Genomic DNA, 115,343 nt, shown 5'->3' with positions numbered 1-115,343 from the left:
AATGAGCAATACCATACCATCTTTACGAACAGTTAACGTTACCCGCTATGTTACCCCGCTGCGGGAGGGTGGTTCGCTACCAGCCATTGCCGAGGCCGACGATAATTTTCTATACGTTTTAAAGTTCCGGGGAGCGGGGCAGGGGAAAAAAGCCTTGATAGCCGAACTGATAGGAGGTGAACTTGCGCGTGCGTTAGGTTTTAAAATACCCGAGATCGTGTTTGCTAACCTTGACTCGGCGTTTGGGCGTACTGAACCTGACGAAGAGATACAAGACCTGCTAAAAGCCAGTGTGGGCTTAAATCTGGCGGTTCATTATTTGTCGGGTGCCATAACGTTTGATGCTGTGGTAACGCAGTTGCCACCATTACTATCGTCGCAAATTGTTTGGTTGGATTGCCTTATTACCAATGTTGATCGTACCCCACGTAACACCAACATGCTGATGTGGTACAAGGAACTTTGGTTGATTGACCATGGTGCAGCCTTGTATTTTCATCACTCCTGGGATAATTGGCAGGAGCAAGCCTTACGCCCGTTTGTGCAGGTTAAAGACCACGTACTGTTACCGTGGGCAAGCGAGTTAGACACGGTTGATGCCGCTTTTAAGGCTATCCTGACCAAAGAAAAGATAACTGACATTGTTAACCTGGTGCCTGATGAGTGGTTGGAAGATGAGTCGCTAACCGCCGCTGAAAAGCGAGAGGTATATATTCAGTTTTTAACCACACGCCTTGCCGCGTCGTCAACGTTTATTGAAGAAGCCAAACATGCCCGAGAATCACGTTTTTGAGTACGCCGTTATACGCGTTGTGCCCAGGGTAGAGCGTGAGGAGTTTATAAATGTTGGCGTTATACTGTTTTGTAAGCGGACTAAGTTTTTACAGTCCATCATACAGATTGACGAGCAGCGGATGGCGGCGTTTTCCAGCAATTTAGAGATTGATATGGTTAAAGCCAATCTTAATGCTTTTGCTGAAATTACAAAGGGCAACAAATCCTGCGGGGCTATAGCTGCTCTTGACGAGGCTTCGCGTTTTAGATGGTTAACGGCTACGCGTAGCACAGTTGTGCAAACATCCAAAGTGCATCCAGGTCTAACCGCTGATTGCGAAAAGACCCTACAAAGGATTTTTAACGAAATGGTAGGGTAGTTACAACTGCTCTTTAACTTCAAGCAGAAACTTCTTCAGGTTTTCTAAAGAAGTGATCACCCGTTGGCTATCTTTAACATCATTCATGTTTTGCTTGAGGTGGTCTTTGGCGCCTTGCAGGGTATAGCCTTTATCTTTTATCAAGTGGAAGATGATCTTGAAGTTTTCAAGGTCTTCGGCAGTGAACAGGCGGTTGCCTTTTTTGTTCTTTTTAGGCTGAAGTACCTCAAACTCTTTTTCATAAAAACGTATCAGCGAAGCGTTAACATCAAACATGGTCGCAACCTCGCCCATGGTGTAGTATAGTTTGCTGATATCTCGGTCTTTATAGGGCATACACAAAGGTAATAGTTTAATTTAAAGCGGAGCATTACTCGCCCCGCTTTAAACCATATTTTTCTATCTTGCTATACAGGTGACTACGCTGTATGTCTATATCATCAGCAGTTTTTGATACGTTCCAGTTATTCTTTTCCAGCTTGAACTTGATATACTCGCGTTCAGCGTGGTCTTTGTACTCCTGGAAGTTTTTAAACTGGTTAAAGTCTGTTTGTGGTGCCGGAGCTGCTGTGCCTGGGCTTGCCGCTACAGCAGTGGCAGGGGCAGATGGGTTAGCAAACAAACGCACATCATCTTCGGTGATCACTTTATCGCTTAATATGATCAATCGCTCTATCATATTACGCAACTCGCGGATATTGCCCGTCCATGGCAAGGCTTTCAGAGCTTCCATAGCACCTTCAGACACACGCTTAACCGGCATGCCATACTCGCTGCATATCTCCTCCAAAAAGCTTTGCGTAAGCAGCGGGATATCATCTTTACGCTCGGTAAGCGATGGTACATGTATCAATATAACGCTAAGGCGGTGGTAAAGGTCCATACGGAAGTTGCCGTCTTCAATCTCCTTTAGCAGGTCCTTGTTGGTTGCAGCAACTACGCGTACGTCTACATCTATCTCTTTTTCGCCGCCTACACGCGTTATTTTGCTTTCCTGAAGAGCGCGCAATACCTTAGCCTGCGCTGATTGGCTCATGTCGCCTATCTCATCCAGGAACAAGGTGCCACCACTGGCCGATTCAAACTTACCTATGCGCTGTTTTACGGCCGAGGTAAATGAGCCTTTCTCATGCCCGAATAACTCGCTCTCTATCAGTTCGGATGGTATGGCGGCGCAGTTAACTTCTATGATCGGTCCATTGGCGCGGTTTGATTTCTCGTGCAGCCAGCGGGCAACCAGCTCTTTACCGCTGCCGTTAGCGCCGGTTATCAATACGCGGGCATCGGTAGGGGCAACGCGGTCAATGGTTTCTTTGATCTTGCTAATGCCTTGCGACTCACCCAGAATAGGTCTGACCTTTGACACCTTGCGCTTCAGCACCTTGGTTTCAACCATCAGGCTGCCGCGGTCTAAAGCGTTACGAACTGTAATCAGTAAGCGGTTCAGGTCAGGCGGTTTGGAAATGAAGTCGAATGCCCCTTTCTTGCTGGCTTCAACGGCGGTTTCCACCGTGCCGTGGCCTGATATCATGATGAATGGCAGATCGGGTTTTAAAATGAGGCCCTCGGTAAGCACCTCCATGCCGTCCATCCGGTTCATTTTAATATCGCAGAGCACAAGGTCATAATTGTTTTTGCTTATCATGGATAAGCCATCGATGCCGTTGTCAACATCCTCTACTTCATAGTCTTCGTATTCAAGTATTTCGCGCAGTGTATTGCGGATGGCCCGCTCGTCATCAATAATTAAAATCTTAGCCATTTGTTGTTCAAGTAGTTGTTTGTGCTCTGTTTAGCGTTTGTACAGTAAAGTAAACACTTTTTAGGTAACGATGTTTGCCGTATTTCAAATTTTGTTACAATCGGTTCATCGTCTCACTACGTGCGTGAAACGATGTGAGACGATATTTTTCATAAACGTTTTATTTTCAGTAATTTAATGAAAAATAGTGAAACGAAAATGAAACGGGTGAAACGATGTCTTTTAAATTTTCGGCCGCTTATTGAATTGTGATAGATAGTTGTAAATGTCATTCCAAGTTTCTGATATTCAGCTGGTGACACACTTGTGTCACCACCTCGCTCAATTTATGTATGTACCTTGCATAAATTTCTTATCACCATGAATTATTCCCGAACAACTTTTGAGCGCCCGCTCGAAATTGAGCTCATCCGCTCCATGAATCATCGTATACTAACAAAAAAGGAGGAGAAAACTTTAGACCGGTTATTAGAACCGCCGCCCGACAGTAAAGACGCGTTCATCATCCGCAAGGCTGCCGAATGGGTTAACGAGGGCCGCCAGCAACAACAGGATACCCTGTTTGGCGACTTTTGGTACCGCCATGAGCTGTGCATATTGTTTGCCGACACCAACGTAGGCAAATCTATCCTGGCGGTGCAGATAGGCGATAGCCTGAGCAAAGGCCAGCCCATGCCCGAGTTTGGCGGCAGCAGCACCCCCGAAAAGGTGTTGTATTTTGATTTCGAGCTGAGCGCGCAGCAGTTTGGCAAGCGCTACAGCAGTAACACCTATGGCATTTATCCTTTTGATGATAATTTTTACCGCGTGGTGCTTAACCCTTATTCAACCAGCGCTAAAAAGTTTGCTACTTATGCCGACTACATCAACAACGCCATTGAGAACGCCATAATCAGTACCGGTGCACGTAACCTCATTATTGATAACATTACCTGTTTGCGTACCGGTACCGAAGCCGCGGCGGCTGCGGTTAGCCTAATGCGCAACCTGCAAAATATTAAAACGCAATACGCTCTGTCTATACTGGTGCTGGCGCATACTCCCAAGCGCAACCCCGCCAAGCCGGTAACCCGTAATGATCTGCAGGGCAGTAAAATGCTCATTAACTTTGCCGATAGCGCCTTTGCCATTGGCGAGAGCCAAACCACCTCCGGACTGCGTTATTTAAAGCAGATCAAACAGCGCAGCGGTCAGGAAATTTACGGTGCCGGCAATGTTTGCCTTTGCCGTATTGTTAAACCTTATAACTTTTTAAAATTTGAATTTGAAGCAAACGCGGCCGAGGCACTGCACCTGACGCCCTACACGGAACAGCAGCGCCGCCATACCGAAAACCACATAGCCCAACTGCACGCCCGCGGTATGAGCCTGGGCCAGATTGCCGCCGAAACCAATATGCCAAAGGCAACGGTTTTCAGGATTGTGAAAAGGGTGAGTGAAGTGGAGGGGTAGAAGTAACTTAATAACCCGTGTCATCTCGAAGAAGCGGCGGGTTTGGCAGTGCAGTAGCGCGACTGAGAGATCTTTTCAAAGCGAGAGGCAGTCTGCGATGCATAGTCCGAAAAGATTTCTCCTCACTCAACACACAGGCCTTTGCCCGTCCGTTCGTTCGAAATGACAGGGTGGATAACATTTTAATTGTATATATCATCTTGAAGAAGCGGCGGGTTGGGCAGTGCAGTAGCGCGACTGAGAGATCCTTTCAAAGCGAAAGTCCGCTATGCATAGTTGGAAAAGACAGGTTGGGTGTTGAGTTTTTGTTGTCATCGTGAAGAAACGAAGCGGCGGGGAGCAAGGCGTGACTGAAAGATCTTGTAGAAGCGATAAGTAGGCCGCTATGTATGCCGGTAAGGCTATTTTAAAAATAAACCCCTATATTGTACCAACAAACCAAACTATGCGATACCTAACCTTAATACTGCTTTTTGCATCACTCAACTGCCTGGCTCAAAGCCATAAAGCCCAAATTGATGCCTTCCGCGAGAAATATAAGAATGATTTTTTAACCGAGAAAAACTCACCTTTAAAAAAGGAGGACCTGCAATACCTGCGTTTTTATGATGCCGATAGTACTTACCGTGTAAACGCCAAAGTTGAATTAGTTAGCAATGCGGCAACGTTTATGATGCCTACGTTTATTGGCGCCGCGCAGGAATATCTGCCTTACGCCCGATTGAAATTTACATTGAACGGCACCTCTCAAACTTTAACGGTATACCGCAGCACATCACTAATGAACGTAGCCGAATACAAAGATTACCTGTTTTTACCATTTACAGATGCTACCAACGGGAGCGACACTTATGGAGGAGGCCGGTATATTGATATAAGGGAGGGCGAAATTAAAAACGGTGCGCTTGCGCTCGATTTTAACAAGGCTTACAACCCTTACTGCGCTTTTTCGCCGCTGTACTCCTGCCCAAAACCACCGGCTGAAAACCAATTAGCCGTGGCGGTTAGAGCGGGGGAGAAGTTGTTTGGGAAGGGGCATTGATTGGTGGGTAATAATAATAACTAAGGAGGAACCAACAACGGGAGAAAGGTTCGCTATTCAAATTTAAGTTCCTGTTGACTTATATCTTTATCTAACTTTAAATACTTAATAAATCTGTTTATCGTTCTGGAATCATTTCTTTGATGTCTTTTTGATTCTTTGAGAGCTTTAGCCACATCTTTTCTACTCCAATTTATCCCCAATAATACACCTAAACAAAGACATACATTATTTTCAAATTCATTTCTTGGAGAGTACAGTCGTTCGTTAACGATTTCTTTTATTCTCGGGTAGGATTTCAAGTAGTCAATTTTAGAATTTGGCATTATTAAATAATTTAATGCCCATGCTGTTTTTCTACTTACGCTTTTATATGTACTCTCAATCCAAATCGGCAAAATTGCATCAAATAATTCTTGGCAAAATTCGTCTGGGATTAATTTAGCGTCTCCTAACCATGCGATGGTCCAACAACATGAGAAAATGTAATGATTATCATTAGTTTTTAAAAAGTTAATCAAGGTAGCTTTGAGGGTAATGTCTAGATGAAAATCTGTTTGTGTTGAAGGACGGTGGTCGGTTGCAATTTCCCATGCAAATCCCATGAGTCCTAAAACAGCAGTGCAGTTGGCGACCTTTTCTTGCTCTATTAAAAGGCTATTCAATTGAATAGACAATTTACTAACTTCACCAGTAAAGTCAGACATGAAAATTTCTGACAGAAGTGAGCCTAAAGGAGAGACAAATTGATCATCATATTCACCAAAGAAGCTAGATGTAACTTTTCTTCTAAATGCTGGTCCAAATTTGGAGTTCAATATAGTTTCGTTAAGACCAGCACCGATAGTGTAATTGTTTTTGGCGTACCATTCAATTGCACTATCCAATAGTTCTGGGCCAATTTGTATTTCATTCGCAATACAGCTTCCAAGCAAAGTAGCAACTAATCTATCAGTGTTAGTAGTGTCTTCTTTTAACGCAATTTTCTTTGATTCGTTTATAAGAAGCTCCACTAAGTTTTTTGCGTCCCTTTCCAACAACACTGCTGTAATTGGAATTACTTCCTTCCAATTTTCATTAGAAAGATTAGGCGCTATAATTTCGATTTTATTTTTAAAAGAATATTCAGAGGGTAAAAAACTCTTAACAATTGCTTTTGCTGTAAGATACTCTTGAAAACTAAGGTGTAGGAATTCATAAATTTGAAGTAATTGTCCAACATCATTTCGTTTGTGGCCAGATAGTATAAGTAAGCTGCTTCTAGATTCTACACGTTTTATAAAATCCGTTGGACTAATTTTAGTGTAACCTAAAATTTCTGGCATTTGCCTTCTGCATTCGATTAAGCAATCTTTCAATTCTCCCTCCGTTATTGTCTGCTTGCCATTTTTCGTCATCCAGAATGCAACGAAGGACAATTGAGGCTCTGCTTCTTCAATATCGAGTTGATCATGGCCTTCAACATTCCATGTTACTAATAAGAGTTTAATCATTTCTTGGTATAACACCGTCCTTTTAGTAGGTAAATAACCAGCCCATCTTTTTACAAATAACAATGTGGTTAACAAAAGAGGATTTTCCGCAAGAACCTTAATTCTATTATCTTTAATTATAAGATTAGATATCTTAATCGCTTCTTTAATGGTGTTTTCTGAATCATCAATTATTGCTTTATGCCATTTGAGAGTTAAAGCTTCTATCTCAGGTTCATTTAAGTTCGAAACTTTAAATTGTTCACAATAAGTTTCTAATGTTCCTGCAACTGCCCTGAAACCAGCCTCTCTTGATGTAACGATTATATTTAACTTTGGATAGGTTGCAATAAAGGTTCTCAATTGATTAACGAAGGTCACTCTATTTCTATCTTCAGCTATTTCATCTAAACCATCAATGAGTAAGAGTGCATTTCCTTTTTGTAGTACATCGGATATTATTTTTGAAAATTGATTTTTACATTCACTTATTTCAGCTCTGACTGGAATTCCGTTGATAATATCGGTTATGCTGTGTGTTACTTTTTCACCTAATTCCCTGCATCTAATAAAAATAGGAAACCAATCGTTGTCTGGTAAAGAATCGTTTATGAAGACACGTCTATCAGGAAATGCGTATGCAATGGCAATGCGTTTTATAAGAGTTGACTTTCCTCCACCAGGTTTCGCTAAAATTGCTAATCTGCTACTTATACTAAGAATATTACCGATTGAGATTCTACCAGAAGATGGTGTATTTTCATCATGGTTATGAACTTGAGAAAAATGTAATGGTACAAAAATACTTTCTAGTTGAACTCTTACTGCACCAGCTTCTTTGTCAGTAGGTAGTCCCTCAAATTGTATTTCGCCACATTCATTCTCAAGATATTTGAAATATTTCTTAGTTGTTTCTTGTTTAGATGGGGTAATTTGTGAAGAGTCGCTATCGCCAGGTATTAATATTAAATCTCTAAGTAGACTGTTGGTTTTTGCATCTATGGATATTAGTTCTGATGCAAGTTCAGATATTAATGGCTTCCCATCGGCGTGTACGAATGCGAAATGTGAAGTTTTTTGACCTTGCGAATTAGAAAAGTACAGGACCCATACCCATCCCTTGTCATACCCGAATAAATCTATATAATTAGCTAATAATAAAGTTTCATTATTATGCGAAACAGCTGATACTGCTTTCTCTATTGAGACAATTATTCTTCCAGCAATTAATTCTTCTATTATTTTTTCTGGCTTTATTAGTAATACCCTATTGTCACTGATTTCTTTCTCTTGCTCAATTGCAGTCTCTTTAAATCCAGATAGAGACACGAAGTATCCTGAAACAGTGAACGTTTTTACATGTTTGTCCCTTTTAAACCTTCTTTTTTCCGCGTCAAGAACTCCTATAAATTTATTTATATCATCACCACCAATTTTGTCTTTGTGCGCTTTACATTCAGCAATGGCAATTTTTTTTTCTACACGATGAAATGTTTGTAAATCAATTTCACGTCCTGACTTATGAATATTCAATCTAGGTTCGTCGTATCCTAAGGAGTGAAATAAGTCGTTCATAAGACGTCCGAATAGATCTCCTTTTTTGTTGTTGTCCTTTTCTAAGATTTCTATATTTCTGAAATTGATCATGTTGTGTAGCGTTAGGTAAACAATGTTAATAAAAGCATTCCTATTAATCAGTAAATTTTTAACATAAACATTTTAAGCCCTTAAAATAGCTTTTCCTTATTCTTAAATATGATTCAACACTACTTCTCCAAATCTCCAAACATAACCCCACCGCACCTGTTATATCATCAACCAAAACTTACATTATTATGGAAGGTATACACGAAAGATTTTTAGCAACAGTAGGCAACAGGGAGTTTGAGGTAGTGCCCAATATTGGCCATTACGCCATACTGGAAAACGACGTTACCGTGGCCGAGATCAGCATTGATGATGATGGCAAGGCGCATATTAACAGCGCTGCATTAGCTGATGAGGAATGTAACCAACTGCTGCAAAAAATTCAGGATCATATCAATACCGGCTTAACTTCCTGAATTGGCTTAACATCAATACCAGCCAAACAATTAAGCGGAAAATGATATTTAGTGTTTAAACAAAACACTAAACACCATGAGAAAACATTTTATAACTGCTATGGGCTTTTGCCTGGTTGTAGCTATGGCAGCCTGCGATTCGGCGGGTAAAAAAACCGAAGAAGTTGATGCACGTGCCGATTCGGCAAACATGTCTGATACAGCTATGGCTACCATGCCCGCTGATACTGCCATGTATAATGCTGCAAGCGCATCTATAAGCGGCACCAAGGCGGATACCGTTGTAACCGGTATGGCTAAATTTACCCGCAAAGGCAACAAAACAGAATTGCAGCTTACCCTTGAAGTACCTAAAAAAGCTAATTCAACCGTTGCCGTTCACTTCCACGAGCATGGCGATTGCAGCGATGAGGGCAAAGGTGCTCACGGCCACTGGAACCCAACCAATGAAGAACACGGTAAATGGGGTTCGGGAAAATACCACTCAGGTGATATTGGCAACATTAAACTGGATAAAGATGGCAAAGCTACCTTTACCGTTGAAACCGACCGCTGGACAATTGGTGGTCCTGAAAAAACCAACATCCTTAATCGTGGCATTATTGTTCACTCGGGTGTTGATGATTATAAATCTCAACCGGCAGGTAATTCGGGCAGCAGGATAGGTTGCGGTGTAATTCAAAAAATGTAATTAAATCCTCATAAAAAACAAAAAAGACCTTCGGTTAAACGGCCGAAGGTCTTTTTTTATTAAGGCTTTATTTATGTTAGTTCAATAATGCTGCGTTTGCACCTAAGTTAACAAAAGCATGGGTGCGTGCAGCTTTAGGTTGCGCTAAAGTTTTAACACGGCTTGCATATGATTCCAATTGATCTTTGTTAACAGTTGAGGTTGCGCTGCGGGCCAGGCTATAGTTCTCCACCATTCCGTACAAATCAGCGCGGGCATCACCGTTAACAGTTATGCCGGCTGCAATGGCATCCAGTTTTAAAACCGCAACCGCTTTATCATTCAGATCAACCAATAATGATTTTGCTGAAAGCGCGTCACCGTAGGTTTTAACAAAGGCTTCGTCGTTTGCTGTTATGGAGTGCAGGTCGCTAACGGTTACCAATACCATAAGTTTGTCGTTGCCGTATGATGCAATGCGCAACACACCGTCTTCGTTTTGTACCACCGCGTTCTCGCCGTAGTAATCGCTGTATACTTTAACCGCGTCGTTATCGCCGTTCATAATGTATACGTCAACATTTCCACTGGCCTCAATGGCATCTATTTTACCAACTTGTTTTAATTCTGTTGAGGTAACGGCAGCGCCGTTGTCGTCTGTTTTTACACCTGCAAAAGTTAGGGTGCTTGTGCTTAATAATAATGCTACAGTTGCGATGATTGTTGTGAATTTAGTTTTCATGAGTTTTATTTTTTAATGTTTTAAATACTTGTTATTAAATTAAATACACCTCTATGACAACCTGAAATACAAAAGGTTAAGTGGGAGATAGTGTATGGTAGACAAGTACCGCGGTTGTGTAGATGAAGCAGCTAAATGTGTAGGCAAGGTTTTAACAGGAGTAGGTGGAAGAGGATGATAACCGGTAGAATTTTATAATTATCGCAACATTTAATTGCAGCGGACTGTTCAAACTAGTATGACCAGACAAAAAAGCCCTGATGTTTTTTTATACTTCGCCATCATCCTTTGTATTCCGCTGGTGATACTGTTATGGGGCGATCTTTCTAAGGCCACAGATGTTTTTATCGTGAATAGAAACAACTATGCTTTTACCAAAGTTGCCCTTATTGAGAACGTTAATAAGAAATATGGTGACAGGGCTACTTACAGGTTTGCTTATCAAAATAAAATAATAGAAGGTGAGGACAGGGCGTTATTGTTTTTTTCGCCGGGTGATATGGTTACCGTATATTTTAATAAAAAAACTCCACGACAAAATGGGATTAGCCTGCAGTTGATTAGCCTTACCATTGGCAGGTTTTTGTTTTTCGGGGTTTTAATAGCTTACATTATATACAAGATACGTAAACATGAAAAATTTGATAGTTAGCTTGTTATTGGTATTAAGTTTTTTAGGGCTGAAGGCGCAGCAACCAAAAGCTTATGATATTGTTCGATACACCGCTAAGTACGCTAAACAAACCCTCAAACTGGATTATGCTGATGGTTACCCGGCTGCCAGTAAGATGAGTTTGATGCAGGCCGGTACAAAAACTGAGGTTTTAGAATCAGACGGTTTGATCTTTACATCGAAAAGAACAAAGGCAAGAATTGTAGTGCCTGAGATAGATACAGATGCGCCAAAGTTTATTACAGCCAGCTATGAATTAAACGGAAAGATTATAAAACTGGTGTTTAATCGTCGGAAAAAAAACAATTGATTCACATGGATAGACCAAGTTAAAAAGTAAGCATCTGTTTACGCAGATGCTTACTTTTGATAGGCTATTATTTGTATTCAATTACAAAATCTTCGATAGGGTTACGAACTTTTTTCATGGGTGCAAGCCAGTCGTTTTCATCACGATAGCCTAAGTATAACAAAGTCACACTTTTCAGACCTAACGACTCCAGTTCAAGTAATTCATCAACCAGGGCATTGTTGAATCCTTCTGCAGGAGTACTGTCTATTCTAAGTTCGGCAGCTTGTGCAAGGGCCAAAGCAAACCCAATGTATGATTGACGTGCTGTGTGTACAAAGTTTTCCTCGGCAGTTTCGTTCAAATAAATATTTTTGATCTTATCTGTATAGCTGGCAAATCTGCCTTGGGGCAAACCTCTTTCCTCTGTGATCCGATCGTAAATACTGTCAATCCGTTCGGCTGTATAACGGTCCCAGGCGGCAAATACCAGCACGTGCGAACAATCAACCATTACCTCCGGGTTAAGCGAACTCGGCGCGAGTTTTTCTTTGATCTGCTGATTAGACACAACCAGCACCCTGAACTGTTGCAGTCCCGAAGAAGTAGGGGCCAACCTTGCGGCTTCAACAATTTTATTAACGTCCTCCTGGCTTACTTTTTTAGTTGGATCGTATTTTTTAGTGGCGTATCTCCACTTCAAGTTTTCTATTAAAGACATTTTGTAAATTTTTAATAACAGCGGCTTATAACTACGCTATTGGATTTTTAATTATTAGTAACATTCAATTTTACCTCTACGTTGCCACGTGTGGCGTTAGAATATGGGCATACCTGATGAGCTTTGTCAACTAATTCAATAGCCTTACTTAGTTCAACTTCTTTAATATTAACGTTTAACTCCACCGCCAGGCCAAAGCCTCCGGCATCATTTTGACCGATGCTTACTTTTGCGTTGACTGTAGTACCTCCGGCAGAGACGTTCTCTTGCCTCATCACCAAATTCAGTGCGCTATCAAAACAGGCGGCATACCCTGCCGCAAATAACTGTTCGGGATTAGTGTAATCGTCATTAGCGCCGCCAAGTGCTTTGGGTACCCTAACATCAAGGTTTAACACGCCATTATCACTTTTTACATGGCCATTGCGGCCACCTGTAGCGGTTACATCCGTGGTATATAATATTTTCATTTTTCTGATTTAAATTATTTTAAACGGTTGATCATTTTCTCAGCTACCCCCTCAGACGATGCCGGATTTTGTCCGGTGATCAATAAACCATCTTCTACTAGGTGCACACCCCAGTCAGCCACTTTGCTATAGTTTCCACCCAGATCTTTAAGTTGATCTTCAACTAAGAAAGGAACAACATCTGTTAATTTTACTGCCGCCTCTTCGGTGTTTGAAAACCCGGTAACGTTTTTTCCTTTAACAAAAGGCTCACCATTTTCAAACTTTACGTTTTTAAATACGCCGGGCGCGTGGCACACAGCACCCACTAATTTGCCACTGTTATAAAAGTCAAGAATCAACTGTGCCGATTTTTGATCATTAGCAAGGTCCCACAGTGGGCCATGTCCACCCGGATAAAAAATGGCATCATAATCTGATTCGTTTATTTCACTGAGCTTGTGTGTGTGGGCAATAACGCTTTGTGCATTGGCATCACTGTAATAACGTTTGGTCGCATCGGTTTGCGCGGAAGGCGCCTCACTGTTGGGATCAATTGGTGCCTTACCTCCCTTAGGGGTAGCAACAACCACTTCATAACCGGCATCTGTAAATTTATAATATGGTGCTGCAAACTCCTCCACCCAAAAACCTGTTTTGTGGCCTGTATTGCCTAATTCATCGTGTGAGGTAACTACAAATAGAATTTTCATGGTTAGATTTTGTTAATGATATAATTAATGATGTTTCTTTTTGAGCGCGTTGGTACTCCAAAGTGCCCATAGTATAAGTAATGGCTGGAAAAAGAGTCTTATAAATCTTGCGTTATCGGTATTGAGCCCAAAGGCATCAACTTTATTTACATATTGTGATATGTTACCCGGGAAGATCAATACGAAGAAAACTGCAGCGGCTATGCCCACCCATTTTCTATATTGTATTACAAAAATGAGCGCCAGGCCCAAACTGATCTCCACTATTCCTGATAAAATAACTGTCAGGTCTGGATCAATAGGAAGCCACTTCGGAACTTGGGCTAAAAACTCATGCCGGTTAAACGTTACATGGCTTACACCGGCAAATGTTAGAAAGGCACCCAGCACTATGCGTGCAATGTTTTGTAGTCTGGAGGTATGCATTATCTACTTAATACTTTATTTAAAAGCGCTTTTAACTGTAATAATTCGTCAACAGACACCTTTGTACAATTGAGCAATTCCATCGGGATGTGCTTCGCCCTTTCTTTAAGTTGGATGCCTAAACCTGTTAGTGAGATCATTACTATACGCTCGTCTTGCTTGCTTCGCGATCTGTTTACCAATTTTTTTTGTTCCAGCCTTTTCAACAATGGTGTAAGCGTTCCTGTATCTAAATACAACCTCTCACATAATTGATTTACGGTTTGCTCTTTATGCTCCCATAACACCATTAAAACCAAATACTGCGGATAAGTGATGTCAAGTTTTGCCAGCAATGGCCTGTATAAATTGGTCAAGCTTCTGGAAAACGCATATATGGGGAAACAAACCTGATTTTCGAGCTTAAGTAAATCTTCCATACGTTGCATAACGTTAACTAAATTAAAATATTTTGCACAATATAATTTTGTGCAATATTATGAATGATGGTTACATTTGTTGTCATGCTAAAAACATTAAAAACCATTGAGCACATTGTATAAAGCACTTCGAAACAAAAACGCCGCAGTACTATTGCGGCGTTTTATTAGAATGCAAGTTTGGGGCTTAACGAGCTGATTGATTATTATTGAATCATTTGATACAATTAAAATAAGTATTAATTTACTCTATACTCTTCCTTTTTTCTGGTGAATAATTGCAGATCCAAATCATGTTCCCGGCACATCTTGGTGGCATCGTAAGCTACCTGACGGTAAAATTCCGGTGAATCATTTTTCAATCCTTCATCATTGAGTATGGTTGCGAAGGATTTTAGCTTTGAATATTTGTAACCCCATTTTTTTGCAATTCCAACAATGTTCTTGATCTCGTTTATAACCAGCAGTTGATTTTGAGTGTTTAGTAATACTTTAATGCGTAGGTTATGATATAATATCTTCATAAATGGCGTGAATATCTCCTGCTTATCAGCATAATGACATGTGAAAGAATTGTATATATCATTCACAGCTTTCTGGTCGCCAATTTCAAAAAGTGCTGCGGCTTTATTTACCTGTATAAAGTAAGCGTATTGGGTAGTGCAATTTGCCGGCGCTTCACTTCTGTAATGCTTGTTTAAAAAGTTGATAAAGCGTAATACTTTTTTAGGGTTAGCACATAAAAACAGCGTATGCACCCCAAGTAAATAAAGCAGATCATTTGATGCCGTTTGATGCAAGTTTGCATCCTTATCCGGATGACTGAAGTAAAGCTGCGTTAACTCGCGCAAAGCATCCTTTTTTATGAAATTATATTTTAAACAGTGATAGTAACTGTCAAGACATAGTAACGGATTTACGGGTAAACAGCTAATTTCATCGGGTGGGAACTGGCTTAACTTGTTAATAATTCTATGTACCTCATCTAAATTAAGTTCAATCAAGGCAATTATTCCTAATGCTGAAAGAATAATAATACGCCTCCTGCCTGAAAGCTCAAACTTTAATAACATGTTGAGCGTTTTTTTATAGCTTGGATTAATAAGTTCTAAGCCAAAAAAATACTCAAATATTCTGTTGCTTAGCGGCTGTTTAAAGTATTTCATTAATATGCCGCCCTGGTTGCCCGAGTTGTAATCACGCTCAAGCAGCTCTCCTATAAAGACAATGAGGTTGGTTTTTTCGTTAGGATTTAATACGGCTTCGGTTATATATTCAAGTGTATCTAAACCATCAGTCTGGGCAGAAAGTATTATGCACCATTTTAAAACGTTAACTTTTCTTGTGCTACCTTTAAACAGCTCATTAATAGTAGTAATTAATTTTTTATCAAAACAGTCGTCATTTTTAAATAAAAGCGATTGGGCAATACTGTATTCAAGATAGTTTTGATTGCCAAATGTTAAATAAGAATTGTAATGAAAGTTACTGCTCTCATTAAATTCACGCAGAAAGCCTACACTCGTTAAATCATTATAAGCGTGTGGATATTGTTTTAATAAATGATCAACTTTAAGTTTTCTGATATTCTGCTCGTTTCCGCTCAGATCAACATAATCAACTAAAGCATTTATAAGCACTATTTTTTCTGACGAATGCGGGCCTAAGTAAACTTTATTAAGCACATAGGTAGCAATCAATTCGTATAAAGAGGTATGGTCTGCTGAACTTAACGAAAAATCAGTTTTGTGTATTTTATAGTATTCCTGGAGATACAGAGGATGGTTAAATAATTGAGCTATATCAATATCCACGCACCCGGTTACGTCAGGGTTTATCTTTTTGCACAAATCGTTTATCTCACGTAAACTAAATAGTGGCACATTAATAAAATTCTCTCCCGAATTAATGCCCGTATACCAGATATCCGGATTAAATGCCAATTGGTGTTTGTTATTAACCCATGTTGACGTACGGGTTGTTAGGATTAGCTTAAACCAACTGTGTGATTGATAAAATGAAAAAACGTCAACAAGTTGGTTAAGTATTATTCTGAACTGTTCACTTCTGAACATAAATTCGTCAAGACCGTCAACTATTAAAAAAAACTTTCCGTTTTTTCGTTGTTCAACATCCAGCAAAGTAGTTATGTTATTTTCAGTATTGTTATAGCCCAATAATGACAAAAGCCAATGGCTAACACTTCCACCCGTGTGCACGGTACTCATTAATGCATTGCCACTAAACATTAATATTATATCGTTGCTGTCGTTTGCCTCATCTTGCATCATTTTTTCATCAATCCAATGGCACATGGCAATGGTTTTACCATAGCCGGCAGGGGCGGTTATAACAGTACCTGCGCAACCAGATGCTATAAATTCTTGTAAATGATAATCAATAAAATCCCTCTTGATGGTTTTATTATAAGGGATACCAGACTTGTTTTTTAGCGTTTGTAGCGTATAACCTGTAATTGTAGCTGCTTTTTGACGCAATTGCAACCAGCCTAAGTTGTTTTTAGAGCTGCCGGTTTTTGTTTCGGCTATTTTTCGTTGATAAAAGTCTTTCCAGTCTACATAGTCGCAAAATTGCGCCATAGTGTTTATAGTAAACAACGATGGCTTAAATTTGCTGTATGCAAATCCATAAATACGCTTCAAAGTGGTTTCGCTCACATATTGACGCGTTTTCTTGTTAATGAGGGTAGAAATGAACTTGCAATCTGCAGGCATAGGATTTGCTATACCAGCAGCAAGCAGCACACAGGTTTTTAATTCTTCCAGGTGATTTGGTAAAATAGGTGTCATAGTGGTTATAGCAACTTCTCGTAATGGTTTTCATAATTAGGTTAATAGGGGCAAAAACAATACAGGGAACGACAATAACAAGGTTACTGCGGCATAACTACAAAAACATACGGTAATTTACATAGCAGGGATTGCAAAACCTAAAGGAATGAATGAAATGAATAAATTAATTTAAAGTGAACAAATTATAATATTTTGATAAACAATGAATAAACTGTTCATAAACTCTAAGTAAATAATCTTTGTAATTAGTGGTGTTTACCAATTAACAACACCACTATGAAAATTTTTACCAACCTTACCGTTTTTTTTGCCGCGGTATGCCTTTTGCTGTTTTCGGCCTTAGGTGTTCAAGCCCAGCGTAATTACGCAACCACCAATAGGGTGGGGGCAAGCGGACTACTTTGTGTAAATTGTATTGTTACTAACCGGGCCAACGCTTCCGATGGCAACCCGCAAACGTTTTCTGTATTGAACGTTGCAGTTGGCATTGCCGCAAGCACCTATGAGGAACTTATTTTTCCTGCTGCGGGGAAAGTGCCGGCAAATACACCGGTGTCTATTAAGTTAGGAAGCGGTGATAATTTGCTTGATGTGACCGCATTAGGAGGCATTTTTATCCAGGCTTACAATGGCAATACGCCGGTAGCCCCCGGGGTAGGAGCAGCCACACTGGTAACCGCCGCCAGTAACAATAATCAGGTTTTAGTGACGTTTACGCCTACGCAAACTTATGATAGGATAAGAATAACACTAAACGGTGGTTTGATAGGAGCGCTAAGCAGTATCTACCTTTACGAAGCCTTTTACAATACACCCGGCGTTGTTCCATGTAATACAGCAATTGATGAATTGCACGGTATTTCGGCAGGATTGCTTAACCTGGGTGTTGATGTTGGCGGGGTTGCTAACCCTACTAATGCAATTGATGGCGATATTAATACCTATTCAACGCTTAATGCATCGGTTGGTGCGGTTGGCGCAACTGTACAGCAAACAGCTTTGTTTCAGTCGCTTTCTACTCCGGGCGATTCGGTAAGACTTACCTTATCTATTCCACAAGCACTCATAGATGCCGGGGTATTGACAAGATTAGCTGTTAACACTTATAACGGCAACTCAAACAATGGCGACTCAAGAACTTTAAACTCGGCACTACTGAACGTTCGATTGCTTGATCTGGTTAACCAACGCCGGAGGGTAACCGTTACCTACGCCCCTTCAAACGTATTTGACAGAGTGCAACTTACTTTAGGTGGAGGCATTGCTAATGTGCTTAGTTCGGTGAATCTGCACGAGGTACAAAGGGTTTTGCCTCGCCCCGTTATCAAAAACAACAATGCGGTAGTAGCTAACTTGCAAATATGTGGTAATAGCGCTGTTACGCTAACAGCTACAGCTATGCCCAACACCGTGTTTAACTGGTACACTTCTGAAACAGGAGGTACGCCTATTTTTACAGGTGCAACTTTTACCACGCCTGTCTTAACCACCACAACAACGTATTATGTTGCAGCAAGCCGAGCCGGTTGTACAGATGAATCTGAACGTACGCGTGTTATTATTACAGTAAACGCTATACCCGCTAACCCAACGCTAACATCAGCAAACACTACTATTTGCGCAGGCGATGTAGCCGTACTTTCTGTTGCTGCACCGGTAGCAGGAGTCACCTACAGATGGTATGATGCTCAAACTGGCGGTACTTTGGTACATACCGGTAATAGTTTTACAACAGCTGCTTTAAATACCGGAAGGAGTTACTTTGTTGAAGCAATAAACGCAGGCGGATGTAGCAGTGCCGCGCGCGCTGAAGCTGTAATAACTGTTCAACCTCGCCCTGCCGCGCCAACGCTAACTGCAAATAATCAAACAATTAACGCGGGGCAAACTGCCACTATAAGTGCAACCTCTGCAACTGCAGGCGCAACTTTTAACTGGTACACCACGGCTAACGCAACCACGCCATTTTTTACGGGCAATAGTTATACCACGCCCGCTCTTTTTGCTTCGCAAACTTATTACGTAAGTGCGGTTAATGCTAATGGGTGCCAGTCATCAACCCGCGCGTCTATTACTATTACGGTAAATATTGATACCAACACGCCTTGTACGTTTGCCAATCAGCAAACTGTAAATATAAATGGAGCATGCATTGCATGTACAGTTACCAACACCGCCTTAGTTGCTGATGCAGATACTACTACAGCTTCAACCATATCAGTAGGTGTTGGCCTTGCAGGTGCTTATGCAGAGCAAATATTAAAATACCAACAACCTGGCTTCGCAGGCGATATGATCAAATTAGTTCTGCAAAGCCCTGTTGGACTGACTGACGTGGCATTGTTAGGTCAGATCAGAGTAACAATTTATAACGGCTCAACAGTTGTGCGTACAGTTACCTTGAATGACAATTTAGTAACCCTGAGGTTGCTGGGTGGAGGTAACAGGTATGCTGTATTTATACCCGCACCCGCAGGTTACGATGGGGTAGGTGTACGCCTAAGTTCGGGCGTTGCCACCTTACTTACATCGGTTCAATTATTCTACAGCTCTCAGCAATATCCTGCCATTACATTTGCCGATGCAAGTCCGGAAATATGTACCGGCGGAACAGCGCAACTATCTATTACATCGCCGGCATCGGCAACAGGTACATTCAATTGGTATGCCGGCCCTAACGGTGGTGCACCTCTTTATAGCGGTAGCACAATAACCACTAATCCAATTAACGCTAATACTACTTTATATGTTGAATATAGCAGAAACGGATGCGTAAGTCCAACACGTGTGCCTATAACGATAGTGGTAAATCCGGTGCCGTTAAAGCCTGTTGTACAACCTTCAAGCGCCACAATTTATAGTGGTCAAACAGTTACTTTCAAAGCAACCGCAGTTGGCAACACCACTATCAATTGGTATACCACGCCAACAAATGGCATACCTGTATTTACAGGAACAACCTTTACAACACCTGCGCTATCAGCCAATGCTGTTTATTATGCTGAAGCCAGTAACGGAACCTGTACATCTGTTGACAGAACACAAGTTAATGTTACCGTGTTAACGCTCGTTATTCCGGACGTTGCAGTAACACCTCCAACTCAAAACATCATTACCGGCCAAACCGCCACCATGACGGCATCGTCAACAACGCCGGGAACTACTTTTAACTGGTATACCACGCCAACAAACGGTACACCAATTTTTACCGGTCCAACTTTTACAACGCCTGCGTTATCGGCTAACGCAACTTATTATGCAGAAGCAGTTGTAACAGCAAGCGGTGCAGTTTCGGCAACGCGTGCGAGTGGTCAGGTTATAGTAAATGCGGCTACGATACCTAATGTTGCGGTAACGCCGCCAACCCAGGCAGTTAATCCAAGTCAAACTGCTACTTTCACTGCTTCATCTACAACTCCTGGTACGTCGTTTAACTGGTACACAACGCCAACCAATGGTTCGCCTATATTTACAGGTGCGGTATTTACTACGCCACCGGTATTCAGCAATTCCACTTATTATGCTGAGGCAATAGTTGATGCTACGGGCATAAAATCGGCAAGCAGGGCAAGCGGTACAGTAACGCTCAATATAATTACGCCAAATGTTACAGTTACACCGCCAACTCAAAATATAAATTCAGGCCAAACTGCAACACTTACTGCATCTTCAACAACACCGGGCGCATCCTTCAACTGGTATACAACGCCAACTAACGGAACGCCAATATTTACAGGACCGGTATTTACTTCGCCTGCGTTGTATGCAAATGCCACCTATTATGCCGAAGCCGTAGTTGATGCTACAGGTGTAACATCAACTAATCGCGCAAGCGGTGTGGTTACTGTTACAGAGGTGCCACCAGGCACCCCTGTTATAGCTACCACAGGTACTAACATTTGCTCGGGAACAGCTACCACTTTAACCGTCAGTAATCCTAACCCTGATCTGACGGTGCGCTGGTATGCCGAAGCCGGATTAACTACACTTTTAGCAACAGGTAACACTTTTACCACAACAACTATAAATAACAACACAACTTATTACGCGCAAGCTACAGATCCGGGCGGTAATAAATCAGCGGTAGCCAGCGTAACTGTTACCGTAATACCTCGCCCTGCAGCACCGGTAGTAACTGTTGCTTCTACAACAACCTCAAGCATCACCTTCCAGTGGGCGGCGGTAAGCGGAGCAACAGGTTATGAAGTAAGCACTAATAATGGCGCTGCATTTTCAAGCGCAGGTGCAGGTACAACTTATACCATAACTGGCTTGCAGCCTAACCAAAGCGCTGGCATTATTGTAAGAGCTACCGGTACGTGTCAAACCGGTGCTAACTCTGTTGGTGTAACCGGCACATCATCTAATCCGTTGGGTAACGGCCTTTTTGTACCTAACGCTTTTACACCTAATGGCGATGGTAATAATGACATAGTTTATGTATATGGAACTGCAGTAAAAGGCATCAATTTTTGGGTATACAATCAGTGGGGTGAACTGCTTTATCGCACCAATGTGCTAAACACAGGTTGGGATGGAACTTATAAAGGTAGAATTCAGCCTGTGGGTGTGTATGTATACTATGTAGAAGCCACTATGAATGATGGCCAATTAATTAAACAAAAAGGAACTATAACTCTACTACGATGAAAAAGGAAATAATAATTCTGATACTATTATTGCTGGTACTATATATCAAATCGCAGGCACAAATTGACCCGCATTTCTCGCAATATTATGCCTATCCTTTATGGTTAAACCCTGCGCTCACAGGGGTTATCAATGGTGATGCACGTATCAATGCCAACTATAAAAATCAATATCCGCAATTAAACAATGCGTACAAAACCACAGCACTATCAGCAGATATGCGAACCAATAGTAATATTTCACTTGGTTTAAATGTTCTGAACCAGGCAGCCGGTGACGCAGGGTTTAATTACTTTTCTGCTTACGGCACATTCGGGTACGCTATTACCGTATCTAATGATGGAAATAAACGTGTAAGTTTTGGTTTGCAGGCAGGGGTAATCAATCGCAGTTTTGATCCAAGTAAGGCACAGTTTGGTAACCAGTTTAATCCTATTGGCGGGTTTGACCCGTCAATGCCTTCAAACGAAAGGTTTTTAAGCACTAATTCAACGGTGTTTGATGCAGGGGCCGGCGTTTTTTACTACGACGGCAATCCGTTAAGCAATGCAAATTTATTCGGAGGGGTCAGCGTTGGGCATTTATCCCGCCCGCGTGACCCTTTTGCTACCGATGGCGATAATTCCAAATTGCCAGTTAGATACACCGCTCATGCCGGGGTACGTATCAAGGCGAGCGATTACTTTGACGTTATACCACATGCTATCTACATAAGGCAGCAACACGCGCAGGAAAAAGCAGTAGGAGCTTACTCTGAATTTAAGATGCAAGGCGATAAAGGTATAATGTTTGGTGGGATGTACAGGTTCAATGATGCAGCCATTGCAAGCGTTGGCTATCACCTGAGTAGCCTGCTTATTGGAGCAAGTTATGATTTTAACACCTCATCGCTTAATAGAGCTACCGCATCTCGCGGGGGTTTTGAACTTTCAATAAGCTATCTTTTCAGAAAACGCATTACCGATCCTGAACCAATTTGCCCACGACTTTAATTGTTAATTATGAAAAAGATATTTTTTACAATAACAATATTGTTTGCTTTAGCGGCTAAAGCCCAGGTAAATACTTCGCCAAAAGTTTTGGGCGACAAAGCATTTAAAAACAAAGATTATTATGAGGCTGCCTTTTATTATAAAAAGGCAGCCATGGGTATGAACTTGATCAAAGAGCAGCAAATGCCCTATCAGGGTGCTAGCAAGCAGGCTAAGAAAACCGGTAGCGCAACCGATCAGGCCTATATTAGCTTTATGCTGGCAGAGTCATACCGGTTGTACCAAAACTACCTGGAGGCCGAGCCGTGGTATTTCAAGGTGTTAAGCGAAAACTTTGAATCGCAGTACCCATTGGCCCGCCTGTGGTATGGTGTATGTCTGCGCGCCAACCAGCGTTTCGATGAATCTGAAAAACAGCTGCAACAGTTTGTATCATCTTACAAAGGCGATGCTAAGAACCTTGACATAGCGAAAAAAGAAATAGCAACCTGTAGGTTCGCCAGAGAACAATATCAATATCCGGTTTTAGTAGATGTTAACACCATGAAAGGAAGCTTAAGTTCTGATGGCTCTGACTATGCTTTGATAAAACGGGAAGACAATTATTTTTTTACTTCCTCCAGAAAAGTGAAGGAGGAGAAAACCGCACTTAATCGCATCTACCAAACAAAAATTAGTGATAGCAAGCCGCAGGCAATTGTTTTTGAAGATAAAGAAGCCGGGAAAAACGAAGTAGAATATGGCGCTCCTTCTTTTGAATCTACCGGTAAGCGGTTATATATTACCCGTTGGTTCAAATCAGGGAGTCAAACCTCATATGGCATTTATAAAAGCGAGTGGCAAAACGGTAAATGGGGAGAGCTAACTAAGCTCAATAGTAATGTAAACGCGCAGGGTTTTACTTCTATACAGCCTTTCGTATCTGGTGATGGTAAACAATTATATTTTGTGTCTGATAAGCCCGGAGGGCAGGGTGGAAAAGATATCTGGATTGCTGATCTGAACAGCAGTGGGGAGCCCGTCAATTCAAGAAACGCCGGGAATATAGTCAATTCAGAATTTGATGAGGAAGCCCCGTACTTTGACGCTACAGAGAACAAGCTTGTTTATAGCTCTAAAGGCTTTTTAGGTTTAGGCGGATATGACCTCTTTGAGAGTTATAACAGTAATGGTAAATGGACGGTGCCGCAAAACATGGGCTATCCTGTTAATTCTGCAAAGGATGACATGTATTACTACCCTGATAACTCAGATAAAAATAAATTTTACCTGAGTTCGGATAGGTTGTCAGATTGCTGTCTGGAGATTTTTGAAGCCTTTGACAAAAGACATTATTTAGTTGGAAAGGTGCTTGACTGCGTTGATCAAAAACCGTTATCGGGGGCATCTGTGAGCTTAAAAGATTCGCTTGCCGGTACTATCCTTAAAAAAATAACGCTTCCGCAAAACGGAAGGTACCAGTTTAATATAACCACCAAGCGGCCATACAATGTCGTAGTAGAAAAAGCGGGATACTTTACTAAAGTTGTGCCTGTGCCAACTACTGGCCGAATGCTGAAAGACACTTTGTTTAATGCTGATATATGTTTGCAACCGTTTGAAGTGAATAAGCCCATAGTAATAAACAACGTGTTGTACGATTATGATAAAGCTACGTTGAGACCCGAGTCAAAAACAGTGTTGGATGGAGTTGTTAAAATTTTAAAGGATAATCCAAAGATCAAGATTGAATTAGCCGCGCATACTGATTCAATAGGTAGCGACATTTATAATAACAAACTTTCCGAGGCACGGGCGCAGTCATGCGTTGATTATGTGATAAGTCGCGGCATAAGCAGAGACAGGATATTTGCCCGTGGTTATGGTAAAACTAAGCCAATTGCACCCAATTCTTTACCTAACGGAAAGGATAATCCGGAAGGCCGGCAACTTAACCGCCGTACAGAGTTTACGGTATTGAAAACTGAATGAGTTTATTAAGCTGTAATAAAACTCATTGTAAATGGTAAACAATTTTAAAATGTGATAAACGTATTTGATCATAGCAAGCACATGGCGGAACTTTGAATAGATGTATGACCAAATACAAAACCCCTCACACGTGCGTTTGAGGGGTTTTTAGTGGAGCCGGAGGGATTTTCACTTTCTGCGATTCTGGCGTTTTAAGCGCGTTTTTTGCGTGTTTTTCAAAATACTGCCACTAAATTGCCACAAACAATCCCTGTATCTTAAAAGCTTCCTGCGGAAGCATCTTAACTTAAAGAACGTTGCAATCCAATTGTTTACTATTACAAATATAAATATTAAAAATTAGCAAGCCCATTTATTCAAGTTAAGTTAATTTGTCATTTTTTGTGCTAGACTATAATTGATTTTGATTGGTAGTAGAAAACTTACTATAAACGACTTAAAATACTTGAGATAACTTTTTGGCCTTCAATATTTTCTCAATAGCTGTATATCTAGGAGCTTGTGGAGCAAGCCCTTTTTTGTCCTTGTCAAGCGGTATCGGATTAATTGTTTTGGCTTTGTCTTTAAAATACAAGATATACTTATTTGTGTCTTTCCATTTTTCGATAGATGCGACTTCTGCATAATGCGTTATAGCTGAAACAGGTGCTACTTGATAGGCGGCAATGTATTTTATCTTATCCAGCATAGATGCATTGATACGTATGGAGTACCAGCAATTGTTATTAAGAAATTCTTGTTCAAATCCTTCTTCACGAGCCGCAACCACTACTGTATTTAATTCCTCCGGTTTTAGACTTGTTTTTGGTGATTCAGCCAATTCCCTTATTTCCGCATTAAATGGAGTAAATTTGTGTATGGTCACATTCTCATGCTTGAAGGTTTGGAACTCGATAATGTCTGTGTCCATAGTTAATTGACTAAGCACATTTTCCAATTCTGGAGTACTTTGGTCAATGACCACAATAGCGGCCACTGGCTTTTCAAAAATGATACTTTCCAAAAAATCATCAATGTTGCGGTAACCTGCTTTTGTAAGGCTATTTTCGGTCATTGAGAGGCTTTGGGGATCTGCAATTATGTGTTCAAGTAAGAAGGCTTTTATTTTTCGTCCACTGGCTTTATAAGAAATAGCGAATTTGAGTAGCTGTGAACCTATATGCTTGTAGGGATCATGACTTGAAAGCTCATTTTCTATAATGTATAAACGAGGTTCGGCCTCAAAGGAAAAATCAATTAGGTAGCCATCCGGGATAGTGATGATGCTTTCTCCAATTCTTTTCTTAATGTCAATATAAATACTATTACTGCCGAAAATATGGCTGGCTTGCTGAACAATCACTTGTTCAAATTCCTGCTCCTTAACATATTCATAATAGCTGTAGGTCTTATTTCCTTGGATTAATCTTTCCATATTTAATTGGCATTTAGCTTTTTTTTCAGTAACCAAAGAACGGTATTACAGTACGGTTGAAATTTCCCTTTCGCATTTTTGTTACTATATGATTCAATCTGCCTCTGGATTATAGCTTTGGAATATCCTAATTTTTGCAATGCAGTAGCCGCACCCAATAGTGCTTCTTTTCTATTTGAAATCAGAACGGAATTATTGAGGTTGAGTGTCTGTTCTATGTCGGTTTTGTAAACATCAGGGTACGTCAGTTTTCCATTTGTGCTATAGCCAACTAAGGCTTCACAATTGTTTTTGGGATCAGCAGGATGAATACTTAACTCAGTGTTTCCCTTTTTGGTATCGCAATGCTTATCCGTGCAAAAATCTCCTTTACAGGCAGCAAAAAGGTTCGTGTAAACCAACTTTAAAGCAGGGTAAGTACTCCTTGGTTTATAGTGTTCAACCTTCATATTGTCCTCTTTTATGCCATTCATGCAATAACAGCATAAGTAGCCTTGTTCATTTAACAATGCTTCCTTCAACTCTGGAGTTGCAACAAAATCCACGCCTGGCGTTTCTCTATACGCTTTCCATGCTGCCGGCTCATTTCCTTTGATAATAAACTTCATCGCTTATTCACCTTTTAGAAATGTTAACATTGTTTCTGCCCTAGTCAACTCAGGATCATCTTTATGCTTTTGCTTTAATCCTTCTAGCAATTCTACAGCTCTTTCAAATTGCTCGCTATCTATTAGTTCAAATAGTGCATCAATTTCTTCTTGTACTTCAGGAACTCTCTCATTGCCGCCCATGATTGCTGAAAGATTAAATCCATACTCACGACCGTAATATCCTTTGTCTATTGGATTTGCTTGTCCGTCACTCATTTTGAACAAATCTCCAGTTGAAAGATTCGATAACATGATTGTCGAATGAGAAGCTATGATAAATTGTGGTGGCGAAACAGCTAAATCATTGTACAGATTAATCACTTCGTAAATGCCTTTTAGAAAACTGCTTTGCCACTGCGGATGAAGGTATGTGTCCGGTTCGTCAAGCAGTAAAAGCGAGTTTTCATCCACAAGTAGTTCATTGATAGCTTTAATGGTTATCAGTTGTTGTTGGCCCTCACTTAAATCATGATGGCTAATTGCATTTTCTTGTAAGTCCATGAAGATTTGTATTCCTCCAAGCATCTCCGAAGCATGAAGCATGTGGAGGAGGTAAAACAACTTTTTTTCCTCTCCGTAAAATTCTCGCAACGCGTACCAATCATGGATATGGAAGTTAAATAAGATTTGATCTTCATCCATGTAATTTGCGGTTTCATTGTATGCAAACCTTCTTACCACATCAAGAAATCCTCTTAGCAACCCTCTAGCACCCCAAAAGTCTTCTGCACCAACTCCCGACTTCCATTGTCTCTTTTTGACAAATAAGGCAAGTGGATTTATATCAGGCTTAATGATTTTGAGATCTTCCGCAAAAAAGCGATCCACCCGTTCATTGAACTCAAATGAATAGAGCGACGCCAATAGGATTTCGAAATGATGCTTTTCGATGTACATCAGTGGCAAAGCGCCAATTCTTGAGTACAGCTCCTCAGAGGAGGTAGTAATATCTGATTCTGTTTTTACCTCAAGTAATCTTTCCTTATAAATCCTTTCATGTTCGCTACAGATAAATTCCATTGATTCAAACCAACCTGCATAATAGATGATCAGATTCGATGGTAACAACCTTACTATGGTATGCTTTCTTAAAAGATCATCTATACTATAGGCGTTATTATCAGTTTCGATTGACCAGAATTTTTTGTTATCTCTACTACCTTTTAAAATAACACCAATGTGGTCGATTGCTGTTTCACTAAAGGTGGTCGATTCCGATAACACTTTTTCTATTCTAAGTTCATAGGTAATTTCAAACTCAAATGGTGTATTTTCCTGTTTTTCCTCGACGTAAGTGAGGTGAGCCGAACGAAATATCCAGGCGATGGCTTCCAAGAGTGTGGATTTACCTGAACCATTCTTGCCTATAAAAAGTGAAACAGGCTCATTAAACTTAATAGTAAAGTCCTTTAATGATTTGTACTTCTTGATGTGTAAATGCTGTATTCTCATAACTGTCCATTCATGATGAGTTTGATTAATTCCAGAATTTCACTGGCAGCTATTTGATTCAGTTGCGTTTGGTTTTTATGCCATGAACGGTGATTGGTTGACCAAATGATTTCGTATTGATGATTGCGGTGCAAATCTTCTACCGCACCTGCTGTAGCACCTCTGGAACGGCAGGAACAAACAATAATATTGCATCCCTGCGCTACGAACGTTTGAAGGCTCTGAAACATTCGGCTATTCGGATCTCCCTGGCTTTCAATACCTATCTTTATACCATTAATGTCAACAATATAAGTAAAATCTGGACCAGTGTTAATAGTATGAAGGGTATGGTTAGGAAAAGCAATAAACAATAAATTCGCTGTTTCGCGAACTGTTTCCGATTTCCCTTGATTTGATGGCCCATATATGGCAATGACAGATTTTTTCATCCTTAGTCAATATTAAAGATTGCTGATTCGAATTCCTTTATAGCTTCTAATTTCAAACCTTCGGATTTCTCGAAATCAGAATTGATTTTAGTTCTCTGAACGTGTACGTAATTGGTTATTTCTTTCTGCATTGCTGGATTGGGAATAGGAATAGAAAGGCTTAAGATTGTGCCTTGTGCAATAGATGGTTGTGCAGATTGAACTCTGAAATTATTTAACTGTAATGTTTTTAGAGCAATTTCTAAATACTCCCAAGTTACCGCTTCCGATAGTTTATCAACTTTAAAGGCATTATCCGTAATCCAATATTCTCCATCAATTAGATGAACATTTCCACAATATTCACCAACTCTTCCAATTACAATTCTTTTTCCTGAGAAGATGTATTCGTCATGGCTACCTGTTGGCCCATTACCTCCGTACACAATATAATCGCCAGCTTTTTGCTTACTCTTAGGTAGAAACTTACCACTTTGAAGTTTAATCAGAACCTTTAATGGTAAAAGTTCATAGCTTCCCGAGTGGTATTCAATACTTTTATTCCATACGTCCCAACGATTCAAAGATTTCAGATTTACGAAGTATAACCCCTTCTTATTTTCGTTCTTATTTACTGATATACCCAATGTCTCACTTTGGTATTTTTCCAGCTCTTTGATTGCTATTAAAGCAGAAGTCTCTAACCGTTTTGATTCTTCGGTTTTTGATTGAAAATCGTTGATCCATTTTGATTGCAAGTCTTTATCAGGTACAGGAATCCTAAACCCTAAAAAGGCTTTTTCATCCACCCTTTGGCGACCTGTAGTGCCTGAGCTGGCTTTTTGGCACAGTTCGGCAAAGTGTTTTGTGCCTGTGATCAGGTTGAAAAATTCGGGCAGTATCTTTTCTGTATTGATATTGTAGCTCAAAAAATCCTGTGTGGTGATTGCACCTTCCAATTCGGCAGGTACGATACCGAACGCCCCATTACGAGCATCTATCTTGCTCATAATGAATTGTCCTTCTGAAATACGGAATTGGTTCTTTGTGCCAATGTCTTTGCCGAGAATCAGTTCATCACCTCGCTGTATCACACCTTTACCATACAGTTTGATAGTTACTTGCTTATATGCCTTATCATCTTCCAGTATTTCTTTCTCACGGTTGCGTATAATGAGATTTCCGATAGGCTCTAATTTGAACCCATCTTTATATAATACTTTGTCGCTCAGAATAGCACCCACGCTCCAATTTGACAGGGTCATGAAGCGTACTTCATTGAGATATTTAAATGCGGTCTCAGTGGGCATATACTTGATAAAATATTTCGGCTTCGCTTACAATGTTTCCGTCAATCAACTGCAGTCGGGAAATGTTACCTTCATCATCTACAGGGTATTGTGTTTCTTTCTTTGGCTCAGTCCATAGTTTGGCTTTTTTTCGATAAGCCCTGAACTCTATGGCCACTTCTTCTAACTCATTTTCGCAGGGTGCACCCGTACTGGATATACCTGCTTTCTCAACTTCAATAACTGGAATAGGGTAATCGAAACGCTCTTTTACAAGCGGTTTAATCTCCGCAGCAATAAGGTCTTCTATTTGCTTAATATCTTCTGCATATCTCTTTTTCAACGCATGAAACTCTTTGGCTGACTTACTTTCTTTCAATTTCTTCTCTTCCTTTTTGAAAGTCGCTTTCAGTTCATCCAATTTGGGCTGGTACTTGTCTTTGATCTCTTGGGTGGTATCCTCCGTGATTTTGTGATAGGTTGCCAATTCTTCTTCGCTGAACTTTTTGAGGAATAGCAAACTAGGTTTTACCGTAGCACCTGATGCAATAAATACATCCTGCGGAATGGAAGTTATGTTGATTATCTTGGCTTTTCCTTCAATGTAATCCCTGATTTTTTGCAACGCACTATTATTCAATACGCCTTCTGGCAATACTATCCCCATTCTGCCACCTGGTTTTAAAAGGTTGAGGCATCTTTCCATAAAAAGTACTTCAGTCAAACCACTCCATACACCTACATCAAAAATGTCTAACAAAGCTTTACCACGGCTTTTGCCATGACCATTATCGTGATTTGCCCAATCCTGAATTTGCTTTACTACAGTTTGTCTGTAATGGCTGCCGTATCGATTTTCATAGAATCTGATTTTGTCCTCGTTGGGAACATCAGAAGGAGTAACTTTTAATGTTTTGTTGACTCTGGAACCGAAAGGTGGATTGGTGAGTATGACATCAAATCGCCCATCAAATATGCCGTTGACATTCAGTAACCCATCATGATGATGTACGCCTCCATGGCCATCTCCATGCATAATCATATTCATTTTGGCAGTACGCGCCATCCTTGGGTTGGCGTCCGTTCCAAAAATGCAGTCATACGAAAGCGTTTTTAAACGGCCTTTGGGATTGTGTATATCCAACTCAAAATTGAGCTTGGCAAATAGCTCATCTACTTGTTTGGCTATTTCTTCTTGCCTCTTTTCCGGTAATCTTTCATAGTCCTGACCAAAGTAGCGCTCCTTGATTTTTTCTTTTTGTGTTTGGACATCCTTTTCGATTTTATCCCTCACATATTCAAATGCTTTAATCAAAAAACCGCCACTGCCGCAACAAGGATCACAAATTATGTCACCTTCTTCTGGGTCAAGTACATCTACCATATAATCCACTATGGTACGTGGGGTAAAGAACTGACCTAACTCTCCACGAAATGTTCTACCCAAAAACTCTTCAAAGGCTATACCTTTTATATCATCAGAAGTATTAGATAAATTGTATTTCTCTAACTCCTTCACAATTTGCAGGAAGCTGGTTTCTCGAATTTTTATACTGTCATTATGATCAAAAATTTCATCTGCTTTGAAAACTTCTTTTGTCTTCTCAAAAAAGTGTTGGTAAAAGGGAAGTGAATCTTTGCCAGTAATTTTTTCATAAGCAAATTTCAATTCTTCAAATTCCTTTCTGGAAAACAGCGCCTTCGTTTTAGCTTGTTCTCTTTCGTAGCGAATTTTCATAAATAGAATCTTACTGATTTCATCAAACGCGGCCTCTGGTGATAGCTTATCGTTATTCCGGATGATGTTATGGCATTTGAACAACAATTTACTAAACTCGTCCCGAGTAAACTCTTTAGTCTTGGTTAATAATTCTTCAATCTTATTTTCATCAAATAGCTGAGAAACATTAGGTATCTCCACCACTTCCTCTAAATGCTTTGGCATTTTACCTTTGACCACTTTAAAGAATTTTGTTTCCTTTAAATTGGTAGTAACAAAGAAGTCGGCGCCAGCCCAAGAAGCATAATTGTAGCCTTGATAATAATCCTCCTCATGGATAGTAATTTGCTCGGCCTTACATTCAATCACTATCACTGGACTGTTATCAGAGTTACGATCTTCTTTTGTTTTCCATATAACAATGTCAGCTCTGGCTTTCCCTTGACCTCTTTTGGAGTTATTTACTTTTACCTCTTGTGCCATTTGATCAAGGGAATAACCATATTGATTCACTAAGTGAACAATGTATTCCTGCCTGACTTCTTCTTCCGGAGTACAGATTAATTCTTTACCGATCAATGGGGCAAAAATCTTGTTGCCGTTTTTTTTGATTTCTATAGCCATTGCTCAATTATTTCGATTTCTTTTTTAGTTCCTGTTCGGCATGTTTAAGTGCTGCTAATGCAGCTATTTCATTCCCAACATTCTCAATGATTTTGTCTGACAGCCAAATAGTCAATAATTCCTCCTCATTTATGTTCAGCAATTGAGCCAAAGCGATTACTTGTTCTCTTTTTGCTCTTCTTTCGCCTCTTTCAATTTTGCTATACATTGGAGTATCAATTTCAAGGCTTGCCGCTAGTTGTCGCTGTAATAATTCTTTCTCTTCTCTCAATTGCTTGATTCTTTCTCCAAATTGCATGGCCTGCTATTTTGTGACTTGTCAAATTTTGGCTAAAGTAAGAAAATCTTGGACATAGACGCATTACCGAATGCCATTTAAACCATTTAATGGCTCGATTAGTGGCAGTTTTAAAGAGCAAAAAACTGCCACTATTCTGCCACAAAAAATTTGAGCGCTTTTGAAAGATTTGTGAATGTCTATAACCCTAAACTATTGAAAATCGCTAATTATCAAACGCTTATCCCTTCTACAGGTGAAGATAAGTGCAATCTTTAGAAAAGATGGATTCGAACCCTCGAGTACTACGTTGTGATTGCAAAACATTAATTATCAATATGTTACAATATTTATAATTGCATAAAAAAACCGAACTTTAGGTTCGGTTTTTTCAAGTGGAGCCGGAGGGATTCGAACCCTCGTCCAAACATGGTATAAGGTAAGTTTTCTACATGCTTAGTTCTGTTAAATTGTAGGGAAGGGGAAGGTCAGTAACTCACCTATACCTTCTTCCTTAGGTACTGTTTCTCGTTCGCCTTCCGCACCACCGGCAAACCAGTTTCATCTTTCGATGCCCCGTGTGCCGGCCCGATGAAACGGAAAACCGGCGGGACAAAAGCTATGCTAATTCTAAATTAGGCAGCTAAGGCGTAGTTATTTTCGCCATTTGTAAGTTTGAGTGTTCTGATTAAAGCGCTAATTCACCCAACGCGCTGCATGCTTACCTACTTATCTCCATCCTGTCAATTCCGGTCGACCCCATTTTTTGTAGTGGGCAGCTTTAAGTTGCCAGTTTTTAGTAAAGCAGATTTCAAATATAAGGCTTTTTACCAATAAAGGATTTACAAAATCAATGCCAACGCTTTCTGAAACTAATTAGTTTGCAGCTAAAGTTTCAGTTACCTGTCCGCAGGTTAACATTTGTTTACCGTAAAATGGGTTTTTAATAGCGGCAGCCTCACTTAGCCAACTCACTTTTTTCATAGGGCAATACTGTACATAAATTGCAGAAGTGTTGATTTTTAATGATTTAACAGCATCCGTCAATGTTTTTGAAAGGACAGCGAAATACTCTCTTTGCGTATCAATATCTTTTGCGCCATTTAATTTTGTAGCTGCTAATTGCAGTTTTGGAGCGTTAAGCTTCCACGCAGTTTGTTGCTCTGGGCTTAATTTGTCTGCGGAAACAGCCTTCACCAAACCTGCCAACTCGGCAGCGTGTGTTTTAGCTGCCGCTGAATTATCAGATGCCAAATCGTTTTTCAATGAAAAATACGATGTAAAAACACCATTTATTGATTTATTAGCAGCGGCATCCTGTGCTTTTACTTCTGCCGCAAAAACAAATAGAGATAGTATTACAACCCAGATATTTTTTAAACTCATACCCTTAAATTTAAGCTACTGTTTCTGCACTTAGTTTTAAACCTTCGGCATTATCAACCCTACCAGGGTAAACTCTTAAAGCTTCTGCAAGGCACGTCATGGCTTTTTCCAGGTCGCTGTTATTTAACACATAAGCTAATCTAACCTGATTATAACCTAAACCAGGTGTGCTGTAAAAACCTGTAGCCGGCGCCATCATCACGGTTTGATTGTTATAGCTAAATTCTTCCAGCATCCACTGGCAAAACTTATCTGAGTTATCAATTGGTAACTGCGCCATTACATAAAAAGCGCCGCCTGGGTTAGGGCAGTAAACACCTTCCATTTTGTTAAGTGCACTAACTATTGTATTACGGCGGCTATTATACTCTGCTTTAACACGGTCAAAATACTCGTCAGGAGTATCAATAGCTGCTTCGCCTGCAATTTGTTCAACCAAACCAGGACTTAACCTTGCCTGTGCAAATTTGATAGCTGTTTGCCAAAATTTTTTGTTTTTGGTGATAATGCAACCTAAACGAGCGCCACAAGCGCTGTAGCGTTTACTTACGGTGTCGATAATAACAACATTCTCGTCCAAGCCATCTAAATGCATTGGTGATACAAAAGGCTGGTCGCCGTATACAAACTCGCGATAAGCTTCATCTGCAAACAAGTAAAGGTCGTACTTTAACACCAAAGCTTTTAAGGCTTCCATTTCTTCGCGGGAGTATAAATATCCGGTCGGGTTATTAGGGCTGCAAATGAAGATAGCTTTTGTTTTTGAGGAAATATGTTTCTCAAATTCTGCAATGGGCGGCAGCGCAAACCCACTGTCAATGTAGGATAGAATAGGCTTAACTACAATATCACTCTGGCTGGCAAAGCCATTATAGTTAGCATAATAAGGCTCCGGTACCAGTACTTCGTCACCGGCGTCAAGGCAGGTCATAAAAGTAATGGATATGGCTTCCGAGCCACCTGCTGTTACAATAATATCTTCGGGAGTAATGTTGTAACCATTGCGGTTATAATATTTGGTAAGTTGCTTTCTATAACTTAAAGTACCTTCTGATGGGGTATAGGCCCAAACCTTAAAATCAACGTTTTTTATTGCATTGATCATACCTTCAGGCGTTTCAATATCAGGCTGACCAATGTTTAAATGAAATACCGTTTTTCCGTCCTGTTTAGCTTTGTCAGCATATGGAGTAAGTTTACGGATAGGGGAAGCAGGCATTCGCTGCCCCTTTTGGGATATATTTGGCATAATGCAAAATTAGTAAAAAGATAATATTGTAGCAGATTTATACATAACAAAAAACGGCCCTGTTTCCAGGGCCGTTCTCCATATTTTATTTTAACCCTTTCTCTCTTGCTTAAGAGCGTAAGGGTATAATTCTTAAACTCTTAACGTGTGCTTGGCGCCGCCGCGGCTGCAGCTACAACTTCGCCTGAAATGATCAGGTTTTTTTGAGGTGTGGTTGCGTTTGATGTTACCACTATTGCTTTACCAAAACCACCAATAGCAGCAGCATTATAAGTGATGGTAATTATACCTTTATCGCCCTTTTTAACAGGGGTTTTGGTATAGTCTGCAATAGTACAACCGCACGTAGGTTGAACACTGGTCAAAATCAAAGGTTCTGCTCCAATGTTAGTAAATACAAACTGAGTGGTTACCGGTTTACCTTGAGGTATTTTACCGAAGTCGTGTTTTTCTTCATTAAACTTAAATTCCGCTTTGGCACCGCCTTGCGCAGCAGCGTTAAATGCAAAGCCTAATACCACTGCGAAAATTAAAACTAATCTTTTCATAATATCTGTTTGATTAACACAAATATAAAAGGTTTAACCTAAATCCAAAACAATGTTTACACATTAAGAATAATTCAACATTTAGGTATACCGACAGAATTTTTTAATTTTACAAATCTAAATATCGAAATATGCCCGAAACTGCAATTATTAATCAGGATAAATTTGATGTCGCCGACCTTAGTTTCGACGACTTTAAGTCTATCGTCATCAATGATTACCGTATCGCTTACGAAAGTCGACAGGCCAGTTTATTGGGCCGCAGGGAAGTGCTTACAGGTAAGGCTAAGTTTGGCATATTTGGAGATGGTAAAGAAGTTGCACAGTTGGCAATGGCAAAAGCCTTTAGAAAAGGCGATTGGCGTGCAGGCTACTACAGAGACCAAACTTTTATGTTTGCTACCGGCATGACCAATATGAAAGAGTTCTTCGCGCAACTTTATGCTCATCCGGATATTGAGAAAGAACCCGCGTCGGGCGGCCGCCAAATGAACTGTCATTATGGTACCCGCTTTGTTAATACTGATGGTAGCTGGGTTAACCAGGTGGAGAGTTTAAACTGCGGATCAGATCTTTCAACTACAGGCGGTCCTATTCCGCGTTTGTTGGGTTTGGCATATGCTTCAAAACTTTACCGCGAAAATAAAGAACTATCGTACTTATCTAATTTTTCGGTTAATGGTAATGAGGTAGCATTTGGTACCATAGGTAATGGTGCAACATCTGAAGGCTTGTTTTTTGAGGTGTTGAACGCTGCCGGTGTTATGCAGGTGCCTATGGCTTTATCTATTTGGGATGACGCTTATGCCATTTCAGTTCCTGCAAGTTTACAAACGATAAAAGAAGACATTTCTGAAGTTGTAAAAGGGTTTCAGCGTGAAACCGGCACCAATGGTGTTGAAATTTTCAGGGTAAAAGGCTGGGATTATGTGGCGCTGTGCGAAACTTACGAGCAAGCTATTAAGCTTTGCAGAGAAGAGCATGTACCCGTGCTGATACATGTGGTTGAAATGACGCAGCCACAGGGGCACTCTACATCAGGTTCTCATGAGCGTTACAAATCAGCCGAGCGTTTGGAGTGGGAGGCAGAGTACGATTGCCTGCTGCAAATGCGTAAGTGGATTTTGGAAGCGGCTATCATGAATGAAGATGAATTGGCGCAACTGGAATCTACCGCCAAAAAAACAGTGAAGGCATTTCAGCGGGAAGCATGGAACGAATTTATTGCCGAGATAAATGCTGAATTAAAGGAAGCCGCTTCGTTATTAGATAAATTGACTAATGAATCTCAGTATGGCGATGAGATACATGTTGTTACAGCTGCGTTAAGAGCATGCGTTGATCCAGGGCGCAAAGATGTTGTTTCGGCTATTAGGAAGGCTTTACGTATTACCGCAGCAGAATCAACTCAGGCGAGAACTGCATTGGCTGAATGGTTGCATGTTCAGAATGGAAAGAATCACGATCGCTTCAACACTAAACTATTTTCAGATACACCCGAATCGCCACTTAAAATTGAAGCGGTACCTGCCGTATACGAGCCTAACGCCCGTATGTTGGATGGCCGGGAAATATTGAATGCATGCTTTGATGCTAACTTTGAGCGCGATAAATCAATTGTTGCTTTTGGTGAGGATTTAGGTGCAATAGGTGACGTTAATCAAGGCTTTGCTGGTTTACAAGCCAAGTATGGCGACCTGCGTATTTCCGACACCGGGATTCGCGAAACCTCTATAATAGGACAGGGGATGGGTATGGCAATGCGTGGCCTGCGCCCGATAGCCGAAATACAATACATGGATTATCTGTTGTACGGTTTAACCGTTATCAGCGATGATCTGGCCAGTTTAAGTTACCGTACAGCCGGGGGACAAAAAGCACCGGTTATCATTCGCACCCGCGGACATAGATTAGAAGGTATATGGCACTCAGGTTCGCCAATGGGAATGATTTTGAGCACTATGCGCGGCCTTCACGTTTGTGTTCCGCGAGATATGACACAGGCTGCCGGGATGTACAATACACTGTTGCGCGGTGATGAGCCCGCTATTGTTGTAGAGTCTCTGAATGGCTACCGTCTTAAAGAAAAAATGCCTACCAATGTTGGCGATTTTACTGTGCCTTTGGGTAAGGCGGAGCTAATGCGGGAAGGTGCTGATATTACTATTGTATCGTACGGCTCTACTTTACGTGTTGTTATGGAAGCCGCCGAAGAACTGGAGCAAATGGGTATATATACAGAAGTGGTTGATCCTCAAACACTATATCCGTTTGATACCGAGAACTTATGCGGTGCTTCACTTGGCAAAACCAACAAGTTGCTGGTTGTGGACGAAGATCTTCCAGGAGCTGCATCAGCTTACATCCTGCAAAAAATAATTGAGAGCCAGAAGGGCTACTACATGTTAGATTGCCCGCCGCGTACCCTTAGCGCTAAAGACCACCGCCCGCCGTATGGTACGGATGGCGACTACTTTACCAAACCCTCCGTTGATGATGTGATAGAAGCGGTTTACGGTATGATGAGCGAAAGTAACCCTGCAAAGTTTCCGCCGATCTATTAGATTTTTAGTCATCTGCAATTGCCAAAAATTGTTATTACAGTTTTATCTTAAAACGGTATTATTTAAATGAACGAACTATTTAACAATATTGCTGGCACCATTAAAAGCCGCCGTAGCGTAAAACCTTTTATGATGAATGGCGGCAAAATTCCACATGAGCAAATAGAAAGCTTGCTTGAACTGGCAATATGGGCGCCTAATCATGGTTCAACCGAACCATGGCGATTTGTTGTGTATCCCAGCCCTTCTGATTTTTGCCGACAACATGCTGCGCTTTATAAGGCTAACACCTCTGAGGCAGAATTTATTCAGGGTAGTTATGATAATTTTTACACGCAAGGCGATAAGGTATCTCACGCTATAGTGGCTATTATGGAGCGTGGTAATTTGCCTAAAATTCCTGTTTTTGAAGAGGAGTGGGCCACTGCATCTGCCATTCAAAATGTATTGCTTGGCGCTACTGCTTTAAATATCGCATCGTTTTGGAGCACTGGCGGTATGATACTTAAACCGGCTATGCATTCCTTTTTAAATCTTAAACCAGAGGACCGGGTGATGGGAGTGATTTACCTTGGCTATGCCGACGAGTATCCTAAAGGAGTGCGGAAGAAGACGGTGAGTGAGAAAACGGAGTGGAAGTAACATGCTAAGATAGTAATTGATGCTTCACTGTTTTATATTTTAGCCCCCAACACCCAACGCCAAGCAAACCGTGTAAGTCGGTTAAAGCCACGCCACTCGTGTACAAAGGCAATAATATCGTCGAGACAGCGCTCTGCAAATTTTTGCTTAAAATTTTTGCTTGCCGCTTTGTATACTTCGTCAGGATTTTCTAAGCCAATACGCTGATATATTTCGCGCTTAACATACATGGTGCGTATAAAAAGTATATTAAACAATATAACATAGCTGTATAACGTGCGCTTTACAAAGCCGGCTTTTGCCGAGTACTCTTTAAGCAAACTTTTGGTGAAAAGAATATGCCTGCCTTCTTCAATGTTATGCAGGTCGAACATCTTTTTTATAACCGGATAAATATTATCGGCTTTACGGGCATAATTACCGTATACATCAGTGACCAATTCAACGGAAACGCTTCCCATAAAAAGGTAGTCGGCAGGCAGGTATTTATTGCTGAAATGCCCAAAAAACCGATGCAGTTTGCTTTGAGGCAGTGGTTTGCCATCCAGTTTGGTAATGGCTTGGGCAAACATTTCCTGGTGGCGCAACTCTTCAATCATCTCACGTATTAAAAACTGATGCTCAACACTATCGGGCGGAAGGGTGAGCATGTGGCGGGTCATGAAGAGGCAAAATAAGAGTTCTCCCCATCCGTAGGATGCAATAACCTGCACCAATTCGTGCCGCCCTAACTCTGTTTTTTGTTGAGGACTGAGTGTATGATACACATCCAGACCCTCTAATGAGGTAAGCGTTTCGGGCAAGAATATATCATTAGCCTCCGGCTCCAGTTGCCAGGGAATATAGGTTTCGGGCATTAAGGGCCGCTCGCGACTGATCTTTATTAAACGTTCAATTTCTTTGGCGTTCATATAGCGTAAATATAACCAACGCTTGTTTAACAATCTTGTTTCACAACCAATAGATGTTTGATTAATTCGTTTTCTGTTTATATTTAACCAACCTCTGTTTTACAACGCAGCATAAACAAATGTCAAACGCCTTAGCCGAAAATCACAGTTTTTCTAAACTTGCCATATTTCAGATAAAGGTGACTTTTTTTACATTTAAAAGATGTTATCACAATTTATTTTCAGGACTTGAAAAATTCAGCAATAAAGGAAATCTCAACAATTTGCCATTAGCTGCAACCTCAGAAAGTGAGTTGTGGAACAAAAATGATAATGCCCAAAATCAAATATTAACCGCCGGAAAAGTTCAGAACCTGCGTATTGCTGCTCAGATTCTAAACGGAATGGAAGTTCCGGCAAATCAAACATTTAGCTTCTGGAAACACATTGGTAATCCTAATATAGGTAAAGGTTTTGTTATTGGCAGAGAGGTTAGAGAGGGTTGCATTGTGCCGTCAATAGCCGGTGGTATGTGTCAGCTTTCAAATGCTTTGTATGATGCCGCTATAAAAGCAGGTTTTGAAATTTTGGAACGGCACAAACACACCAAAGTTATTCCTGGTTCGCTGGCAGAGCATGATAGGGATGCTACCGTAAAATGGAATTATCTCGATTTGCGTTTTAGAGCTAATGTTGACTTTAAAGTTGTAACAGACCTAACAGCAAATAAGTTGATTGTTAAGTTAATGGCTAACTCATCTGTTAATGAAATAAGCAATAGCAGAATACAGGCACCTGACCATATAAACGATTGCTATTCGTGCGGAAACTTTGATTGCTTTAAACCCCCTAAGCAACCGCCGGCGACTTCACAAACCGGAGCAACAGTATTTGTATTAGATGAAAGATGGACTGAGTACGAACAGTATATAAACAGCATTGCAACTCCAAATGATATCATTATCATGCCATCCGGTAAACATGACGCAAAGTATCTGCACAAGTTCAGATGGCAGATTAAGGATGGACCTACAATCAAGACGTTTATTATGCCTGCCGTACAAAGAACTATTTGGAGGCATATTTATGCTAAAATGAACCGGAATGTTTTTGCATCATCATTAAAATTAGACAGACTAATTGCTAAAAAGATAGCCAAACGGATTCCTTACAATGCTACTCAACTTGTTGTAGCACAAAATTTGTTGCCTTTTTTACAACAAGAGGGTTTGTTTGGTGGTAGAAGGTACAATGTTTTAATGACGAGATTACCCTTGACTTATCTGCATGACCGACTCAATATTGCACACAAGCTTTATCCGCAAAGTAAGACGTTAGATGATTTCAGAGCAAACGACGATATTGTAGAAAGTGAAATACTTGCCTTAAACAGAGCCGAGCATATAATAACCCCTCATGAGGAGATTGCCGAGCTGTTCAATAATAAAGTTATTAAACTAAAGTGGGCTCATTCAGATATACCCGCTAAGGAAAAAATACGTGGTAATAAAGTTTTGTTTCCGGCATCAGGAGTTGCTCGCAAAGGCGCTTTTGAAATTAAACGCCTTGCTATTGAATTAGACCTTACTTTGGTTGTAACCGGCGGCGCTATGGAACATATTGGTTTTTGGGAGGGTGTAAGAATTGCGGCACCGGCAAATGATTTGTTAGATGACATAGCTTTGGTTGTTTATCCAACTTATGTTGAACATTCGCCGAGGATTATTTTAAAAGCACTTTCATGTAATATACCCGTAATTACAACAAATGCTTGTGGACTACCACCTCAAAATAATTTAACAATAGTTAAAACAGGCGATTATGATCAATTGAGAGAAGCAGTTAAAAGTGCGCTTTTCTCTAATTAGTTATTTAGTCCTCTTGTAATAAAAATCTATTTTCTCAACCTTCCCGTTGTATTTACCATCTACCCAGGCATGTATCGAGTCAGGATTTATAAATTGATAAACCACCTGTTGCGGAAAATCATGAGCAGGGTTAGAGAATATAAATTGATTGTTATTGACTGTTGTTAGTTTAAAGGCCACGGGTTGGCTGTTACCGGCACCGGTAACCGTATATGCTATTACGCCATTTTTGTTGGTTAGGCTTACGCTTTCATAAACCGAAGTATCTTTACCTTTAATATTAAAAGCCGTGCTTTTTAGCTCATTGCCATTAACCTTCACCCATTTTTCACAAGTGTAGCCGTCTTTCTTTTTCATTTTCCAGGTGCCACCAACTAATTGGTGTAACGTTGCGAAATTATCTGCGGTAATAAAACTGCAAAGTATAATGGTCAAAACAGGCAGGTATTTCTTCATGCTTATTTTAAAGTTAATGGCCAATAGTTAATTTTTTTACCAGTCCGCCACGCACTTCAGATACCGAGTTAGTGATAATGAAAGCCGTAGGGTCAATTTCTTGCACCCGGGTGACCACACGTTGTACATCAAGGCGAGTTATTACCGTTACCAATATGTCAATATTCTTATCTTCAAACGTAGTTTTACCAAAACCGCGCTCGCCTTTGTAAACAGTAACCCCTCTGTGCAAATGGCGCATAATTACATTTTTGATCAATTCACTTTTAGGAGAGATAATGGTTACCGATGTATACTCATCAAAACCTTGAATAATGTAATTAATAGTTTGCGTGGCGGCCAAATAGGTTAACATGGAGTACAGCGCTTTTTCAATACCAAGGAAGAAGGCTGCAACACCAAAAATAAATACGTTGATAAGCAATATAATTTGCCCGATAGAGAGGAAAGACCGGGGGTTAATGTAAACCGCCAGCAATTCGGTACCGTCAATAACACTACCGCCGCGCATACACAAACCTATACCTAAGCCTAAAAAGAACCCACCAAATACGGCTATCAAGAGCCTGTCGTGCGTGATGTCCGGAAATTCAATAAAGTATATAACTAATGATAGTATTATAATGGCTACCAGTGTCTTAATAGCAAATAACTTATCTACCCTTTTGTACCCTAACCATATAAAAGGAATATTGATAACAAATAGCAAAACAGATACCGGCCAATCAGTAATAGAGCTGATAAGCAGTGAAATACCTGTTACACCACCGTCAATAAAATCATTAGGAATAAGAAAACCCTTCAATCCAAATGCAGCACACATAATGCCTGCTATAATCATTACTACTTTTGAAGCTTCTTTTCTTGCACTAAATCTTTTTTTCATAGAGGAGGTAAATATTCAAGGTGCTGAAAAATAAGAAAAATATAGCAGAAAACAGGCGCTTTAGCGTCAAAAAACGGCTAATTGCGGGGGTGATGTTGAATAATGGTACTTTTTAAGTATTCACGGTCAAGGTGGGTGTAAATCTCCGTTGTGGTAATACTTTCGTGCCCTAACATCTCCTGCACGGCACGCAGGTCGGCGCCTCCCTCTACCAAATGTGTTGCAAATGAATGCCTCAATGTATGCGGACTAATATTTTTTTGTAAGCCGATGGCAGCGGCAAGTTCCTTAATCATGGTGAAGATGTATACACGCGTAAGCCCCGCACCACGGCGGTTAAGAAAAACAATATCTTCATGTCCTTTTTTAACTGGAATATTGGGGCGTACCTGTTGTATCCAAAGCTTCAAAGCTTTAATGGCTTCGTTGCCAATGGGTACAAGGCGCTCTTTATTGCCCTTACCGGTAACTTTTATAAATTCAATATCAAGGTACAGGTTGGATAGTTTAAGTTCGGTCAGTTCAGATACCCGCAAACCGCAACCATATAACACTTCCATAATAGCTTTATTGCGCATGCCTTCGGGCTTTGAAAGGTCAATGGCAGCAATCAGCTTATTAATATCGTTATAGCTCAATGTATCCGGAAGTTTGCGCTGTATTTTAGGCGATTCTAACAACTCAGACGGATCGCTGTCTATCAGCTCTTCGGTTAGTAAATATTTATAAAACGCTTTTACACCAGATAGAATACGGGCCTGCGAAGAGGGAATCATACCCAACTCGTTTATGAAATTAATAAACTGTCGCAGATCGGCGAGTTTAATATCATCAGGCTTTACAGGTTTGGTTCCCTGTTCTGCAAATTGTTGCAGCTTATCAATGTCTCGCGCGTACGCTTCAACAGAATTAGCCGACAGTGACCGTTCCAGTTTCATGTACGCCTTAAATCCTTTTATTGCCGATGGCCAGTCCAATTGATTTTAGTTTTGTTTGATTTATAGTTAAGTTTGAGCAAATGAATATACAGATTATAAACGGCCCAAATTTAAACTTGTTAGGCGTACGCGAGAAATCTATCTACGGCGATGCCAGCTTTGATACTTATTTAACCGAGCTGAAAAAGCGCTACCCGGATGTTAACATCAGCTACTACCAAAGTAATGTGGAAGGCGAGATCATCAATAAGCTGCACGAAATTGGGTTTAGTTTTGATGGCATTGTATTAAATGCAGGCGCTTATACGCATACATCAATTGCAATTGCCGATGCTATTGCAGCAATCAAAACCCCGGTTATCGAGGTGCATATATCTAATGTACATAAACGCGAAGCATTCAGGCATCATTCTTATCTTTCGGCCAATTGCAAAGGAGTAATTTTGGGTTTCGGAATGGATAGCTATCGCCTGGGTATTGAGAGTTTGATAGGGTAGGGTTAAAACTTATCCTTATCCAGGCAACTAAAAAGGTGGCATTTCTTTACAAAGAACTCCCAAACAATGCTGCCGCGATACATCCCTGTAAGCTTTGTTGGTAATTTGTCGCGATGGTGCTCTTCTTCGGAGTGAAATATGTTACGCGCGAAGTTTTGATGCGCCTTGCTAACTGCCCACGCGTCTTTGCGTTTGCCTTCACTTAAAAACCTCACCAATGCAGTGAAATCTAAAAAGAAGCGGGTGGTAATAACAGATGCCCCCCGCCAAAACGGTAGATTTTTCTTTAATAAAAGCAGGTTATTGCGGAAGTTGAGATAGGTTTTAAACGGATTTTCAGTATTTAACGTACCGCCCCCCAGGTGATATACATATGATTCTGCACAGTACATAACCTTATAGCCACGGTTTTTCAAACGCCAGCAAAGGTCAATCTCTTCCATATGTGCAAAAAAGCGGTCATCAAATCCTGCTGCTTCATCCCAACATTTCTTTTTGATGAACATGGCAGCGCCTGTAGCCCAAAATACCTCATGCGAAGTATTGTACTGTCCGTTATCTTTCTCTATCTCATAAAACATGCGGCCCTGGCAAAAAGGATAGCCAAAACTATCAATATAGCCACCGGCAGCACCGGCATGTTCAAAATATTCTCTCTTATTATAGTCTAATATTTTTGGCGCGGCCACTGCAATAAGCGGGTCACTTTCCATCAGGTCAATAACAGGTTCTATCCAACCCGGGTGAACTTCAACATCAGAGTTTAACAGAATATAATAATCTGCCTCTACCTGTTTCAATACACGGTTATAACCTCCGGTAAAGCCATAATTTTCTTCATTACGAATAATGCGGATTGCAGGGTAAGTGTCTTCAATAAATGAAAGTGATTCGTCAGTAGACGCGTTATCGCCAACTACTATCTCCAGGTTGGGGTACGATGACGTTATCACCGATGGTAAAAATGTGCGCAGGTGATTAACACCGTTCCAATTCAATATAACTATAGCAACTTTTGGTTTATTCATCAATTGCTATGTGGTGGTGTAAATTTCCATCTTTTGTGTGACCATAACCAATAGGCCGGTTCTTGTTTAATTACATTCTCTAAATACCGAACGTGCTCGCGTGTTATTTCGTACTCGGCGGTATTTTTTGCATCATCAAATAAAGGCACAAAGGTAACAGTATAATATCCTCTTTTTATACGCCTGATATCGCAAAAGACAACAACATTGTTTAAAAGTTTGGATAATTTTTCCACACCCAAAAAAACAGCAGTGGGTTGATTCAAAAATTCAGTGAAATAATTGGCCTCGCTTTGCACCGGTGTTTGATCGCTAACCAGTACGCTTATTGTTGTTTCTTTTTTGTAACTAACAAGCGTTCGCATGGTGTTTTGCATTGCTACAAGAGTGGCGCCAAACCTGGAGCGGACTTTTATAAATGCATTATCAAATGTTTTGTTTGTAAGTGGCTTATAAACAATAATCCGTCGTTCTGTTTGCGTAAGCAGGCTTAAACAATGCGCAGCAAGTTCCCAATTGCCATAATGTCCTAAAGCTCCGATTACGCTTTTACCCTGTGCGAAGTAACCCTGTATCAAATCAAAATTAGTGCAACGCATACGCTTCATTACCTCTTTTTCTGATATGGTGAAGAGTTTAACCGTTTCAACACTCAGGTCGGCAAGGTAGCTGTAGTATTCTTTTTCAATAACTTTTAATTCTGCCCCGTTTTTTTCGGGGAAGGAGTTTCGCAGATTGGCCTGTACCACATCACGGCGATAGTGCATAACATGATAAAGCACTATAAATAATAGGTCGGAGATTTTATAGAGCAGCCAAAACGGTAAAAAAGAAATTAGATATAGCATGGCTATACCCAACTTTGATAATATTTTTGTTAGCATTTGCGGGGGCAGATTGTACCGCAAAATTAAAATAACTAAAAAATGTACAGCTGATATTAACGCTGCTTTACAATTATTTTACAGTAAAATTATGATGTGCATCGTGTTTTCGATGCAAATTTCCAGCGCCGGTGCGACCATAGCCAATACTGCGGCTCGCGGTTTATCATCATTTCGAGATACTTGACGTGAGCCTCTGTAATTTGATTTGGGGCGCTGTTTTTAGCATCTTCAACCAAGGGTACTATGGTATATTCGTAAAAACCACGTTTTACCTGCCGCATATCGTAAAATATCACGTTTGAGTTTATTAGCTTGGCTATTTTTTCAATTCCTAAAAAAACAGCTGTTGGTTGATTAAGGAAGGTGGTAAAGTAGTTGGCGTCTTCTTGCACAGGGGTTTGGTCTCCTGCAAACACGGTTACGGTAAATTCATTTTTATGTGCCACCATTGTGCGCAAGGTTTGCTTCATAGGCACAGCAACACCACCAAAACGCGATCGAACTTCAATGAAAAAATCATCGAATGTTTTATTGCTGAGTGGCTTATAAATAAAAAAAAGGCATGATTCTATACTAAACTCTAAGCCAGCCCATTCCCAGTTGCAGTAATGACCGGCTACAGCGGTAACGCTTTTGTTTTCTGCAACATACCGCTGCATTACTTCCGGATTAGTCAATTTAACCCGTCGTTGTAACTCGCTTTTCGATATTGTTATCATCTTGATGGTTTCTACCATCAGGTCGGCAAGATATTTAAAATAATCTTTTTCTATCTTTTTCAGTTCCTCATCTGTTTTGTCGGGGAAAGAGTTGCGGAGATTTTCCTTAACTACCTTGCGCCTGTAACCTATCAGGTAATACAGAATGCAGTACAAAAAATCAGCAATAAGGTACAAAGCCCAAAAGGGAAGGAGGGACACGAGGTACAAAAAGAATATAGATAGCCTCAAAAGCCCTTTTTTTATCATTAATTTCGTCGCTTGTAGCTACAAACATAATTGATATGATTGAAAAAGGTGCGTTATTGCCAATGTTTTATCTGCCACCTGTTGCGTGGTTTTCACAATTTAATGCCAACAAACCTGATATATTTATCGAGGCCGAAGAGCATTTCCCCAAGCAAACGTACCGTAACAGGGCTACAATTTACTCGCCCGATGGCGCTTTATCGCTGGTGGTACCTGTAGTTAAAGGCTCAAAAGTGCATACCAAAATTAAGGATGTAAGGATCAGCTATGATTTTAGATGGCAGCGCTTACAGTGGATGAGTTTAGAGGCCTGTTACCGTCGTTCGGCTTATTTTGAATACTATGAAGATGCGTTGGTACCATTTTATCAAAAGCAATACAAGTTTTTATTTGACTTTAATGAAGAGCTGTTGCAATTGATCCTGAAGTCAATAAAGATTCCCACCTCAATACAAAAAACTCAAACATATGAGTCTGATTATGGTGCTGAAGTGTTGGACCTGCGTAATGCTTTTAGCTCAAAAAAAGAATACAACGCCGAACAAAAGCCATATTTTCAGGTTTTTGAAGAACGGCACAGGTTTATAAAAAACCTGAGCATTGTGGACCTGCTGTTTAATCAGGGGCCGCGTAGCATTGATTATTTGTAATGACTGGCACTATAAAGAAAATACAACGCAAAAATCGACGTCGAGAGGTGGGGTTGATGCCAGGTACTTTAAACATTGATAAAAATGCTTTAAAGCCCAAAATTGATGTGTTTTCTTATAACAAAGATGGTGTTACTGCTGCCCGCGAGCAAAAGATCACTGGAATAATTGAAAAAGTAAAAAAGCAAAAAGGCCTTACGCACTGGATACAGGTTAGCGGAATTGGTGATGCCCAGTTGTTGGAAACACTTGGTAACGAACTATGCATTAATCCGCTGGTTTTAGAGGATATAGTCAATACGTATCAGCGTCCTAAGTTTGACGAGTATGATGATTATGTTTTTATGGTGAGCCGGGTAATTTATTTTACTGAAGAAGGTGAATTGATGAACGAGCAATTCTCGGCCATTATTAAAGATAATTTACTCATTACCTTCCAGGAAACACACGTTAATTGCTTTGACGCGGTTGAAGCACGATTGGAAGCAGGTAAAGGTTTAATAAGAACCGCAGGACCGGCTTACATGGCTTATGCACTTACCGATACCATTCTGGATATATATTTTATTGTTTTAGCCCAGATAGGTGATTCATTAGATGAGCTGGAAGACAGGCTATATAAATGCCCCGATAAAAGCGTAATGGTGGATGCACAGCAGTTAAAACGTTCTTTGATAACGGTGCGAAGGGCAGCTTGGCCCGAAAGAGATAAGATCAATGATATTTTGCGTTCGGATAGTGTCCAAATTACCAAGGATGTAAAAATGTACCTGCGCGATGCCTACGATCATTGCGTGCAAATAATGGACCTGATAGAAAACGATAAAGAAATCACCTCAAGCATTATTGATCTTTACCTCTCAATGGTAAGCAATCGTATGAATGAGATCATGAAAGTGTTGACCATCATCTCTGCTATATTTATTCCGTTAACTTTTGTTGCCGGCATTTACGGTATGAACTTCGCCAAAGTTGACCCCGTTACCAATAAAGTGATGCCCGATAATATGCCCGAATTATACGCGTATCATGGTTACTATTGGGTAATGGCAGCTATGTTTGTTATCGCCGTAATCCAGATCATCATTTTTTGGCGCAAAGGGTGGTTTAGTAAATTGTAAGCCCGACCCAACCCTCCCAGGAAGGGAGGGCTTAGATAATAAATGTAATATAAAGTCTCCCCCTTCAGGGGGAGATTTAGAGGGGGCTACTTACTTCTTAAACTCCGGCTTTAACAGTTGTGGCACTGCTTTTCGCATTTTCATCACTTTGGGAACCGATACTGTACGAATGTACCCTCTGTCCTGATGCACACGGTAGTAGCCCTGATGGTACGCCTCACCGCCATAAAATGCGGTGAAAGGTGAAACCTGGGTTACTATCGGATCTTTATAGTGCTTTGAGGCATTTACTTCTTTAATAACTTTTTGAACAATTGCCTTTTCCTCTGGCGTGCGGTAAAATATTGCTGAACGGTAACTTGTGCCCTCATCAGGTCCCTGTCGATTCAAGGTTGTTGGATCGTGCGCGTAAAAGAATGCAGTGACCAATTCCTCGTAGGTTATAACCTTCGGGTCATAATAAACCTGCACAGCTTCGGCATGACCAGTTGCTTCTGTACAAACATCCTCGTAAGTAGGGTTAGGTACCTTACCACCAGAATAACCTGCAATAACCTGCTCAACACCTTTCAGTTCAGACATCGCTTCCTGAGATGCCCAAAAACATCCCGCCGCAAATGTGGCAACTGCTTTTCCCGGTTTTGGCGCAGGTACCTTTACTAACGTGTCGTCATCCTGCGCGCTTGCACAGCCAAAGCACATCATCAGCATTAAAATATAAAAAATTGATCTTTTCATGTGTGTGTTATTTGACAAAATATACGCAGACGGTTTATTGGCAGATGGTCATAGCACGGTAACTTTGATACAGTAGGCAAGACTTAGTCTTTTGGTTCCCACAATTCGATCATGTTTCCTTCAGGGTCTATAATGTGGATGAATTTACCATAGTCATAATCAGCAATTTCATCAACAATGGTAACGCCTTCTTTTTTCAGTTCTTCAACCATTTCAACCAAATTTTCAACCCTATAATTGATCATGAATGGTTGGGTTGAAGGATCAAAATACTTGCTGTCTTTAGGAAAAGTACTCCAGGTAGTCGAGCCTTTTTTGGATGGGTCTTCAGCATCGGCCCATTCAAAGGTGGTGCCGTATTTACTTGTGGCTATGCCCAGGTTTTTGGCATACCAGTCATTCATGCCTTGCGCGTCATCGCACTTAAAAAATATGCCGCCAATACCGGTTACTTTTTTCATAGGTGTTGTATTTACTTAATTAATTCCAAGCAATTTAAGTCGTTTTTTAGATATTATCAACCATGATTGCGGCTATTTCTAACAGCAGTTTTTACCTTATCTAAAATGGTGTTTAACCCATTTACCTTTATCTCATAAACGGTAGATAGCATCATGCCCATTTTTCCGGCGGGCAGACCTTTATTCTTGAGCCACTCCAGGTAGTAAACCGGCAGATCGCTTATTAAAGTACCCTTGTATTTGCCAAAAGGCATTTGAGTGGTCACTATAGCAATTAATATTTTAACGTCGGGTTGAACGGGTTCCATGTGCAGCTAAATTATAATTTGTTTCGTTGCCTTCCATTAAAAAATTAATACCTTGCTATGTTTTCCACTGTAAACCAAATTTTGCTACCATGAGTTCAAGAAGAAGTTTTATCAAAACTTCGGCTTTACTATCTGCCGGAGTATTAGCCGCACCAAGTTTGTTGGCAGCCGACAAAAAATATATCGGCTTGCAGTTATACACCATCAGAGATGCTATGCAAAAAACTCCTGAAGCTGGTTTGGCAAGGGTAGCAGGTATTGGTTATAATTCTGTTGAAGGTGCAACATATTCGGGCAGCGAAAAATTTTATGGAATGGATGCACCTGCTTTTAAAAAGGTATTAAAGCAAAATGGCTTAGATATGATAAGCTGCCATTATTCTCTTGGCGAAGAAAATCCGGCCAATAAAGGGACTATTTTGAATGGATGGGACAAGGCGGTTGACGAAGCTGCCAAAGTAGGCATTAAATATATGGTTTGCGCTTACCTTACCCCAAAGGAGCGTGGCGGTCTTGATCATTACAAAAAATTAGCTGCTGATTTTAACAAAGCAGGAGAGTTGTGTGCCAGAGCTGGTATACAGTTTTGTTACCACAACCACGATTTTGAATTTATTGGGCAGGATGGCAAATATCCTTACGAAATATTACTCGCTAATACCGACAAAAAGCTGGTGAAAATGGAAATGGACATTTATTGGGTAAGTAAGGCTAAGCAAGATCCCATCGCTCTATTTAAACAAAATCCAGATCGCTTTCCGTTATGGCATGTTAAAGACATGGACAGCACACCGAGGGCTTCGTTCACCGAAGTGGGTAATGGCGTGATAGATTTTAAAAAGATTTTTGCCCAAGCTAAGAAATCAGGCATGAAATACTTTTTCGTTGAACAGGATATGACACCGGGCGACCCATTTGAAAGCATTACAAAAAGCTTCAAATACATCAAAAACAACCTTGTATAAAAGCTGCTACATAAACTATGAAAACAATCAGATGGGGTATTTTAGGTACTGGGTACATAGCGCGCCGCTTTGCGTCAGACCTTAAACTGGCGGAAGGCGCCGAACTGGCAGCTATTGGTTCACGTTCTTTAACATCTGCTCAACAATTTGCTGATGAATACCCTGTGGCTAATTGCTTTGGCAGTTATGACGAAGTTGCGCAATGCCCCGATGTTGACGTTGTGTACGTTGCTACGCCACACACCTTGCATTATGAAAACACGCTGATGTGTCTTAATGGCGGTAAGGCAGTGTTATGCGAAAAACCATTCGCTATTAACAAGCGTGATACTGAGGCCATGATCAACCTTGCCCGTGAAAAAAAGCTGTTTTTGATGGACGCCTTGTGGACTAAGTTCCATCCACATTACTTAAAAATGCTTGACATGGTTAAAAGTGGCAAATTGGGCGATGTAAAGATAGTGTTCTCTAACTTTGGTTATGTGGTTACTCCACAGCATTCCACTCGTTTACTTGACCCTGCTTTGGGCGGAGGTTCTATTTTGGATATTGGCATTTACAATATTTTTACTGCGTTTGATGTGTTAGGGATGCCTGATAAGATTGACGTTAATGCAGTTGCTACAGATGGTGGCGTTGATGAGCAATGTTCGGTAGTATTTACCTACGATAACGGAGCTATGGCCAGTTTGTACTCTTCGTTCAGAACAACCCTTGCTACGGAAGCCGAGGTGTGTGGTACAAAAGCCCGGGTAAAACTTACGCCAGACTTTTACACCGCATCTGCCAATGTTGAATTATATGGCGAAAACGGAATTAAAGAGTTGATAGAAGTTGAGCGCGAAAACGGTTTTGGCTATCAGTATGAAGCGCGGCATGTTAACGAATGCCTACGGGCAGGTTTAACCGAAAGTCCGGTGGTATCGCATAGTTATACCTTAAAACTGATGGTCCTGCTTGATAAAATACGCGGGCTTGCGGGAATACGTTACACCGCTGACGAATTATAGCTGATAAGCAACGCTTTTTTCAGGAATTGTTACCGTATATCCCTCAATAGTTAAAGCATCGCTTAGCGCCTGCATACTCCCTGTTTCACCATGCACCAGGAAAATGTTTTTAATGGTTTCCTTATTTTGCTGCTTAACGGTGTTTATCAGATCGTTATGGTCGCCGTGGGCGCTTAGCACGTCTGTTTTTTTAATGGTGGCATAAACGGAAAGATCCCGGTCTTTTATATGAACAATTGGGTCCCCGCGCAGCAGCCTGTAACCCAACGTGCCTTTTGCGCAGTAGCCAATAAATAATATGGTACAATAATAATTTTGGATGTTGTAAAACAGGTGGTCTTGTATACGGCCGCCCTCCAGCATACCTGCTGATGAAATAATGATACAGGGTTCCCAATAGTTAGACACCTGTCGGCTATCCTTCAGCGTTTCAACATAGGTAAGGTTATCAAAGTCAAACTCGTCGCCTTGTTTGTTATAAAACTCTTTAGCTTCATCGTTCACCAATGAATGATGTTTCCTGAAAATTCCGGTAGCCATGGTTGCCATAGGGCTGTCAACAAAAACCTTCACTTTTGGTAACAGGCCATTGCTGAATATTTTATTCAGAATAAAAACCAATGATTGCGTGCGTCCAATGCTAAAGGCAGGTATAATTAGTCGCCCTTGCTCTTTAATACATACCTTTTCAATTACCTCAACAAAAGTTTCTTCAACTGTTTTATCAGTCGTATGGACGCGGCCTCCGTATGTTGATTCTGTTACCAGGTAGTCAACAGGAGGGATGGGTTCCGGGTCATTTAATACGGGGTAGTTTTTTCTGCCGATATCTCCTGTAAAAGCAATGGTCTTCTCTTCACCATGCTCATTAATTTTAAACAATACTGATGCCGCACCCAATAAATGTCCGGCGGGGATAAATGTTATCTCAACATCGCCATTTATGCGGAAAGGTTTGTTAAAGCCAATGGTAACAAAACGTTCCATGGCATCCATTACATGCTTTTGTAAATAGAGCGGTTGTGCAGCGCTGTTAAATTTGCCTTTGTTTTTGCCAAACTTGCTGCGTTTGCCAGCCTTGTTCATAAAAATGCTTACCGAGTCAAGCAATAACAATTCTGTCAGATCTGCGGTAGGGGGCGTACATAATATCTGCCCGGAAAACCCCAACCTAACCAGCGTTGGTATATTACCTGAGTGGTCAATGTGAGCATGAGTTAATATAACAACATCAATATCACGCGGGTCAAACGGAAAGTTTTCGTTGCTTTGTATGCTGCGGTCTTTTTCATAATCTAAACCGCAGTCAATCAGTATTTTATACTTATCAAGTTCAAGCAAATGCATGCTGCCTGTAACCTGTTTGGCAGCGCCGTGTATGGTTAATTTCATTGGTAGTTAAAATCGGAAAAAGGCTTAAATGTAAAATCCTTTAAACGATGTTTTGTAATATAATCAATTAACAGTAATTGTTCTTTCGGCAAGCTTTTTATTCCTGTTTTTCATAGCAGTTCTTAGCAACCACACAACAAACAAAACAATAAGCGCCGCGGCAATATAGAAGTTTCTGTTGGCGCGCTCAGTTTCTTTAGCCTGTTTTTCATTAGCCGATCTCAGCTTAGCTACTTCATCCTGCAGTTTCTTAATGCTGTATAAAAAGCCAAGCTGGCTGTTTTCAACTTGTTTTGCTTTTTGTTGTACCTGTGTTTGCTGGAACGCGCGGTAGTCAAGCAATATTTTAAGTTGACGATAGATCTCGTTGTCTGTCCGCACGATATCCATTAGAATTTCGTTTGAGCGGCGGATATCCTTCTTGGTTTGTAAACCGAATATGCCTGTGTGCTGGCTTAAACTGGCATCATATTGCCCAAATTTAGCAGACCTTTCATTAAGCATACTGTTGATCTTTTTTCGCTGCATCTCATAAGCAGCAGAGTCAGAACGTCCCTGTCCAAACGCGGCTGTGTTTATAACCGTGCAAAGAAGCATCATCAGCAATTTATTCATAACGCACTATTCAAATTCAATGATCACGCTGTCGCCAAGGTTAAGGCCAAGCAATCCGCTTGCGTTACCTTTATTGATGGCGATCTCCAGGTGATCGCTTATACCAAACAGGCAAAGTTTTTCGCCTTCGGGTACCTCGTTGTAATGCCAGCTGAGGTGATTAATGGTTTCATTACGTTTAAAATATAACGTAAACTGCCGCCCTTGCTGTATCTGGTTAAAAAACTCTTTGGTGATGTTTGTTATTACGTTTTGGAAAGAATCAATGTATATAACCACACCCTTTATCAAATTTCTTTCAATAACGGGCTGCAGGTTCATTTTGTTTTCTATGCTGCTTACAGGTAAACCAATTTCAGCTAAGGAACCGCCTTTTGCCATATGAACAGCGGCTTTAACAAAAATATCGGCCAGCGGGAAATGCAGGAACTTCAGATCCTGCATAATGTTGATCTCCACCATCTCATCGGGTACATCGCTAAACATCAGCGAAAAAATGCCGTTATCGGCACCAACAAAAAAATGTTTTTTGTATTGAATGGCCAGGTAGCGGGTGTCTTCGCTGTAAACAGTGTCAATACCTATCAGGTGTACTGATCCCTCCGGGAAATAATGGAAACTGTTCTTTAAAATAAAAGCTGCCTGTTGTACATTAAACGCTGCTACACTGTGGGTAATGTCAACAATATTAACAGTAGGTAATAACTTTAGGATACTACCTTTAAGCGCGGCCTGGTATATATCCTTGTCGCCCAAATCAGTAGTTAAAGTTATAATTGCCATTAATTTTTTAAATATTTATTGCTAATCTTGTACAAGCAGGAAACGCTGCAAATATTCAATTTTTAATTCATAAAAATCAGAAACAAAATAATCATTTACTGTTGAACGAACTTAAATTATCTATCGAGAACATAAATCCTGCGGTGTTGTGGGGACCTAATAATGATCATTTTGAGATCATTAAAAAACAATATCCAAAGCTTAAAATAGTTGCGCGCGGCAATGATGTAAAGGTATTGGGAGACGATGCGGAGCTGACCACCTTCCAGGAAAAATTTAACCACCTTCTGCAACATGTTGAGCGTTACGATAATTTAAGTATTACAGATATTGAGCGCATTTTAGGTTCGAAAGTTGAACTTTCTCCAACGCCTGAGTCCAATGACAAGTCAACAACCGGAGATGTGATTGTGTTTGGCCCTAATGGCGTAATGGTAAAGGCGCGCACGGCCAACCAACATAAAATGGTTGACAGTATTAATAAAAGTGACATACTTTTTGCTATCGGACCTGCAGGTACCGGTAAAACCTATACCGCTGTTGCACTTGCCGTACGCGCGTTAAAAAACAAAGAGATAAAACGCATTATTCTTACCCGTCCGGCTGTTGAAGCAGGGGAGAACCTTGGCTTTTTGCCGGGCGATTTAAAGGAAAAGATCGATCCGTATTTGCGCCCGCTGTATGACGCTTTGGATGATATGATACCTGCCGAAAAGCTGAAAGTGTACCTGGAGAATCGTACAATTGAGATAGCGCCGTTGGCGTTTATGCGTGGCCGTACATTAGATAATTGCTTTGTAATATTGGATGAGGCGCAAAATGCTACCGATATGCAGTTAAAGATGTTTTTAACCCGTATGGGCCCATCAGCAAAGTTTATTGTAACCGGCGACGTTACGCAGATAGATTTACCAAAGAAACAACAATCGGGTTTACATACCGCCCTGCGCATTTTAACAGATATTAAAGGTATTGATATTGTTTACCTAAGCGGTGAAGACGTAGTAAGGCACAAATTGGTACGTAAAATATTAGCAGCTTACGGGGATATACAGTAAAGATATGAGATGTTAGATGTGAGATGGGAGACAACGGGATTTATATCTCATGTCTCACATCTCACATCTCAAATCTGACAACACCATGAACGCAATAAAAGAAACACATTTTAATTTTGAAGGACAGACCGCATTTTATAAAGGTAAAGTGCGCGATGTTTATACTATAAAAGATAAATACCTTGTAATGGTAGTGAGCGACCGCATATCAGCGTTTGACGTTGTGCTACCAGAGCCAATTCCATATAAAGGACAAGTGCTGAACCAGATAGCTGCCAAGTTTTTGAAGGCCACTTCTGATATTGTACCTAACTGGGTGATCAACATACCCGACCCAAGCGTTACCATCGGTCGAATTTGCGAGCCGTTTAAGGTAGAGATGGTTATTCGAGGTTATCTGGCCGGTCATGCAGCGCGCGAGTATGCTGCAGGTAAACGCACCCTTTGCGGCGTAACCTTACCGGAAGGCTTAAAGGAAAACGACAAATTGCCAGAGCCAATCATCACACCAACTACAAAGGCGGCTATTGGTCATGATGAGGACATTTCCCGTGAAGATATATTAGCTAAGGGCATTGTATCAAAACAAGACTATGAGCAATTGGAAGCATATACGCGTGCTTTATTTGCGCGTGGCACTGAAATTGCAGCTGCGCAGGGTTTAATACTGGTTGATACCAAATATGAATTCGGTAAGGTTGACGGAACCATTTATTTGATTGACGAGATACACACGCCCGATTCTTCACGCTATTTTTACAGTGAAGGTTACGAGGAGCGCCAGCAACATGGAGAACAGCAAAAACAGCTATCAAAAGAGTTTGTGCGCAGATGGTTAATTGAAAATGGTTTTCAGGGTAAAGATGGGCAAACCGTACCGGAAATGACGCCTGAAAAAGTTGAATCTATATCAGAAAGATATATTGAACTGTACGAACGCATAACCGGCGAAAAATTTGTTAAACCGGAAGGTGACAATGTTTTAAACAGGGTAGAAGGCGCAATAAAAAGCGCGCTGGCAACATTGTAACGTTGCAAAGAATATTCATATATTAGCGGTTTAATAAGGAAAAAAGAAATGAAGTTTACTGTAGATAAACACGAAAAATATATCTTGTTGAAGTTGAATGAGTCTAAACTGAACTCATTGATCACGCCTCAATTAAAATCAGAATTGATACTGATCAATACCGAAGGTCAGCGTAATATAATACTGGATCTGTCTCAGGTTAAGTTTGCAGATTCATCTGGTTTGAGCAGCTTATTGGTGGGCCACCGTTTATGCAAAAATTCTTCGGGTTCTTTTATTCTTACCGGGTTAAATGATGCGGTGTCTCGTTTAATTACTATCTCGCAGTTGGAAAACGTTTTAACAATCGTTCCTAAGTGTGAAGAAGCCATAGATCTGATATTTATGGAAGAGATAGAAAAAGAATTGAAAAAAGAAGCAAGATAGATCTTTAATTGTTTACCTGGTATGAGATTCGAAGTAACCATATTGGGAAGCAGTTCGGCAACACCAATCTATAATAGAAATCCCACTTCACAGGTGCTCAATATCAATGAGCGCCTGTATTTAATAGATTGCGGCGAGGGCACACAGCAGCAAATGCTGCGTTTTGATATCAAGGCCAGCCGTATTGACCATATTTTTATTAGCCATTTGCATGGCGATCATTACTTGGGGCTGGTCGGCTTGTTATCATCCCTGCATTTAAATGGCCGTAAAAAGCCATTGGCACTTTACGGTCCGGCACCTTTAATGGAGATCATAGATCTTCAGCTGAAATATTCTGAAACGGTGTTGCAATATCAGATACAATTTACAGCTACCGATGCGTCAAAAGTTGAAACAATTTTGATCAATGATGATGTGACAGTAGAAACCATTCCGCTTGACCACCGAATACCTTGCACCGGCTTTTTATTCAGAGAAAAAAAACGGCTGCGAAAATTAATAAAGGAAGAGTTAGAGCGGTTAAATGTGTCTGTGGCTTATTATACAGCTATTAAAAAAGGAGCTGACTACACTGCGCCCGATGGTACAGTTTATCCAAACGAACAGTTATCGGTAGATTCAAATGCACCGAGAACATATTGTTATTGCTCTGATACCATGCCAACCCCGTCGTATTTTGACCAGATAAAAAACGCAGATCTGTTATACCACGAAGCTACTTTTTTAAATGCCATGCTTGACAGGGCAATAGAAACCCACCACACTACTGCTTTACAGGCGGGGGAGGTTGCTCTGAATAATCAGGCAAAAAAGTTGTTAATAGGGCATTTCTCTGCCCGTTACAAAGTTTTGGATGAGCTTTTAGATGAGGCAATGTCTGTATTTCCAAATACAGAGTTAGCAATAGAGGGGAAGACATTTTTAATTTAAAAATTAATTGGTGATCAATAAAAACTAATCACCAATTGACTAATCTCTATACTACTATTTATCTTTTCCTCCGCCAAATACCGAGAAGTGTACATAACGCTTCGGATTAGCTTTCAAGTCAATAAATAAAGCGTCCAGGTTGTTAGACGCGTTTTGCAGGTTACGATACAGTTGTTCGTCGTTCAACAACAAACCTAACGAACCTTTATTGCTATTAATGCGGGCAGTAGTAGCTTGAAGATCTGCCATAGCTTTATTAGCGTTGTCAAGTGTCTGCTTGATATTGCCGGCAGCAATATCATCACTAACGCGCCCAAAGTTGCTGGTTATAGTATTCAAATTGGCTGCGCTTATTTTTAAGCTGGCAGTAACATCTTGTGTATTAGTTAAAATGCCGTTAATGTGCCCTGTTTGCGTACCAACAAGGTTGTCAATTTTTCTGGTGGTGCCTTCAAGCGTTTGCAATGAGTTAGCGATACTGTTAAAGCTACGATCAATATTGCGCTGAAAGTTAGGGTTCAATATTTTATTTACAGCGGCTAAAGATGAATCCAGTTTATTCATCAGGTTTTCAGCTTTAGTTTGAATAGGCTGAAGGCTTTCGGCTAAACTGCCTTGAATATCTGCTTGTAATGTATCTTTTGTTTCGGCAAATTGTTTACTGTCGCCCAATTCAAATACAATAGCTTTACTACCTAAAAGGTCAGTACTTACCAATCGCGCTATGGTGTTAACCGGCACATTGTATTTTGAATCTATTTTAAGCTCAACTGTTGTGCTGCCTTTTTGGTCAAGCTCCATTTTTGAAATGTGCCCGATTGGGAAACCATTCACTAATACTGGCTTAGATACCGTTAAGCCATCTACACTCTGGTAAACCGCATAAAACTTGTTCGATGATGAGAATACATCGTTACCGCGTAAAAAACTATATCCTAAAATTAATACAGTAATGGCAATGGCTGTTAAAGCGCCTATTTTGGTTTCGTTTGAGATTTTCAAAGGTTGTTGTGTTTAGTTTTTTATTACTGCGTTTTCTACCTGAAGCTTATAATTTTGGATGGAGCGTACTAATGTTGCCACAATTTCTTCCTGTCCTTTTTCTGAATTAAGATATTCCTCTTCTTCTAAATTAGTTATATAACCAATTTCAACCAAAACAGAAGGCATTGCTGCATGAACTAAAACATTCAGGCTTTGCTCTCGTATTCCTTCCAATCTTCTTCCGTCCACACTAACAAATTCATCAGCGAGAATGTTTGCCAACAGTATGCTTTTCTGCCTGAACTTCCTCAAATACTCATTGGTTAATATGATCGTGACCGGATCATTAGGGTCAACTTCGCCTTCCATATCCTCTCCAACCTGGTTGCTTTTTATTTCCCGCTGTTGCTCTCCGGTACGTTTCAAACCGTATACCAACATCAATACACCCTTTCCTGATCTGTCAACCACACGGGATGTTTTGTAAACAGCCTTGCCTTTTTTGGTTCCAATCCGCTCGCGCACAGTCTTATCCGGCAGTGCATTGCAGTGTATAGATATAAACAGGTCGCCTTTATTTTCGTTGGCTATTTCCGGCCTTCTTTGTAAAGATACATCGGTCTCACTGTTTCGGGTCAACACAACTTTAACACCGCTAATATCTTTTTCTATTGCCTTTTGCAATTTTTGAGCAACCATCAGCGTTACACCTCTTTCGGTTGAAAAAGTGCCTGAAGAACCAACAGAAAATTTGCCTGACCCGTTTGGTGGCTTCACTCCGTGACCGGGATCAAGAATAATGGTTTTTAATTTATAACCGGTACTAACAACTGTATCTCTTTTAGCTGAAGTTTTAAGAATGGGAAAACGCAACGTAAACGAAAACAACGAAATACCTGCAACAATTAATAGTGGTGCATAAATCAATCTTTTCAATGGGTTATTTTTCATTATTTTTGGGGCGCTGTTAACTATATCTGCAAATATATTATTCGAAATCAATTTTGAAATTTATCAACCTATTTTTTCTATTTGCAATTATCTTAATAGTGAATATGTTGGCTGCTGAAGGCAGGGAACACTATAATTATTTTATACATAACGTTCGCGTTGCCGATACTATTATCCATCTTGATTCTACAGATAAATATCCTTTATTAAATAAAAAGCAGGGTATCCCGGCTGGTACGCAACAACCGAAGCTTGCGGGAAGAGATACTGTAATACCTTCAGCAGATACAACTAAACGCGATTCGGGGAGCCTCAAAAGCGAATTAACGTTTAAAGCTAAAGATTCAACCATATTTGTTGGAACAGATACCATAAGATTATATGGGGAAGCCCGCGTAACTTATGAGGATTTTGAACTTGATGCCGATTTTATTGAGGTAGATAAAGCTAATAAGGTTTTATTTGCACGTGGTGCGATAGATCCGGCCACACGCCGTTATTCCGGACGGCCAATTTCTAAACAAGGTTCTGATGCGCCCATAACGTCAGACTCGCTCAAGGTTAATTACGAAACTAAAATTGGTAAAACCTGGAACGTGCTTACCCAGCAAGAAACTAACTACATTTCGCATGGGCAGGCAAAAAAAATAAGCGAAGACGAAGTAGCTTATCACAACATTATATTTAGTGCCTGCGACAAGCCGGACCCCGACTACGGTATTGTAATAACGCGTGGTATAGGAGAGAAAAAGCGTATCATTTCAGGTCCTGCGTACCTGGAAATAGCAGGTGTACCCATGCCTGTAGCGCTACCGTTTGGTTTTTTTCCGAAGCCCGATACCAAATCGTCTGGTGTAATACTGCCTACATTTGGTGAAGATGCCACATTAGGTTTCTTCCTTCGGGGATTTGGATACTATCTCGCACTAAATGATTACATGGACCTTACCACTACAGGTACCTACTACTCCAACGGATCATATGAGGTAACAAGTTCTATGAACTATATGAAACGGTACAAGTATAACGGTGGCCTCTCTTTGAGTTTCGGTTCACATAATTATGCGCTTCCCGGCGATCCTCCGGCAAAAGATTTTCATATTAACTGGAACCACTCGCAAAATCCTAATGCCAGTCCGGGTAAAACATTTAGTGCATCGGTAAGCGCAGGTACAGCAAGTTTCTATCAAAATAACCCTGCAACAACAGGTTACAATTTACAGGCCCTAACCCAAAATCAGTTACAATCATCAGTTGCCTTTTCGCGTATTTGGGCCGGAACGCCATTTGCATTGAACGTTAGTTTAGCACACAACCAGGATCTTACCCGTAAAACTGTAAATCTGGAGTTGCCGCGTGTTACTTTCAGCATGACCACAATTAATCCGTTTGATAAGAGGGATAGGGTAGGTGAGCAGAAATGGTATCAGCGCATTACTGTTGGGTATACCTTAAACGCGTCAAACAGTTTATCAAACATACCCGAACAGCAACTGTTTACAAAAAACACCTTAACTAAACGGATGCGTAATGGTATACAGCATCAAATTCCGGTGGGTTTAAGCCTCAACGTATTAAAATATTTTCAGTTTAATACCAACTTTAACTATAACGAACGCTGGTATTTCCAGTCGATCAGGCAACGCTACGCACGTGCCGACTCATTGGTTACTGATACCTTACCCGGCTTTAACCGCGTAGGCGATTACGCAATAAGCGGAGGCTTCAGCACAAAAATTTATGGGATTTTGCCAATTAAGGCCGGCCGCCTCAAGGCTATCCGCCACGTAATTACCCCTAACGTTAGTTTCAGTTATCGTCCTGATTACTCAGGTTTAAACCGGTCCTACAATAGGGTTGTCGTAACCAATGCAACAGTGCCTTACCCTGCCCTTGCAAGACGATACTCTATTTTTGACGGTTCGTTATTTGGTGGGCCTTCGGGAGGTACAGCTGCCGGTGTAAATCTTGGTGTTGATAATAACCTTGAAGCTAAGGTGCGCGCAAAAAGTACAGACAGCGTGCAAACTGATAAAAAGATAATGCTGATACAAGGCTTATCATTCAGCACCTTTTATAATTTCGCTGCTGATTCTTTTCGCTTATCAAACATTAATTTCTCTGGTCACACCAGTATAATTAACGACAAGATCAACATTAACTTTGCTGGAACTTTTGATCCTTACGTATACAAAAATCTGGACTCAATTTCCAATAACCAAGTTGTACGGGCGGTAAGAAGAATTAACAGGTTCACCTGGCAGGATGGCCGGTTCCCTACATTGATGAACTTTTCGTTAACTATTGGTGGTAGTTTAAACGCTGCCGCTTTTAAGGGTAAAGCACGGCCGGTAGCGCCCGGTACTACATTAATGACTGCTACGCCCGATCAGGCTGACAAATTAGCTTTACTAAATAGTGATCCAAGCGCGTATATTGATTTTAATGTACCTTGGAACCTTACATTTAATTACAATTTTAGTTACGCTAATACACTTGTTGGTACTTCTGTTGCTAATACAGTGATGATCAATGGCGATTTGAGCATAACACCAAAATGGAAGGTGCAATTCAATACTAACTATGATATAAGGGCGGCTAAATTAAGCAGTGCTACATCTTTCGCAATATATCGAGATCTGCACTGCTGGGACCTTTCAATAAGCTGGCTGCCTTTTGGTTATTACAAATCTTATAACGTTACATTACGTGTACGTTCAGATATATTGCAGGCGCTAAAATTAACAAAACGAAGCGATTACACTAACAACGGCTATTTTAACAGATACTAATGCGTGCGGAAATTATAACCATTGGCGATGAGATTCTAATTGGGCAGATAGTTGACACCAATTCGGCCTGGATGGCCAGACAATTAAATAACATTGGTGTTAAAATTAAACAGATATCGTCTGTGTCAGACGATAGGGAGCATATTCTAAAAGCGCTTGCCGAAGCGGCCTCACGCGCCGACGTAATACTAATTACCGGTGGTTTGGGTCCTACTAAAGATGATATAACGAAAATAACCCTGGCAGAATATTTTGGAGTAGGCATGGTTGAAAATGCTGAAACATTGGCTAACGTTACGCGCATATTTGAAAAAAGTAACCGCCCGTTGCTGGATATCAACAAGGCGCAGGCGCTTGTACCCGCAAACTGCGAGGTTATTATAAATAATAACGGCACAGCGCCGGGTATGTGGTTTGAGAGCGAAGGAAAGATATATGTATCAATGCCGGGTGTGCCCTTTGAAATGATGTATATGATTGATGAGGCAGTTATACCCAAGCTAAAAAAACGCTTTGATCTGCCGGTTATCTACCATAAAACCTTGCTCACAGCCGGCGAAGGTGAATCTTTTCTGGCTAAAAGAATAGCAGATATTGAAGACAGGCTGCCGGCTCATGTAAAACTTGCCTATCTGCCTAAATTGGGGCAGGTAAGGTTAAGACTGAGCGGTTACGGCGCCAATGAAAATGTTGAAGCTGAAGTAGAGGCCTTTGCCGCTGAAATTGCTGAGCGTGTTGACAATATTTTGGTTGCGACAGAAGATATTACGCTTGAAAAGGCTATATTAAATAGAATGGAAGCAATGGCTGCAACTCTGTCTGTAGCAGAAAGCTGCACAGGAGGCTATGTTTCACATTTATTAACCCAGCACGCGGGTTCTTCAAGAGTTTTTGCAGGTGGAGGAGTTGTTTACAGTAATGAGCTAAAGCAGCAGGTATTAGGCGTTGAGTCATCAACTATTGATAATTTCGGGGCTGTCAGTGAAGAAACCGTTACTGAAATGTTAAATGGTGCATTAAAAAATTTCCACACAGATTTCGCCATAGCCATTACCGGAATTGCCGGTCCGGACGGAGGTACGGCAGAAAAACCGGTTGGAACTGTTTGGATAGCAGTTGGTTCTGAAAAAAGTAAAGTCGTTAAAAAGTTCACATTTGGTAGTAAACGACTTCAAAATATTGAAAGAAGTTCAGCCGCCGCATTTTCTATGTTGAATACTTTACTAAAGGAAGTTAAAAACTAATGCAGCATTTTTATAATTTTACCCTATAACTATATATTTTCTATATGGCCAGATATCAATTGTTATTGCCAAAGATGGGAGAAAGCGTTGCGGAAGCAACCATAATTAAATGGGTTAAAAAGCCAGGCGATTACATTGAAGCAGATGAAGCAGTAATAGAAATAGCCACTGATAAAGTTGACTCGGAGGTACCATCACCGGTTTCGGGCAAATTGGTTGAGCAGCGCTGCAAAGAAGATGATATAGTACAGGTTGGTGATGTGGTAGCCGTAATTGAAACGGAGGAGGAAGACACTTCCGCAGAATCAACAGTAGCACAATCAACAGTAGTTGAACAGTTGCCAGCCGAAGAATCACAGCGTGATGTTAAAGCGGTAGCAACAGAAGAGAAAAAGCACGAGGTTTTCTTCACACCGCCAACTACTCATATACAGGAGGAAGTAAAACCGGAGTTTGCTGAGGAAGATCAAGCCGCTATTCCGGGTATAGATCAATTACAACAAGCAAATACCTCGCCTGCGCAGCGTCCTTTCAAAGATGTACCACGTTTTTATTCTCCATTGGTAAAACATATAGCTTCTCAGGAGAATGTAAGTGCTGCGGAGTTAGATAATATAGCTGGTAGTGGTGCTGAAGGCAGATTAACTAAAGATGATCTGCTTAACTATCTGCGTAATCGTCCCGCTAACACCACGTCTCCAACAAAAGCCCCTGCTCAGCCAGAGCAGCCGAAACAAGAGGAAGTTAAAGCTGATGAGCCGCAAGCCCGCTACACATCGGTATCTTTCCAGCAAGAAGTTAAAGCAACTGCAAATACATTCGCTACATCAGTCTCGGGTTCTGATGAGATCATAGAAATGGACAGAATGCGCAGGCTAATTGCCGAGCACATGGTAATGAGTAAACAAACTTCGCCTCACGTAACATCATTTGTTGAAGCAGATGTTACCGGCCTGGTATTGTGGCGCGAAAGGATCAAAAATACCTTTGAGAAACGCGAAGGGGAGAAGATTACCTTTACACCTATATTTATGGAGGCGGTGGTTAAAGCTATTAAAGACTTTCCGCTCATCAACTCATCAGTTAACGGCACACAGATCATTAGGAAGGCTGCCATAAATATCAGCATGGCCACTGCTTTACCTAACGGTAATCTTATTGTTCCGGTTATTAAGAAAGCTGATGAGCTTAACCTTTTAGGGCTTACCAAAGCAGTTAACGGTTTGGCCGGTAAAGCGCGTCTTAATAAGCTGCAACCGGATGATGTTAAAGACGGAACCTTCACTATAACCAATGTTGGTACATTTGGCAATTTGATGGGTACACCAATCATCAATCAGCCTCAGGTTGCTATATTGGCCATTGGCGCTATTAAGAAAAAACCTGCCGTTATTGAAACTCCGGAGGGCGATGTTATTGCTATACGCCATATGATGTTTCTGTCACTCTCTTATGATCACCGCGTAATAGACGGTTCGCTGGGCGGGTCTTTCGTTAAGCGCATTGCAGATTATCTGGAGAACTGGGATGTTAGCCGCGAAGTTTAATCATCTTATCTAAATTGTAAAGTACCTCAAACAACAGTTTGCCATTTTTAGTTTAATATATAGCGTGCGGTTTTGCTGCGCCTTACTTAAACTACATTTACCATGAAAAACTACGAAACTTTAGTGGATGCCACTAACGATTTAATGAAAAGAGGATATACGGCCAATCTGAGTATTGAAGGAGATACCGTTGATGATAAATCGCAGAATATAAAAATGACAGCTGATGAATTTTCAATTGATGAATTTTATCGGTTTGAGGGTGCAAGTAACCCGTCGGACATGTCAATTGTATATGCGGTAAACTCACCTAAGCATGGCATCAAGGGTATTATAGTTGATGCTTACGGTACTTATGCTGTAGAGAGCGCATCAGCGGTTCAGGCTAAGCTGCACCACTGGATGATCAGCCATAACCTGCATAGCAGCGACAGGCCAACTGCATCTTAAAAAAAGTATTTAGAAACGAAAAGGGCGCTTGATTTAAGCGCCCTTTTTCTATTTTGGATTTAGCACTTATTGCGCTAAAACTTCTTTTACTCTTTCAGCAGCTTCTTTCAATAATATAGCCGAGAAAACTTTAAGGCCAGAGTTATCAATGAGTTCTTTAGCTTCTTTAGCATTAGTACCTTGCAAACGAACGATGATTGGAACAGGTATGTTACCAATTTCATTGTAAGCATCAATAACACCTTGAGCAACACGGTCGCAACGAACAATACCACCAAATATGTTGATCAGGATGGCTTTAACGTTAGGGTCGCTTAATATAATGTTAAAACCGGCTTTAACAGTTTGGGCGTTAGCGGTACCACCTACGTCAAGGAAGTTTGCCGGTTCGCCACCTGCCAGTTTAATAATATCCATGGTAGCCATAGCCAAGCCGGCACCGTTTACCATACAACCAACGTTGCCATCTAATTTAACGTAGTTAAGGTTTGATTTACCAGCTTCAACCTCAGTAGGATCTTCCTCATTGGTATCACGCATTGCAGCATAATCAGCATGGCGGTATAAAGCGTTATCGTCTAAATTTACTTTAGCGTCAACAGCTAATATTTTGTTATCAGATGTTTTTAATACCGGGTTGATCTCAAACATTGACGAGTCGGTTGCTTCGTAAGCTTTGTATAAAGCAGCGATGAACTTGGTCATGTCTTTAAACGCATCGCCTGAAAGGCCAAGGTTAAAGGCAATTTTGCGGGTTTGGAAACCTTGCAAACCAACTTTCGGATCAATTTCTTCCTTGAATATCAAATGAGGTGTATGTTCTGCAACTTCTTCAATATCCATACCGCCTTCGGTTGAATACATAATAATGTTGCGGCCTTTAGCCCTGTCTAACAGAACACTAATGTAAAACTCTTTGGTTTCGCTTTCGCCCGGATAGTAAACATCCTGAGCAACTAACACTTTACGTACCAGTTTACCTTCAGGACCGGTTTGTGGCGTTACCAACTGCATGCCTAAGATTGCGCCTGCTTTTTCAGCCACCTCATCCAGGTTTTTAGCCAGCTTAACACCTCCACCTTTACCACGGCCACCTGCATGTATCTGAGCCTTAACAACAACCCAGCTTGAGTTGTAATCTTCCTTCATTTTTTTAGCTGCATCAACAGCTTGTTCAACAGTGTCGGCAACGATGCCTTCCTGAACTCTTACACCGAAACTTTTTAGTATGGATTTACCCTGGTACTCGTGAATATTCATGTTTTTAAGCGGATTTTGCGGTAAATCTACAATTTTATACCAATAATGGTTACGTTATTTACATAATTTGCTTGTTACATATAAAAACTTTTCAAACATCAGCGCTTATCTCTTGTAAGTAACCAAAGGATTACTTGATAAGCATTACATTTGTGCAATGTTAAAAGCAACAGCTATTTATAAGGCCTATGGCCAACTCCCTATACTAAAGGGTGTTGATATTGAAGTTCAAAAAAGTGAGATAGTTACTATAGTAGGCGCTTCGGGTGCCGGAAAGAGTACGCTCCTTAATATATTAGGTACATTGGATACGCCTGATAGTGGCCAGCTATTTATAAATGATGTTGAGCTTAATAAACTGAACAATAAAAAGCTTAGTGATTTTCGCAATCGTCAGATAGGGTTTATTTTTCAATTTCACCATTTACTGGCCGAGTTTGATGCATTAGAGAATGTTTGTATCCCTGCTTTTATAGCAGGTATGCCTAAAGCGCAGGCCGAAAAACGAGCTAAAGAATTACTGGACATGCTTGGCTTAAGCTCCCGGTTTGATCACAAACCCAGTCAATTATCAGGTGGTGAACAACAGCGTGTTGCAGTTGCCCGTGCTTTGATCAATGAGCCTTCATTAATATTTGCTGATGAACCTTCGGGAAATCTTGATTCTAACAACGCCCGCGATCTGCATGAGCTGTTTGTTAGGTTAAGAAAGGAGTTTAAGCAAACGTTTATTATTGTTACGCATAATGAGGAACTGGCCAATATTTCAGACCGAAAAGTTTTTATGAAAGATGGTTTAATTGAACAGGTTGCTTAGATATGGCCAATATTTTAATCACCGGAGCGCTCTCTGCCGCAGCTCATAGTTTTAAAAAGCAATTTACTGATAGCACCGTGCTAATGGGCGATTTCAATGAGGTGCCGGAAGTGATGCTTAAGTCGGGGGCTATCAAACAATTGCCCAATCCACAATCACCGTCTTACCCTCATCAAATACTTACCTTTTGTTTGGATAATAACGTAAGTGCCATATATAGTTTAAATGATAGCGAGTTTAACGAGTTAGAACCGGCTTTGCAATTATTTTCAGAATATGGTATTGATATACAATTAGTTAAAAATGATTTATACTGATATAGATAAACAAAAATCAGCGTTTATATTTGAATTAGACAATGTTATTTATCCTGAAAAGGATTACCTGTTTCAGGTGTATTACCTTTTTGCAAGTGCTATAGAATATACCGACCTGATCGATGCAAAGGCTGCAACCGATTTGATGGTGAATACGTATCTTACAGAAGGAGCAGCGCTTGTGTTTGAGCGTGTGAAAGAAAAGCTGGGTGTACAGGAAAAGTACAGGAAAAATTTTGACGACCTGTTACTTACCGTTAAACTCCCGCTTAAATTACTGATATATAAAAAGGTGCTTGAGCTGATGCAGGAAATCGTAATTGACCGTAAAAAGATATTTATTGTAACAGATGGCAATCCGCAGCAGCAACTCAATAAAATAAGACAAACAGAATGGAATGGCTTGGAACAGTATCTTACTTGCTACTTTACGCAGGAAAGTAGACCCAAGCCCGATACAGATGTGATAGAATTGTTGTTAAAAGACCACAATCTGCAAAGACGGGAAATATTGATGATAGGCAATTCAGTAAAAGATGAGTTATGTGCTCAAAATGCGGGCATTGATTATTACGATGTATCTGCCATATTAGAATTAAACTGAAAGATAAATGAAGAAAATTATACACTTTGCAATGGTGCTGCTTGCTTCAGCAACAATGCTATCTTGTAAAAAAAACAGCCCTTCAAACGATAACTCGGCCGATGGGCCGAGCAAGAACGGGACAGAACTGGACCTCATTCGCGACTCGGTTTTTCTGTATGCCAAGGAAGCTTACTATTGGAATGATGCGTTACCTAACTACGGAACTTTCAAGCCCCGCTCTTTTACCGGAAGTAACGATTTAGACGCTTTAACTAAAGAAGTTGATGCCATTTCGCAATACAATGAATTTGACAAAACGCCTAACGGTGCTAAATACTCGTTTATTGATAAGGGCGAAACATCAACTGAATTAGGCGGCACGCAGGGGGACTTCGGTTTTGCACCTTTTTATAACGTTTATGATTCAGGCGATTTGAGAATACGGTATGTTTACCCCGGATCACCGGCTGCCATAGCAGGAATTAAAAGAGGGGATAGGGTAATATCTATCAACGGCAACAGTAACGTAGCTTATGATAATGGCGGAGCGGTTACTCAATTTGTTGTGAATGCATTTTTTTATAGCAACAATATAGCGCTTGTTTTAGAAAGGAATGGCTCTCGATTTTCTGTGAATATTGCTGCCGGTCAGTATACCACAAACCCTGTATTAACATACAAAATATTTGAGGGCTCAAGTGGGCGTAAAACAGGGTATTTTGTATTTAATGTTTTTACATCTGATGAAAATGCCACACCCAGGCTCAACGAGATATTTAGCTATTTTGCGGCTAATGGGGTAACTGATTTAGTTGTTGATCTCCGTTACAACGGAGGTGGATATGTATCTACAGCGGAGTATCTGTGCAATTTAATGGTTCCACTTGCCAACAACAGCAGTGTTATGTATAAAACGTATTATAATAACACTATAACTACAGGTAACGCAAAGTTGTTAGCTAACCAGGTGCGTCGCGACCCGGAAACCGGCGAAGTTTATAATTACGCACAATTATTAAACTTTCTGGCTAAAAATAATACCACCATGTTTGAAAAAAAGGGGGCATTAAACAGCGTTGGAAAAATTTGTTTTATTGTTGGTGGCGGAACAGCATCTGCAAGTGAGCTGGTGATCAATAACATGAAGGGCGTAAACGGAATTGACGTTAAATTAATAGGTAGCAAAACTTATGGCAAGCCGGTTGGATTTTTTGATATAAGAATCAATAAGTATGAAATGTATATACCCGAGTTTGAAACTAAGAATGCTTTATACCAAGGCGGTTACTTTACTGGTATGGTACCAGGATCGGCACAATATCTCGGACAATTAGGTAATGATGACGTAACGCACGATTTTGGAGATACCCGGGAAACATTATTATCATACGCTTTAAATTACATCAACTCCGGAAAATATACAACAACTGGTTCTCAATTACAGGTGCAGTCAACACAGCAAAAACCAATGTTATCAGTAGAACAGGTTTCTACCTTAAATGCAAAGCTTGACAACGGCAAATTTTCCGGAATGATCTACGATAAGCCGCTTAAGCGCAACTAACTAATCAGCCAATTGCCTGATATCTACAGGCACTACACGAGATATTCCCTGCTCAACCATTGTCACGCCGTAAATAATATCGGTGCTGGCGATGGTTCTTTTATTATGCGATACAATGATAAACTGCGAGTCTCTTGAGAATTTGCGGATTATATTGTTGAACTTATCAATGTTGGTATCATCTAACGGGGCATCCACCTCATCAAAAATACAGAAGGGTGCAGGCTTTAGCAGATAAAGTGAAAATAGTATAGCGGTTGCCGTTAACGTTTTTTCACCGCCAGACAATTGATTAATAGAAAGCGGTCGCTTTCCTTTTGGCTTGGCAATTATATCAATGTCAGAATCTAAAGGGTTGTTGTAGTCAGATAATATCAGATCGCAAGAATCCTCATCATTGAACAACGAGCGGAATACATGTATAAAGTTTTCGCGCACCATGGTAAACGCGTGCATAAATTTTTCGCGGGCGGTGTCGTCAATTTCTTTTATGGTTGAAAGGAGGGAAGCCTTAGCTTCGCTCAGGTCTTTTTTCTGATTTTGAATAAACTCATACCGCTCATTCATTTCATTATAAGCTTCAACCGCCATTGGGTTAATAGCCCCAAAATCGTCCAGTTGACCTTTAAGCTTTTCTGTACGTGTACGTAGTTCGCTTTCGTTCTCGTCTTCGTTGGGTTCAGTTTCCGGCAACTCCTGTATATCAACATTAAATTCAACCGAAAGGCGCTCTTTTAAAGCATTTAACTCGATACGGAGGTTGTTTCGTTTATCGCGCAGCTCATTTTCAATAAACTCAAAGTTTTCCTTTTTCTTGCGTAAAGCGCTAACAGCTTCTTCGGCTTCATTTATTTTGCCGCGCAGGTCATAGTATTCGCGTTCGGCTTCCTGGGTAGCTTTTTCAAGGTCTTCTTTCTGGGTGTACATTTCCAGCAAGGTATCGTCAGACAGATCTGAATTTTGTAAAAGCTCCTGAATAGCAGCCTTTACTTTTTCTAACTCGGCTGCATTTTGCTTAATGCGGGTTTCCAGGCTTTCCTGTTGCGTAAAGCGGTAATCCAGATCTTTAGCCAAACCGCTCACCTTGTTTTGTTGTTGGTGAAACCGAATGTTTTCCTGGTTGTACCTGTTAGCGTGCACCGTTACCGATTCGTTCAGTTCGTTAAACGCCTGTTGTTTGTCAAGCAGTAACTCAGCATGCGCCTGTTTGCGTTCCTTTAATTCGGCAAGCAAAGGTTGCAACGCAGCCATCTCCTGCGTTATGGTAGCTATTTTTTTAGCAATATCTTCTTTACGGTTCAGGCTGGTTTCAATAAACGTCTCGTATTGCTCGCGGCGGGTGCGTACGGTTATCAACTCCGTATTTAAGCGATTAAATTCGCTTTGCTTTTGTTTGATCAATGCAGCTCTGCCGGCTGCTTTTAACTCGGCTGCGGCGCTTTGTAACTCATTAGCGCGGGTTTTAAGTTCAAATAAATCAACATCAAGTGATTTAATTTCTTTTGCGAGGTTTTCCAAATTCTTTGCACGACCAATACGTTTGCCTTCAAACAAACCCACCGATCCGCCAGCCATGGTATGCTTTGATTTACTGAACTTGCCGCTTTGAGCCAGTAGTACAATCCCTTCGGGCAGTTGGCTGTTGTTCAGTTCAGCTTCATCATTAACCAGATAAACATTTTTAAGCAGATGCTTACAGAGCGCCTGATACTTCTTATCAACTTCCGTAACATTCAGTGCCGGAATACGGCTTCCGTTAGCATCTGACTTAAACTCCATAATATTGCTTTCCTCGGCATAATTGCTCAAAATAAAAAATTGAGCACGGCCCCGCGAGGCGCTTCCTAAAAGGTTAATGGCTTTTATAGCGTCGTCGTAAGTGTCAACCACATAGTGGTTCATAAACGGCTCCAGGTAGTTCTCAATAGCAACGCGGTACTGCTCACGGCAAAACAAAACATCACTAAACAACGGCACATTTTTTACCCAATCGCTGTTGTTTTTAAGGAAACGGATGGATTCAGGGAAACCTTCCAGATTATCTACCAAGCTTTTGGTAAGGTTATACTCGTTTTGCCTGGCATCAAGCTTACGGCTTTCAACTGTTATCTTTTCTTTCAGCGTAGCCAGTTCATCATCAGTAGCTGCAATTTGCTCCTGCAAAGCTTCCTCACGCTCTACTTCCGTTTTTACCTCCGCTTCTAATTCTGCTGCTCTTTTTTCCAGATCAGCAACGGCATCGTTAAAGTGAGACAGCTCCACCTTTTTATTACTGGCATCGTCCATATTGCGCTGGCTTTCCTGTTCAAGCGCCTGTTGCTGTATCTGCAATATGTCAATGTCTTTTTCGGCCTTATAAACCTGGCTCTGCAGGCTATTGTTAATGTTGTTTAACTCGTTTAGTTCATTACGTGCGGCCGTTTGTTCAATGCGCATATCATCAGCTAATAATTTCAACTCGGCAACTTTGTCGGTTACGTCTCTTAAAACTTCTTCCTCCTGAACTTTTTCTTCGCTAAGGCGCTTAATGTTGTAGAAAACGTGATCAAGCTGTTTACGATCGCGGTCAAGTTCTTCACTTAAACGGCGTTCTTTATCCTGCTGAAATTTAAGCTGCTCATTCTTTATTTTTTTCTCACTCTCGTAAGCGCGTATCTTAGCAACAAACTCATTGGTAGTTTTTTGTTGAATGGATAGGTTTTTCTCTTTGGTTACGCTCTCTAACTTTTGTTGTTGGACACCTGCTTCCAGTGTGTCCATCTGAACAATTATGCCTGATTTTTCCTCTCGTTGTTTTAATTCCTGCGCTTCAATATTGTTTAATGATTCGGCAAAGGAAGACAGGCGGAAGGAGGCAAGCTTAATACTTAAAGACTTGTACTCTTCTTTTAACCGGTTATAACGCTCGGCTTTTTTCGCCTGGTTCTCCAGCATTTTGAGGTTCTTCTGTATCTCAAATAACAGGTCCTCCACACGCTCAAGGTCGGCTTCAGTATCTTTTAATTTATTGAATGTTTGTTTCTTACGCAGCTTATATTTAGATATACCTGAGGCTTCCTCAAATAAATTTCTGCGTGAACCTTCTTTATTAGAGATGATCTCCTCGATCATGCGCAACTCTATTATTGCGTAAGAGTCAGACCCAACTCCCGTATCTAAAAACAGATCGGTGATATCTTTCAAACGGCATTGTACATCGTTTAAACGATATTCGCTTTCGCCGCTTCTGTATAATTTGCGCGTTAAAGTTACCTGTGAATACTCAGTAGGGAGGATGTTTTTGGTGTTATCAAAAGTGAGCGATACTTCGGCAAGGTTAGCGGCTTTTCTGCTCTTGGTTCCGTTAAAAATAACGTTATCCATTTTCTCCGACCGGAGCGCACGTGTGCTTTGTTCGCCTAAAACCCAACGTATGGCGTCAACCACATTTGATTTACCACAACCATTAGGACCCACAATTGCGGTAACACCCTCATTAAAATTAATGGTGATCTTATCGCCAAAGCTCTTAAAACCTTTTATCTCTAATTGTGTAAGCTGCATTTAATGGTATCCCGGCCTTAAATATAGGCCGGAGTCAAATTACATCAAAAAAATGGATAGCTAAAATCTGAGCCACCTTACCTGATCATAACACCAGGTTTGTTAACTAACGGCAGGCGTATAAAGTTAGAATCAACAATACTTTCAGGCAAAAAGATAAATTTCTTATCAAATATCTGGTTGCCTATGTAGTAGCTCACCCAATACTCATTATTTAGTCCGAAGGTTTGCTCATCAATAGGTTCTATTACCTTAAACGCCGTAGCACCAACAATAGGGAACATATGCCTTAAAACAGATGTCTTTACCTGTTCGCCATCTTTTTCGCCATAACCCTTTGATGTGATGAGTACGTTTTCAATTGGCTGTTGCTTTAAATTGATCAAATAAACGTACCAGGTTTTGCTTTCACTGCTTTCACCTTCAAGAGCTACCGCCACAGCAATATCTGTTACTTCATTGTCAGGGAGATCTTTTATCATGCAGCTAAAATAACCATAACAATCAATATAGCCATGTAATGCTATGCAATGTTATAAGTTAGCTACACAGTTGATCTGGCTTTTTAAAAAGTCAGCATCATTAGTCTTTATGTTGATAGGCTTCAATTGATTAATGTACCGTAATTCAATCAATGCTATGCTGTTGTTTTTAATTTGCTCAACATCAGCGGCAGTTAAACTAACCGTATATACTTTTGATCTGACGGTTGACTCATCATTTTTTACTGCTTTTTCAAGCTTAAGTTGTTTAACTAACACAGCACTTGTATTGGTTTTAAAAGCTATAGTGCCCAGGTTAGCGTGAGCAATATTTCCGGTATAAACAAGCTTTAACGAATACGCTTCGCCGGTGTTGTTTTTGGCAAGGATGGTCTGCACTAATAATGAGTAATACCCGGCAGACGTGTTACTATATTGATAATTTTCCAACGAAGTAGAGATGCGCTCATCTCCATTTTGAATGCTTGTGCCGCATTGCGCCATAGCCTTTCCGGTAAAGGCGATCACTAGGATCAGGAAAAAATTTAATGCAAGTTTATTTTTTAAAAGCGAGGACATAACGACGATTTATTAGCTCTTTTTCTGTAAATAAATGATATCTCGAAAGTTTGAGGCCTGTAGTTAGACAGCTGAGATGATGTAAAGCTGTAATTTAAACCTACACCATAATTATTATAATCAACACCCACATATGGAATGAAGGATTGCCCCAAACGATGCCACAAACCTAAATAAAATTTGACTCTGGGTTCCGTTGAGTTGAAATAGGGCTGGGCAGTTGAAATTCCGTAGGCTACTCCAAAAATTTTATCGGTAATGTTTTGCTGTTCTGCGTAAACCCCGCTGAATAATACCGAAGATTGATCATTTACGTAAACTTCCCCACCCATATGGATCGTTGTTCTGAACGGTACCTTATAGCCGGTTTCATTAAACAACTGTTCGGTTGGGCGGGTAGCATGGTAAAGTGAGGTGCCAATGTATAGGTTAGCTTTTTCAACGTGGTAAGAATAGATCAAGCCTGCATTTGCCTCAAGATAGCTGGTGGCGGAATAACGCGTATCTACGTAGTTTGGCAAAGACCTGTCAAAAAAATCTACATTGAACTGAGATGCAAAGGTAAGTTGATTGTAGTTGATAAACCTGTTGGCATATGTTGCCTGCATACCTACTGTTAAAATATGTCGTCCATCGCTGGCGAGGCTTTTATGGTAAGCTCCGGAAGCGGATAGGAAGGTGCTTTCCAATGCTCCGTTTAAAGATTTATCGAATATCCCGCTGAAGCCAATGCCAAATATATCAAAGTCAGGCATTTGCTCCTGAAAAAGTTTAGCATCAAATGATATGCTGGTTGTATGATAGCTTGAGCCTACATTCCACCACTGAACGCGTTGATTAACGGCCACTCTGTAATCGCCGTCAAATAACCCGGTATTGGCCGGATTTAGCGACAGTGGCGATGCGAAATATTGCGTGAAATAGGGGTCTTGTGCTGAAGCAGGTAAGATGTAAAGTAATATCGCAATTAAGCAAAAAGTAAGCTTGATACAAAGTTTCTTCATGCTACTTTAACAAAACGGTATTACCACTTCTGCGAACAATGTTTCCAACATAGTCAATTCCTTCAGCGTACCAGGTAAATACATCCAAAAACTGAACCTGCGATTTATAAACGCCATCCCAACCACTCGTCGGGCTTGGGTTGTTTGTTTGAAATACTAACACTCCCCAGCGATTGTAAACTTTAAATGACGTAAGCTCTTTTACGCTAACCAAAAACGGGTACAACCGGTTGTTCTGTGTTTGCATGGGTGTAAATGCCTTTGGTACCTGTATATCAGGTATATTTGATACTAACACCTCTACAGGTTTTATAACAAAGCAACCGTACTTGTTTTCACCTTTTATATAATACGTTCCTGTTTGGGTCACTTTTTTAGGCGTGGAAACCGGATCGGTCGCAGCTGCATCGCGCCAGTAAGTAAATTTAGCAACTCCCATACTACCTTTTGTAACAGATGCATCAGTCAGATCAACCGTATTTGGGGTGTATACCTTTTTAGGGTCGGCAACTGTTAATACAGGGAGGGCGTGAATAGTTACTAATACGGGTTTAATTATTTCGCAGCCATATATGCTTGTCGCTTTTATATAGTAAAGTCCGCTATCTGCAACGGCAGTCGGTTTGCTCAATGGTTTGGTTGCGGCCGCGTCTAACCAATAAGTAAGTTTATCGACATTGGTGCTTCCACCAGTTACGTTTCCTTTGGTTATGTCAATAGTTTCGGGGTAACAAACCGCAGCAGGTTCAGTCACTTTTAGTTCGGGGAGCGGGTTAACGGTAACCACAACCGGCTTTACCATTTCGCATCCGTTTTTATTGATAGCTTTTATAAAATATTGGCCGCTTACACCAACTTTATCCGGCGATGATAAGGGTTGTGTACAAGCAGCGTTTAACCAGTAGCTAAAGCTTAGGTTGATGTCACTCCCTGTTGTTACCTGAGCTCTTGTTAAATCCACTGTAGACGGAAAGCAAACGGCAGCGGGGTTAGATATGTTTAATACAGGCAGATCATAAAAAGTTACAGAAACCGGCTTTATAGTTGAGCACCCATTCGCGTTAGTACCCTTTATATAATAGGTTCCGGCTGTTGTTATTTGTGACGGGTTTGAAAGTTGTCGGGTAGCAGCAGCATCGGTCCAGTAAGTGTAAGTTAAGCCGCTTGCACTTCCGGCTGTGATGCCTGTAGTTGTAATATCCACTGATGATAACAGACACACTGTGGCAGGGTTAACTATATTAATAACGGGAAGCGGGTTAATTATAACATTAACCGGATTTACTACGTAACATCCGCTTGAAGACGTTGCCTTAATGTAGTATGTTCCACTTGCGCCGATAGCATCTGGTTTGTTTAAAGCCACGGTAGCAGCAGCATCTGTCCAGTAGGAGTAGGTTATATTGGCTGTTTTGTTAGTTATAACCGACGAATTGGTTATATCAATTGTTAACGGATAACAAACTGCTGCCGGGTTAGTTACTTTAAGCTCCGGTAGCGGATTAATAGTTATGTCAACAGGTTTCACCGTTTCGCAACCGTGTACATTTGTAGCTTTTATAAAATACTGACCGCTAACACCAACCTTATCTGGTGCCGGCAGAGGTTGAGTACAACCAGCATCTAACCAATAAGTAAAAGTTAAATTAGGGTCACTTCCGGAAGTTATCTGTGCCGATCTGATATCAATGGTAGACGGAAAACAAACCGGGGCCGGGTTTGATATTTTCAATATAGGCAAGGCGTAAAAACTCACCGTAACGGGCTTTATTACAAAGCATCCGTTAGCGTTTGTTCCCTTGATATAGTAAGTGCCTGCCGTTTTTATTTGCGACGGTGTTTGGAGAGCTTGGGTAGCGTTCAGATCTGCCCAATAGGTAAAGGTTAAACCTGTTGAACTTCCGGTGGTTACTGCTGGTGCCGTGAGATCAACTGATGAGGTTACACAAACCGATGGTGGGTTAACTACCGTAAGTGTTGGCAGCGGAACTATCGCTACTTTAACCGGACTAACAACATAACAGCCCGCTGCTGATGCTGCTTTAATGTAATACGTTCCGCTTACTGCAATAGCATCGGGCTTTGTGACCGCCTGCGTGGCAGCAGCGTCTTTCCAAAACGTATAACTCAAACCGGCTGTTTTGTTAGTAATTACGCCAGCAGTGGTTATATCAACAGTAGATGGGAAACAAACGGCGGTTGGATCTTTTACGGTTAAAGTAACCGGGGGATTGGCCTTTGTTACCACGCTGGTTGTATAATTACAACCAAATCCAACAAACGGTATCAGGTCTAAAACAATGGTTTTATTATCATTATTGGCCGTCGGCAATTCCAATACCTGGCCGGTACCTAATAATTTTGATCTGTCTGCATTGAACCAGTTGTATTTATCAAACCCGGCAGGCCCAGTTAGTTTAAAGGTTGGCTGTTCAGGGCAAAAATTATTACCCGTTATGAGCGACGAGCATGTTTTGTTTACATCAACATAGGCATAACCAAAATGCCCTGACTGTGTACAGTCTGCCGTTGAAAATTCCAACCTGAGCTGGTGACCCTGGTAACCATATAAGTTAATACTTGCAGGGGTCCAGTCTTTATAAACTATGCCTGATAATTTTTTAAAGCCGGGTAAATTTGCTGTGGCAACGTAATCAAAAGATCCGCAGTCTATGTAGCTATTGGTAGTTATGTCAAAAACTTTAGCTGTAAAACGGGGTTGCTGTGCTGCCGGATGCCCCGGATCTTCTAAAACCACCGCATACTGATAGGTTACAACAAAATCTGCCTGATTATTGGGTACGGTAAAGGTGTAGCTAATCCTTTCAGCCCGCGAACCCGTGCCATCATTACCCAATTTAACAATGTAGTCGCTTCCATCTGGTGCCGCAAGTTTAATGGGCACATAACGGTCAACCGCACTGCTGCTTTTTAAAACCTGATGAATGCCGCTGATTGGACTGGTTAATGATACATTAATTAAGTTGGTATTACCGGATGATGATGTGGTGCCCGAATAACATTGCCAGTTTTGAAAACCGCCTAATTCAAAATCAATATTTAAGGGGCAAGTGGCCTGCGAATAACTTTTGGCTGCACTAAAAATAACGGCAATAATTATAATAGCAAAAGACCGTAAAGTCTTGAAGCTTTTATTTAAATGTGTTAAAGGCATCAATGTGATAAAGCATTAAAAAATTAATGCTCACTTCCAATGCGCTGTAATTCTTAGGTGTTGAAGCAAAGATACTTAATTTTAGCTTCAACACAAATAGAAAATGGTGATTTACACCACTTTATTATTATTTTTTTGCGCCCTTTTTTTGAAACCTGCCACCACCTTTTTTGGGCGCTTTGCTGTCGGCCTCAGCTAAGGCTTTACATTCCTCGTAAGTAAGTTCAAGAGGTTCTTTGCCCTTTGGTATTTTAACATTTTGTTTGCCAAATTCAATATACGGCCCCCAACGTCCGTTTAGGATTTTTACAGTCGGATCCTCATCGAATACTTTAATCAGCTTCTCCGCATCTTTTTTGCGTTTAGCTAATATCAGCTCAATGGCCTGTTCTTCAGTAACATCCAGCGGATCTATTTCTTTTGGCAAAGATACAAAAGCGCTGTTATGGCTTATGTAGGGGCCAAATCTGCCTATGGCAACTTTCATTACCTTGCCTTCAAACTCACCAACTTGTTTAGGTAATTTAAACAGTTCTAAGGCCTCTTCTAATGAAATCGTCTCTATGCTTTGTCCTGTACGTAAACTGGCGTACTGTGGTTTGTAATCCTTATCATCGCCGGCATTTTCGCCAATCTGCACAAATGGCCCGTAACGGCCTATACGTACAGAAATCTTTTCGCCGGTTTCGGGGTGTACACCTAACTCGCGCTCACCTGTAGCTTTATCAGCCGTTTGGATGGTATTTTCTACATCTTTGTGAAAAGATTTATAAAATACATCAAGCATTTTTGTCCACTCTTCTAAGCCTTGCGCTATCTCGTCAAATTGCTTTTCAACCTTGGCGGTGAAGTTAAAATCTACTATACCTTTAAAGTGCTGAACTAAAAAGTCGTTTACTACAGCACCAATATCTGTAGGAGAGAGTTTGCCTTTTTCGGCACCCGTTGTCTCGGTGCGCTGCTCTTTATTAATGCTTTTATCTTTAAGGGTTAACACACTGAAATTACGCTGTTTACCCTCACGTTCCTCTTTAACTACATAACCACGGTTTTGTATGGTAGAGATGGTAGGCGCATAAGTTGACGGACGACCAATACCGAGTTCCTCCAACTTTTTAACTAAGCTGGCCTCCGTGTAACGTGACGGTGGACGAGAGAAACGCTCGGTAGCAGTCATTTCCTGCAGATCCAATTGCTGGCCCTTGCTTAAAGGCGGCAGCATGGTGTTGTCATCGTCCTGCTGGTTATCCTCTTCCTCGTCGTTTGATTCCAGATAAACTTTCAGGAAGCCGTCAAACTTCATAACCTCGCCGTTAGCTGTCAGTTCTTCTTTGCGGGTTGATATGCCAATTTTAGCGGTAGTTTTCTCAAAAGCCGCTTCGCTCATTTGCGATGCTATGGCGCGTTTCCAAATCAGTTCGTACAAACGTTTTTCAGAACCGTCGCCTTCAATAGTGTGATTGTTAAAATAAGTAGGGCGTATGGCCTCGTGTGCTTCCTGTGCTCCTGCGCTTTTGGTTTTGAAAGTGCGACGATGATAGTACTTATCGCCGTAAGCACTCATAATCTCCTGTGATGCTGCGTTTAAAGCGGTGTCAGATAAATTGACACTATCGGTACGCATGTATGTGATGTGTCCTGATTCATATAGCTTTTGTGCTACCTGCATAGTGCGGGAAACCGAAAAACCCAACTTACGACTGGCCTCTTGTTGCAAGGTTGAAGTGGTGAACGGAGCTGCCGGTGAGCGCTTAGCGGGACGGGTTTCTAAACTATTTACATTAAAAATAGCGTCAACACAATCTTTTAAAAAGGCTTCTGCATCTTCCTTTTTAACAAAGCGCTCGCCAAGTTCGGCTTTGAATGCTTGTTTACCCTTGCCAAATATGGCTACAACACGATAGGCAGCTTCAGAGTTGAACTTGTTGATCTCGCGCTCCCGGTCAACAATCAAACGTACCGCAACTGATTGCACACGCCCGGCAGACAATGATGGTTTTACTTTCTTCCAAAGAACAGGAGATAGTTCGAAACCTACCAACCTGTCTAAAACGCGACGTGCCTGTTGCGCGTTTACCAGGTCGTAATTTATTTTACGCGGATTTTCTATTGCTTTAAGAATGGCCGGCTTGGTGATCTCGTGGAATACAATACGCTTAGTATTCTCATCTTTCAGATTCAGGGTATCAAACAAGTGCCATGATATGGCTTCTCCCTCGCGGTCCTCGTCCGATGCCAGCCAAACCGTATCGGCCTCCTTAGCTAATTTCTTTAACTCACTAACTACCTGTTTTTTATCGGCAGGCACCTCATATTTCTGTTTAAATTTATTGGCTACGTCAATAGCATCTTCAGATTTTACCAGATCACGGATATGGCCATAACTCGACTTAACAGTGAAGTCTTTACCAAGGTATCCTTCAATGGTTTTGGCTTTCGCCGGAGATTCTACGATGAGTAAATTTTTAGCCATTCAGCAATAGTTTTTTTGCAAATAAAACATAAAGAACCCGAAACACAAATTTGTTTCGCGGTTTTATTTTGAAAAAGTGTTAAATAATTGGAAAAAAGGAAGCAATTTTTCTAATTATTAACAATGAATAATAGAAAAATCGCAACGGAATGCAGGTATTAACACGCTACATTAAAAAACCACCACCTAAAAGGTCGTTGCCTTCGTAAAAAACAGCCGATTGCCCAGGCGCAACACCTGATACCATATGCGCGAAATCAACTTTCATATGTTCGCCCATTTGCACTATGTGGCTTTGTGCGCCGGCATCTTTGTAGCGTATTTTGGTAACTGCTTCAATTGGCTCTGTAATGCTTTCGTATTTTATCAGGTTAAGATTTTTAACCCAAGCCTGTTTGCGGTGCAATTCTTCTTCGGTACCTAATACAACGGTGTTAGTTGCAGCATCAATGCGAGTAACAAACATAGGCTGACCTAAGGCTATGCCTAAACCGCGGCGTTGGCCAATGGTATAAAAAGGGTAACCCTGGTGTTTGCCCACAATAGTTCCGTCTGTTAAAACAAAATTACCGCCCGCTACCTTTTCCTCTAAGGTAGGTACTTTGTGGCGTAGAAAGGCTCTATAGTCATTATCAGGCACAAAGCAGATCTCGTAGCTTTCGCTTTTACCAGCCAACTCGATCTGACCCATATCTAATGCCATTTGCCGTATCTCTGGTTTGGAGAAACTGCCTAACGGAAATTTCGTGCGCGCTAAATTTTCCTGCGAAACGCCCCATAGTACGTATGATTGATCTTTGTTCTCGTCTTTGCCTTTTGAAATAACGTACCTGCCATTATCCTGTAGGCGTATGTTGGCGTAGTGGCCTGTAGCTATGAACTCGCAATCTAACTTATCGGCACGTTTTAAAAGCGCCTCCCATTTGATGTAGGTATTGCACAATACACATGGGTTGGGGGTGCGGCCGGCCAGATATTCGTCAACGAAGTTGTCTATAACAAAATCGCCAAACTCGTTGCGGATATCCAGTATATAATGCGGAAAGCCATAACCAACAGCCAATGTGCGGGCATCATTAATGCTGTCCAGACTGCAGCATCCGGTTTCTTTTGAGCTGCCGCCGGCAGAAGCATAGTCCCATGTTTTCATGGTGAGGCCAATCACCTCATAACCCTGCTCGTGTAGCATAACCGCTGCTACCGAGCTATCAACCCCGCCGCTCATGGCCACCAAAATACGTCCGTGCTTACTCATTATTTTGCAAAGATAATAATTAGTTGATTAGAGATGAGTTGATTGGTGATTAGTGGCTTTTGGGTGACGGTTGGACGTAGATAATATTTTGTGGGCGTTCTTGTATTGTTAAAACAATATATAAAGTTTTAGATTATATGAATAGTGTAAATACTTGATAAATAATATAACTTTCTTTTAAGTTAAGAGCGAAATCGGTATTTAAACCAAGCTTGCACGTGTTTTTTTAGCGCGCTTCCGAGGGCTCAAAATCAAGTGGCAATAACTCATTTACCCTTTGCTCCGCCATTTTACCGCTCCATATCAGGTTACTTTCGTTGTAACTGTCAGGAGTTAAAGCCACTGCATCAGTTGGCCTTTTAAGCGTTATTTCTCCGCTTTGAAAGGTTACCCATGAATCAAACACACCGCCATTATATGAAAGCATTGCAAAAGGTCTGCCCGAATAATACATCCCCTGATTATGTACGATGATGTTGTTTAACAGATCTTCCTTATTCGCTCTTATATTGTTAAAAATAAAATTGAACTTTTGCTGGTCGTAATTGAAATTAATATTATTGAAGCCGTAATCAAATTTGGTTTTTTTCCTATCGTTAGCCCAATTCTTCCCCCAAGTCATCCCCTCCAATACTAAACGTATAAAATGCATTCTCGACCCATAGTAGGCCTTATCTCGGGCTTTGTGAATCTTTTTCATCTCACCGGGCGTAAGTCCCAATGTGTCCTCCTCAAAAACATAATTACCCTTGTATGATGTTTGCATGTTACGATATGGTTCCCAATCGTACAATGTTGGCTGGGGCGCGTACGAAAAACCTGACAAATAGTAAGTGATCTTATAACCGAGTTTTTTATTGTGAATTATTAAAGGTTGGTTTACAGTAGCCTCTAATGTTTGTGTTTTTTTATTGTAAGTGAAATTGATATCATCGGGATTGCTTATAACACAGTCTTTGTTGCGCGAACCGATGAATTGGGTTAAAAATACTTTCATCTGCTTTTCGCGGGTCGTTATAATAGTTCCAACAGTCACTTCGCGCAAAGCCCGGGCACGCGGGCTTAATACCACAGTTAAGGTTTTGCCATTGTAATTAACTATCGTGTCTGGTTGATAACCGAGGCTGCTTATAATCAATGGTGTTTTGGTCTCATTGGTATAAAATACAAACTCGCCCTGTACATTTGAAGTGGTACCTTTTGATAAGCCGCTTAAATAAATACTGGCATTAGGAATAGGATTGCCCGTGGTAGCATCTACCACTTTACCTCTTACTGATTGCGCGTTAACAATTGTTGATATAAGTAGAATAGCGGTAAACAAATACCATATCAGTATTTTCTTCTTCATTTATTAGTGATAGCGTTTATGTTTTGTCTGTTGGTAATGACAAAGGTTTATTTACTAAAAGTAATAATATAATACACGTCCGTCAACTCTGTATGTACAGAGACGCGACGCTTAAACACAAATAAATTCTATGTCTTGCTCAATACTTCTCCGTAATAAATCCATTACATACAAAATACTACTAGGGAAAAGGCGCCATTTAAAACTCCCTAACTTATTAGATAGCACGCTTTAAACTATTGGCCCATTTTACAATCTGCACTATATATTTTACATAAATATTTTGCAGAAAAGCCTTATAATAGCGTGCTGAAATTTAGGCGGCATAAAACCAGCCCAAAATTGACCTTGAACGAAGATTAAAACCAATTATATATAATGAATCCTTCTTTTAAAAAGTTGTTATCATCATTTAAACACAAACGAGGTTATCAGTTTGCTGCATTAGGTGTTATAGCATTATCTTATTCGGCTTATGTAGCCATTAATGATGACCGCATATGGTCGTCATATCGTGGTAATTCCGAAACTAATGCCTATTCACCGTTATCACAGATCAATAAAGATAACGTACAAAACTTAGAGGTAGCCTGGCAATTTGGGCCGGGATCTGTTCCTGCAGCGGCCGGTGCAGCACCGGGCCGTGGCTTTGGGGGTGGCGGCAGTCAGTCAAATCCAATTATTGTTGATGGCACTATGTATTCAATACTGGGTCGTGGCAAAATTTACGCTATAAACTCAACTACAGGCGAGCAAATGTGGGAGTTTGATCCATCTGTTGCCAATTTAGGCGGCGGTGTTTCCAGGGGTGTTACTTATTGGGAAAAAGGAAGCGACAAACGCATTTTAGCCGCCATTGGTAATAATTTGGTAGCTATTAACGCTACAAACGGCGAGATGATAAAAACCTTTGCCGATGGTGGTAAAGTTGACCTACGCGTAGGTTTGCGCGATGACCCTAAAACTATTGCGGCGGCTGGGTCTTCATCTCCGGGCGCAATTTATGGCGACCTGATCATAATGGGTGGCAGGGTTGACGAAAGCTACGGCGCTGCACCGGGTTATATCCGCGCGTACAATGTTATTACAGGTAAGTTGACATGGACCTTCCATACCATTCCGCTACCGGGAGAGTTTGGTTACAAAACATGGCCTAAAGATGCCTGGAAAGAATTTGGCGGCGCTAATGACTGGGCCGGCCTAAGTGTTGACAAAAAACGCGGCATGGTGTTTATTGCAACAGGCGGAACATCATATGACTTTTACGGTGTTGACCGTAAGGGCGACAACCTGTTTGCTGATTGCGTTGTTGCTTTGAACGCTAAAACCGGTAAATACATCTGGCACTTTCAAACCATTCACCACGATTTGTGGGATTGGGATCTTACCTCGCCGCCAAATTTGGTTACTATCACCAAAAATGGCGTAAAAAGAGATGCCGTTGTACAATTAAGCAAAAGTGGTTTTACTTATGTGCTTGATCGTGTAACAGGTAAACCGCTGTTCCCTATTAAAGAAACACCTATGCCGAAATCCGACATTCCGGGCGAGGTTACTTCACCAACTCAGCCAATACCAGTATTGCCTAAGCCTTTTTCGCGCCAGATCATTAGCGAGAAAGACATCAGCAACTTCTCGCAAGCTGCGCACGATTCTTCAGTGAGGTTATTCAAGAGCCTGCGTTATGAAGGTATATTCACACCGCCTTCTGTTAAAGGAACATTCCACAGCCCGGGCTCAAACGGTGGTGCTGATTGGGGTGGTGGTTCGTTTGACCCGCGCACCAACATCATTTACATAAAAACAAATGAAGCGCCGGAGATCATCAAAATGCAGAAGTTAGAGAACCGTGTGGTAGCCAACCAAACCGACTTTGAGGTGGGTAAAGGTATTTATACAACTTACTGCGTGGCCTGCCATGGTGCCGATAAATTAGGCGACGAGCAAAGCTATCCGTCGTTATTAAATGTTCAGAAACGTTTAACCGACGCGCAGATCATTGCCAAAATAAAAGTTGGTGGTGGTAAAATGCCTGGTTTTGCTTCTGTTATTAATGATAAGGCAAAAGAGGCAGCTATACTCTCATACGTAACAGGAAATGATACTAAAACAACAACCGCTTCTGATGGCAAACCTGTACCGCAAAAGGTTAGATATACCAACGTTGTAGCTTACAGAGCGTTATCTGATATGAACGGTAATCCGTTCCTTACACCACCCTGGGGAAATTTGGTTGCAATTAACTTAGCTACAGGCAAAGAGTTATTTCGCGTACCTGCCGGTAATGACGAAACACGCCAAAAACCAGGCGAACCTGAAACAGGTTTGACCGGAAACGCCGGCGCCGTATCAACTGCCGGTAACATTGTATTCTGGGGTGGAGGCCGCGACAAAAAGTTAAGAGCTTTTGATTCTAAAACCGGTAAGGTAATCTGGTCAACCGTTATGCCAGCCTCTTCAAACGCTACACCAAGTATATACAAAGGTAAAGATGGTAACCAATACATTGCCGTTACCATTGGAGCAGACGCTACACATCCAAACGGGTCAATTATTACTTACAGATTGAAAAAGTAACAAGCAATAATAATTAAATAGTAAAGGGCTGGTTTTTAACCGGCCCTTTTTTGTTATTTATACTTTTGATGCTTTCTCAAAAGCTGTAGAATTATTGATTTTTCGTTGTTGAATAAACTGGTAAACCGAACCGGTTATAAATATTAATAAAAATACAAGCAGTGTTTTCGCAATTATTGGGTCGGTTGGTGCCTTAGCTAACGGCTGGCCCAGCGGAACGCGGGTTAAAGTTTCGTTGACCGTAGGTACCCACGATAGAAAAAAACTAAATGATAGCAGAAAGTTCTCTAACAGCCTGGCTTTGTTGTTTTCTTTTTTTGTTTTGTTAAGCCAGTATGCTGCTGCTACCAAAACTACGATAAATAATGCGAAAACATGCCCGGCATTAAAACCGCCCAACTTTGATATACCCAAAGCGGTTAACGATGTGATAACCGTTCCGTAGAAATATATTTTACCGCTGCCGTTCGCCAGATTTATCTTGCCGAATTTTATGTAGGATACAATAGCGGCAACAATAGCTGCAACGCCTATAACGGTATGCAAGATACCTAAGTTAGTCAAGCTCATTTTAATAACGATTTAAAATTAACGTTGATTTATAAGGGGAGAGGTCCCCGGCAGCATTAAGCTACCAGGTGCGCCTCTGAGGTGATAGTAATTTTTAGTGCTTTTGATATTAAACAGTTTTGTTCAGCTATTTTGGTGATGGCTTGAAAATCTGCTTCTGAAATACCCGGAACAGCGCCTGTAATAGAAAGATGAGAGCCTGTGATGTCAAAACCTTCCATTGATACGGTTGCTTCAGTATCTAATGATACAGGATTCAGTCCTTTTTCGGTTAGGGCTAAACTAACAGCCATGGTAAAACAGCCTGCGTGAGCTGCAGCTAACAGTTCTTCAGGATTGGTGCCTTTTTCTTCGCCGGTGAAACGGGTTTTAAAACTGTAGTTGGTGTGGTTTAAAATTTCGCTTTGGGTAGTTAACCGGCCTTTACCTTCTTTAATAGTGCCTTCCCAGTGTGATTTTGCTGTGCGTTTCATGTTGTTTCTGATTTAATTTTTTGTTTGTCGATATTGACAATACAAAGGTGCAGCACCGCCATGAAACGCGTTTTGTAAATCAGGTCAATTACTTGGCAATTTGGTTCAGCCTGTAATTGGTAGGCGATACGCCATATTTATCGTGAAAGCTTTTAGTGAAATTAGCCAGGTCATTAAAACCACAGTCGAACGCAATATCGGCAATACGGTTATCTGAAGCCAGGAGCAGTTCTGCCGCTTTCTCTAACTTTTTATTTTTTATATAGTTAGCGGGTGAGTCGTTATACATTTTTGCAAACTCCCGTTTAAAAGATGAAACGCTTAAATTGGTTTTCTGCGCCAGTTCATCAATACTCAGTTGTGAAAACAAGTTAGCTTCGATTACCTGTTGGAACGAGAACTTTACAGGAGAAAACAGCTGCGATAAGATAACCTGAATAGTTGACACCTGTTGTGTTTGCGACAACAGGAGAATGATCTCTTTTAACTTTAAGGTCAATATCTCATCATTCACTAACGATGGATTTTCAAAGTAAAAAAGCAATCCTTCAATGTATTTCTGTATCAGGAAATCGTTATTGATCTTACCATGCGACTGGTTTGATACGGCTTTACCCGGCTGAACAATGGCCGGCAATTCTTTCTCGTAAATTTTTTTTAAAATTTCGGGATGGAAGGTAACAATAACCACTTCGCCTATGCCACTCTCTTTAGTGTTTCTAACCTGTTTGCCCGATTGCAGGCAATTTAACAACAGTGATTGATTGGTAGGAACATGAGTTTGGTCGTCCTCAAACTGAAACTCCATTGCACCTTGCAACAAATATAAAAAACACGCGCGTTCTTCTACCGGGAAATCAAAAGTGAAAGGCGGTTTTACCACCAGCTTTTGTAGAAATGATTTTCCAAACAGGTCGATTTTTTTATAGTTGTTTTGCATTTTCTAAAATACTTGCAGGAGGGAAATTTATATTGCTAAGATAGTAAAAGGGGACATGATCTATGTGACGCAAATGCTTTCAAATAAATTCAAATCCTGTAATCAAGAAAATCATATAAATCTTAGTTTAAGACTTAGTGTATTGAACCCTGTCCCATTTGGTGGACCAAATTAGGTCAATACTCAATTTATAAACTGATATTTTTTTGGTGGGACAGTTACTTTAATTGATATATACTGAATTTGAGTTAGTTATAAAATTCATTTTGAGCTAAATAAATGCCTCGTCGCATATGCACATGGTACACCTTAGTGTTTAAACTTAAAACCACCTGAAGTTAGGCCTGCTTGTCAATGGTGAAAAAGACCATGGTATAGAGCTTAAAATAAGCACCAGCGCAATAGTAAACCAGATGGCCATGGTTTTAAATTTATCAGTATCGTTTTGCAGTCGCTTGGCTTTAGCTGATCCAACCGTAATCACGCCAACCGCTATCAACATCACCGTAATATGCTCCATCCCGAAAAACCTGATGGCCCTTTCGTGCACAGCCGTACCGAAATTATGCAGAAAATAAGAGACGATAGGGCTTACAAAATAAAGCGTTACACCCAATACAAACTGGATATGTGCAAAGGTGGTAGCTATAGTTCTTACGCGGTTATCAAACTTCAGGAAGCTGCGTTTTTGCAGCCAGCCCCTGTAACTCCAAAAAATGGCGAACAAAAGGCTGCCCAATACCAGCCAACGGGTAAGCGAGTGTAAAGTAAGTAAGGTTGAATACATATTGAGGTAGACGACCGGCGTAAATAAATATTTTACAACAACTTCAATTTTTATTTTCCTGCACTACCGTTTAATATCAAACCTGCTTCTACATCAACTTCATTTTCTATTTCATTTTTAGTTGGAAATCTCGCAAGGCGATCTATTTCCTTCAAAAGACGAGGATTGTTTGTGTTTTTTAAAAGAACAACCAATATCCAATATTTCCAAAGCGAGTCGTCTCCTCTTAAAATTTTGATTAAATCATCCGTAATTTTATCTACAAACGGGAATAATATTTCTGCGATTGGTCTTGCCACAGGCCAATTCATGTCTTGTAACCACTCCAACAGTTCCGGAACAATGGGGTGAATTTCTTCAAACGTAAGTTTGCTTAGCTTTTCAATCCCTTCTTCATCAAACTTGTTTTTTGGAATCAATTCTTTTAAATCCACGTCACCTATCATTAAATGTTATTTTTAACTACATCACCTTTTGATCTTCATACGTCGGCCCGTATAAGCCCGGTACCATATTTCCGGTTGCGCGCAGGTAAACTATCAATTCGCCCCGGTGATGATAAATGTGATTGAACAGAAAGCCACGCGCTACAATGCCACGCGGCATAGGGCCCAGCACAACTTTGTCGCCAACTTTCATAGTCCAGTTTTGCTGCAGCTTTTCTTCGGTAAGCGTATTTAATGCTGCACGCGCTTTCTCCACATTGTTTTCAAAAAGGGCCAAAGTAGCTTTGATATCATTGGTATCGCCGCGCTCAAGTGAGTCGGTTGCAATATCATAAACGTCCTGGGTTATGGTGCCAACATACCAGTGGTAAATGGTGGCAATGTGCTGGGCAAGTTCGCCCATTGTCCATGAAATTTCGGACGGTTGGTAGCCAAGGTCTTTTTCAGGCACTGCATTTAATAGTTTGCGGGTGCTTTCAACTTCGTGCTCAAATTCAATTTTAAGATAATCGATTATCATAGGTTTGTTTTTTTATTAAAAGTGAAGTTAGTAACAAACAATCAGTAACAAAAGAGGTTTGTACCGGCACAATCAATAACTGATAACAATCATTTACTTTAGTAGGAGAGAGCCATACTCAAAACTTTTTCTGAAATTAGCCGCCCATGAAGACAGAAGTATTTATTCCCTGTTTTATAGATCAGCTTTTTCCTGATACTGCTTTCAATACCGTAAAGTTATTGGAAAAGGCGGGATGCGAGGTGAGCTACAACCCCGAGCAAACCTGCTGCGGACAGCCGGCATTTAATGCAGGCTTTTGGGACGAGGCTAAAACAGTAGGTAGAAAGTTTTTAGATGGTTTTGCTGAAGACAGTGTTATTGTTACGCCATCCGCCTCGTGCACAGGCATGGTAAAAAACTACTATAATGATCTCTTCACTAATACAACAGTACATAACCATTGTAGGGCGGTACAGGGCAATATATTTGAACTGTCTGATTTCCTGGTCAATATTATTCATTTTGATAACTTCGGCGCTGAACTGGATGGTCGTGCAGTTTACCATGATAGCTGCAGCGCGTTGCGTGAGTGTAAAATAAAAGATGAACCGCGACAATTACTATCAAAAGTTTTGGGCCTGGAACTGGTGGAACTAAAACAAGGCGACACCTGTTGCGGCTTCGGCGGTACCTTCGCTGTTAAGTTCGATGCTATATCGGCAGCAATGGCGCAGCAGAAAGTTGATTTTGCTATGGAAGCAGGTGCTGATTACATCATCTCGACAGATGCATCCTGCCTGATGCACCTGCAAAGCTATATCGACAAAAATAACCTCACAATAAAAACCATGCACCTGGCTGATGTTTTGGCTAACGGGTGGGGGAATGTGTAGCTGATTTCGGAGTTCGGATTTTCAATTTCGGATTTGTTTTGGCAATCAATTTGCTGATTGTTGGTTATGCAACGCTACCAATCGTCTAACACAAACACCGGAATTATCGCTTATGATATTCTACCTGATGGTATCAGTATAAAGTTCAGGGATGGTTCCGTGTATCTCTACACAACCGAAAGCACCGGTAAAGAACACTTAAATAAAATGGAGAAACTGGCCCGCAAGGGCGAGGGGTTAACCACCTATATCAACCAGCATGTGCGGGAGAATTATGCTGAGAAATTACATTGATCTATGTTTACTCCTCAAAGTGGTAAAAGCAGGATAAGGCATGATGCTTGTTCAACTAAACTGTAATCTGTTGTATCATGAGCAATACTTTGTTATATATAGTTGGCATTTTTGTTGTAATAATGATCTACCTGCTTGCCTTTGGCGGAGCGGCCATGGTGGGTGGTAAGTTTGACAGATGGCGTAGCAGAACGATCGATCGTACCAAGCGCGCTTTCAAATGGAAACGTAAAGGTTTTCAGCGTTATTGATCTGCATATAAAAGCATTTTGTAGATTTGGTAATTTTCTTCATCAAAGCATACAAATATTACTTTTTTAATTTGGTTGTTTCCGTCAAGAAATGTTTTTACGGAGTCTATTGCTATCTCAGCGGCTTCTTGTTTCGGAAAATGATAAATACCTATGCTTATGTTTGGGAAAGCGATCGTTTCAATATTATTAACAACTGCCACTTTTAAACTGTTACGGTAGGCGTTTTCAAGCAATTGCTCCGCTTTTACGCTGTTACTTTTACTCCAAACCGGTCCCACAGTGTGTATAACATATTTGGCGGGTAATTTACCTCCGGTAGTAATCACAGCCTCGCCTGTTTTGCAACTGCCTTGTCGTTCTCGTATTTTATAACAGTCTTCCAATATAGCTTTACCACCTGTACGATGTATTGCGCCATCAACACCGCCTCCGCCAAGCAAGCTCGTATTGGCTGTGTTGACAATAGCATCCGTATGTATTTTCGTTATATCGCCTTTTATTAATTCAATTCTGTTGTTCATATCAATCAAACTGTATTGGTGAGTTGAGTTTTATTTATTGATGATTTTCGCTAAATTCGCATCACAAAACTAAGATAGCATTAGTAGGCTATCGACTAAAACAAAATTGTTATAACCGCCGCTTTTAAAAGCTTTTCCTTTAGGTAAAGGTTGAAGATAAGCAGCACATCATGTTTGTAGATGATCAAAATTACACTACCCGACGGTTCCGTTCGTGAGTACGAACAGGGGATTACTTCTATGCAGATAGCACTGTCTATCTCTGAAGGTTTAGCAAGAAACGTATTAGCAGCCGAGATTGATGGCGAGGTTTGGGATGCCAACCGCGCGATAGACAAAGATTCGTCTGTTAAATTATTAACCTGGAATGACGATAAAGGTAAAGCAACCTTTTGGCATTCATCAGCGCACTTAATGGCCGAGGCTTTAGAGTCTCTTTATCCGGGTACCAAGTTTGGTATAGGCCCGGCTATTGAAACCGGTTTTTACTACGACGTAGATTTTGGCGACAAGGTATTCTCATCTGAAGAGTTTAAAAAGATAGAGGATAAAATGATAGAGCTGGCCAAAACTAAAGAGGAGTTTACGCGTAAACCCGTTAGCAAGGCTGATGCTATAGCTTATTTTACCGAAAAAGGAGATGAATACAAGCTGGATCTGATCAAGGATCTGCCCGATGGCGCAATCACTTTTTATACGCAAGGGAACTTTACCGACCTGTGCCGCGGTCCGCATATACCCAATACCGGCTTTGTGAAAGCTGTTAAATTAATGAGTGTTGCGGGAGCATACTGGCGTGGTGATGAAAGCCGCAAGCAGCTTACCCGTATCTACGGTGTTACTTTCCCCAAAGCAAGCGAACTGACTGAATACCTGCGTGTTTTAGAAGAAGCCAAAAAACGTGATCACCGTAAATTAGGTAAAGAGCTGGAGTTATTTGCCTTCTCTGAAAAGGTGGGTATGGGCCTGCCGTTATGGTTGCCAAAGGGCACTGCACTGCGTGAGCGCCTGGTTAACTTTTTGCAAAAAGCACAGGTTAAGGCGGGTTATGAGCAGGTTATTACACCACACATCGGGCATAAAAACCTGTATGTAACTTCAGGCCATTATGAGAAATATGGTGCTGATTCATTCCAACCCATAAAAACCCCGCAGGAGGGTGAGGAGTTCTTTTTAAAACCAATGAACTGCCCGCACCATTGCGAGATCTATAAAACAAAACCACGCTCATATAAAGACCTTCCCGTACGTTTTGCAGAATTTGGTACTGTATACCGTTATGAGCAAAGCGGCGAGCTGCATGGTTTAACCCGTGTACGTGGCTTTACTCAGGATGACGCGCATTTGTTTTGCCGCCCCGATCAGGTGAAGGAAGAGTTTAAAAAGGTAATTGACCTGGTATTATATGTATTTGGCGCTTTAGGCTTTCAGGATTACATTGCACAGGTTTCTCTACGTGACCCTGACAATAAGGCTAAATACATTGGTACTGACGAAAATTGGGCTTTGGCCGAATCGGCAATCATAGAAGCTGCCGAGGAAAAAGGTTTGAAAACCGTTGTTGAAACCGGTGAAGCTGCATTTTACGGTCCGAAATTGGACTTTATGGTAAGAGATGCTATTGGCCGTAAATGGCAATTGGGTACCATTCAGGTTGATTATAACCTTCCTGAACGCTTTGAACTGGAGTATACCGGCAGCGATAATATGAAGCACCGCCCGGTAATGATACACCGCGCGCCTTTTGGCTCTATGGAACGCTTCGTGGCTGTATTGATAGAACATTGCGCGGGTAACTTCCCGCTATGGTTATCGCCCGAGCAATTTATTATTTTGCCTATCTCAGAAAAGTATGAAGAATATGCAAAAAAACTTTCAGATGAGTTAAAAGATTCCGATATTTGCGGGCTAATTGACTTTAGGGATGAAAAGATCGGTCGCAAAATACGCGACGCTGAAGTCAAAAAGATACCATACATGCTCATAGTTGGCGAAAAAGAGGCAGAACAAAATGAAGTTTCTGTTCGCAGACATGGGCAGGGCGATTTGGGAAGTATGAGCATAGAAGAATTTAAAAAACAAATAATAAAAGAAATAACCGTATAACTTGGCATTAAACAGACCATTCAACAGAGGCCCAAGGCCACCTTTCAAGAAGAAAGAGGCTGAGCACAACATTAATCAATTTATCAGAGCTACTGAAGTACGTTTAGTTGGCGATAATGTGGAGCAGGGGGTATATTCGTTACGCGACGCTTTAGCGATAGCTGAACAACAAGAGTTGGATCTGGTTGAAATATCTCCAAATGCTGTTCCGCCGGTTTGTAAAGTAACTGATTACAATAAGTTTATTTACGAGCAGAAGAAAAAGCTTAAAGAGATAAAGAGCAACGCCAAGCAAACCGTTATTAAGGAGATCCGTTTTGGACCGAATACTGATGACCATGACTTTGAATTTAAATTAAAGCATGCCACCAAGTTTTTAGAAAGCGGTGAAAAGGTAAGAGCTTACGTGCACTTTAAAGGCCGTGCTATTGTTTACAAAGAGCAGGGTGAGATATTGCTGTTGCGTTTTGCACAAGCTTTAGAAGAAGTAGGCAAGGTGGAGCAATTACCAAAGCTGGAGGGTAAACGGATGTTTTTAACCGTTGCGCCTAAGGCTGCTAAAAAATAATGTTCAGATTTCGGATGTGCTGATGTGCAGATGAAGTTTGTTTGATTTAGATTGAAGCTGAACACGTGTTCAGATAAAGATAAAGCGTTGCGAAACGCCTGATAATTAACACAAATAACTAACAGACATGCCAAAAGTAAAAACCAATTCCAGTGCAAAAAAGCGCTTTAAGCTTACTGGAACCGGTAAAATTGCAAGAAAGAACGCTTTCAAGAGCCACATCTTAACCAAGAAGAGCACTAAACGTAAGCGTAACTTAACTCAAACCAGCCTTGTAAGCAACGCTGATATGGGTAACGTAAAACGTATGCTTGCAATCGGAAAGTAATTAACAATTTAATTAACCAGGTATTAGAGTATTAAAGTCCGGAAGGCACTCATTACCAAAAACAACAAAAAATGCCACGTTCAGTTAACGCAGTAGCGTCGAGAAGACGCAGGAAACGCATCATGAACCTTGCCAAAGGTTATTGGGGTTCACGCAGCAAGGTTTACACCATTGCAAAAAACACAGTAGAAAAAGGTTTACAATACGCTTACCGCGACCGTAAAACCAAAAAACGCGAATTCCGCGCGCTTTGGATCCAACGTATCAACGCAGGTGCGCGTCAGCACGGTATCTCTTACTCACAATTAATGGGTAAGTTAGCCGCTAAAAATATCGGTTTAAACCGTAAGGTATTAGCTGATTTAGCGATGAACAACCCTGACGCTTTCAAAGCAGTTGTAGACGCAGTAAAATAATTTTAGGATTTCACTGATTTATTGGTGATTTCACAAATTAAAAGGCTTTCCGGATTTCGGGAAGCCTTTTTTGCTTAGTTTACATACACTATTGTTTAACCAATGTAGCTACCGAAATGTGTGGCCAGCTTAGTCCGTTAAAGTTTAATAATACGTTTTGAGAATACTGTAATAGTGTCATTTCTTTCCCTTCCGCATCTAATACTTTTTCCACCCAAAAAATTGCTTCTATTTGGGCCGACTGTGCAGTAGGATTACCGGCAACACCTTCCAGAAAAGATATATTGGAAGTGCCGCCGCCGCTGGGGGGTGGATTTAACGGTATGGTTGAGATGATAAGCGTTGAGGTAGACAGTACTGTAAAGCCTTTTAAATCATTTGCCAATACGGTATTCGGGTCGTCTACAATGCTTTGTGTTACGTTTGGTATATCAGTAAGCGGTGTTCTGAATGGAGAGGGATTGGCCAATACAGATTCAGGGAAACGTATCCGGTTTGACGGATCACCTATAACAAAAGGAGTGATATCTGCCACAGCAAAAGGAGGCGCGCCGTTAATAGTTGGCACCTCAAAACCCTGTGCAACAAAGGCTGTTCCGTGCGGAATGCTGGCAGTGCGGGCAACGGTTCGTGGTGCATCAACGTCATTAGTTGCCGGAACCGACAGCCACATTCCGTTTTCAATGTGAATACCCGGAAGCTTCTCGCCATTAGGCCCCAGCGCGTTAGCATCTTGTATAGATTGAAGATATCTAATGCCCTTTAAGTTGATATCTGCCTGGAGCAAACCACGATTTGGGACATCACCCGGAATGATCTCAAATTCAATTTGTTCTATTGTTTCATTTAATTCAAGAAACCTGTCCTGACCAGGAACGCCAAAAAATGGCCTCCATATCTGATTAAATCCTTTTCCTTCCCATTTGCCAATGAGAATATCTATCGGCGCGTAAGGGCTTGGTGGGGTTGACTGTAATATAGGGTTTGATACAGACGTTAAGCGAAAATTTGATTTTAATTCCATTGTGATAAATTTTACAGTTGTAAGGTTTTACTTTAATATTTTAAGATGAATGGCGAAATACGTAGCGAGTATTGCTTAACTAAGTTAATCGCCAATAAAAAACATCTGTATAGTTAAAACCACCGTAATTTTACCGGTATAAACACGGTATTTATCTGGAAGATCGCTAACGATGCTGAATTATAGTTTGCTTACAGCAGGTTGAAATTCGACCAAAATGAAAAGGCCTTCCTTTAGGAAAGCCTTTTTTGTGTTAGTGGATACATTAAAGTTTTATAATACCGTGCTATTGGAACTTAAGAATTGCGATGATTTATCTTCATTGATCATCGGCTTCAAACCATTATCAATGTCCATATATTGTTTAAAATTCTGCACATCCTTATCAACCATGCTTTTAAATACCGGGTTAAGTATGTGCGCCAAGCTTGCGCCTAAACCACCTGCAGGCGGGCGATAGCTGATGGTGACATCGATAATAGTTCCTGTGCCGTCTTCTGTGTCGCTGAATGTGACTTTACCGGCATTATCAATGATTGAGTCGGGTAATGAGCTCCAACCTATCAGCTCACCATCTATATCGTCAACAATTTCTGCATCCCAGCTAACTGTAGCGATTGCCGCGGGTAGCTTTAATATCCAGCGTGAGCGTTTATCATCAATAACTTCAACACTTTCCAGGTGATTCATAAACAGTGGAAGGTTGTCCAGTTTTCGCCAAAAGTTATAAACCTCCTGTCGGGGTTTATTAATAGCGTATGATGATTGAATAAGCACATCCACGGGTTCATTGGTGTTTTTTCCTGCCATTTCATACAGGTCGCAATGGCCGCTAATGCCTCTGTTAAGTAGGTAACCACCTGCGCTCATCTTTAATATGCTGGTAAACGGACTTTTAAAAATATTTTTAAAGCCAGATAAACCCAGTTTTACGCCTAATGCAATAGAGATGTACCTTTCCGGCCAATTTAAATTGACAGGCTCTTCTATTAAAGGAAGGTTTTTATAACCTTGTATAGTTGGAGTTAATGTTGTTGTTTCCATAGTATTTAACTAACAGGTTAAACTATACTGTGTTTTCAGAAAGTGATAATACATTTTGCGAAAGTTGCAGCGCTAAACAGCCATTTGCCATTCAGCTATACTTATTGTACTTTTGCGCTGCTTTAGGTTTCCCGGCAGGTATTAAAATCACCGGGAATTAAAAGGGAATACGGTGAAAATCTGTAACTGTCCCGCAGCTGTAAGCTCCATAACCAAACGCCCCATCAATTAGGTCACTGTTAAAACGGGAAGACCGGGCAGGAGGGGAGCAAGTCAGAAGACCTGCCCATGGCATTTTTATTCGCAGCTTTCGGGGATTGAAGCTGGAATGCGACATACTCTTTTTTAAATCAACTGGGCGTATTCTCATTCTGCCATGCTATCTCCTTATGCTGTAGGTTTTACTTGCAAGCGTGAAAACAGCAGTTACTATTAAATATTTTATTTTGACAGCAAAACGTACAACAGTTATGCTGTTGGCTTTACTGCCTTTTTATGCTGCTGCTCAACAAGACACGACAAAACTGCGGCAAGTAACCATCTCCACATCACGCGCCGAACTTTTAAAAAGCATAACGCCCGCGCAACAACTTAATTCATCTCAGTTTATACGCTACAGCGCCTTTAACGTAGCCGATGCCTTACGCGGCTTTTCGGGTGTAAACGTTAAGGATTATGGGGGAGTAGGTGGCCTTAAAACAGTTTCAGTGCGTGGTTTGGGTGCCAATCATACCGCTGTACTTTTAGATGGCATTCAAATTAGTGATGCTGAGAACGGCCAGATAGATCTGGGCAAATTCAACCTTAATAACGTCCAATCTATAACACTCTTTAATGGGCAGTCGCCAGATCTGTTGATACCTGCGCGGTCCTTTGCATCGGCGTCAGTAATTGCCATCAACACAACCAAGCCCGCGCTCACTTCTGAAAAGCCATATCGTATAACAATGGGTCTGATTGCCGGATCATTCGGCTTGATCAATCCTTATTTGCAATGGCAGCAGCGCTTAAGCAACAAATGGTCATTTATAGTGAATACGAATACCACAAATGCCAACGGCAAATACAAATATTTAACCTATAATGGCAGCGACTACGCAGAGGGCGAACGCTTAGGAGCAGCTGTACGAACGCAACAGGTTGATGGCGCACTGTACTTTAATGGCAATGACAGCAGCAAATTCAACTTTCGTGTAAATTATTACCATGCCGACCGCGGATTGCCCGGAGCCGCACTTTTATATGTTCCGCCCCAACAAGGGCAAAGGTTATGGAACAATGATTTCTTTGCACAGGCGGGTTATCAAAAAAAATGGGACAATGGCCTGCGCATTATGCTCAATGCCAAATACGCCAATAGCTATCTTCATTATTTGGATCCCAATTTTAAAAATACTTTGGGTTATCTTGATCAGCAATTCAGGCAGCACGAATATTATCAGTCGGCAGCAGTGGCCTATATGCTAGCAAAAAACTGGGAGATAAGCTATGCCGCTGATATTGTGATCAACAGCATGACTGCTAACCTACCCTCGTTCAAATATCCTACCCGTACAACTGTTTTAAATGTTATAGCAAGCAACTTTAAAGCGGGGAGCTTTACGCTACAAGGCAGCCTGCTCAATACCAACCTGGTTGAAAGCGTAGCCACCGGAACCACAATACCGCATCGTAATGTATTTTCGCCAACTTTGGTAGCATCGTTTAAATTGAGCGAGCCTTTAATGTTGAGAGCATTTTACAAAAGCATTTTCAGGGTGCCAACTTTTAATGAGTTATACTATAACTTCATCACCAACACCAAACTCAAGCCCGAGTTTGCCCATCAGTATAACGTAGGCGCGGTGTACAATAAAGGTCTCAAAGGCATTTTAGATTATATCACGCTAACTACCGACGTTTATTACAATCGCGTTACCGACAAAATTATTTATACACCTAACGTTTACGCTGGTTCAGTGTTCAATATAGCTAAAGCGGAAGGACTAGGCGCAGACGTGGGCATCCGCACAGAAGGAAAATTAGGTGGCGCATATAAAGGTATTATTGCTATAAATTACTCCTACCAAAGGGCCATGAATATTAGCGACCCTGAAACATCTACGTATCAAAATCAGTTACCTTACACGCCGCGGCACCTGCTTAACGTAAACGCAGGCGTAAGCAAAAACGGTTGGGGGCTGTATTATAACCAAATGTACTCGTCGCTGCGGTTTTATAATAACAACAACAGCACGGCTACCTTTGATGAATACCTGCCGGCTTACGCCTTGGCAGATGTCTCACTGATCTATAAAGGAAAATTTTCTTCGCTGCCGGTTGTACTTTCGGCTGTGGTGAATAATGTTTTTGATCAAAACTACGTTGTTGTAAGAAGGTATCCAATGCCCGGGCGCTCATTCAGAATTTCATTTCAAATAACTATATAACATACATCATGAAACAATTTAAACGCAACTACCTCCTCATTACATTAGCCATTGCATCGGTATTGGCATCATGTAGTAAAAACGACCCAACACCTGATCCGATAGGCCCGGTAGAAACAAACGCCGGGGCATATGTGCTTAACCAGGGAGGTTTTGGTCACGATAACAGCACCTTAACTTATTTTGATTATGCCACCCGCGCTACCACCGCCGACATTTACCTTGCTTCTAACGCCAATACCTTAGGAGATACCGGTAACGATTTGGGCATCTACGGCAGCAAAATGTACATTGTTGTAAATAATAGCGGGAAGCTAAATATCACCAACAAAAAAACTGCAAAGCTTATTAGGCAGATTAATATTTACCAACCACGTTATGTGGTGTTTTACGGCAAAAACGCATTTGTTGACTCGTACGATGGTACAGTTTCTGTAATTGATACCACATCGCTTACCATTACTAAAACCATTACAGTTGGCCGTAACCCCGAGCAAATGGCAATATCTAACGGAAAACTATATGTAGCAAATTCAGGTGGTTTGGATGTAAACAGCAACTTTGATAAAACAGTATCGGTTATTGACCTTGCCACCTTAAGTGAAACCAAAAAGATAAATGTAACAGTTAACCCGGTAAGCGTGGTGGCTGATAGATATAACAATGTTTATGTATTGTCAATAGGTGATTACGGTCAGGTGAGTGGCGGTATGACGGTAATTAATGCTAATACAGATGAGGTAAGAACACAAACAGATCTGGCATTAGGTTATCCGCAGCCGTTAATGGCACAGGGCGATTTTGTTTTTTATGCCACTGCCGACAAAAAAATTGCCATGTATAATGCACGTACCCAAACATTAGAGCGTGCCAGTTTTATAACGGATGGAACAAATATAGGCACACCTTATGCATTTGCGTTTGATAGTGTTAACGGCTTGTTATTTGTTACCAGTATTACAGATTTTTCATCCAACGGTAAAGCTTATGCTTTTAACGTTTCGGGGCAAAAGCAACTTGATTTTACAGTTGGGATCAATCCCGGTAAAATTGCCTTTGTTACTAAGTAAACAAGAGGTTTTGTATACCATAATAAATAAGTAATTTTGCGCCACACAATACGTATATGTCACTACAAAAAATTAACCTGCGCACCGTTGTACTTATTCTCATGATCATTGCGGCTACAGCCATGCGTTTTGTTAGCTATGAGTATAAATGGATGAGTAACTTTAGTCCGGTTGGTGCCATAGCCATGTTTGGCGGCGTTTACTTTGCCGACAAATGGAAAGCTTACGCCGTGGTGTTACTATCCTTATACGCCAGCGATGTAGTGATCAACTACCTGTACAGCCATACGTGGATGTTTTTTACCGGCGATACCTTTTGGAACTGCGTATGTTTCTCATTAACTATACTGGTAGGTTCGTTAATTAAAGAGATCAACATAGGTACATCAGTACTTATTTTGCTGGCGCCGGTAACCATACACTGGTTAATAATGGATATGCCATGGATAAATGATGCCGGCGGACTTTACCCTAAAACACTTGCAGGTTATGCCGAATCTCTTTATAACGCTATTGAATTTGAACGTAATATGCTGTTTGGCGATGCCGTATTTGGTTTGATTTTATTTGGCGGTTTTGAGTTGGCGAAGAAGAAATTCAGTGCATTACGCCCGCGTACCGAACTGGCGCTTTAACCCTAAAAAGTTTTATATTTTAAAAGCGAACGGATCTAACCCGGTCGCTTTTTTCGTTTTAATAGTAATGAAAAAGAAAATAGTGGTATTGACAGGCGCAGGCATAAGCGCCGAAAGCGGATTAAAAACATTTCGCGGTTATGACGGATTGTGGGAAGGCTACCGCATTGAAGAAGTGGCCACGCCCGAGGCCTGGGCCGCTAATCCCGCCCTGGTGCAGGAATTTTACAACATGCGCCGAAAGAACGTATTGGAAGCTGAGCCTAACGTAGCCCACAAAGCGTTGGTTGCATTGGAAGAGCAATACGATGTAACTATTATTACCCAAAATATTGACGATCTGCATGAGCGGGCAGGCTCGGCTAATGTCTTGCATCTGCATGGCATTATTACTAAGTCGCAGTCAAGTATTAACCCGGAGTTGACTTATCCCATAGATGGTTGGGAGCTGAAGATGGGGGAGTTGTGCGAATTGGGATCGCAATTGCGGGCGCATGTAGTTTGGTTTGGCGAGGCGGTGCCGATGATTGAGCCTGCCATACGCATTTGTGCCGAGGCGGATATTTTTATACTGATTGGATCGTCGCTGGCCGTTTACCCCGCAGCAGGACTCATCAATGCCGTGCCGCGCGATGTACCCAAATACATTGTTGACCCCGAAATACCTGATGTAAGGGTGAGTAATTTGATAAAGATAGAGGAGAAGGCCACTGTGGGTATACCAGAATTAGTAAAACAACTTTTGATGGTTTAACTATCTCTCCCTCGGGAGGGAAGGGGGGGGATCCGCATACGAAATAAGTCGCTTCATTAACCCCTTCCCGCCACATCACAGTCAGCCGCACCCTTCCCCAAGGAAGGATTCGACGGAATAAAGTACGATAAAAAACTTGTCAAATATCCCTCCCTTGGGATGGCAGGGAGGGGTTAATCCGTATGCTAAACCAACTGACTAACCCCTGAATAAATTATTACCTACAGCACATTTCTTTCATCGTCGATATCGTCACGATTCATATCATCGTCACTCATATCATCGCTGTCGTCATCCATTTCCCATTCCTCGTCGTTGCTCATGGTATCCTGATCGCGGTATTGGTTCATGTTGTTACTTTGTTGTTCCTGGCGGTTGCCTTGCATATAATCCTGACCGCTTTGGCCCGAATCACGGTTTTGCTCACCTTGCAGCGCGCCGCCGTTGCCCGCGTCAATATTGCTTTGCTGCTCCTGGTTGCTTAGGGCGCCGTGGCTCCATTCTTCGCGTTTTATGTTTGGATTCTGCGCATCAAAACTTCCCTGCGCACCGCTGCTTGGGTTGCCCGGATCATTGTTGGATTGCATTTCCTGACTGCTGCCAAAGCCTTGCTGTTGATTATTTTGCTGATTGTTCTCGTTTTGCATATCAGAACGCTGGTTCTGATCATTGCTCCATGTGTTGTTTTCCATAACGTAGATATTAATTGTTAATGGAATAACTTAGGTTTAGGAAGAAATGTTTTCGTTTTGGTTAAGAAAATATTATAGTACCTATTTTCATTACTGTTGACATTTATACAGCAGATTATTGCTTAGAGCTATTTGCTATAATTGCCATCGATAGTTTTTTTAAACACCATGCTGTAAAAAATCTCTGATTTATATATTTGCTAAAAATATTAGTAATTATGTTAAGGGTAAAAAAACAGCGGGCAAAGAGGGATGTGTTAGGTTTCAGGTTGCCAATGCTTACTTATGAGGAACCCGAACTTGATGTAAGTGAGATAATAGTAATTGACCCCGACAATACCTTTTTTATGCGGATGGGCAGCGATGCCATGACGGCGTACCACATTTTGCCAGAGCACGTTCTGGTGATTGACCGTACCCTTACGCCGGTTAGCGGTAGCATTGTAGTGTTTTATCATGAAGGCGATTTTTATACCCGTGAATATGTGCCGGTAGCCAATCATCTGGAACTCCGCGCAGGCAAACCTGCCGATTGTATTATTATTAATCAAACGCAAAACTTTAACTGTTGGGGGGTGGTAACCTTAACGCTTAATCCGGTTTTGCAGCCACAACATAAAATAGGGAGGTACGCCCGTGTTTGCACATGTTGACATCAACAATTGCTACGTAAGCTGTGAGCGCCTGTTCAGGCCCGAATTAGAGGGCAAGGTAGTGGTGGTTTTGTCTAACAATGATGGATGTGTTATTGCGCGCAGTAACGAGGCTAAAGCCATTGGTATAAAAATGGCTGATGCAGAGTTTATTGTACGCAAAAATTTAAAAGAACATAACGCGGTTATTTTCAGCAGCAATTACCCGTTGTATGCAGATATGAGTGCGAGGCTTATGAATAACCTGGCCCGATACACTTATACGTTGATGGTTTATAGCATTGACGAAGCTTTTATGGCTTTGGGTAATATTCAAGGCATTGATCTGGATAAACATGCTGCAACAATAAGCGCTAACGTAATGCGTCATACTGGGTTGCCTATCACTATTGGAGTAGGGCCAACTTTATCGTTAGCAAAATTAGCTAATAAAGCAGCAAAAAAGCAGAAGCGACCTTACTTGCTGTTAGATACACCAGAGAAAATAGATGAAACGGTTTTAAATTTTCCTATTGAAGATGTTTGGGGGGTGGGGTTAGCCTATTACAATAAACTGGTTGAACGGGGCATAAAAACCGCGCACGATTTCAGACAGTTGAAGGCTGATTTTGTACGCAAGCAAATGACTGTGCAGGGCTGGCGTTTGCATCAGGAGTTGTGGGGTAAGCCCTGCAATGTGATACGTGATGTTGCCGAACGTTCCAAGGGTATTGAAAGCAGCCAAAGCTTTAATACCTATCAAACACTACTTGACCCTATTGAGGAGGCAGTAGCTATGCATGCCGCAACGGTGGCTCTTAAACTAAGACAGCAAAACAGTATGGCGCTTATGCTTACTGTTTACATACGCACTAACAAACACAACGTAAAGCACGATCAGCATTACCCCAGCATCACGGTAAAAATACCGGTTGCAGCTAACAACACTCATCAGCTTACTTGTGTGGCGGTGCAGGCGCTCAGGGCCATTTGGCAACCGGGCTACAACTACCTTAAAACCGGCGTGAGGGTAACAGGTATTATCCCTGCGGGTGAAGTGCAATTCAATTTGTACAACAGCTATGAGCACAGCCGCGAGCAGAAACTGTCAGGACTGATAGACGAACTGAACTCACGTTACGGCAGGGGAACCCTGCGTATGGCTGCTGAGGGATTTGATAAGAAATGGGTAATGAAACAAGAGTTCTTAAGTCCGCAGTATACTACCAACTGGCGGCAACTTATTACAACAAAATAGCCAAAAGTTGTAGCGTTTGTAATTGATTGCTAAAAATATTAGCTTTGAATTAAATTGATAGGATTATGTGCGGACATGTTGAAATAGGTGAGCAAAAGGATATTAAAATAATTACCCGCGATGGCGGATCATACACCGCAAAAAACAGCGGCAGCGGTAACCCGGGTACCATGCTGCCTGTGCTTACTGATGCATTACCGGATAAGGTGCAGCAATACAGATGGGGTCTGCTTTCTGTTGATGATGACCGCATACATAGCAAGAATAAGCACGCACGGATAGAATCATTGTTTTTGGTGCCTTTATGGAAGGAACTGGTTGGTCGCAAGCACTGCGTGGCGCGCATACAGGCTTTCTTTGAATATAATAAAGATCAGGAGCGAACCTTTAAAATTGAACGCGCCGATGGTCAGCCGTTTTATATAGCCGGAATATGGGATATTTGGTTTGATATTAAAACTGGTATGCTGCTGCCAACTTTTGCTATGATAACTATGCAACCCAATGCTGCGATGGCACGAATACACGACCGCATGCCTGCAATTTTAGAGCGTAGCGATATAAAAAAATGGATAAACGGAAGTTACACCGGCGAGCAGCGCGTTGCCTGGTTAAGGCACAATCCCTGTGTAGCCGAAAAGCTGAAAATTTCTATCCATAAGTGAAAGTAAAGGACTGCTTAAAGTGCCTACGATAGACATTGGGATGGATCTTTTTGTTGTCACACTGAGCTTGTCAAAGCGCGACAACAGGTACGCAATGCTTTGTTGAGAATTGTCCTAAGCACAATCATCATGCTCCAAATCATGATTCGACCATGCTCACCATGATATCCCGGCTTTCTGCTTAATCATCAACCCATATCAGGATTATCCCTTTAAAATCGTTTCACTCGTCTCATTTTCGTTTCACTAAAAATTGCCATAGTGTTCATATAAAGCAACTTATGAAAAATATCGTCTCACATCGTTTCATATCTACAGTGAGACGATGAAACGCTTACAGGTATTGAAATGGCGTGTTGCTGGGTATGTTGGTTACCTTAACCCCCGGCACTTTCGGCGAGATCCATTGCGCGCAATATAGCATGCCCGGCTCTTCGCTAACTGAGTGGCTCAGGGTAATGAGGTTGGTGTTTTCGCCCACGCTCAGGCCATCGCGTATCTGTTCGGTGTTGGCAACCTCGCTGGTCTCACCGTTAATAATTAGGTCGGGTTTGAGCTTTGATATGTCGCCTATGCCCGTAAACCCCAGGCAAAAAAACACCGTTTTTATCGGTGCATCCATATTGCCTACCAGGCGGATAGAGGGTACATTCAATGCTTTTTTAATACGGCTTACAATACTGCTTAGCTTCTCGGGTTGTGGCAGGGTAAGCAATTGGTGATCTTCAGTTTTATAGCACTTTTCCCAACCCATTTTAAGCACACAGCCATAAATAATGCCATCAGGTTTATGATCATGCCAATGGTCGTGGAAACGCCAAACAGCTATCTTATGCTTGTTGAGCACATCCATTTTATGCTTGAATACGTCATCGTCCTTTAGCCATTCGGTGTCGTCGTTATTGTTAAAAAACGGTGTCTCGTGTGCAATGATCATATTCGCGCCGGCCTTAATGGTCTTGTCTATCACCTCCAGCGTAGGGAACATGGTAGTAACAATACCGGTAAGCACCTGGTCGGGGCTGCCCGAGCGCAGTTTGTCAACGGTACGCGGGCGTTTGGGTTCGGTCTCGCTGAGGGCCAGGTTAATAACATCCTGCACGGTAAAAGTAGCAGGTGTAGAGCCGGTAGGCTGGGTATAGTAAGCGGTAATTTCCATGGTGATGCCAATGAGGGGTTAAACGTATTTGAATGGCGTGCCTGCGGCAATGTGGGTTACCTTAACGCCCGCAACCTTAGGGCCAAGCCATGAGGCCGCATAAGCCATACCGGCTTCCTCGCTTACGGCATGGCCTAACACAATCAGCTTGGTATTCAAACCCATATACATGCCATCCTGCACCCGCTCACAAACTTCCCACTCCCGCGATTCACCACTGATAACCAGATCGGGCTTTTCGGCCTGTATTACTTTGATCACCTCCGCGCTCGGTATTGAACCCAGGGTGAAGTACACGGTTTTAACCGGCTTTTTCAAATCGCCAATCACCCTAACCTGCGGAGCGCTTAGTTTAGCTTTGCTCAGGGTAACGGCCTCCTGTAAAGTAATGGTCTTAGGCAATGTTATTATGCGTGGCTTAGCGGGGTCATAATACTTTTCCCAACCCAATGCGAGTAATGTCCCCCAGGTTATACCGTCGGGTTTATGGGCGTGCCAGCTGTCATGAAAGCGCCATATGGCTATTTTGTTCTTCTCAAGCAGATTGAACTTATACTTGTAGATATCATCATTAGTCAATCGGGCAAGGTTGTCATCGTTGTTATAGAAAACTGCTTCATGCGAGATGATCATGTTGGCACCTGCTTTTATGGCCTTGTTGATCACATCAATAGTAGGGAAGGTGGTAGTTACAATGCCGGTAACCTGTTGGTCTAAACTACCTGCCCGCAGCTGGTCAACAGATCTGGGCAGAGGTGCGCCTTCGGTCTCGCTCAGGGCAATATCAATAACCTGTTTTACGGTAAGCGCTGCCGAGCGTGCTGCAAACCCGGTTCCCGGCAGACCTGTTAATACCGATGCTCCGGCCAGCACACCAACGCTTGTAAGGAACTCCCTGCGCCCGGTTAGGGTGAGTGGTTTTTTTTCCATATTGAGCAGAATGATTATTTGGTTATAATTGAGTCGGGCTAATTTAGCCAATGGTATTCAAATAGCAAAACCGGCACTAAGGTTAATTCCTCAGTTGATTAACGGTATAGCATATCAGCTTATTCTGCAATGGTGTGCCGTTTTGCGCTGTTATGCCATTCATGTTAAGCTCATAGATATAGCCGGGTTTTAGTTGCTCCAGCGAGACTGACACCGTTCTCTTATCTTCCGATACCGTAACGCCGTTCACCTTTACAGGCGCTACATCAAACTGCTTTGAACCATAGGCCGCGTGGTACTCATAATAGTAATGCTTGAACGAGAACGCATCCGCAGCAAGGTTAGCATTGTTGAGCGGTTGAGTAAAAGTTATATCAAACCCTTTGGCAGTGATGCTCATTTTCAAAACATCCATAGGTAGCACTCCGGTATAAACTATGCGTTGGATGCCTTTATCTCCGGCCCAGCCATGGTCTGTTTGGCCAACCCACAAACTGCCGTCGGGTGCAAAGGCCAGGCGGTTGTTGCCTTTACGTAGACCCTGGTCATCAATAAAGGGTGCAACCGCGCCTTGCATTTCACCATTCACCTCTTCCAGCATCACCCTCATTAACCTGGAGCGATTCATTTCCCCAACAAATATCTGCCCTGCAAACGGACCGAACTTTCCACCGGTATCATCAATTAGCGGTTGAGTAGGAGAGTTAGCCATAGGACCGTTGGGATAAAGCACACTGGCCTTAGTACGCATTTTATCCAGTTCTGCTACCGGTAATAAGGCAGGGTTACCGCGGCTCCAGCCTGTCGTCCATGCCAAACTTGCCGGGTGACCGTAAAACTTGCCTTCTTTTACTTGATACAATGTGCTGGTACCTAACCAGTCGCCTTGGTTATCACTTACGAATAAATTATCGTTAGCGTCCAGCAAAAGCCCGTTAGGCGAGCGGAAGCCCGAAGCATAAGGAAGTAACTTACCGTCGGGTGTAAGTTTCATGATCCAACCACGATACGGAACTGCCGAGTACATACGGTTTTTCAACTGAGTGGTGTCAAGCTTACCTCTTGGCTCTTTTGAAACGCCAGCTTGTACAGACGCCGTGTTCAGCGCGATAAACATATTGCCCTTTTTGTCTTTAACCGGACCGAATGCAAACTCATGGTAGTTGCCGCTCAATCCAAATTTATCGGTGACAGTTGTGTATTCATCAGCCAAACCATCGCCATCAGTATCTTTTATACGGGTGAGCTCGGGGCGCTGCATTAACAGTATTTCGTTGTTGTTTATAGCATAGATGCCAAGCGGATCATGCAAGCCGGAGGCGAAAAGCTTCCATTGTTTTGTTAATGGATTGTACGTCATTACTTCCCCTCGATGGAAGCATGCGATGAGCCTTCCATCCGGCATAAATGCTATTGCGCCAGTCTCTGCAGACAACCCCTCAGGTGTTTGAATGGTTTCAACCTTGTACGATGGATTAGTCGGTGCTAAGTTGGTATTCTGCGCAAAAACCGTAACACTGCTCAGCATGAAGTAAAGGGAAGTGTAAATACTTTTGATATTAATGCTCATGTTGATCAATTGCTTTTAGCTACCATTGTTATTGAAAACTTGCGCGCCTCTTTAGCGCTTAACTTCAAAACCCCGTTTTTCCATTTACCCGCGGTGGATGAATATGTCATTCCATCATTTTCGGTAGTTACAAAATAAAGGTCCTTTTTCAGCTTGTCAAAAGTGAACGTTCTAATTATGCCTTTACCCTCTGCTTGCGCTGAGGTAATGAGTTCTGTAACGTCAGCACCATCAAGCGTATAAATAAACTGAGGGTACTTGTTTAATAATCTATACCCCTTAAATTCTGAAACCGGTTTATGATCAACATTGCCCATCCGTAAAGCGCCACCTGTAGAGTCTCGATAAAAAACGGTGCCTAATATCTTCGCCAGCGGTTTGCCATTGCCTTTCCAGTGTTCGGCATTATCTAAAAAACCACCTGACCACAAGTAACGCAATCGACTTGTAGTCGCATCCCAACAGTACGAGATGCCATCAGAAAGGTTAACCGCAATTGCCGCCGGACTTGCATCAGGCATAAATATGCGGTATAAAGTCGGGGGCTCAAGTTTATAAGGGTGGCTTGTGGTTGTTGCTAAGGTCTTTGGCGCAGCCATCGAACTCATGTCATGCTCATCATCGTCGTGCGTTCCGTCATTTTGCCGGCTATCAGGAACATTTGGATCATTTTGGATAGCCGGAAGTTTTCCTGTTGTAACATACATGGCACCATACATTACGTATCCATGTCCCGGAAATGTACAAACGTATGGGTAAACACCTTCTTTTGCCGGCGCAGTGAAGCTTATCACTTTACTTTCTGATGGATTGATAGCCGGAATTGCAAAGAGTATCTTATCTGTTTTAGGAACGTAACCTTGCTTAACAGCAACCTCCGCAGGTAAGTTTTGCGTAAGTGTAATAACGTTAAGGCGCTCACCAGGCAACGTTATAATGAAATTATGCGTCATTTCATCAACGTTTTTGAAGATAAGCTTCACATTCGCTCCCGGGCGAACGGCAAAACGAGCCAAGTCAAATTGCAAGCCTTCCTTTGCAGTTATGGTTATATTAGTTGGTTGCTCAACGCCCTGAGACGCCACGTAACTAAACGGCAAACACAGCAACACTGTTATAGCAAAAACTAAAAGGTGTTTTATTTTTGTTTTTATCATTAGCAGGCAATCACCCAATCTCTTGGGTGCAATTGAAGGATTTATAATTGGTGTTAAAGCCTCGGTCAGACAGTGAAACTATCAACAACTAAGGCTGTATTAGTCAAAAATAATAACTACAACTATTTATTACTGCTTTATAACGATAAAGATTTAATCATTCGTTTGCGTAAACATAAGTTTACATTGAAGGCATTGGCAGGCGAGACTTAAAATTGCATTTAGTCCTGTTTGGCAACCTCGTGCAGGCCGCACTCTTTTTTGGATTGGTCTTCCCACCACCAACGGCCGGCGCGGAAGTCTTCACCCTCGGCTACAGCACGTGTGCATGGCATACAGCCTATACTCGGAAAGCCTTTATCATGCAGTGGATTGTAAGGAATGTTATATTGTTTGATATAGCCTTTTACTTCTTCAAGCGTCCAGTCAAAAATTGGATGGAATTTCACCATGTTGTTTGATTCGTCCCATTCAACATTTTCCATAAACTGACGATTGGCGGATTGCTCTGCTCTGATACCTGTTATCCAAACATCGTTGCCCTGTAAGGCGCGTTTAAGTGGTTCTATTTTACGGATGTAACAGCATTCTTTACGGTTCTCTACAGATTCATAGAAACTGCTTGGACCTTTAGCGGAAACCATTTGTTCCAAAAGATCATTTTGCGGGTAATAGGCGTATATGGGTTTGCCAAAACGCTCCATAGTTCTGTTCCAGGTGTAATATGTTTCTGGAAATAACCTGCCTGTCTCTAAAGTAAAAACTTTAATAGCCAGGTTGTTTTCAAATATCATGTGACTGATCACCTGATCTTCCCAGCCAAAACTTGTAGAAAATATTACCTTCCCAGGAAAACGATCAGCTAAAGCTGCTAAAGCCTGAGCAGGCGCTAATCCGGCAGTTAATAATTTTACTTCTTCGCTAAAAAGGTCCATGTTATATGAATGCTAATTTTAATATCTATTCGGTGGTTTTGGTCGCGGTGTTTTTTTCCTCACCGCTTTCCGATGCCAGCAACATTGCTGTTATTCTATTGAGCTCTTTCACCTTGAAAGCGAAATCGCCTGTTAAACTGTTGCGTATCTCATTCAACTGCTGCAAGGTTACATCTAACTCATCGGGCAATGCGTTAGTCAATAATTCTTTTATCCTTTTTGCAACAGTAGGCGATTTTCCATTGGTGGATATACCTATTTTTAAATCGCCCTTCTTTACAACAGATCCTAAGTAAAAATCACATAACGCGGGTTTATCAGCTACGTTAACTAACAGTTTGCGTTGTTTTGCCGCCGCTCTGATTTCCTCATTTAAAACATTGTTGTTAGTTGCCGCAACAACAATATCAGCTATATCTAAATCTGATGCTTCAAAAGCTTTTTGATGGATGGAAATACCCTTAAATGATTCAGCTAATGAGTATATCTCGGGCAATACATCTATCGCAATTATGGTGATGGTTGCTTTGGCACTGTTATTTAAAATAGCAATAAGCTTTTCCAATCCAACCGGGCCAGCACCAATCAGCACCGTGTGTAATTCGTTCAGTTTAATAAATACCGGAAACAATTGGTTTCCCAATTCTTCATTGTTATTTCCGGTATTATTAACTAATGTCATTGTATTACGATTGCAAAATTGCTTCTCTTTTTGTTTTTACCGCTGCTAAAAACGCTTCAGCCTGCGCTTTGTAATCTGTAGCAAATTCTTCAGATGGTTCGTTTTTATTGATCTGCAAAACTAAATCATTAAAGCTGCCTTCCAAAGCCAGTTCACCAGTGGTAACATACTGAGCGTCAAACTCCCGGATGATGCCAGCTTGTGTGCTGCTATTAATTCCTTTATCCAACAACAATGCTTTAGCAGAGTTAATAAATACATTGTACGAATGGTAAATAGCATCTGCCCAGGCACCACCATTGAATGATTGGTTGGCCCATTCTAATTTTTCGTCAGACTCAAAAAGCAACGTTGCAACCAGGTCAATCACTACACCTGCGCACTCGCCAACGCCAATCGCTTTTTCGTATTCCTCAACGTGGCCCCAATCAACAAAATCTTCGTCTTTCAAAGTTGTTAAATCTGCCAATGGCTTTAACATCTGGTAGAAATAGTCTTTTCCCTGACGATCATAATAACCATGGAAAACCTCATTCTCAACCGAATTAGCTTTATAATCATTTAATACCATCCGTAATACATCAGTAGCGCGTTTTGCAGGCACTTTGATAACCCTGTCGCCGGCACGGCCAACACCATCGCCAACAACACCTCCGCCTAACATCACCTGCATAGATGGTAACACCTTGGTGCCTGCTTTTAAGGAACTTCCGTGGAAACCGATATGTGCCATACTGTGCTGACCGCATGAATTCATACAACCACTTATTTTGATCTTGATATCACGGTTGTAGATCAACTCTTCATATTCATCATAGATCAAGCCTTCAACCACACGGGCAAAGGTCATACTGTTTGATATACCTAAGTTACAAGTGTCAGTACCCGGACAAGTGGTAACGTCAGCAACGCTGTCAAAACCCGGTGCTGCCATGCCCAATTCGGCTAAGCCGTTAAATAAAGTAGGGAATGCTTCTTTACGTACATACTTTAATAGCAGGCCCTGGTTTTGCGTAACACGTATCTCATCACCGGCTAATGGTTGTAACAAAGCCACCAGTTTGCGGGCTTTATCAGTAGGAATATCACCGGTTTCAACTTTAATGTATACGCCATAGTAACCTTTTTGCTTTTGTTCAAAAACGTTGGTGGCCAACCACTGCTCATATCTGAACGGATCGCTAACAGCTACTTCACCAAATTCAATAGGTTCAGGTAAAGCGGGAACTGCTACAGCTTCGGTGTTTATTTTATATGATTTTACTTTGTTAGCGATTCTCTCCTGTTGGATCAGATTTAAAACTTCGTCTAAGCCCAACTTCTGAATTACGTATTTCAAACGCGCTTTATTACGATTGTTTCTTTCGCCGTAACGGTCAAATACACGCAGTGTTGATTCAATATAAGGTACTAACTGATCTTCCGGTAAAAACTCGTTGACCATATTGGCCAGAATGGGCTGCGCGCCTAAACCTCCGCCTAACAACACTTTAAAGCCTCGTTCGCCATTAGCATTAATCTTCGGAATAAAACCTAAATCGTGCGCGAAAGAGAAGGCTGTGTCATCATCATTTGCCGAAAAAGAAATTTTGAATTTACGCGGCATATCCTGGTTAACCGGATTGCGTAAAAGATATTCAAATACGCCTTGTGCATACGGTGAAACATCAAAAGGCTCTGTTGGATCAATGCCGGAAGTAGGAGAGGCAGTTACATTACGTACAGTGTTTCCGCATGCCTCACGAAGCGTTACATCATCCTTTTCCAGATCGGCCCACAACTGCGGTGTTCTGTCTAAGCTTACATAGTGGATCTGTATATCCTGACGGGTGGTTAAATGCAGATTACTGCTTGCATACTCATCAGATACATCAGCTATTCTTAATAACTGTTTGAAGGTAACTTTACCAAATGGTAATTTGATACGTACCATCTGAACGCCGGGCTGACGCTGACCATATACGCCACGCGCTAAGCGCAAGCTTCTGAATTTTTCGTCATGTATTTTACCTTCACGAAAAAGGCGGATCTTCTTTTCAAGATCTATTATAT

At 41.2% G+C, this 115,343-nt stretch carries 107 protein-coding genes, 1 other RNA gene and 1 riboswitch (1 of these 109 cut by a window edge); of the genes, 46 read left to right on the top strand and 62 right to left on the bottom strand.

The genetic code is table 11. From position 1 onward, the window contains the following. Position 1 precedes the first annotated feature (1 nt). Complete coding sequence (locus CLV57_RS11620) at positions 2 to 793, top strand: HipA family kinase (RefSeq protein ID WP_100341581.1); 792 nt, start codon at positions 2 to 4, stop codon at positions 791 to 793. Further along, a complete protein-coding gene (locus tag CLV57_RS11615; RefSeq protein ID WP_100341580.1) occupies positions 771 to 1,154 on the top strand; it encodes a DUF3037 domain-containing protein in 384 nt (127 codons plus the stop codon). Before CLV57_RS11620 ends, CLV57_RS11615 begins: the two co-directional genes overlap by 23 nt. Here CLV57_RS11615 and CLV57_RS11610 read toward each other — a convergent pair whose 3' ends face one another. Then, entirely contained in the window at positions 1,155 to 1,490 is a 336-nt protein-coding gene (locus CLV57_RS11610) for a MerR family transcriptional regulator (protein ID WP_100341579.1), read from the bottom strand. Between the two features lie 34 nt (positions 1,491 to 1,524). Then, positions 1,525 to 2,916, bottom strand: coding sequence for a sigma-54-dependent transcriptional regulator (locus tag CLV57_RS11605; RefSeq protein WP_100341578.1), 1,392 nt, complete (start codon positions 2,914 to 2,916; stop codon positions 1,525 to 1,527). Between the two features lie 360 nt (positions 2,917 to 3,276). Here CLV57_RS11605 and CLV57_RS11600 point away from each other — a divergent pair, with 360 nt between their 5' ends. Both CLV57_RS11600 and CLV57_RS11595 read left to right on the top strand, forming a co-directional pair. Further along, complete coding sequence (locus CLV57_RS11600; RefSeq protein WP_100341577.1) at positions 3,277 to 4,368, top strand: AAA family ATPase; 1,092 nt, start codon at positions 3,277 to 3,279, stop codon at positions 4,366 to 4,368. Positions 4,369 to 4,813: 445 nt separating this feature from the next. After that, on the top strand, positions 4,814 to 5,410 hold the full coding sequence (locus tag CLV57_RS11595; protein ID WP_100342816.1) for a DUF1684 domain-containing protein: 597 nt from the start codon (positions 4,814 to 4,816) through the stop codon (positions 5,408 to 5,410). A gap of 53 nt (positions 5,411 to 5,463) precedes the next feature. Here CLV57_RS11595 and CLV57_RS11590 read toward each other — a convergent pair whose 3' ends face one another. Next, on the bottom strand, positions 5,464 to 8,529 hold the full coding sequence (locus tag CLV57_RS11590) for an NACHT domain-containing protein (RefSeq protein ID WP_100341576.1): 3,066 nt from the start codon (positions 8,527 to 8,529) through the stop codon (positions 5,464 to 5,466). 188 nt (positions 8,530 to 8,717) lie between these two features. Between CLV57_RS11590 and CLV57_RS11585 the strand changes: the two genes are divergently transcribed. Beyond that, positions 8,718 to 8,945, top strand: coding sequence for a hypothetical protein (locus tag CLV57_RS11585; RefSeq protein WP_100341575.1), 228 nt, complete (start codon positions 8,718 to 8,720; stop codon positions 8,943 to 8,945). A gap of 76 nt (positions 8,946 to 9,021) precedes the next feature. Next, positions 9,022 to 9,636 (top strand): superoxide dismutase family protein, encoded by a 615-nt coding sequence (locus CLV57_RS11580; protein WP_245857008.1) that lies wholly within the window; start codon positions 9,022 to 9,024, stop codon positions 9,634 to 9,636. A gap of 76 nt (positions 9,637 to 9,712) precedes the next feature. Here the strand turns inward: CLV57_RS11580 and CLV57_RS11575 are convergent, their stop codons facing one another. Next, positions 9,713 to 10,357, bottom strand: a complete 645-nt coding sequence (locus tag CLV57_RS11575) for a GIN domain-containing protein (protein ID WP_100341574.1) — start codon at positions 10,355 to 10,357, stop codon at positions 9,713 to 9,715. Positions 10,358 to 10,595: 238 nt separating this feature from the next. Between CLV57_RS11575 and CLV57_RS11570 the strand changes: the two genes are divergently transcribed. Both CLV57_RS11570 and CLV57_RS11565 read left to right on the top strand, forming a co-directional pair. After that, positions 10,596 to 11,009 carry a hypothetical protein gene (locus CLV57_RS11570; RefSeq protein ID WP_100341573.1) on the top strand — a complete coding sequence of 138 codons (414 nt, stop codon included), beginning with the start codon at positions 10,596 to 10,598 and terminating at the stop codon, positions 11,007 to 11,009. Next, positions 10,990 to 11,340, top strand: coding sequence for a hypothetical protein (locus CLV57_RS11565; RefSeq protein WP_100341572.1), 351 nt, complete (start codon positions 10,990 to 10,992; stop codon positions 11,338 to 11,340). Before CLV57_RS11570 ends, CLV57_RS11565 begins: the two co-directional genes overlap by 20 nt. Positions 11,341 to 11,407: 67 nt before the next feature. Here CLV57_RS11565 and CLV57_RS11560 read toward each other — a convergent pair whose 3' ends face one another. From CLV57_RS11560 to CLV57_RS11535, 6 genes are all read right to left on the bottom strand, one after another. After that, positions 11,408 to 12,040, bottom strand: coding sequence for a nitroreductase family protein (locus tag CLV57_RS11560; RefSeq protein WP_100341571.1), 633 nt, complete (start codon positions 12,038 to 12,040; stop codon positions 11,408 to 11,410). Between the two features lie 47 nt (positions 12,041 to 12,087). Next, a complete protein-coding gene (locus tag CLV57_RS11555; RefSeq protein ID WP_100341570.1) occupies positions 12,088 to 12,510 on the bottom strand; it encodes an organic hydroperoxide resistance protein in 423 nt (140 codons plus the stop codon). 14 nt (positions 12,511 to 12,524) lie between these two features. Beyond that, positions 12,525 to 13,202 carry a type 1 glutamine amidotransferase domain-containing protein gene (locus CLV57_RS11550; RefSeq protein ID WP_100341569.1) on the bottom strand — a complete coding sequence of 226 codons (678 nt, stop codon included), beginning with the start codon at positions 13,200 to 13,202 and terminating at the stop codon, positions 12,525 to 12,527. Positions 13,203 to 13,226: 24 nt separating this feature from the next. After that, a complete protein-coding gene (locus CLV57_RS11545; protein ID WP_100341568.1) occupies positions 13,227 to 13,628 on the bottom strand; it encodes a DoxX family protein in 402 nt (133 codons plus the stop codon). Then, on the bottom strand, positions 13,628 to 14,047 hold the full coding sequence (locus CLV57_RS11540) for a MarR family winged helix-turn-helix transcriptional regulator (protein ID WP_100342814.1): 420 nt from the start codon (positions 14,045 to 14,047) through the stop codon (positions 13,628 to 13,630). The genes CLV57_RS11545 and CLV57_RS11540 overlap by 1 nt, the downstream gene beginning before the upstream one ends. A 239-nt stretch (positions 14,048 to 14,286) precedes the next feature. After that, a complete protein-coding gene (locus CLV57_RS11535; RefSeq protein WP_100341567.1) occupies positions 14,287 to 16,857 on the bottom strand; it encodes an NACHT domain-containing protein in 2,571 nt (856 codons plus the stop codon). Between the two features lie 279 nt (positions 16,858 to 17,136). Here CLV57_RS11535 and CLV57_RS11530 point away from each other — a divergent pair, with 279 nt between their 5' ends. Genes CLV57_RS11530 through CLV57_RS11520 form a run of 3 tightly spaced genes read left to right on the top strand, consistent with a single transcriptional unit; the run spans position 17,137 to position 24,473 of the window. Then, positions 17,137 to 21,510: a gliding motility-associated C-terminal domain-containing protein gene (locus CLV57_RS11530; RefSeq protein ID WP_100341566.1), complete on the top strand. Its 4,374-nt coding sequence runs from the start codon at positions 17,137 to 17,139 to the stop codon at positions 21,508 to 21,510. Then, positions 21,507 to 22,502, top strand: coding sequence for a PorP/SprF family type IX secretion system membrane protein (locus CLV57_RS11525; RefSeq protein WP_100341565.1), 996 nt, complete (start codon positions 21,507 to 21,509; stop codon positions 22,500 to 22,502). The genes CLV57_RS11530 and CLV57_RS11525 overlap by 4 nt, the downstream gene beginning before the upstream one ends. Before the next feature lie 9 nt (positions 22,503 to 22,511). Continuing rightward, positions 22,512 to 24,473: an OmpA family protein gene (locus CLV57_RS11520; protein ID WP_100341564.1), complete on the top strand. Its 1,962-nt coding sequence runs from the start codon at positions 22,512 to 22,514 to the stop codon at positions 24,471 to 24,473. A 436-nt stretch (positions 24,474 to 24,909) separates the two neighbouring features. Here CLV57_RS11520 and CLV57_RS11515 read toward each other — a convergent pair whose 3' ends face one another. The 11 genes from CLV57_RS11515 to CLV57_RS11465 all read right to left on the bottom strand — a co-directional run bounded on the left by CLV57_RS11515 (position 24,910) and on the right by CLV57_RS11465 (position 35,492). Continuing rightward, positions 24,910 to 25,887 (bottom strand): hypothetical protein, encoded by a 978-nt coding sequence (locus tag CLV57_RS11515; RefSeq protein ID WP_100341563.1) that lies wholly within the window; start codon positions 25,885 to 25,887, stop codon positions 24,910 to 24,912. 2 nt (positions 25,888 to 25,889) lie between these two features. Next, on the bottom strand, positions 25,890 to 26,495 hold the full coding sequence (locus tag CLV57_RS11510) for a retron system putative HNH endonuclease (protein ID WP_100341562.1): 606 nt from the start codon (positions 26,493 to 26,495) through the stop codon (positions 25,890 to 25,892). A gap of 3 nt (positions 26,496 to 26,498) precedes the next feature. Then, positions 26,499 to 27,989 carry an AAA family ATPase gene (locus CLV57_RS11505; RefSeq protein WP_100341561.1) on the bottom strand — a complete coding sequence of 497 codons (1,491 nt, stop codon included), beginning with the start codon at positions 27,987 to 27,989 and terminating at the stop codon, positions 26,499 to 26,501. Beyond that, positions 27,986 to 28,420, bottom strand: a complete 435-nt coding sequence (locus CLV57_RS11500; protein WP_100341560.1) for a hypothetical protein — start codon at positions 28,418 to 28,420, stop codon at positions 27,986 to 27,988. The genes CLV57_RS11505 and CLV57_RS11500 overlap by 4 nt, the downstream gene beginning before the upstream one ends. A 2-nt stretch (positions 28,421 to 28,422) precedes the next feature. Beyond that, positions 28,423 to 29,709 (bottom strand): restriction endonuclease subunit S, encoded by a 1,287-nt coding sequence (locus tag CLV57_RS11495; RefSeq protein ID WP_100341559.1) that lies wholly within the window; start codon positions 29,707 to 29,709, stop codon positions 28,423 to 28,425. After that, positions 29,699 to 32,032: an N-6 DNA methylase gene (locus tag CLV57_RS11490; RefSeq protein ID WP_100341558.1), complete on the bottom strand. Its 2,334-nt coding sequence runs from the start codon at positions 32,030 to 32,032 to the stop codon at positions 29,699 to 29,701. Before CLV57_RS11490 ends, CLV57_RS11495 begins: the two co-directional genes overlap by 11 nt. A 7-nt stretch (positions 32,033 to 32,039) precedes the next feature. Beyond that, positions 32,040 to 32,330 (bottom strand): helix-turn-helix domain-containing protein, encoded by a 291-nt coding sequence (locus tag CLV57_RS11485; RefSeq protein ID WP_100341557.1) that lies wholly within the window; start codon positions 32,328 to 32,330, stop codon positions 32,040 to 32,042. 372 nt (positions 32,331 to 32,702) lie between these two features. Next, positions 32,703 to 33,070: a transfer-messenger RNA gene (gene ssrA / locus CLV57_RS11480) on the bottom strand. 115 nt (positions 33,071 to 33,185) lie between these two features. Next, complete coding sequence (locus CLV57_RS11475) at positions 33,186 to 33,695, bottom strand: DUF3347 domain-containing protein (RefSeq protein ID WP_100341556.1); 510 nt, start codon at positions 33,693 to 33,695, stop codon at positions 33,186 to 33,188. Between the two features lie 10 nt (positions 33,696 to 33,705). Continuing rightward, on the bottom strand, positions 33,706 to 34,944 hold the full coding sequence (locus CLV57_RS11470; RefSeq protein ID WP_100341555.1) for a pyridoxal phosphate-dependent aminotransferase: 1,239 nt from the start codon (positions 34,942 to 34,944) through the stop codon (positions 33,706 to 33,708). Positions 34,945 to 35,084: 140 nt separating this feature from the next. Further along, complete coding sequence (locus CLV57_RS11465) at positions 35,085 to 35,492, bottom strand: DUF1573 domain-containing protein (RefSeq protein WP_100341554.1); 408 nt, start codon at positions 35,490 to 35,492, stop codon at positions 35,085 to 35,087. Between the two features lie 131 nt (positions 35,493 to 35,623). Between CLV57_RS11465 and CLV57_RS11460 the strand changes: the two genes are divergently transcribed. Further along, on the top strand, positions 35,624 to 38,056 hold the full coding sequence (locus CLV57_RS11460) for an alpha-ketoacid dehydrogenase subunit alpha/beta (RefSeq protein ID WP_100341553.1): 2,433 nt from the start codon (positions 35,624 to 35,626) through the stop codon (positions 38,054 to 38,056). A 66-nt stretch (positions 38,057 to 38,122) separates the two neighbouring features. Next, positions 38,123 to 38,698, top strand: a complete 576-nt coding sequence (locus CLV57_RS11455; RefSeq protein ID WP_100341552.1) for a nitroreductase family protein — start codon at positions 38,123 to 38,125, stop codon at positions 38,696 to 38,698. A 32-nt stretch (positions 38,699 to 38,730) separates the two neighbouring features. Here CLV57_RS11455 and CLV57_RS11450 read toward each other — a convergent pair whose 3' ends face one another. Then, positions 38,731 to 39,609: a diiron oxygenase gene (locus tag CLV57_RS11450; protein ID WP_100341551.1), complete on the bottom strand. Its 879-nt coding sequence runs from the start codon at positions 39,607 to 39,609 to the stop codon at positions 38,731 to 38,733. Between the two features lie 119 nt (positions 39,610 to 39,728). On the opposite strand from CLV57_RS11450, the gene CLV57_RS11445 reads away from it, so the two are divergent. After that, positions 39,729 to 41,456: a VanW family protein gene (locus CLV57_RS11445; protein ID WP_100341550.1), complete on the top strand. Its 1,728-nt coding sequence runs from the start codon at positions 39,729 to 39,731 to the stop codon at positions 41,454 to 41,456. On the opposite strand, the gene CLV57_RS11440 is transcribed toward CLV57_RS11445, so the two are convergent. From CLV57_RS11440 to xerD, 3 genes are all read right to left on the bottom strand, one after another. Next, complete coding sequence (locus tag CLV57_RS11440; protein WP_157799138.1) at positions 41,457 to 41,912, bottom strand: DUF6265 family protein; 456 nt, start codon at positions 41,910 to 41,912, stop codon at positions 41,457 to 41,459. A gap of 13 nt (positions 41,913 to 41,925) precedes the next feature. Next, positions 41,926 to 42,798, bottom strand: coding sequence for a YitT family protein (locus CLV57_RS11435; protein ID WP_100341548.1), 873 nt, complete (start codon positions 42,796 to 42,798; stop codon positions 41,926 to 41,928). 77 nt (positions 42,799 to 42,875) lie between these two features. Then, positions 42,876 to 43,736, bottom strand: a complete 861-nt coding sequence (gene xerD / locus CLV57_RS11430; protein WP_245857003.1) for a site-specific tyrosine recombinase XerD — start codon at positions 43,734 to 43,736, stop codon at positions 42,876 to 42,878. Positions 43,737 to 43,816: 80 nt separating this feature from the next. On the opposite strand from xerD, the gene aroQ reads away from it, so the two are divergent. Next, a complete protein-coding gene (gene aroQ / locus CLV57_RS11425; RefSeq protein ID WP_100341546.1) occupies positions 43,817 to 44,233 on the top strand; it encodes a type II 3-dehydroquinate dehydratase in 417 nt (138 codons plus the stop codon). A gap of 2 nt (positions 44,234 to 44,235) precedes the next feature. Here aroQ and CLV57_RS11420 read toward each other — a convergent pair whose 3' ends face one another. The 3 genes from CLV57_RS11420 to CLV57_RS11410 form a co-directional block, all read right to left on the bottom strand. After that, positions 44,236 to 45,261 (bottom strand): glycosyltransferase family 2 protein, encoded by a 1,026-nt coding sequence (locus CLV57_RS11420; RefSeq protein ID WP_100341545.1) that lies wholly within the window; start codon positions 45,259 to 45,261, stop codon positions 44,236 to 44,238. Then, complete coding sequence (locus CLV57_RS11415; RefSeq protein ID WP_100341544.1) at positions 45,261 to 46,145, bottom strand: lysophospholipid acyltransferase family protein; 885 nt, start codon at positions 46,143 to 46,145, stop codon at positions 45,261 to 45,263. Before CLV57_RS11415 ends, CLV57_RS11420 begins: the two co-directional genes overlap by 1 nt. Before the next feature lie 89 nt (positions 46,146 to 46,234). Continuing rightward, a complete protein-coding gene (locus CLV57_RS11410) occupies positions 46,235 to 47,116 on the bottom strand; it encodes a lysophospholipid acyltransferase family protein (RefSeq protein ID WP_100341543.1) in 882 nt (293 codons plus the stop codon). A gap of 35 nt (positions 47,117 to 47,151) precedes the next feature. Between CLV57_RS11410 and CLV57_RS11405 the strand changes: the two genes are divergently transcribed. Further along, a complete protein-coding gene (locus tag CLV57_RS11405; protein ID WP_100341542.1) occupies positions 47,152 to 47,766 on the top strand; it encodes a WbqC family protein in 615 nt (204 codons plus the stop codon). A 56-nt stretch (positions 47,767 to 47,822) separates the two neighbouring features. Beyond that, complete coding sequence (gene corA / locus CLV57_RS11400) at positions 47,823 to 48,887, top strand: magnesium/cobalt transporter CorA (protein WP_245856999.1); 1,065 nt, start codon at positions 47,823 to 47,825, stop codon at positions 48,885 to 48,887. Positions 48,888 to 48,977: 90 nt separating this feature from the next. Here the strand turns inward: corA and msrA are convergent, their stop codons facing one another. The 3 genes from msrA to CLV57_RS11385 form a co-directional block, all read right to left on the bottom strand. Further along, on the bottom strand, positions 48,978 to 49,625 hold the full coding sequence (gene msrA, locus CLV57_RS11395) for a peptide-methionine (S)-S-oxide reductase MsrA (protein WP_100341540.1): 648 nt from the start codon (positions 49,623 to 49,625) through the stop codon (positions 48,978 to 48,980). Positions 49,626 to 49,708: 83 nt separating this feature from the next. Beyond that, complete coding sequence (locus CLV57_RS11390; protein WP_100341539.1) at positions 49,709 to 50,086, bottom strand: VOC family protein; 378 nt, start codon at positions 50,084 to 50,086, stop codon at positions 49,709 to 49,711. 56 nt (positions 50,087 to 50,142) lie between these two features. Beyond that, complete coding sequence (locus tag CLV57_RS11385) at positions 50,143 to 50,394, bottom strand: DUF3820 family protein (RefSeq protein WP_100341538.1); 252 nt, start codon at positions 50,392 to 50,394, stop codon at positions 50,143 to 50,145. An 89-nt stretch (positions 50,395 to 50,483) separates the two neighbouring features. On the opposite strand from CLV57_RS11385, the gene CLV57_RS11380 reads away from it, so the two are divergent. Both CLV57_RS11380 and CLV57_RS11375 read left to right on the top strand, forming a co-directional pair. Then, the gene (locus CLV57_RS11380) at positions 50,484 to 51,359 is read left to right on the top strand and encodes a sugar phosphate isomerase/epimerase family protein (RefSeq protein ID WP_100341537.1); all 876 of its coding nucleotides are present in this window, start codon (positions 50,484 to 50,486) and stop codon (positions 51,357 to 51,359) included. A 17-nt stretch (positions 51,360 to 51,376) separates the two neighbouring features. Beyond that, a complete protein-coding gene (locus CLV57_RS11375) occupies positions 51,377 to 52,369 on the top strand; it encodes a Gfo/Idh/MocA family protein (protein ID WP_100341536.1) in 993 nt (330 codons plus the stop codon). On the opposite strand, the gene CLV57_RS11370 is transcribed toward CLV57_RS11375, so the two are convergent. The 3 genes from CLV57_RS11370 to CLV57_RS11360 all read right to left on the bottom strand — a co-directional run bounded on the left by CLV57_RS11370 (position 52,364) and on the right by CLV57_RS11360 (position 55,159). Further along, positions 52,364 to 53,761, bottom strand: coding sequence for an MBL fold metallo-hydrolase (locus tag CLV57_RS11370; protein ID WP_100341535.1), 1,398 nt, complete (start codon positions 53,759 to 53,761; stop codon positions 52,364 to 52,366). The two genes, CLV57_RS11375 and CLV57_RS11370, sit on opposite strands and share 6 nt — an antisense overlap. Before the next feature lie 63 nt (positions 53,762 to 53,824). Then, the gene (locus tag CLV57_RS11365) at positions 53,825 to 54,376 is read right to left on the bottom strand and encodes a hypothetical protein (RefSeq protein ID WP_100341534.1); all 552 of its coding nucleotides are present in this window, start codon (positions 54,374 to 54,376) and stop codon (positions 53,825 to 53,827) included. A 6-nt stretch (positions 54,377 to 54,382) separates the two neighbouring features. Beyond that, positions 54,383 to 55,159: an SAM hydrolase/SAM-dependent halogenase family protein gene (locus CLV57_RS11360; protein WP_100341533.1), complete on the bottom strand. Its 777-nt coding sequence runs from the start codon at positions 55,157 to 55,159 to the stop codon at positions 54,383 to 54,385. 101 nt (positions 55,160 to 55,260) lie between these two features. On the opposite strand from CLV57_RS11360, the gene CLV57_RS11355 reads away from it, so the two are divergent. The 4 genes from CLV57_RS11355 (at position 55,261) to CLV57_RS11340 (ending at position 58,606) form a co-directional block, all read left to right on the top strand. Next, positions 55,261 to 56,217: a PhoH family protein gene (locus tag CLV57_RS11355; protein ID WP_100341532.1), complete on the top strand. Its 957-nt coding sequence runs from the start codon at positions 55,261 to 55,263 to the stop codon at positions 56,215 to 56,217. Positions 56,218 to 56,302: 85 nt separating this feature from the next. Continuing rightward, positions 56,303 to 57,247 carry a phosphoribosylaminoimidazolesuccinocarboxamide synthase gene (locus CLV57_RS11350; RefSeq protein WP_100342813.1) on the top strand — a complete coding sequence of 315 codons (945 nt, stop codon included), beginning with the start codon at positions 56,303 to 56,305 and terminating at the stop codon, positions 57,245 to 57,247. Positions 57,248 to 57,295: 48 nt separating this feature from the next. Next, positions 57,296 to 57,673 carry an STAS domain-containing protein gene (locus tag CLV57_RS11345; protein ID WP_100341531.1) on the top strand — a complete coding sequence of 126 codons (378 nt, stop codon included), beginning with the start codon at positions 57,296 to 57,298 and terminating at the stop codon, positions 57,671 to 57,673. Positions 57,674 to 57,694: 21 nt separating this feature from the next. Continuing rightward, entirely contained in the window at positions 57,695 to 58,606 is a 912-nt protein-coding gene (locus CLV57_RS11340) for a ribonuclease Z (protein ID WP_100341530.1), read from the top strand. 54 nt (positions 58,607 to 58,660) lie between these two features. Here CLV57_RS11340 and CLV57_RS11335 read toward each other — a convergent pair whose 3' ends face one another. Then, a complete protein-coding gene (locus tag CLV57_RS11335) occupies positions 58,661 to 59,608 on the bottom strand; it encodes an MlaD family protein (protein WP_100341529.1) in 948 nt (315 codons plus the stop codon). A 12-nt stretch (positions 59,609 to 59,620) separates the two neighbouring features. Next, positions 59,621 to 60,541, bottom strand: a complete 921-nt coding sequence (locus CLV57_RS11330; protein ID WP_100341528.1) for an N-acetylmuramoyl-L-alanine amidase family protein — start codon at positions 60,539 to 60,541, stop codon at positions 59,621 to 59,623. Positions 60,542 to 60,645: 104 nt separating this feature from the next. Between CLV57_RS11330 and CLV57_RS11325 the strand changes: the two genes are divergently transcribed. The 4 genes from CLV57_RS11325 (at position 60,646) to CLV57_RS11310 (ending at position 66,574) form a co-directional block, all read left to right on the top strand. Further along, on the top strand, positions 60,646 to 63,333 hold the full coding sequence (locus CLV57_RS11325) for a putative LPS assembly protein LptD (protein WP_245856996.1): 2,688 nt from the start codon (positions 60,646 to 60,648) through the stop codon (positions 63,331 to 63,333). Further along, on the top strand, positions 63,333 to 64,577 hold the full coding sequence (locus tag CLV57_RS11320) for a competence/damage-inducible protein A (protein ID WP_100341526.1): 1,245 nt from the start codon (positions 63,333 to 63,335) through the stop codon (positions 64,575 to 64,577). The genes CLV57_RS11325 and CLV57_RS11320 overlap by 1 nt, the downstream gene beginning before the upstream one ends. A 44-nt stretch (positions 64,578 to 64,621) precedes the next feature. Then, complete coding sequence (locus tag CLV57_RS11315) at positions 64,622 to 66,124, top strand: dihydrolipoamide acetyltransferase family protein (protein WP_100341525.1); 1,503 nt, start codon at positions 64,622 to 64,624, stop codon at positions 66,122 to 66,124. A gap of 102 nt (positions 66,125 to 66,226) precedes the next feature. Next, the gene (locus CLV57_RS11310) at positions 66,227 to 66,574 is read left to right on the top strand and encodes a phosphoribosylpyrophosphate synthetase (protein ID WP_100341524.1); all 348 of its coding nucleotides are present in this window, start codon (positions 66,227 to 66,229) and stop codon (positions 66,572 to 66,574) included. Positions 66,575 to 66,640: 66 nt separating this feature from the next. Here the strand turns inward: CLV57_RS11310 and sucC are convergent, their stop codons facing one another. After that, positions 66,641 to 67,834, bottom strand: coding sequence for an ADP-forming succinate--CoA ligase subunit beta (gene sucC, locus CLV57_RS11305; protein WP_100341523.1), 1,194 nt, complete (start codon positions 67,832 to 67,834; stop codon positions 66,641 to 66,643). A gap of 157 nt (positions 67,835 to 67,991) precedes the next feature. On the opposite strand from sucC, the gene CLV57_RS11300 reads away from it, so the two are divergent. From CLV57_RS11300 to CLV57_RS11285, 4 genes are read left to right on the top strand one after another with little or no spacing between them, the layout of a single operon-like run. Beyond that, complete coding sequence (locus tag CLV57_RS11300; protein WP_100341522.1) at positions 67,992 to 68,651, top strand: ABC transporter ATP-binding protein; 660 nt, start codon at positions 67,992 to 67,994, stop codon at positions 68,649 to 68,651. 2 nt (positions 68,652 to 68,653) lie between these two features. Then, positions 68,654 to 68,968 carry an ATP-grasp domain-containing protein gene (locus CLV57_RS11295; protein WP_100341521.1) on the top strand — a complete coding sequence of 105 codons (315 nt, stop codon included), beginning with the start codon at positions 68,654 to 68,656 and terminating at the stop codon, positions 68,966 to 68,968. Beyond that, positions 68,955 to 69,572 (top strand): HAD hydrolase-like protein, encoded by a 618-nt coding sequence (locus CLV57_RS11290; protein WP_100341520.1) that lies wholly within the window; start codon positions 68,955 to 68,957, stop codon positions 69,570 to 69,572. The genes CLV57_RS11295 and CLV57_RS11290 overlap by 14 nt, the downstream gene beginning before the upstream one ends. A 7-nt stretch (positions 69,573 to 69,579) precedes the next feature. Beyond that, positions 69,580 to 71,118, top strand: a complete 1,539-nt coding sequence (locus CLV57_RS11285) for a S41 family peptidase (RefSeq protein ID WP_100341519.1) — start codon at positions 69,580 to 69,582, stop codon at positions 71,116 to 71,118. Here CLV57_RS11285 and smc read toward each other — a convergent pair whose 3' ends face one another. The 8 genes from smc to CLV57_RS11245 form a co-directional block, all read right to left on the bottom strand. Further along, complete coding sequence (gene smc, locus CLV57_RS11280) at positions 71,119 to 74,661, bottom strand: chromosome segregation protein SMC (RefSeq protein ID WP_100341518.1); 3,543 nt, start codon at positions 74,659 to 74,661, stop codon at positions 71,119 to 71,121. Positions 74,662 to 74,738: 77 nt separating this feature from the next. Beyond that, a complete protein-coding gene (locus tag CLV57_RS11275; protein WP_100341517.1) occupies positions 74,739 to 75,143 on the bottom strand; it encodes a hypothetical protein in 405 nt (134 codons plus the stop codon). A 51-nt stretch (positions 75,144 to 75,194) separates the two neighbouring features. Beyond that, positions 75,195 to 75,671, bottom strand: coding sequence for a hypothetical protein (locus CLV57_RS11270; protein WP_157799136.1), 477 nt, complete (start codon positions 75,669 to 75,671; stop codon positions 75,195 to 75,197). Positions 75,672 to 75,706: 35 nt separating this feature from the next. Continuing rightward, a complete protein-coding gene (locus CLV57_RS11265) occupies positions 75,707 to 76,726 on the bottom strand; it encodes a PorP/SprF family type IX secretion system membrane protein (RefSeq protein WP_100341515.1) in 1,020 nt (339 codons plus the stop codon). A gap of 1 nt (position 76,727) precedes the next feature. Next, entirely contained in the window at positions 76,728 to 79,901 is a 3,174-nt protein-coding gene (locus tag CLV57_RS11260) for a gliding motility-associated C-terminal domain-containing protein (protein WP_100341514.1), read from the bottom strand. 127 nt (positions 79,902 to 80,028) lie between these two features. Continuing rightward, a complete protein-coding gene (gene topA, locus CLV57_RS11255) occupies positions 80,029 to 82,374 on the bottom strand; it encodes a type I DNA topoisomerase (RefSeq protein ID WP_100341513.1) in 2,346 nt (781 codons plus the stop codon). Between the two features lie 166 nt (positions 82,375 to 82,540). Then, the gene (gene mnmA, locus CLV57_RS11250) at positions 82,541 to 83,629 is read right to left on the bottom strand and encodes a tRNA 2-thiouridine(34) synthase MnmA (RefSeq protein ID WP_100341512.1); all 1,089 of its coding nucleotides are present in this window, start codon (positions 83,627 to 83,629) and stop codon (positions 82,541 to 82,543) included. A gap of 226 nt (positions 83,630 to 83,855) precedes the next feature. After that, a complete protein-coding gene (locus CLV57_RS11245; RefSeq protein WP_100341511.1) occupies positions 83,856 to 84,980 on the bottom strand; it encodes a carboxypeptidase-like regulatory domain-containing protein in 1,125 nt (374 codons plus the stop codon). A gap of 378 nt (positions 84,981 to 85,358) precedes the next feature. Between CLV57_RS11245 and CLV57_RS11240 the strand changes: the two genes are divergently transcribed. Beyond that, positions 85,359 to 87,557, top strand: coding sequence for an outer membrane protein assembly factor BamB family protein (locus CLV57_RS11240; protein ID WP_100341510.1), 2,199 nt, complete (start codon positions 85,359 to 85,361; stop codon positions 87,555 to 87,557). A gap of 57 nt (positions 87,558 to 87,614) precedes the next feature. Here CLV57_RS11240 and CLV57_RS11235 read toward each other — a convergent pair whose 3' ends face one another. From CLV57_RS11235 to CLV57_RS11210, 6 genes are all read right to left on the bottom strand, one after another. Continuing rightward, a complete protein-coding gene (locus tag CLV57_RS11235) occupies positions 87,615 to 88,127 on the bottom strand; it encodes a hypothetical protein (RefSeq protein WP_100341509.1) in 513 nt (170 codons plus the stop codon). Positions 88,128 to 88,183: 56 nt separating this feature from the next. Further along, on the bottom strand, positions 88,184 to 88,600 hold the full coding sequence (locus CLV57_RS11230) for an OsmC family protein (RefSeq protein WP_100341508.1): 417 nt from the start codon (positions 88,598 to 88,600) through the stop codon (positions 88,184 to 88,186). Positions 88,601 to 88,688: 88 nt separating this feature from the next. Beyond that, positions 88,689 to 89,540 carry a helix-turn-helix domain-containing protein gene (locus tag CLV57_RS11225; RefSeq protein WP_100341507.1) on the bottom strand — a complete coding sequence of 284 codons (852 nt, stop codon included), beginning with the start codon at positions 89,538 to 89,540 and terminating at the stop codon, positions 88,689 to 88,691. A 322-nt stretch (positions 89,541 to 89,862) separates the two neighbouring features. Next, the gene (locus CLV57_RS11220; protein ID WP_100341506.1) at positions 89,863 to 90,327 is read right to left on the bottom strand and encodes a hypothetical protein; all 465 of its coding nucleotides are present in this window, start codon (positions 90,325 to 90,327) and stop codon (positions 89,863 to 89,865) included. Positions 90,328 to 90,377: 50 nt separating this feature from the next. After that, on the bottom strand, positions 90,378 to 90,773 hold the full coding sequence (locus CLV57_RS11215; RefSeq protein ID WP_100341505.1) for a DUF5071 domain-containing protein: 396 nt from the start codon (positions 90,771 to 90,773) through the stop codon (positions 90,378 to 90,380). 16 nt (positions 90,774 to 90,789) lie between these two features. Next, entirely contained in the window at positions 90,790 to 91,293 is a 504-nt protein-coding gene (locus tag CLV57_RS11210; protein ID WP_100341504.1) for a DinB family protein, read from the bottom strand. Positions 91,294 to 91,439: 146 nt separating this feature from the next. On the opposite strand from CLV57_RS11210, the gene CLV57_RS11205 reads away from it, so the two are divergent. The 3 genes from CLV57_RS11205 (at position 91,440) to CLV57_RS18395 (ending at position 92,713) form a co-directional block, all read left to right on the top strand. Beyond that, positions 91,440 to 92,168 carry a (Fe-S)-binding protein gene (locus CLV57_RS11205; protein ID WP_100341503.1) on the top strand — a complete coding sequence of 243 codons (729 nt, stop codon included), beginning with the start codon at positions 91,440 to 91,442 and terminating at the stop codon, positions 92,166 to 92,168. 66 nt (positions 92,169 to 92,234) lie between these two features. After that, on the top strand, positions 92,235 to 92,462 hold the full coding sequence (locus tag CLV57_RS11200; protein ID WP_100341502.1) for a hypothetical protein: 228 nt from the start codon (positions 92,235 to 92,237) through the stop codon (positions 92,460 to 92,462). Between the two features lie 77 nt (positions 92,463 to 92,539). Then, on the top strand, positions 92,540 to 92,713 hold the full coding sequence (locus tag CLV57_RS18395) for a hypothetical protein (protein ID WP_157799135.1): 174 nt from the start codon (positions 92,540 to 92,542) through the stop codon (positions 92,711 to 92,713). Here the strand turns inward: CLV57_RS18395 and CLV57_RS11195 are convergent. Further along, entirely contained in the window at positions 92,707 to 93,237 is a 531-nt protein-coding gene (locus CLV57_RS11195) for an O-acetyl-ADP-ribose deacetylase (protein WP_100341501.1), read from the bottom strand. The genes CLV57_RS18395 and CLV57_RS11195 overlap by 7 nt on opposite strands. A 180-nt stretch (positions 93,238 to 93,417) precedes the next feature. On the opposite strand from CLV57_RS11195, the gene thrS reads away from it, so the two are divergent. From thrS to rplT, 4 genes are all read left to right on the top strand, one after another. Beyond that, positions 93,418 to 95,343 (top strand): threonine--tRNA ligase, encoded by a 1,926-nt coding sequence (gene thrS / locus CLV57_RS11190; RefSeq protein ID WP_100341500.1) that lies wholly within the window; start codon positions 93,418 to 93,420, stop codon positions 95,341 to 95,343. Position 95,344: 1 nt separating this feature from the next. Beyond that, the gene (gene infC / locus CLV57_RS11185; protein WP_100341499.1) at positions 95,345 to 95,911 is read left to right on the top strand and encodes a translation initiation factor IF-3; all 567 of its coding nucleotides are present in this window, start codon (positions 95,345 to 95,347) and stop codon (positions 95,909 to 95,911) included. A 127-nt stretch (positions 95,912 to 96,038) separates the two neighbouring features. Then, a complete protein-coding gene (gene rpmI, locus CLV57_RS11180) occupies positions 96,039 to 96,239 on the top strand; it encodes a 50S ribosomal protein L35 (RefSeq protein ID WP_100341498.1) in 201 nt (66 codons plus the stop codon). A gap of 71 nt (positions 96,240 to 96,310) precedes the next feature. Next, positions 96,311 to 96,655, top strand: a complete 345-nt coding sequence (gene rplT, locus CLV57_RS11175; protein WP_100341497.1) for a 50S ribosomal protein L20 — start codon at positions 96,311 to 96,313, stop codon at positions 96,653 to 96,655. An 88-nt stretch (positions 96,656 to 96,743) separates the two neighbouring features. On the opposite strand, the gene CLV57_RS11170 is transcribed toward rplT, so the two are convergent. Then, positions 96,744 to 97,679 (bottom strand): heme-binding protein, encoded by a 936-nt coding sequence (locus CLV57_RS11170; RefSeq protein ID WP_100341496.1) that lies wholly within the window; start codon positions 97,677 to 97,679, stop codon positions 96,744 to 96,746. Positions 97,680 to 97,952: 273 nt separating this feature from the next. Further along, a complete protein-coding gene (locus CLV57_RS11165) occupies positions 97,953 to 98,723 on the bottom strand; it encodes an SRPBCC family protein (protein WP_100341495.1) in 771 nt (256 codons plus the stop codon). A gap of 107 nt (positions 98,724 to 98,830) precedes the next feature. After that, a riboswitch (cobalamin riboswitch) is annotated at positions 98,831 to 99,027 on the top strand. Between the two features lie 109 nt (positions 99,028 to 99,136). Between CLV57_RS11165 and CLV57_RS11160 the strand changes: the two genes are divergently transcribed. From CLV57_RS11160 to CLV57_RS11145, 4 genes are all read left to right on the top strand, one after another. Then, positions 99,137 to 101,152 (top strand): TonB-dependent receptor plug domain-containing protein, encoded by a 2,016-nt coding sequence (locus tag CLV57_RS11160; protein WP_100341494.1) that lies wholly within the window; start codon positions 99,137 to 99,139, stop codon positions 101,150 to 101,152. An 8-nt stretch (positions 101,153 to 101,160) separates the two neighbouring features. Continuing rightward, entirely contained in the window at positions 101,161 to 102,222 is a 1,062-nt protein-coding gene (locus tag CLV57_RS11155; RefSeq protein ID WP_100341493.1) for a YncE family protein, read from the top strand. A 56-nt stretch (positions 102,223 to 102,278) separates the two neighbouring features. Next, positions 102,279 to 102,857 carry a DUF6580 family putative transport protein gene (locus CLV57_RS11150; RefSeq protein ID WP_100341492.1) on the top strand — a complete coding sequence of 193 codons (579 nt, stop codon included), beginning with the start codon at positions 102,279 to 102,281 and terminating at the stop codon, positions 102,855 to 102,857. A gap of 67 nt (positions 102,858 to 102,924) precedes the next feature. Then, a complete protein-coding gene (locus tag CLV57_RS11145; protein WP_100341491.1) occupies positions 102,925 to 103,611 on the top strand; it encodes an SIR2 family NAD-dependent protein deacylase in 687 nt (228 codons plus the stop codon). A gap of 221 nt (positions 103,612 to 103,832) precedes the next feature. On the opposite strand, the gene CLV57_RS11140 is transcribed toward CLV57_RS11145, so the two are convergent. Further along, on the bottom strand, positions 103,833 to 104,303 hold the full coding sequence (locus CLV57_RS11140) for a hypothetical protein (RefSeq protein WP_100341490.1): 471 nt from the start codon (positions 104,301 to 104,303) through the stop codon (positions 103,833 to 103,835). 218 nt (positions 104,304 to 104,521) lie between these two features. Here CLV57_RS11140 and CLV57_RS11135 point away from each other — a divergent pair, with 218 nt between their 5' ends. The 3 genes from CLV57_RS11135 to CLV57_RS11125 all read left to right on the top strand — a co-directional run bounded on the left by CLV57_RS11135 (position 104,522) and on the right by CLV57_RS11125 (position 106,858). After that, entirely contained in the window at positions 104,522 to 104,956 is a 435-nt protein-coding gene (locus tag CLV57_RS11135; RefSeq protein ID WP_100341489.1) for a LexA family protein, read from the top strand. Next, positions 104,940 to 106,193, top strand: coding sequence for a Y-family DNA polymerase (locus CLV57_RS11130; RefSeq protein WP_100341488.1), 1,254 nt, complete (start codon positions 104,940 to 104,942; stop codon positions 106,191 to 106,193). The genes CLV57_RS11135 and CLV57_RS11130 overlap by 17 nt, the downstream gene beginning before the upstream one ends. A 65-nt stretch (positions 106,194 to 106,258) precedes the next feature. Next, complete coding sequence (locus tag CLV57_RS11125; protein ID WP_100341487.1) at positions 106,259 to 106,858, top strand: SOS response-associated peptidase; 600 nt, start codon at positions 106,259 to 106,261, stop codon at positions 106,856 to 106,858. A 334-nt stretch (positions 106,859 to 107,192) separates the two neighbouring features. Here CLV57_RS11125 and CLV57_RS11120 read toward each other — a convergent pair whose 3' ends face one another. The 7 genes from CLV57_RS11120 to CLV57_RS11090 form a co-directional block, all read right to left on the bottom strand. Further along, a complete protein-coding gene (locus CLV57_RS11120) occupies positions 107,193 to 108,017 on the bottom strand; it encodes a Nif3-like dinuclear metal center hexameric protein (RefSeq protein ID WP_100341486.1) in 825 nt (274 codons plus the stop codon). 18 nt (positions 108,018 to 108,035) lie between these two features. After that, the gene (locus tag CLV57_RS11115; RefSeq protein WP_100341485.1) at positions 108,036 to 108,947 is read right to left on the bottom strand and encodes a Nif3-like dinuclear metal center hexameric protein; all 912 of its coding nucleotides are present in this window, start codon (positions 108,945 to 108,947) and stop codon (positions 108,036 to 108,038) included. 82 nt (positions 108,948 to 109,029) lie between these two features. Further along, positions 109,030 to 110,517 (bottom strand): PQQ-dependent sugar dehydrogenase, encoded by a 1,488-nt coding sequence (locus CLV57_RS11110; protein WP_245856992.1) that lies wholly within the window; start codon positions 110,515 to 110,517, stop codon positions 109,030 to 109,032. Between the two features lie 5 nt (positions 110,518 to 110,522). Beyond that, complete coding sequence (locus tag CLV57_RS11105; RefSeq protein WP_100341483.1) at positions 110,523 to 111,674, bottom strand: plastocyanin/azurin family copper-binding protein; 1,152 nt, start codon at positions 111,672 to 111,674, stop codon at positions 110,523 to 110,525. A gap of 221 nt (positions 111,675 to 111,895) precedes the next feature. Then, positions 111,896 to 112,609, bottom strand: coding sequence for a phosphoadenylyl-sulfate reductase (locus CLV57_RS11100; RefSeq protein WP_100341482.1), 714 nt, complete (start codon positions 112,607 to 112,609; stop codon positions 111,896 to 111,898). A gap of 25 nt (positions 112,610 to 112,634) precedes the next feature. Then, positions 112,635 to 113,291, bottom strand: coding sequence for a precorrin-2 dehydrogenase/sirohydrochlorin ferrochelatase family protein (locus tag CLV57_RS11095; RefSeq protein WP_100341481.1), 657 nt, complete (start codon positions 113,289 to 113,291; stop codon positions 112,635 to 112,637). Positions 113,292 to 113,295: 4 nt separating this feature from the next. Next, positions 113,296 to 115,343: the 3' portion of a HEPN domain-containing protein gene (locus CLV57_RS11090; protein ID WP_100341480.1), read on the bottom strand. It continues 46 nt past the right edge of the window; only the last 2,048 of its 2,094 coding nucleotides appear in the window; its start codon lies off the right edge, out of view — the gene reads right to left on this strand; it ends in the stop codon at positions 113,296 to 113,298.

It is taken from the genome of Mucilaginibacter auburnensis, from assembly GCF_002797815.1.
In the GTDB taxonomy this organism is placed as follows: Bacteria; Bacteroidota; Bacteroidia; order Sphingobacteriales; family Sphingobacteriaceae; genus Mucilaginibacter; species Mucilaginibacter auburnensis.
Note: the sequence above shows the minus strand (reverse complement) of the source record. Positions and strands in the feature narration are given on the sequence as shown.

Bases quoted from the DNA above. Each gene is read 5' to 3' on its own strand.
- CLV57_RS11620 (WP_100341581.1), top strand. From the start codon at position 2: ATGAGCAATACCATACCATCTTTACGAACAGTTAACGTTACCCGCTAT.
- CLV57_RS11615 (WP_100341580.1), top strand. From the start codon at position 771: ATGCCCGAGAATCACGTTTTTGAGTACGCCGTTATACGCGTTGTGCCC.
- CLV57_RS11610 (WP_100341579.1), bottom strand. From the start codon at position 1,490: ATGCCCTATAAAGACCGAGATATCAGCAAACTATACTACACCATGGGC.
- CLV57_RS11605 (WP_100341578.1), bottom strand. From the start codon at position 2,916: ATGGCTAAGATTTTAATTATTGATGACGAGCGGGCCATCCGCAATACA.
- CLV57_RS11600 (WP_100341577.1), top strand. From the start codon at position 3,277: ATGAATTATTCCCGAACAACTTTTGAGCGCCCGCTCGAAATTGAGCTC.
- CLV57_RS11595 (WP_100342816.1), top strand. From the start codon at position 4,814: ATGCGATACCTAACCTTAATACTGCTTTTTGCATCACTCAACTGCCTG.
- CLV57_RS11590 (WP_100341576.1), bottom strand. From the start codon at position 8,529: ATGATCAATTTCAGAAATATAGAAATCTTAGAAAAGGACAACAACAAA.
- CLV57_RS11585 (WP_100341575.1), top strand. From the start codon at position 8,718: ATGGAAGGTATACACGAAAGATTTTTAGCAACAGTAGGCAACAGGGAG.
- CLV57_RS11580 (WP_245857008.1), top strand. From the start codon at position 9,022: ATGAGAAAACATTTTATAACTGCTATGGGCTTTTGCCTGGTTGTAGCT.
- CLV57_RS11575 (WP_100341574.1), bottom strand. From the start codon at position 10,357: ATGAAAACTAAATTCACAACAATCATCGCAACTGTAGCATTATTATTA.
- CLV57_RS11570 (WP_100341573.1), top strand. From the start codon at position 10,596: ATGACCAGACAAAAAAGCCCTGATGTTTTTTTATACTTCGCCATCATC.
- CLV57_RS11565 (WP_100341572.1), top strand. From the start codon at position 10,990: ATGAAAAATTTGATAGTTAGCTTGTTATTGGTATTAAGTTTTTTAGGG.
- CLV57_RS11560 (WP_100341571.1), bottom strand. From the start codon at position 12,040: ATGTCTTTAATAGAAAACTTGAAGTGGAGATACGCCACTAAAAAATAC.
- CLV57_RS11555 (WP_100341570.1), bottom strand. From the start codon at position 12,510: ATGAAAATATTATATACCACGGATGTAACCGCTACAGGTGGCCGCAAT.
- CLV57_RS11550 (WP_100341569.1), bottom strand. From the start codon at position 13,202: ATGAAAATTCTATTTGTAGTTACCTCACACGATGAATTAGGCAATACA.
- CLV57_RS11545 (WP_100341568.1), bottom strand. From the start codon at position 13,628: ATGCATACCTCCAGACTACAAAACATTGCACGCATAGTGCTGGGTGCC.
- CLV57_RS11540 (WP_100342814.1), bottom strand. From the start codon at position 14,047: ATGGAAGATTTACTTAAGCTCGAAAATCAGGTTTGTTTCCCCATATAT.
- CLV57_RS11535 (WP_100341567.1), bottom strand. From the start codon at position 16,857: ATGACACCTATTTTACCAAATCACCTGGAAGAATTAAAAACCTGTGTG.
- CLV57_RS11530 (WP_100341566.1), top strand. From the start codon at position 17,137: ATGAAAATTTTTACCAACCTTACCGTTTTTTTTGCCGCGGTATGCCTT.
- CLV57_RS11525 (WP_100341565.1), top strand. From the start codon at position 21,507: ATGAAAAAGGAAATAATAATTCTGATACTATTATTGCTGGTACTATAT.
- CLV57_RS11520 (WP_100341564.1), top strand. From the start codon at position 22,512: ATGAAAAAGATATTTTTTACAATAACAATATTGTTTGCTTTAGCGGCT.
- CLV57_RS11515 (WP_100341563.1), bottom strand. From the start codon at position 25,887: ATGGAAAGATTAATCCAAGGAAATAAGACCTACAGCTATTATGAATAT.
- CLV57_RS11510 (WP_100341562.1), bottom strand. From the start codon at position 26,495: ATGAAGTTTATTATCAAAGGAAATGAGCCGGCAGCATGGAAAGCGTAT.
- CLV57_RS11505 (WP_100341561.1), bottom strand. From the start codon at position 27,989: ATGAGAATACAGCATTTACACATCAAGAAGTACAAATCATTAAAGGAC.
- CLV57_RS11500 (WP_100341560.1), bottom strand. From the start codon at position 28,420: ATGAAAAAATCTGTCATTGCCATATATGGGCCATCAAATCAAGGGAAA.
- CLV57_RS11495 (WP_100341559.1), bottom strand. From the start codon at position 29,709: ATGCCCACTGAGACCGCATTTAAATATCTCAATGAAGTACGCTTCATG.
- CLV57_RS11490 (WP_100341558.1), bottom strand. From the start codon at position 32,032: ATGGCTATAGAAATCAAAAAAAACGGCAACAAGATTTTTGCCCCATTG.
- CLV57_RS11485 (WP_100341557.1), bottom strand. From the start codon at position 32,330: ATGCAATTTGGAGAAAGAATCAAGCAATTGAGAGAAGAGAAAGAATTA.
- CLV57_RS11475 (WP_100341556.1), bottom strand. From the start codon at position 33,695: ATGAGTTTAAAAAATATCTGGGTTGTAATACTATCTCTATTTGTTTTT.
- CLV57_RS11470 (WP_100341555.1), bottom strand. From the start codon at position 34,944: ATGCCAAATATATCCCAAAAGGGGCAGCGAATGCCTGCTTCCCCTATC.
- CLV57_RS11465 (WP_100341554.1), bottom strand. From the start codon at position 35,492: ATGAAAAGATTAGTTTTAATTTTCGCAGTGGTATTAGGCTTTGCATTT.
- CLV57_RS11460 (WP_100341553.1), top strand. From the start codon at position 35,624: ATGCCCGAAACTGCAATTATTAATCAGGATAAATTTGATGTCGCCGAC.
- CLV57_RS11455 (WP_100341552.1), top strand. From the start codon at position 38,123: ATGAACGAACTATTTAACAATATTGCTGGCACCATTAAAAGCCGCCGT.
- CLV57_RS11450 (WP_100341551.1), bottom strand. From the start codon at position 39,609: ATGAACGCCAAAGAAATTGAACGTTTAATAAAGATCAGTCGCGAGCGG.
- CLV57_RS11445 (WP_100341550.1), top strand. From the start codon at position 39,729: ATGTCAAACGCCTTAGCCGAAAATCACAGTTTTTCTAAACTTGCCATA.
- CLV57_RS11440 (WP_157799138.1), bottom strand. From the start codon at position 41,912: ATGAAGAAATACCTGCCTGTTTTGACCATTATACTTTGCAGTTTTATT.
- CLV57_RS11435 (WP_100341548.1), bottom strand. From the start codon at position 42,798: ATGAAAAAAAGATTTAGTGCAAGAAAAGAAGCTTCAAAAGTAGTAATG.
- xerD (WP_245857003.1), bottom strand. From the start codon at position 43,736: ATGAAACTGGAACGGTCACTGTCGGCTAATTCTGTTGAAGCGTACGCG.
- aroQ (WP_100341546.1), top strand. From the start codon at position 43,817: ATGAATATACAGATTATAAACGGCCCAAATTTAAACTTGTTAGGCGTA.
- CLV57_RS11420 (WP_100341545.1), bottom strand. From the start codon at position 45,261: ATGAATAAACCAAAAGTTGCTATAGTTATATTGAATTGGAACGGTGTT.
- CLV57_RS11415 (WP_100341544.1), bottom strand. From the start codon at position 46,145: ATGCTAACAAAAATATTATCAAAGTTGGGTATAGCCATGCTATATCTA.
- CLV57_RS11410 (WP_100341543.1), bottom strand. From the start codon at position 47,116: ATGATAAAAAAAGGGCTTTTGAGGCTATCTATATTCTTTTTGTACCTC.
- CLV57_RS11405 (WP_100341542.1), top strand. From the start codon at position 47,152: ATGATTGAAAAAGGTGCGTTATTGCCAATGTTTTATCTGCCACCTGTT.
- corA (WP_245856999.1), top strand. From the start codon at position 47,823: ATGCCAGGTACTTTAAACATTGATAAAAATGCTTTAAAGCCCAAAATT.
- msrA (WP_100341540.1), bottom strand. From the start codon at position 49,625: ATGAAAAGATCAATTTTTTATATTTTAATGCTGATGATGTGCTTTGGC.
- CLV57_RS11390 (WP_100341539.1), bottom strand. From the start codon at position 50,086: ATGAAAAAAGTAACCGGTATTGGCGGCATATTTTTTAAGTGCGATGAC.
- CLV57_RS11385 (WP_100341538.1), bottom strand. From the start codon at position 50,394: ATGGAACCCGTTCAACCCGACGTTAAAATATTAATTGCTATAGTGACC.
- CLV57_RS11380 (WP_100341537.1), top strand. From the start codon at position 50,484: ATGAGTTCAAGAAGAAGTTTTATCAAAACTTCGGCTTTACTATCTGCC.
- CLV57_RS11375 (WP_100341536.1), top strand. From the start codon at position 51,377: ATGAAAACAATCAGATGGGGTATTTTAGGTACTGGGTACATAGCGCGC.
- CLV57_RS11370 (WP_100341535.1), bottom strand. From the start codon at position 53,761: ATGAAATTAACCATACACGGCGCTGCCAAACAGGTTACAGGCAGCATG.
- CLV57_RS11365 (WP_100341534.1), bottom strand. From the start codon at position 54,376: ATGAATAAATTGCTGATGATGCTTCTTTGCACGGTTATAAACACAGCC.
- CLV57_RS11360 (WP_100341533.1), bottom strand. From the start codon at position 55,159: ATGGCAATTATAACTTTAACTACTGATTTGGGCGACAAGGATATATAC.
- CLV57_RS11350 (WP_100342813.1), top strand. From the start codon at position 56,303: ATGAACGCAATAAAAGAAACACATTTTAATTTTGAAGGACAGACCGCA.
- CLV57_RS11345 (WP_100341531.1), top strand. From the start codon at position 57,296: ATGAAGTTTACTGTAGATAAACACGAAAAATATATCTTGTTGAAGTTG.
- CLV57_RS11340 (WP_100341530.1), top strand. From the start codon at position 57,695: ATGAGATTCGAAGTAACCATATTGGGAAGCAGTTCGGCAACACCAATC.
- CLV57_RS11330 (WP_100341528.1), bottom strand. From the start codon at position 60,541: ATGAAAAATAACCCATTGAAAAGATTGATTTATGCACCACTATTAATT.
- CLV57_RS11325 (WP_245856996.1), top strand. From the start codon at position 60,646: ATGTTGGCTGCTGAAGGCAGGGAACACTATAATTATTTTATACATAAC.
- CLV57_RS11320 (WP_100341526.1), top strand. From the start codon at position 63,333: ATGCGTGCGGAAATTATAACCATTGGCGATGAGATTCTAATTGGGCAG.
- CLV57_RS11315 (WP_100341525.1), top strand. From the start codon at position 64,622: ATGGCCAGATATCAATTGTTATTGCCAAAGATGGGAGAAAGCGTTGCG.
- CLV57_RS11310 (WP_100341524.1), top strand. From the start codon at position 66,227: ATGAAAAACTACGAAACTTTAGTGGATGCCACTAACGATTTAATGAAA.
- sucC (WP_100341523.1), bottom strand. From the start codon at position 67,834: ATGAATATTCACGAGTACCAGGGTAAATCCATACTAAAAAGTTTCGGT.
- CLV57_RS11300 (WP_100341522.1), top strand. From the start codon at position 67,992: ATGTTAAAAGCAACAGCTATTTATAAGGCCTATGGCCAACTCCCTATA.
- CLV57_RS11295 (WP_100341521.1), top strand. From the start codon at position 68,654: ATGGCCAATATTTTAATCACCGGAGCGCTCTCTGCCGCAGCTCATAGT.
- CLV57_RS11290 (WP_100341520.1), top strand. From the start codon at position 68,955: ATGATTTATACTGATATAGATAAACAAAAATCAGCGTTTATATTTGAA.
- CLV57_RS11285 (WP_100341519.1), top strand. From the start codon at position 69,580: ATGAAGAAAATTATACACTTTGCAATGGTGCTGCTTGCTTCAGCAACA.
- smc (WP_100341518.1), bottom strand. From the start codon at position 74,661: ATGCAGCTTACACAATTAGAGATAAAAGGTTTTAAGAGCTTTGGCGAT.
- CLV57_RS11275 (WP_100341517.1), bottom strand. From the start codon at position 75,143: ATGATAAAAGATCTCCCTGACAATGAAGTAACAGATATTGCTGTGGCG.
- CLV57_RS11265 (WP_100341515.1), bottom strand. From the start codon at position 76,726: ATGAAGAAACTTTGTATCAAGCTTACTTTTTGCTTAATTGCGATATTA.
- CLV57_RS11260 (WP_100341514.1), bottom strand. From the start codon at position 79,901: ATGCCTTTAACACATTTAAATAAAAGCTTCAAGACTTTACGGTCTTTT.
- topA (WP_100341513.1), bottom strand. From the start codon at position 82,374: ATGGCTAAAAATTTACTCATCGTAGAATCTCCGGCGAAAGCCAAAACC.
- mnmA (WP_100341512.1), bottom strand. From the start codon at position 83,629: ATGAGTAAGCACGGACGTATTTTGGTGGCCATGAGCGGCGGGGTTGAT.
- CLV57_RS11245 (WP_100341511.1), bottom strand. From the start codon at position 84,980: ATGAAGAAGAAAATACTGATATGGTATTTGTTTACCGCTATTCTACTT.
- CLV57_RS11240 (WP_100341510.1), top strand. From the start codon at position 85,359: ATGAATCCTTCTTTTAAAAAGTTGTTATCATCATTTAAACACAAACGA.
- CLV57_RS11235 (WP_100341509.1), bottom strand. From the start codon at position 88,127: ATGAGCTTGACTAACTTAGGTATCTTGCATACCGTTATAGGCGTTGCA.
- CLV57_RS11230 (WP_100341508.1), bottom strand. From the start codon at position 88,600: ATGAAACGCACAGCAAAATCACACTGGGAAGGCACTATTAAAGAAGGT.
- CLV57_RS11225 (WP_100341507.1), bottom strand. From the start codon at position 89,540: ATGCAAAACAACTATAAAAAAATCGACCTGTTTGGAAAATCATTTCTA.
- CLV57_RS11220 (WP_100341506.1), bottom strand. From the start codon at position 90,327: ATGTATTCAACCTTACTTACTTTACACTCGCTTACCCGTTGGCTGGTA.
- CLV57_RS11215 (WP_100341505.1), bottom strand. From the start codon at position 90,773: ATGATAGGTGACGTGGATTTAAAAGAATTGATTCCAAAAAACAAGTTT.
- CLV57_RS11210 (WP_100341504.1), bottom strand. From the start codon at position 91,293: ATGATAATCGATTATCTTAAAATTGAATTTGAGCACGAAGTTGAAAGC.
- CLV57_RS11205 (WP_100341503.1), top strand. From the start codon at position 91,440: ATGAAGACAGAAGTATTTATTCCCTGTTTTATAGATCAGCTTTTTCCT.
- CLV57_RS11200 (WP_100341502.1), top strand. From the start codon at position 92,235: ATGCAACGCTACCAATCGTCTAACACAAACACCGGAATTATCGCTTAT.
- CLV57_RS18395 (WP_157799135.1), top strand. From the start codon at position 92,540: ATGAGCAATACTTTGTTATATATAGTTGGCATTTTTGTTGTAATAATG.
- CLV57_RS11195 (WP_100341501.1), bottom strand. From the start codon at position 93,237: ATGAACAACAGAATTGAATTAATAAAAGGCGATATAACGAAAATACAT.
- thrS (WP_100341500.1), top strand. From the start codon at position 93,418: ATGATCAAAATTACACTACCCGACGGTTCCGTTCGTGAGTACGAACAG.
- rpmI (WP_100341498.1), top strand. From the start codon at position 96,039: ATGCCAAAAGTAAAAACCAATTCCAGTGCAAAAAAGCGCTTTAAGCTT.
- rplT (WP_100341497.1), top strand. From the start codon at position 96,311: ATGCCACGTTCAGTTAACGCAGTAGCGTCGAGAAGACGCAGGAAACGC.
- CLV57_RS11170 (WP_100341496.1), bottom strand. From the start codon at position 97,679: ATGGAATTAAAATCAAATTTTCGCTTAACGTCTGTATCAAACCCTATA.
- CLV57_RS11165 (WP_100341495.1), bottom strand. From the start codon at position 98,723: ATGGAAACAACAACATTAACTCCAACTATACAAGGTTATAAAAACCTT.
- CLV57_RS11155 (WP_100341493.1), top strand. From the start codon at position 101,161: ATGAAACAATTTAAACGCAACTACCTCCTCATTACATTAGCCATTGCA.
- CLV57_RS11150 (WP_100341492.1), top strand. From the start codon at position 102,279: ATGTCACTACAAAAAATTAACCTGCGCACCGTTGTACTTATTCTCATG.
- CLV57_RS11145 (WP_100341491.1), top strand. From the start codon at position 102,925: ATGAAAAAGAAAATAGTGGTATTGACAGGCGCAGGCATAAGCGCCGAA.
- CLV57_RS11140 (WP_100341490.1), bottom strand. From the start codon at position 104,303: ATGGAAAACAACACATGGAGCAATGATCAGAACCAGCGTTCTGATATG.
- CLV57_RS11135 (WP_100341489.1), top strand. From the start codon at position 104,522: ATGTTAAGGGTAAAAAAACAGCGGGCAAAGAGGGATGTGTTAGGTTTC.
- CLV57_RS11125 (WP_100341487.1), top strand. From the start codon at position 106,259: ATGTGCGGACATGTTGAAATAGGTGAGCAAAAGGATATTAAAATAATT.
- CLV57_RS11120 (WP_100341486.1), bottom strand. From the start codon at position 108,017: ATGGAAATTACCGCTTACTATACCCAGCCTACCGGCTCTACACCTGCT.
- CLV57_RS11115 (WP_100341485.1), bottom strand. From the start codon at position 108,947: ATGGAAAAAAAACCACTCACCCTAACCGGGCGCAGGGAGTTCCTTACA.
- CLV57_RS11110 (WP_245856992.1), bottom strand. From the start codon at position 110,517: ATGAGCATTAATATCAAAAGTATTTACACTTCCCTTTACTTCATGCTG.
- CLV57_RS11105 (WP_100341483.1), bottom strand. From the start codon at position 111,674: ATGATAAAAACAAAAATAAAACACCTTTTAGTTTTTGCTATAACAGTG.
- CLV57_RS11100 (WP_100341482.1), bottom strand. From the start codon at position 112,609: ATGGACCTTTTTAGCGAAGAAGTAAAATTATTAACTGCCGGATTAGCG.
- CLV57_RS11095 (WP_100341481.1), bottom strand. From the start codon at position 113,291: ATGACATTAGTTAATAATACCGGAAATAACAATGAAGAATTGGGAAAC.